This is a genomic window from Brevundimonas sp. AVps31, from assembly GCF_058681355.1.
Genome location: NZ_CM178736.1, coordinates 2443734 through 2554143, shown reverse-complemented (window position 1 = coordinate 2554143; position 110410 = coordinate 2443734). Strand labels below are relative to the sequence as shown.

Sequence of the window (110410 nt, the reverse complement as noted above, 5' to 3'; positions counted from 1 at the left end):
GGTCGGGAGGATACGGCAACGCCTGAAGCGCCCCGATGGTTTTTCTACGGCAGGCGCGGCGCAAAGAAAAAGGCGGCGGAGCCGAAGCCCCGCCGCCCGATCTTACGCACGTTTCGTCAGGTCTAGTACTTCAGGCGAGCGCCGACGAAGAAGTAGCGACCGTTCACGTCATAGGCGTTCGGGTCGGTGTTGCCGTCCGGAGCGTTGTCGAACACGGGCGGATCTTCGTCCAGCAGGTTACGGATACCGGCGAAGACCTCCATGCTTTCCGTGGCTTGGTAGGTCGCGCTGATGTCGTGGTACCAGTAGGCGTCGACACCGATGTAACCACCGTCGGCAAAGTCAGGGATGTTGCCCTGGTTGTCCATCTCGTCGATGAACGTGCCCGAATAGGCCAGACGCACCGGGCCGACATCGTAGCCCAGCGAGACGTTCGCCTTCCACTCGGGGAGGGTGGCGCTGATGTTATAGGCGCCGGCCGTTCCCTTGTACTCGATGCCGTCCAGCTCGTAGCTGTCCAGGTAGGTCAGGTTGACCGCGATATCGAGCTTTTCGCCCCACATCCCGCCGGCCCACGGCACATTCCAGCCGTAACGGGTCGAGAAGTCGACGCCGCTGGTGGACAGGGCCGAGACGTTGCCCAGAGGCGCGCGCGCCTTCAGGTTGCCGGCCGCGTCGCGGTAGATCAGCGGCAGGCCGATGCCCGCGTCGTTACAGGCCGCGACGGTCGAAACCGGCGCACCCGTGGTGCCCGAGGCCGCGGCGCCGGCCGCGAAGCACTGGCCGACGATGCCCGAGACGCCGCCGAAGATCGTGCCGATGTAGTCCTCGACCTCGATCTTGTAATAGTCGAGCGAGAAGGACAGGCCTTCAGCAAACGTCGGCTGCCAGACCGCACCGACGGTGACGGTGTCGGACTTTTCTTCGGACAGGCTGGGGTTGCCGTAGAAGAACGATTCCGTCTGGGTGTTCTGGGCGACGAAGCCGCCGGTGACCGGATCGAAGCCGAGTTGTGCGGTACAGAAGTTCCGCACGCCGGCGCTGAGCGTACGCGCGGCGCCGGTGCCCGGGTTGATCGTGGTGCAGGGGTCCAGAACGGCCGGGAAGCCCTGGTCGTTGGCCTGGAACAGTTCGAACACGTTCGGGGCACGGCTGGCGCGTTGATAGAGAGCGCGCAGGCGCAGGCTGTCGACGGGTTCCCACGAACCGCCGAACTTGTAGGACCACACGCCGCCGACGGTGTCGTAGTCGGAGTAGCGGGCGCCGACTTCGAGTTCCAGCGACCGGGCGAACGGCGCATCACGCAGCAGCGGGATGGAGGCCTCGAAATAGGCTTCCTTCGAGGAGCTGCTGCCCGAGACGGCGCGTTCGGCGTTGAAGCCGTAGATGTCGCCGGTGTTCTTGGCGTCATCCGGCGTATAGGACAGGCTGTCTTCGCGGTATTCGACACCGGCGGCGAAGCCCAGGGGGCCGGCCGGCAATTCAAACAGGGTGCCGGTCAGGTTCAGCTGAGCATTGTTGCGCTCGAAGATGCTGCGGTCCGTGAAGTTCAGGCGAACGAAGGCAGCGGCTTGCGGCGTGATGGTGCCGCGACCGAACAGGTTGATCGGCACGCAGGTCGGGAACAGGATCTGCACCGACGGGGCGCAGCTGGTCGCCGTGCCGCCACCGGCCAGGGCGGCGTTCAGGCGCGAGCGCGAGACGTCGTTCTGGATGGAGGTGGTCAGTTCGGTCCGGCCGTAGCTGTAGTAGCCTTCCAGCTCCCAGTCGCCGCCCAGATCGGCGCGCAGGCCGGTGTTGATCTGATAGACGTCGGTGTTGTTGTTCTGGATACGCGCGCCGACTTCCGTCATGCGGCGGTCGAAGTTCAGATCGGCGGTCGGGTTGGGACGCGAGTTGGCGTAGGCCAGCAGCGCCGGCGAGTTCTGCACGAAGAAGTTCGTGTAGGGGATCGCGATGCCGGTCGCCGGCGTCGGGGCCAGCTGCGAGTTGTTGCGGCTGTCGGTGTAGAAGACCTCGGCGAACGCCTCGACCTTGTCGGTCACGTCGTAGTGACCCATCAGGGCGACGTTGAAACGCTCGGACGGCGACTGCAGCAGGTTGACCGGGGCGAAATCGTAACGGTCGCTGGTCGGCCCGAGGCCGAAGTCGTTGTTGAACGCACCCGGGACGCCCGGCGTGCGGAACGACCGGCGGCAGGGGTTGGCCGTGGGACAGCCCGCGGCGGTGTAGGGGTTGAGGGCGAGGTTGTTCAGACCGCCGTATTCACCCGTACCGGAACCGCCGGCAAAGCTGGACAGCGACCAGGGACGGTCCTCGTTGGGCGCGAAGCCGTCACGATCCGAATAGCCGACGAAGCCGGTCACGTTGCCGCGATCGTCAGCGAAGTTCGAGCCGAAGGTCATCGAGGCGTTGAACTGCTCGCCGTCACCGTAGCCGCTGATGCCGTACTGGGTGTCGAAGCCGAAGCCTTCGTAGTTGCGCTTGAAGATGAAGTTGACGACGCCGGCCAGGGCGTCAGAGCCGTAAACGGCGGAGGCGCCGCCGGTGACGACTTCCACACGCTCGATCAGCGAGGTGGGGATGCTGTTCAGGTCGACCGCGTTGCTCTTGTCGTAGGGGATGAAGCGGTGGCCGTTGACCAGCACCAGCGTGCGGCTGGCGCCCAGGCCGCGCAGATCGACCGTGGCCGAACCGTTCGACGGGTTGTTGGAGTTGGCGGACAGACCGGGCACGACCTGCGGCAGCTGGTTCAGGATCTGCTCGACGTTGACGTCGCCGCGGGCCTGGATCTGCTCGGACGTCACGGTCGAGATCGGGCTGTTGGCCACATAGTCCTGACGGACGATGCGCGAGCCGGTGACGACGACGTCATCGATGGTGCTCGGACCGGCTTCCTGCGCCATGGCCGGCGCGGCGAAAGCGAAAGCCGAAGCCCCTGCAATGATCGTCGTCGCCAGCAGGCGTCGGCGGTTTTGTTGGAATTTCAAGGTAGTCTCCCCTCTTGATGCCTCCACCAATCTTTGGCGCGGCATCGCGGCTGCGTAAATATTGACCCTGAGGTGAATGAAATCTCCCCAATCCTTCCGAGTTAGGCACTGACTCGCCCACCAAGCTAGAAAATTTCACCCCTGTAGTGCGGACGTCAGCGATGTGTCGCATTCTCGACACGTTCTGTTACAGCCCCGGCTGGCCCAAATGATCAGGGCCTGCGACAAGACCGGTGCCGCAACGTCCACCCCGGAGGGATTTATGGTCCTCAGACTCTCGAGCGCCCCGCTGATCATCCTCGTTTTCGCCCTGGCGAGTCCGACGGCCGCCAGACAGGCGGCGCCCCCGGCCGGATCGCCTGCGATCGCGAACCTGTCCGCCTGCCGGGCCATTTCCGTCGCGAGTGACCGACTCAGTTGTTTCGACCGGGCGGCGATGGCGCTGGACGCCGCCTTGCAGGGCGGAGACATCCTGGTCGTGGACCGCCGGCAGGCGACGGCGGCGCGGCGCGAGGCCTTCGGGTCGACGATCGCTCCCGCCGACATCCTGCAGCCCCCCCGGCCGGAGGACCGCATCGATGCGATCGAGACAACCCTGACCCGCGCGACCCAGTCGGGCGACGGACGCTGGACTTTCGTGCTCGCCGACGGCAGCACCTGGAACCAGACCGACACGGACCGCGTACGCATCAACAATCGCGCCGGAGAGACGGTCCGGGTGCGACGCGGGGCGCTGGGCAGCTATCTGCTGGTCGTCGGCCGCAGCGGCGCCGTTCGCGTCAGGAGACAGTGACCATGCCGGATTCAAAACCCCTTTCGCCCCTGGTCAGCGCGGCCTCGCAGCTGCGGGCGGAAGATATGTCCGTCCTCGCGGCCGAGGGGTTCACATCGATCATCAACAACCGTCCTGATGACGAGGAAGCGGGTCAGCCTTCGTCGGCCGAGATGGAAGCGGCGGCCGTCGCGGCCGGGCTGAGCTACCTGCACGCGCCGGTGCGCGGCATGCCCGATCCGCAGGCCGTCGCGTTGGTGGCCGAACGTCTTGCGTCGGAGTCGGACAGCGGCGGGCGCACCCTGATGTTCTGCCGCTCGGGCATGCGCTCCACCGTGGCCTGGGCCCTGGCCCGGCGGCAGGAGGACGCCGATCCCGACAGCCTGCGCGAGGCGGCGGCCGCCGCCGGCTACGACCTCAGTCGGCTGCCGCTGTAGCCCGGGTTGTCCTAGCGGACGATCGCCACACGGGCCGCGTAGGGCGCGGGCTCGGGGGTGCAGGAGGCGACCGCCAGTTGCGCCGCCATGATACACAGGAAGGCCCCCGCGATGGGCAGGAGCCGATTTGAAACAGCCAGGGCGATGGAAACGGCCATATCGGGCACTCCGCGGAAGGTTTACGAGGTCCTAACGCAAGCACCGGACCGCCCCGGGAGAGACCGTTGATCCCCTTCGTTCGTGAGTTCGATTTCGAGTATGGCCGGGTCGATCGCGTCTCGCCGCTGATCCGGCGGGTGATCGCCAACAATCCCGGACCCTTCACCTTTACCGGCACGGGAACCTACATCGTCGGTCGTGATACGCCGGGCGCGCGCGTGGCGGTTCTGGACCCCGGCCCGCTGGACGACGCCCATCTGCAGGCGCTGCTCGCCGCGGTCCAGGGCCAGACCGTCAGTCATGTGCTGGTCACCCATACCCACCGGGATCACGTGCCGCTGGCCCGCCCCTTCGCCGCGGCGACCGGCGCGACGGTGCTGGCGGCCCAACCGCCCCTGCGCACCGTCCACGTTTCCGCCACGCCGGATGAGGACGAGGACGAGACCTTCGCTCCCGACGTCGTGCTGAGGGGCGGGGAACGGATCGAGGGCGACGGGTGGACGCTGGAGGCCGTGGCCACGCCAGGGCATGCCTCAAACCACATGGCCTTCGCCCTGCTGGACGAGAACGCCCTGTTCAGCGGCGACCATGTCATGGGCTGGTCGACCACCGTGGTGGCCCCGCCGGACGGGAACATGACCGCCTATATGGCCAGCCTTGAAGCGGTGATGGCGCGGGGCTTCTCGACCCTGTGGCCGACCCATGGCGCGCCCGTGACCGACGTGGCGCCCTTTCTCGCAGCCTACAGGGCGCACCGGCTCGGGCGGGAGGCGCAGGTGCTGGCGCGGCTTGAGGCGGGCGACCGCACCATCGCGGACATGGTGCCGACCCTCTATGCGACCGTGGACAGCCGACTGTGGCCCGCGGCCTCCCTCTCGGTCTGGGCGCATCTGATCGCGCTGGTCGAAGCCGGGCGCGCCGTCGCCGAGCCGGAGGCGAGTCTGCAGGCCGCCTACCTGCCGGCCTGACGGATCAGGCTGCCGGCTGCAGCAGGCTGCTGATGCGCGTCACCAGACGACAGGCTTCGCCGCCATGCGGCCGGCCCTCGCGGGCGGCGACCCGGATGTCGGTGCGACCGGGACGGATGCGGATCACCACGTCGTAGCGGAAGCCGAACCAGATGCTCCGGCGACTGCCGTCCGCGCGAGCCACGCCCGTCTGGCCGATGTTGAACCCCGCCTCCTGAATGGCCCAGGCGGCGCTGGCCGGCGCGACCTGGGACATGACCGGCAGGGCGCCGGGGCAGGCCTCGGCCCCGACGGTGGCGCCCTGCCCCATGTCGTCGGGCCGAAGGCGGCCGAAGCCCGGCACCTCGGCCAGATCGGTGCTGACATTCTCGACCGGTCCCGCAGCCAGTTCCTGTCGTTGCCAGAGGTTCACGCCGAGCGTCGCCCCGCCGGCGATCACCGCCGCCAGCGCCAGGGGCCCGAGCTCGCGCAGGTTTCGAAGGGCCAGAATGACGGCCAGCACAGCCGCGGCTGCCCCGACCCAGGCCAGCCACCAGCCCACCCGGACCATCAGCAGGTCATAGCCGATCTCGAGCGACAGGAGACCGCTGCGGACCCCGACGACGCAAAGCAGCGCCAGGATGGGGGCGGCCAAAGCCACCACCGCCAGACCCAGAACCGCGCCCTTACCCTTCACCGCGGTTCTCGCCATGATCTCAACCTCCAGCCGTCGGCAGACGATAGTCCTTCATCCGCTCGCGCACGACCTTCTTGTCGATCTTGCCGGTCGCGCCCAGCGGGATTTCTTCCACGAACACGACGTCGTCCGGCATCCACCATTTGGCGATCTTGCCGACCAGAAACTCCAGATGCTCCTGCTTGTCCGCCGTCTCGCCGGGCTTCAGCTTGATGACCAGCACCGGGCGTTCGTCCCATTTCGGGTGCGCCGCGCCGATGACGGCCGCCAGCTCGACCTTGGGATGGCCGACGGCGATGTTCTCGATCTCGATGGAGCTGATCCACTCGCCGCCGGACTTGATCACGTCCTTGGCGCGGTCGGTGATCTGCATGAAGCCCTGCTCGTCGATGGTCGAGACGTCGCCGGTGTCGAAATAGCCCTCGTTGTCGAGGATCTCGCCGCCGTCGCCCTTGAAATAGCCGGAGGCGATGGTCGGCCCCTTGATCATCAGACGGCCGTAGGTGTGCCCGTCGTGGGGCATGTCCTGTCCGGCGTAGTTCTTCAGCTTCAGTTCAACGCCCAGCGGCGGCTGGCCCTGTTTGACCCGCCACTTCATCTGCTCGTCGTACGGCAGTTGCCGCAGTTCGGGCGTCATGTTGGACAGGGTGCCGATGGGCGAGGTCTCGGTCATCCCCCAGCCCTGCAGCACCTCGATCTGGAACTCGTCATGGAAGGCGCGGATCAGGCTTTCCGGCACGGCCGAGCCGCCGATCAGGACCTTCTTCACGGTCGGAATCTTGAGGTTGTTCTCGCGCAGGTGGGTGAGCAGGCCCTGCCAGACCGTCGGCACGGCGGCCGAGAAGGTCACGCCCTCGCTTTCGATCAGCTCATAGATAGCGGCGCCGTCCATGCGCGCGCCCGGCATCACCAGCTTGGTGCCGCCCGCGGGGCCGGCGAAGGCGATGCCCCAGGCGTTGGCGTGGAACATCGGCACCACCGGCAGGATCACCTCGCTGGGCGAGGCGCCCAGCACGGTCGACTGCATGCCCAGCAGGGTGTGGATGAAGTTCGAGCGGTGCGAATACAGCACCCCCTTGGGATTGCCGGTCGTGCCCGAGGTGTAGCAGAGGCCGCAGGCCGTCTGTTCCTCGAACCCGCCCCAGACCACATCCTCGGACGCGCCGGCCAGCAGGGCTTCGTAGCATTCCGCGCCCGGCAGCCGGGTCGCCGGCATGGTCAGTTCGTCGGTCAGCACCACGACCCGCTCCACACTGGGACAGTGCGGCAGCACGGCCTCCAGCAGGGGGATGAAGGTCAGATCGACGAAGATGATCTTATCTTCGGCGTGGTTGATGATGTAGGCCAGTTGCTCCGGGAACAGGCGCGGGTTCAGGGTGTGGCACACCGCCCCCATGCCCATGATGCCGTACCAGACCTCCATGTGGCGGCCGGTGTTCCAGGCCAGGGTGGCGATGCGATCGCCGGTCTGCACGCCCCAGTCCTGCAGCACGCTGGTGACGCGACGCGCGCGCGAGTGGATCTCGGCATAGGTGGCGCGGACGATCGGCCCCTCGACCGAACGGGTCACGACCTCGCGGTGGCCATGCCAGTTGTTGGCGTGCGTGATGATCTTGTCGACCGTCAGCGGCCAGTCCTGCATCAACCCAAGCATTTGCAATCCCTCGAACTTGCATCCGCTGAACGGGACGCTTGCCGTCACGCTATCGGCGCGATTGCCGATAAGCAACGTGACGCAAGGTCAACGACACCCGGGAAGCGCCGGTTCTGCGGCATCCTGTCCCGCTCCGGACTAGCCGGGACGCGCGCCCCGCCCTAGAAGGCCGCGCATGGCCATCCTCATTGCAATCACCGGCGGCTCCGGCTCGGGCAAGAGCACCCTAGCCGAAGCCCTTGTCTCGGCCCTGCCTGACGGTGCGGCGGTTCTGGTGCGCGAGGATTCCTATTACCGCGACGCCGCCAGCCTGCCCGACTTCGACGCCGCGACCTTCGATTTCGACGACGTCGCCGCTCGCGATCACGAGCTGATGATCCGCGACCTGTCCGAACTGAAGGCCGGGCGAGACATCGTCGCTCCGCTCTATTCCTTCCTGCACCACGGGCGCGAACCGGGCGGCGAACCGGTCAGGGCGACCGAGGTGGTGATCGTCGAGGGCACCCATGTGCTGTGCACCCCGGCGTTGACGGCCCTGTTCGACATCCGGGTCTTCGTCGACACCCCCGCCGATATCCGTTTCATCCGCCGCCTGCTGCGCGATCAGGCCGAACGGGGGCGGACGGCGGAATCGGTCATCGCCCAGTACCTCGGCACCGTGCGCCCGGGTCACGAACGCCTCACCGAACCCTCGCGGGTCAATGCCGATTTCGTCGTCGCCGACGCCACGGCGGCCGTGCGGCTGGAAGATCCGCAGGCCGTGGTGCGGTTGGCGGCGCCGGTGCTGGCCCATCCGCTGCTGGTGGAGCTGGCTCGCGCCTGACGTGTTCTGACAGGCGCTTGCCGTCTGTCCGAAGGTGCGTCACCTTGGCGGTTCCGCGAGCGATGAATTCCAAGATGACCGGCCATATCGGCGAGACCCCCTCCCTGGACCTGAAGCGCCAAGTGATCCTGCGCTACGCGCGCGCCGCATTCATTTCGGAGGGTTACGCCGGAGCGCGGATCGAGCCGATCGCCCGGGAGGCCGGGGTGTCCACGGCCACCCTCTATGCCCTGTTCGCCGGCAAGTCGGAGCTGTTCTCCGCCGTCATCGACGACGCCGCCGACCAGTTCTCGCGCCAGATGGCCAGCGTTCGCGCCTGTGACGGCGACGCCCGGATTCAGCTGACCAGCTTCGCCGAGGCCTATGCCGGCTTCATGGGCGACGGCTTCGTCCGTTCCGTCTTCCGGCTGGTGATGGCCGAACGCCCGCGGTTCGAGGCCACCGCCCGCCGCTTCTTCGAAAAGGGCCGGACCGAGTTCGGCGCGACCCTGATCGGCATCCTGAAGGATCACCAGACGCGCGGCGGCCTGAAGAATATGCCCAAGAGCTCATGGGCCGCGGGCGAGCTGATGGGCATGATCGAACACCCGGTCTTCTTCGTGCCCCTGGTGACTGGCGACGAGGTCCGCGCCGGCCGCACCAATGCCGAGGTCGTGGCCCACGTCATCGACACCTTCATGGCCCGCTACGGCGCCTGACAGCCTCAGGGCTGCAGGCGGGTCGTCGTCCAGCCGTCGCCGTCGCGCGTGAACAGCAGGCGGTCGTGCAGGCGGAAAGGCCGGTCGCGCCAGAACTCCACGCTGTCCGGAATCACCCGCCAGCCGGTCCAGCGCTTAGGACGGGGCACGTCCTGCCCCTCGAACCGCGCGGTCTGGCGTTCGATCGCCGCCTCCAGCGCCGCGCGGTCGGCCAAGGGGCGCGACTGGTCCGAAGCCCAGGCGCCGATCTGGCTCTCCCGCGCCCGGCTGGCGAAATAGGCGTCGGCCTCCTCCACGCTCACCGGCTCGACCCGGCCGCGGACCCGCACCTGACGGCGCAAGGTCTTCCAGTGGAACAGCAGTCCCGCCGACGGATTCGCCGCCAGCGCCTCGCCCTTGGCGCTCTCGCGGTTGGAATAGAAGGTGAAACCGCGTCCATCGACGTCCTTCAACAGCACCATCCGCGCATCGGGCAGGCCGTCGGCGTCGACCGTCGCCAGCGCCATCGCATTGGCGTCGTTCGGCTCATACCGCTTGGCGTCCTCCAGCCATTCGACGAACAGGCCGACCGGCTCGCTCCGGCTGAAGATGGTCTCGTCGCCATTGGCGGCCAGGGCGGCGGCGTATTGCTCCGCATACTCTTCGCGGGTCGGGCTGGGCGGGATCACAGGTGCGGTCATGGCTCCCAGATAGACCCTGCGGATCGAAAACGGGAGGGCCGTCACGGTTAAGCCGGTCTTCACCACGTTGGGCGTTTGGTGTCGGGATGCGCGCACGTCCCTCCTCCGAGGTCTCCTCGCTCAGCGAAGCCTGGCTCCTGCTGGGCCTGACCGGCCCCGCCGAAGGCGAGGCCCTGACGGCGGCCTTCCGCGCGGCGGTGAAGGCGGCTCGCCCGGACCAGGACGGGGGCGATGAGGCCCGCTTCCGCAAGGTGATCGCCGCGTGGCGGCTGGTGCAGGCGCGAGGCGGGCTGTCCGCGCTGGACGCGCCGGTCGCGACGCCCGCCCCCACGGCTGCGGAAACCATCATCGCCATCACCCCCCTGCAGGCCCTGAACGGCGGCAGCGTGACGGTGTGGCGCGGCGAACGGCGGTTGAAGGTGAAGGCGCCGAAGGGATTGAGGTCAGGCGAAAAACTGCGCCTCAGGCGCGGCGCGGACGACGGCGCGGATCTGTTCCTGCCGGTGCTGATCCGGGGCGCAGACGGGCTGACCGCCATCGGCGACGACCTTTACATGGACTGGCCCGTCCCGCCGCGCGTCATCGAGGACGGCGGCCGGCTGGAGATCGAAACCCACGCCGGCACGCGCTCGGCATGGGTGGTGGCCGGACAGGAGCCGCTGCGTCTGCGGCTGAAGGGGCTGGGCCTGCCGGCCCGCGGGTCGCGGCCGCAGGGGCATCTGTTCGTGACGCTAACGCCGTCCGAGGACGCGCCGTCGGCGGCCGAGGATCTGCTGGTCCGGTTCACCCGCGTCTGGACGCCGGACCGCATGGCGGCCTAAGCGTCAGTCATGTCGCACAACACCTTCGGCCATCTGTTTCGCGTGACCACCTGGGGCGAGAGCCACGGGCCGGCGATCGGCTGTGTCGTCGACGGCTGTCCGCCCAATATTCCTCTGACCGAAGCGGACCTTCAGCCCTGGCTGGACCTTCGCAAGCCCGGCGGGAGCCGCTTCGTCACCCAGCGTAAGGAAAGCGACACGGCCCGCATCCTGTCCGGTGTGTTCGACGACGGCGCCGGGCCGGTAACCACGGGCACGCCGATCTCGATCCTGATCGACAATGAGGACCAGCGGTCCAAGGACTATGGGGAGATCGCCCGCGCCTACCGCCCCGGCCACGCCGACTTCACCTATCAGACCAAATACGGCGTGCGCGATCCGCGCGGCGGCGGGCGGTCCTCGGCGCGGGAGACGGCGATGCGCGTCGCGGCCGGGGCCGTGGCGCGCAAGGTGCTGGGCGACGGCGTCCGCATCCGCGCGGGCGTGGTCCAGCTGGGGCCGCACCGCATTGCGCCGGACGCGGTCGATTTCGACGCCGTCTATGACAACCCCCTGTTCGCCGCCTCCGCCGAGGTCGTGCCCGCGTGGGAAGCCTACCTCGACAGTGTTCGCAAGGCGGGCTCGTCGATCGGCGCCGTGGTGGCGCTGGACGTCACCGGGGTCCCGGCGGGCTGGGGCGCGCCCCTGTATGGCAAGCTGGACGCCGAACTTGCCGCCGCGATGATGTCGATCAACGCCGTCAAGGGCGTCGAGATCGGCGCGGGCTTCGACTCCGCCGAACTGTCCGGCGAGGAGAACGCCGACCAGATGCGGTTGGGCGATGACGGCCAGCCGGTCTTCCTGAGCAACCATGCGGGCGGCGTCCTGGGAGGTATTTCCACCGGCCAGCCCCTGACCGCGCGCGTGGCCTTCAAGCCCACCTCCTCCATCCTGACCCTGCGCCAGACCATCACCCGCGACGGGACCGAGACCGACCTGCGCACAAAAGGCCGCCATGACCCCTGCGTCGCCCTGCGCGGCGTGCCGGTGGTCGAGGCCATGGCCGCCTGCGTGCTTGCCGACGCGATGCTGAGGCACAGGGCGCAGGTGGGGTGACGCGCGACCGCGCGCTCTTGTGTGTAGTCTTGTGTATGGTACACTTCTTCCCACATTAGCGGACCGGTCATGAAGAGCGCCGAGGTCATCGCGATTCTGGAAGCTGACGGTTGGCGGCGCGTGACCCAGAAGGGTTCGCACGTTCAGTTGAAGCATCCGTCAAAGCCGGGGCGCGTCACCGTTCCGCACCCGACCAAAGACCTGAAAATCGGCACGCTGAAGAGTATCGAGCGTCAGTCCGGCCTCAGCTTCCGGCGAAAGTGAGCAGAATGAGCACCGTCGTTTACGTCGCCATCGTCGAAGGCAGCGAGAAGGAAGGCTACAGCGCCTTTTTCCCCGATCTGCCCGGCTGCGTCACCGCCTCTGACAGCATGGTCGAACTGATCGCAGATGCGCGCGACGCGCTCGGGCTGCATCTCGAAGGTATGATGGAGGACGGAATGGCGCTGCCCGCCTCCTCGGCGCTGGAAGCCATTCCGACCGATCCCGAGGTGATCGAAGCCGGACGTCTGCTGGTGGACGCCGAGATCGAGGACGCGCCGGTGCGGGTGAACATCTCCATCGGCGCCGGCCTGTTGAAACGGGTCGATACGGCGGCCCAGGTCCGGGGCATGACCCGTTCCGGCCTGCTCGCCGAGGCGGCGCGTCAGTTCATGGGACGCGCGGTGGAAGGGCCCGGACTGCGAGAGACACCGCCTGCCGGGTTCTCCGAGGACTGAAGCGGTTCTGAGCCATCGGGCGCCGCCGGCTGGGGCTAGCGTGGAAGCCCCGACAGCCAGACATCGAGCGCTTCGGTGTTGTTCATGTCGCCGTCGAACCTGTGAACCGGGCTGACCGGCTGGTTATGGCCTCGTCTGCGGCCGATATAGAATTTCATTGGCAACGACATGGCTCCCAGACCGCTCGGCACATCAAATGACCGCGTCTCCATGTAGATGGTGTCGGCGCCTGTCTCTCGTCCGACCGGAACGGCCCCGAGCCCGACCCACAAGTCCACAGCGTCAAGGCACGCGGACATGCAGGTTTCGTCCGTCAATACGAAAACGCCGCCCACCGGCGGATGATACGGCAGCGTCGGAGCGGACAGAGACGGCGCGCTGACGCTCGGTTCTATGATCCAGCGATCATCCCCTCGGGCGATAGCGGCCTCCAGTCCGGCGATGGTGGACCGAAACCAGTCTCGCGCCTCATTCGAAATAGCGCCACGGGCGTCACGCTGCTGCAAGGTCTCGCGCAGGGACTCCAGATTGGCAGCAGACGCCCGCCAGACCACGGTCATCGGCGCCTCCGGCGTCCGGCTGAATGCACCGCTTCCCCACAGCGTCCGAGCGATCTGGACCGACCACTGCGATGATCCGCCCGTGTTTCCTCGCAGGTCGAAGACAATGGCGGGCGACTGCCGCAGGGTCTCCGCCTGGGTCTCGATTGCCGTGACAAGCGCGCCGAGGTCGCGCCCCGCCTCGCTTTCGGGATTACCGTCGAAGGTCGGAAGACTGATCCAGACGCCGCCGTCCTGAAGCCGTCGCATCTTGATAGCGCCGGGGGGCGGCAAGGCAAACACGTCGTAATGTGAGTAAAAGCGCTGCCCTGCATCTCGCCACTCGAGATCCTTGGCCAGGCGAACGCCCGCGACGTCGAATTCGCAGTGCCTGAGCGGCGGGACGTAGGGGTCCCCCCGTGTCCAGCATGACCATAGGGGCATTAAGCACCCGTTCCGAAGCGAGCGCCCAACGACCCAGGCGCGCACCGATACGGGCCTCTCCCAGATGAAAGGCGTCCCGTCCGTCGCAGGACACGACGGTTGCGCCGACGGCCAGTCCCGACCACGGCTCGGCATGAGTCACCACCAGCCCACGGTTCCCGTCATCGCGCGCGATGAAACCGGGCCATCGCCGCGGCTGGTCCGGTGTAGCGCCATACACCCCGAAACTCAGATGCCCGTCGTTGAAAGCCGCGACGTAATGCTGGAGCGCGAAAAAATAGTCCTCATAGCTGTCAGCCGTCCCGGCCCGCTCCAAGGCGAGGCGATACTGCGCGTCGTTCAGGCTGGCGAACCCGGGATCATCGGCGTTGACCATGCCGGGATGGCTGGAGGCGATCTCGGCGTGAACGGCCGTCGCATCGTCTAGAAGCGTCTGTCCCCAATCCTTGACGGTGGACGGGTCTGCAGCGGCCAGATTGGCTAACGCCGCCAGAGCAAGCCAGATGGACATGCCGCGAACCCCGCTATTCCAGCCTGCCCCCCGGCAGACGGGTCCAAGCCAGTCGATCAGGAAAGCGGAACGACCGCAACGCATCGCCCCAACAAAAACCCCGCCCGGATCGCTCCGGGCGGGGTCTTCGGTTCAGACTGTCGGCGGCCCTAGTGGGCCGCGTTCGCCGTGGCGCCGTCGACCGGCGGGTTGGCGGGCGGGAGGGGCTCGGAGGCCTCGTCCCATTCCACGGCGGTCAGCGGACCGGTCAGGGCCCATTTCAGGGCCTCATCCGCCGTCTTGATCGGGACGATCTCCAGCGCGCCCTTCACATTGTCGGGCACGTCGGCAAGGTCCTTCTCGTTCTCTTCCGGGATCAGCACCGTCTTGATGCCCGAACGGAGAGCCGCCAGCAGCTTCTCCTTCAGTCCGCCGATGGCGGTGACCCGGCCGCGCAGGGTGATCTCGCCGGTCATGGCGATGTCCTTGCGGATCGGCACGCCGGTCAGGACCGAGACCATGGCCACGGTCATGGCCACGCCCGCCGAGGGACCATCCTTGGGCGTCGCGCCGTCGGGCACGTGCACGTGGATGTCGGTCTTCTCGAACACCGGCGGCTTGACGCCGAAGCTGAGCGAACGGGCCCGGACGTAGGAGGCGGCGGCGGAGATTGACTCCTTCATCACCTCCTTCAGGTTGCCGGTCACGGTCATGCGGCCACGGCCCGGCATCTTGATCGCCTCGATGGTCAGGATGTCGCCGCCGAACTCGGTCCAGGCCAGGCCGGTGACGATGCCGACCTGATCCTCCTCGTCCGTCTCGCCGTAGCGGAACTTCTTCACACCCGCGTATTCGGCCAGCTTGGCCTCATCCACGGTGATGGTGAGCGAGTTCTGCTTGGCCATCTCGCGCACGGCCTTGCGGGCCAGTCCGCCCAAGGCGCGTTCCAGCGACCGCACCCCGGCTTCGCGGGTGTAGTAGCGGATCAGGTCGCGGATGGTGCTGTCGGGCACGATGAACTCGGCCGGCTTGAGGCCCGCTTCCTCGGTGACCTTGGGCAGGACGTGACGCTTGGCGATCTCGACCTTCTCGTCCTCGGTGTAGCCGCTGACCCGGATGATCTCCATCCGGTCCATCAGAGGCTGGGGCATGTTCAGGCTGTTGGCCGTGGTGACGAACATGACGTTGGACAGGTCGTAGTCGACCTCGAGATAGTGGTCGCCGAACGCATTGTTCTGCGCCGGATCCAGCACCTCCAGCAGCGCCGACGAGGGGTCGCCGCGCCAGTCGGCGCCCAGTTTGTCGATCTCGTCCAGCAGGATGAAGGCGTTGGTGGTCTTCACCTTCTTCATCGACTGGATGATCTTGCCCGGCATGGAGCCGATGTAGGTCCGGCGGTGGCCGCGGATCTCGGCCTCATCGCGCACGCCGCCCAGCGACATGCGGATGTATTCCCGGCCCGTGGCCTTGGCGATGGACTTGGCCAGCGAGGTCTTGCCGACGCCCGGAGGTCCGACCAGGCACAGGATCGGGCCGCGCAGCGAACCGGTGCGCGCCTGGACGGCCAGATACTCAATGATCCGTTCCTTGACCTTCTCGAGGCCGTAGTGGTCCTCCTCGAGGATGTCCTCGGCCTTGTTCAGATCGATGGGCTTCTGCTTGGCCTTGCCCCACGGGATCGACAGCAACCAGTCGAGGTAGTTCCGGACCACGGTGGACTCGGCCGACATCGGCGACATGTTGCGCAGCTTCTTGACCTCGGCCTCGGCCTTGGTCCGCGCCTCCTTGGACAGGCGCGTCTTCCGGATACGCTTTTCCAGCTCCATGATCTCGTCACGGGCGTCGTCGGTCTCGCCCAGCTCGCGCTGGATCGCCTTCATCTGCTCGTTGAGATAATATTCGCGCTGGGTCTTCTCCATCTGGCGCTTCACGCGCGAGCGGATCTTCTTCTCGACCTGCAGGACGGAGATTTCGCCCTCCATCAGGCCGTAGACCTTCTCCAGCCGCGACGGCACGGCGACCGTTTCCAGCAGGCCCTGCTTGTCGCCGATCTTCACGGACAGATGGGCCGCGACCGAGTCCGCCAGCTTGGACGGGTCGGTGATCTGGGGGATGGAGCTGAGCGCCTCGGGCGGCACCTTCTTGTTCAGCTTCACATAGTTTTCGAACTGCTCGATCACCGCGCGCAGCAGGGCCTCCGACTGGGCCGGCTCCCCGGCCTCGTCAGCGATTTCCTCGGCCTCGGCCTCGAAATACTCGGTGCGGTCGGTGAAGCGCGTCAGGCGGGCGCGGCCCTTGCCCTCGACCAGCACCTTCACGGTGCCGTCGGGCAGTTTCAGCAGTTGCAGGACGTTGGCGAGCACGCCGATGGGGTAGATGGCGTCAGCCGACGGATCGTCGTCGACGCTGTTCTTCTGGGTGGCCAGCAGGATCTGCTTTTCACCCTTCATGATCTCGTCCAGCGCGCGCACCGATTTTTCGCGCCCCACGAACAGGGGCACGACCATGTGCGGGAAGACGACGATGTCTCTCAGCGGCAGAACGGGAAGGGTCTTGGTCTCGGTCATAGATGATACTCCGGGGCCCTTGTTCATCTTGGGCCCGCCGGGCCGGCGGCCGGAACGCGATGTTCGGACGTATCGACTCGGCCCGCGATTCAGCGGCCTTCGGGACAGTATGTGGTTTTGCGGACGCGCCATTCAAGCGTCACCAGTACAGGCGGCTGGGGAGCGTTCATTCCCGGTGAAGCTGCACGGATCGTGCGGGCGGGTCGCGCGGCCCCTTCATCTCCCGGCGTCCCAGCCGTCAAGGCCCGGGAAAATCCACCGCCCGCCCCTGTGGCGCACCCGCAACCCTGCCCTTGAATCGTAGCGCAAGCGCCGCTCAGGGCGCCGCCAGCGCCCGGTCGAGGACCCCGGACAGGGCCGCCGTCTGCGCCAGCCCGCCCGCCTCGGTCATATGGTTGCGGTCCGAATACCAGACCCCGCCCTGCCCTCGCGTACGACAGAGCCCTTCCACGCACTGGGCGTCATAGGGCCGGAACAGGGTCACGCCGGGCTCTTCCGCGGCGATCTTCGCCAGCCGCGCATCGATCACGGCCAGCAGGGCGGCGTTCGCCGGCGCGGCCTGGTCGCACCGGGTCGTGTCCAGACGCAGGAAGGCTCGCCGGGCATGGCAGGAGCCGGGCGCGAAGATATAGTCCGGCGTGGTCCCCAGCAGCACGATCCGCGTCCGCGGCCCCACCTTCGCCCGCAACAGCGCCAGCGTCGCGCGAAGGTCGCGATCCAGCCTGTCCAGCCGGGCGGCTTCGCTCTCGGACGACTGTTCAAAAGCCCTGGTCCAACCGGCGCCGACAAGGATCATCGCCGGACGGACCCGGCCCCACTCCTCGATAGCCTGCCGGTTGAACCCGGCGCAGGCGTCGCTGACGATCCCGTTGTCGCGGCCCGCCAGGGTCAGACAGCCCGACATGGTCGCCTGCCGCACCGCGTGGCCCCGGCTCCCGGCCCAGGCCAACAGAGCGGGGCTGATGTGCGACGCATGGGAATTGCCCCAAAGGATTACGTCGGCCTTGGCCCCGACGGGCACGGTGCAGGCGGCGGCGGACGGGATCACCGCCTCTTCCATGTGGCACCGCCGCTGTAGCGGCGCCCGCACCATCACGGCGGCTTCCTCGGCGTGAACGGCCGCTGAGGCCCGCTCCGGCAGGCCGTCGAGGGCGAACAGGGCGGCGGCCCCGATCGCGAGGCTCCCCACCAGCGCACCGCACGTCAGCAGGCTCAACATCGGCCGCGCCCCGAGGCGGCGCTGGAGCGGGCGTTGCACACCCCGCTCCGTCGCCAGGGCCAGCACCGCCGCCGCCAGCAGGGCCGCTCCGACTTCCCATGGCTCCAGTGATCGCGCCAGAACCAGCCGAGGGAAGGCCAGCAGGGGCCAGAGCCAGAACCAGAACGGCAGGGCGAGCCTCCCGGCTGCGGCCAGCAGGCCGATCGGCCGCTCCATGGCCTGGCCCGCCAACCGCCACCGACGCAGGGCGATCAAGGCCCCGATCAGAAACAGGTCCGCATGCGGCGGAGCCAGGTAGAAGGCCTGCGGAGCGGCGCCGCGCGCGTGCATGACGACCTGCAGCGCCAAGGCCGCCACGACGCCCGCCAGCGCCACCCGGCCGATCCACCGCCCGGCCTTCAGCACCCGCAGCCCAACGACCACGACCGTCCAGCCGACCACCAGTTGCGCGGCGACGCCCGTGATCCACAGATGCAACAGCAGTTCGCTGCTGGTCGCCGGGGCCCACGCCCCCTGCTTCAAGAGTTCGCCGCCGCTCGCGCCGACGGCGGTCCACAACGCCGTCCAGGCCTGATTGCGCAGATCGGCGGGCGGCAGCAGCAGCAGGCCGCCGATCAGGACGACCGCGCAGACCAGCACCATCGCCGGAATGACCCACAGGGCGGCGCGCGCCAGAACCCCTAGCCCGGCCCGCCATTCCGCCGGCCCGGCCAGCAGGAGACGGGTGACGACGAACCCGGCGACGCCCAGCGCGAGGGCGAAACCTTGCGTCCCCAAGGCCCATCCCGGCGCGATCAGGTTTACCGCGCCGGCCAGAACCGCAACGGCCAGAACGCAAAAGGCCGCCCGCCAGGTCTGGCGAGCGGCCTCAGCATCAGGATCAGGCGCGTCGGTCAACAGCGCCCGTCAGCGGTCAGGCGGCGCTGTCGGGTTGCGCGCTCTTCTTGCCCTTGGTCTCGGCATAGATCAGCAGCGGCTGAGCCTTGCCCTCGATGACCTCGGCGTTGACGACCACTTCCTCGACACCCTCGAAGGTCGGCAGCTCGAACATGGTTTCGAGCAGGATGCCTTCCAGGATCGAGCGCAGGCCGCGCGCGCCGGTCTTGCGCGTGATGGCCTTCTTGGCGACGGCGGTCAGGGCGTCGTCGGTGAAGGTCAGATCGACATTCTCCATCTCGAACAGACGCTTGTACTGCTTGACCAGGGCATTCTTCGGCTCGGTCAGGATGGTGACCAGCGCCGGTTCGTCCAGGTCTTCCAGGGTCGCCAGGACGGGCAGGCGTCCGATGAACTCGGGGATCAGGCCGAAGCGCATCAGGTCGTCCGGCTCAACGCCCTTCAGAACGTCGCCGGTGCGGCGCTCGTCGACTTCCTTGACCTTGGCGCCGAAGCCGATCGATGCCCCTTCGCCACGCGCCGAGATCACCTTTTCGAGGCCGGCGAACGCGCCGCCGACGATGAACAGGATGTTGGCGGTGTCGACCTGCAGGAACTCCTGCTGCGGATGCTTGCGGCCACCCTGCGGGGGCACGGAGGCGACGGTGCCTTCCATGATCTTCAGCAGGGCCTGCTGCACGCCCTCGCCCGACACGTCGCGGGTGATCGAGGGATTGTCGGACTTGCGCGAAATCTTGTCGATTTCGTCGATGTAGACGATGCCGCGCTGGGCCCGCTCGACGTTGTAGTCGGAGGCCTGGAGCAGCTTCAGGATGATGTTCTCGACATCTTCACCCACATAACCGGCTTCGGTCAGAGTGGTGGCGTCGGCCATAGTGAAGGGCACGTCGATGATGCGGGCCAGCGTCTGGGCCAGCAGCGTCTTGCCCGAGCCGGTCGGCCCGATCAGCATGATGTTCGACTTGGCCAGTTCGACGTCGTTGTTCTTCGTCGCGTGGTTCAGGCGCTTGTAGTGGTTGTGGACCGCGACGGAGAGCACCTTCTTGGCGTGCGTCTGACCGATGACGTAGTCGTCCAGAACGTCGCGAATCTCCTTGGGCGTGGGGACACCGTCCTTGGCCTTGGAGAACGAGATTTTGTGCTCTTCACGGATGATGTCCATGCACAGTTCGACGCATTCATCACAGATGAACACGGTCGGGCCGGCGATGAGCTTGCGCACCTCGTGCTGGCTCTTGCCGCAGAACGAGCAGTAGAGCGTACTTTTGGCGTCGGTGCCGGCTGCCTTGGTCATAGACCCTTCTCACTCCCGCGGTTCACCCCGATATGAGGCGGAACGCGCTTCCCTCGCGTTGATTCCCGAACATTGGGCGCAAAGGTCTTCAAAAATTGACAATCACCCATCCCCGCGTCCGCCACAACCCCGCGAAAGCGTGGCCATTGCCGGTTTTGGGACGTTCACTGTTGATGGGGATCGCGGCGAATGTCTGACATGGGAACCCTTAACGGATTTCGCCAGCACCCCGCAAAAGGCGTGCCGATCGTCGCCTTCGATTTTGACGGCACCCTGACGATCCGCGACAGCTTCACCACCTTCCTGCGCTGGCGCGCCGGTCCGGGCGGCTGGGCGCTGGGTCTGGTGAAGATGGCCCCCGCCGTGGCGGGCTATGCCCGCGACCGCGACCGCGGCCGCATCAAGGCGGCGTCGGTGAAGGAGTTTCTGAGGGGTGTCAGCCGCACACAGCTCGAATCCGACGCCGACCGCTTCGCCGATCAGGTCTGGGATCGGTTCATGCGACCCGACGCGCTCAAGGTGTGGAACGACTGGGGCGCGCGCGGCGCCCATCGCGTAATCGTGACCGCCAGCCCCGAGACCACCGTTGCGCCCTTCGCCCGACGCCTGGGCGCGGAAGGCCTGCTGGGAACCCGGCTGGCCTTCGATCCGGACGGCCGGATCACCGGCGGCTTCGACACTCCGAACTGCCGGGGCGAGGAGAAGGTGCGACGTCTTCGCGCAGCCTATGGGGACGATGTCCACCTGACGGCGGCCTATGGCGACACCTCGGGCGATACCGAGATGATCGCGGCGGCGGACGAGAAAGGCTTCCGGGTCTTCACCGGCCGCCCCTGAGGGTCAGCGCCCCTCGCCGTCGACGTCGAACACCATGGCCTTGCCGCGCGAGGTGGGCTCCCAGCCCGCCTCGATGACGGCGCTGATGGCATTGCGGACATGGTCGGTGTTGACGAACTGCTTTTCCGTGTCCGGCCGGCCGTTCGGGCGCAGCGGCGGCGGGAACTGGATGATGGCCTCGCGCTTGAAGTCCTGCAGGCGCAGGGTCACGGCGATGCCTTCCCAGACCCCGCCGTTCAGCGGTCGGGGCTGACGCCGCAGCTCCCAGTGGTAGATTTCGCCGTCGACCTCGAGGGTCCCGCTGTTGTCTCGCGTAAGCATGGGCGCCTGATAGCACAAAAGGAAAAAGGCGCACCGTCTCCGGTGCGCCTCTTCAATCGGCCTCGTCGCAAAGGGGACGGATCAGCTGCCCGGCGTCTTCACGCCGTCCGCGTCGGCCTGTTCGCGGCGGTCGTAGACGTGGTCCACGATGCCCCAGGACTTGGCTTCTTCCGCCGACATGAAGTGGTCGCGGTCGAGGGTCTTTTCGACTTCCTCGTAGGTGCGACCGGTGTGCTCGACGTAGATCTCGTTGAGGCGTTTCTTGGTGTAGCGGATGTCGGCGGCGTGCAGCTCGATGTCCGAGGCCTGGCCGCGGAACCCGCCCGAGGGCTGGTGCACCATGACGCGCGCGTTCGGCAGGGCGACGCGCTGACCGGGGGCGCCGGCGGTCAGGATCAGCGAACCGGCCGAGGCGGCCATGCCCATGCACACCGTCGAAACCGGTGAGCGGATGTATTGCATGGTGTCGTAGATCGCGAGCGCCGAGGACACCTGTCCGCCGGGGCTGTTGATATACATGCTGATTTCCTTCTTCGGGTTCTCCGATTCCAGGAACAGCAGCTGGGCGCAGATCAGCGACGCCATGCCGTCCTCGAACGGGCCGGTCAGGAAGATGATGCGTTCGCGCAGCAGGCGCGAGAAGATGTCGAAGGAGCGCTCTCCCCGGCTGGACTGCTCGACCACCATCGGGACGAGGTTCATGTTCATCAGTTCGATCGGATCGCGCATTCAGGCCTTCTCGGATGTTCTGGGCGCGACTCACCGGCCGCCGTCCCTGTTGGACAGGATATCGTCTTGAGGAAGCGTTGATGCAAGGCGCGCCGACTATTGCGCCGCAGGCGGCTGCGCGACCGGCTCACGTTCGGCGCGGCGAACCAGCCGGGCGATGGCGTCCGCCTGGCCGCCCGGGTTCACCCGCTCCCACATCGCGTCATACAGGGCCTGCAGGTAAACCGCGTCCCAGTCTGACAGGCCTGTGACGCCCTGCGGGTCGTCGAACAGGTTCAGGACGGTGTCGTAGGCGGCGGTCTCGCCGTCCGGGTCGATCTGCGCCATGGCGACCAGCGCGATATAGTCGCTCAGCTGGGCCAGATTGACGCCGCCCAGCTGATCCACGTCCAGAACGATGAAAACCTTGTTCAGGATATCGCTGAGCGGACGCCCCCGGTTCACCAGTCCTTCGCCGGGAACGTAGATCGGCCCGGTGTCGCCGGGGAAACGGATGGCGCGCTGTCCGGTCCCGCCCACCACGGGAATGCTGACATGCCACCAGCGGACGGCGGCGTCGCTGTCCTGGAAGGCCTGCAGCGCGGACTTGCCCCGATCCAGTCCGCCCACACCCCAGTGGAAGGCGTAACGATCCCGCTCGACCATCGTCCTCGCCAGACCGGAGGCGTCGTCGGTGAAGATGATGATGATGTTCGGCGTGCACCCCGGTTCACCCACCCGGAGATTCAGATCCAGCGCCAGCCGCGACACCCGGTCGATCACCGGCTGCGCAATATTGGGCCCGACGTTGACCGCGCCGACGCAGACCCGGCCTGCCCACCGCGCAAGGCCGCGGCGGTTCGGCGGCGCGGCGACCTCTTCGACGAAGCTCTCCGCGCGTTCGTCCAGCTCACGATGACTGACGATCACATCGGCCAGACGGGTCGCCGCCTCGGGATCAGGCGTCGAGGGCCCCTGCGGGTCCTGTGCGATCAGGGCCAGTGCGAAGGCCGCCGCCGGGATCACGGCCACCGCTATTCTCCGGTCTCGTCAACAAGGCCCTCACGATAGCGCTCCTCGACGGCGCGCCGGATCGCGGCGACCTGACTGCGGGCGTTGATGCGGTACCAGGCGGTGTCGTACAGGCCGCGCAGATAGGCCATGTCCCATCCCGTCAGCCCCTCGGCCCCGACCGGTTCGTCGAAGACGTTCAGGATGGTGTCGAAGCGGGCTGTATCCGCATCCGGATCGATCTGCGCCAGACTGACCATGGCCACATAGTCGCTCAGCTGCCCCAGATTGACGCCGCTCAACTGATCCACGTCGATGATCACGAAGGTGCGCTTCAGATCCTGACGGTACTGACTGACCAGCCGCGACGGCCCCCGCACGGCGATCAGCGGCGCATAGGCGAAGACGCTGCCGTCGCCGGCGGCGGCGCCCCTGACCTGCCCCGGCAGCCGCACCGCGGGCATGCCGCTGTCAGCGTCCGTGGGCTGGCTGACCGACCACCAGCGGACCGGGCGTTCGGTCTGGATGAAATCCTCGAAGGCCGCCGATCCCCGGTCCATCCCCGCCCCGCCGACCCTGAACAGCCGCGGCCGCATGGCGACGAAGTCGGCTGTAAAGGCGTTGGCGTTGGTGGTGGCGACGATCAGAATGCTGGGATTGCACCCGGGCTCGCCCGCCTTGAGGCCGAGCTCGCGCGCGACGTCGGAAATGCGGTCGGTCATTTGCTGGGCGATCGCCGGGTCCAGATTGCCGACCCCGACACACACCCCGTCATGCCACCGGGCAAAGCCCCGACCGCGGACCGGCGCCGCGATCTCGCCCACCAGATCCGTGGTGGCGTCCTCGAGACGACGGGCGTTGGTGACCACATCCTCAAGCCGGACCGGAGCGTCCGCCGCGGGCGGCGTCCGGGCGGCCTGCTGATCCTGCGCCTGCGGCGGCGTTGCGATGGCGAGAGCGGCCCCGAAGGCCAAGGCGGCGAACATGCGATCCCTCCTGTCGTTCGCCGACCAGAGTGATCCATTCTCCCCTAACGCGCAAACGAATGTCGACCGCGGGTTGTCGCGTTACTCTTCGCGGGCGCGTTCCCGCAGCATCAGTCCGGCGATGTCGGAGGCTTGGCCGCCGACAGTGCTCCGGCTCGTCTCCGACCCGTACAGGGCCTGCAGGTAGGCCAAATCCCAATCCGTCAGGCCGGGCGTGCGCGCCGGCTCCTCGAACAGGTTCAGAATCGTCGGCAAGGCGGTCGTGGACGCGCCCGCGTCGACCTGGGCCAGGGCGATCATCGCGACATAGTCCGCCAGTTGCACCAGGGTCGTGCCCTGCAGCCGGTTGACGTCGATGACGATGAAGACCTTGGCGAGGTCATCGCGGATATCGGTGCGCAGACGCGACGCGCGCGAAACCTTGATCTTCGGCGCATCCTCTCCCGGAAGACGCACCGCGCGCTCCCCGCTTTCGGAATCCACCGGAACGCTGACCTGCCACCACCGCACGGGGCGGTCGGAGGTGCGGAAATCCCGCAAGGCGCTGAGCGGCTGGGTCATGCCGCTGCCGCCGGGGCGGAAGGCGCGGCTGTATTCCTCGACCATGGCGTTGGCGACGCCGGCCGCGTCACCGGCGGCGACGATGACGATGTTGGCCGTGCAGCCGGGCTCCCCCACCTGAAGCCCCACGTCCTCCGCGACGGTCGAGACGCGGTCGATCAGGTACTGGGCCGGCTCGGTGCTCAGATTGGCGACGCTGACGCAGACCGCGCCATGCCAACGGGCCAGTCGCCGGGACGTCGCCGGCGCCCCGATGGTGTCGACGAAGCTGGAGGCCACCTCCTCGGCGGGACGGCTGTTGACGATGACCTCGCCGAGATCCGTCACGGTCGGGTCGGCGGCAGGCGGCGGGGGGGTCTGCGGATCCTGGGCGAGCAACAGGGCCGCGGCCATCAGTCCGGAAAAAACAGTCATCGACCCCTCATGTGCCAGCCGTGCGCGTCGCTGGCGTAAAACGTGAACCTGCACGGGATTCCGGCGGCCGTTGGACCGGTTCCTGTACGGTTTGTAATCCGGCGCGCGCCGGAACGAAAAACCGCCCGGTGAAGACTTCACCGGGCGGTTCTGGAAACCATGGCTGTCCGGCGCCATGTGGCGCCGACGGATCAGCCCTCGTCGTCTTCCTTCAGAAGCTCTTCCTTGGTGATCGGGGTGTCGGTCGTCTCGGCTTGCGAGAAGATCAGGTCGACAACCTTTTCCTCATAGATCGGCGCGCGCATCTGGGCGGCGGCGTTGGGGTTCTGGCGGTAGAAGTCCAGCACCTGACGCTCCTGGCCCGGATAGTTGCGGGCTTCGGCCATGATGGCGTTGTTCAGTTCCTGGTCGGTGACCTGGACGTTGTTGGCGCGGCCGATCTCGGCGAGCACCAGACCCAGGCGCACGCGGCGCTCGGCGATCTTGCGGTATTCGTCCTTCAGGGCCTCGTCCGACTTCGCGGCGTCCTCTTCCGGCAGACGGCCGGCGGCCTTGTCAGCCTCGACCTGTTGCCAGATGCCGTCGAACTCGGCGTCCACCATCTTCGGCGGCAGCGGGAAGTCGTGGGCCTTGTCCAGTTGGTCCAGCAGGGCGCGCTTCAGCTTGAAGCGGGCGGCGCCGGCGTATTGCTGGTTCAGGTTGGCCGACAGCAGCTCTTTCAGCTTGTCCAGCGACTCCAGGCCGATGCGCTTGGCGAAATCCTCGTCCACCTTGGCTTCGACCTCGGCCTTGATGGCCTTCACGGTGACGTCGAAGGTGGCCAGTTTGCCGGCCAGATTGGCGGCCTGGTAGTCCTCGGGGAAGGTGACCTCGATGGTCTTCTCTTCACCGACCTTGGCGCCCTTCAGCTGCTCTTCGAAGCCCGGGATGAAGCGGTTCGAACCGATGACCAGATCGGCATCGGTGGCCGCGCCGCCTTCGAAGGGCTCGCCGTCCAGCTTGCCGAGGAAGTCGATGGTTAGCTGGTCGCCGTCGGCGGCCTTGACCGCCTTGCCGGTCTTGTCCTCGTAGGACTTGGCCTGGCCGGCCAGCTCCGTCAGCGCCTCGTCCAGATCGGCGTCGGACGCCGTGTAGGTCGGACGGCTCAGCTTCAGCGTCTTGGGGTCAACCGGGGTGAAGTCGGGCATGACTTCCAGCGACATTTCGTAGGCCAGATCTTCCTGACCGGCGATGACCTTGTCCATGTCGGAGGTCAGCTTCATCTCGGCCGGGGCGGCGGGACGCACCTTGGCGTCGTCCAGGGCCTTCTGGCTGGAGCTGTTCAGCTGGTCATTGATGATCTCGCCCATCAGTTCGCGACCGAAGGTCTTCCGGACGTGGGCCATCGGCACCTTGCCGGGACGGAAGCCCTTCAGCTTCATCTGCGGCGCGACTTCTTTCAGGCGCGCGTCCAGCTTTTCGTTCAGCTCGGTGACGGGGATGGTGACCGCGATCACGCGGCTCAGGCCTTCGGAGGACTTTTCGACGACTTGCATGGTCGGGGTTCTGACGCTCTGTGGCGGCGCCAATCAGGCCGGCGCGCGCGGTGTGGGATAAAGCAATAAGGGCCGCCCTTTGCAGGGCGGCACCTTTGAGCCCGCCCTTATGTCGATGACCGCCCGAAAGGTCAACGTGAGCCGGGGCGGTTTCGGTGGAGGCCAGTCACCGCTATCTGTGCGGAATGAGCCAGTCCCCCTCCCCGATCGGCGTCGGCGTCGTCCCCGTCACTCCGCTGCAGCAGAACTGCACCATCGTCTGGTGTCAGAAGACGAAGAAGGCCGCGATCATTGATCCGGGCGCTTCCGTGGACGGTCTGTTGGCCGCCGTGGAGCAGAACGGGCTGACGCTTGACGCCATCTGGATCACCCACGGCCACCTGGACCACGCAGGCGGCGCGGCGGAAATGCAGGAGAAGACGGGCCTCGACATCATCGGCCCGCACGTCGAGGACCAGTTCTGGATCGACCAGATCCCGACCAACGGCTTGATGTACGGCATCCCCGACGCGCGCAGCTTCACCCCCAGCCGATGGCTGGACGACGGGGACGTCCTGACGCTCGGCGAGACGACCTGGGAGGTGTTCCACTGCCCCGGCCACACGCCCGGCCACGTGATCTTCTTCAACCGCGAGGCCCGCTTCGCCCAGGTCGGCGACGTGCTGTTCCAGGGCTCGGTGGGACGCACCGACTTTCCCCGCAGCGATCCCGCCGCCCTGATCGACTCCATCGTCACCAAGCTGTGGCCGCTGGGCGATGACGTGACCTTCATTCCGGGGCATGGCCCGCACTCGACCTTCGGCGCCGAGCGGCGGACCAACCCTTACGTCTCGGATGCGGCCATGCGCCGCGCGCCGCTCGCGCGGCCCGCGACAGGCCCCGCCTAGCGCGCGGCCAGCAGGCCGATCAGCACGCCGATCCCCAGCGCATACAGGGAATAGCGGATGGGTTCGTCCTCGACCGAGTGCCGCAGCTGCCCGGCGCGCGTCCGGCCCCAGTCGCGCACCTGACGCGCATCCTCCTTCAGCGCCTGCCGCACCGGCCGCACGCCGTTTGACTGAATGTCGTCGCTTTCAAGAATGGCGTCCGCCTCACGGTCGAGGCGCGCGGTCGGGCTGTCGAAGGCCTCGTCGATGTCATCGATGACGGTTTGGCCGGTGTAGGTCTCGGTCACGGGAGGCTCCTTGAGCGACGGAAAGGGTTCGCCTTCTTCAATCGTCGCTCGCGCCGCCGGTTCCGCCGCGGGATCGTGATGAAACGGGCGCCCGCCGCCCCGCGTTCCGTCCGGGAAAGGAGGTCGTCATGACCTATATCGAACCAGACAGCCCGACCGGCGAACCGGAGATTCTTCCGCCGGACACGCCGGGCCCGGACATCGACCCGGGCGGCGCGCCCGAGGAGGCCCCGCAGCCTGACCCCGGCAGTGGGGACCCCGGTGATTCGCGTCCCTACGGCTAATCCCGAATCCCCGAACTCCTGTGATTCGTTCGCATTTCCGTGACCGAAGGGCCGGAACCGGACGGGAGTGGGGGGGTTCATTTCTGCAACCGCCACCGCCGCCACGAAAGGAACTCCCGATGGCTCAAGGTCAGCCCACCCGCGCCTCCGGTGTCTCCAAGCGGGGCTTCGCCTCGATGGACCCGGAACGCCAGCGCGAGATCGCCCGCAAGGGCGGCGCCAGCGTACCTAGCGAAAAGCGCAGCTTCTCCCAGGATCGTAGCCTCGCCGCCCAGGCCGGTCGGAAGGGCGGCGAAGCCTCCCACGGCTCGCGCGCCCGGCCGGACGAAACCGCGCCCGAATAAGCGTCGGTTCACGAACAAACGTCTGAAGGGGCGGCGCTACGAAGCGCCGCCCCTTTTTCGTGCCGATCAGGCCTCCAGAAGGACGAGGGCGACCGCAGGCGCGGGGCCCTCGCGGAACTCGGCCACGCGCCAGCCGGCGGCGCCGGCCAGATCACGGACAGACTCCTCCGTGAACTTGCCCGAGTTCTCCGTGTGAATGGTCTCGCCGGCCGCGAAGACGATCCGGTGACCATCCAGGGTGACCACCATGTGTCGGGTGGCCTGAAGGTGCATCTCCATCCGGGCCTCGCCGGCATTCCACACGGCGAGGTGAGCAAAGGCCTCCACGTCGAAATCCGCCCCCAGTTCGCGGTTGGCGCGGATCAACAGATTGCGGTTGAACGCAGCAGTCACGCCTTGGGCGTCGTCATAGGCGGCGATCAGCGTGGCCGGGTCCTTGACCAGATCAACACCCAGGACGAACAGGGCGTTGTCCCCCAGCAGACGACGCGCGCCCCGCAGGAACGTGACCGCCTCGTCCGGCGTCAGATTGCCCAGGGTGGAACCGGGGAAGAAGCCGATCTTGCGCCCCTGCCCCAGCCCTTCGGGCAGTTCGCCCAAGGCCAGGAAATCGCCGACGACCGGCGTCACCGACAGGTCCGGATAGGCCTCGCGGATGCGTCCGGCGGCCGCGTCCAGGGCGTCCGGACTGATGTCGATGGGGACATAGGCCGCCAGGTCCGGCGCAGCGTCCAGTACGATACGGGTCTTCTCGCTGGCCCCGGACCCGAACTCGACCAGCGCCGCGCCCGGCCCGAACCGGGCGACCCAGTCCGGCGCCACATCCCGCAGCAAGGCCGCCTCCTGGCGCGTCGGATAATATTCCGGCAGGCGCGTGATGTCCTCGAACAGGTCCGAGCCCGCGGCGTCATAGAACCATTTCGGCGAGGTTCGCTTCGGCGACCGGGACAGCCCCGCGATCAGATCTCCGCGGAAGGCGGCGTTTTCGTCTTCAGTCACTCGAACACTTTCAGAAGGGCGATCCGCCGCCAGCCGCAGGCCGGCGAAGGCCCAACGCTGATGCGGATAGAAGAAGTTTCGGTAGCTGACCCGCGCATGCCCCTCGGGCGTCGCGAAACTGGAGCCACGCAATACGGCCTGGTTGGCCATGAACTTGCCGTTGTACTCCGACGCCGTGCCCTCGGTCGGGGCGAAGCCGGGGTAAGGCGCATAGGCGGACGACGTCCATTGCCAGACCTCGCCGAAAGCGTTCGAGAGGGCATCCTGGCGGCTGCGGGCGGCGTGCTCCCACTCGGCTTCCGTCGGCAGGCGTTTCCCGGCCCAGCGGGCATAGGCGTCGGCCTCGTAGAGGCTGATGTGGCGCACCGGCGCGGCGGCGTCGACCGCCCGTCGTCCGGCGAGGGTCATCACGGTCCAGCCGTCCCCGTCCCTCGACCAGTAGAGCGGCGCGATCCAGCCTTCGGCCTTCACCGTGGCCCAGCCGTCCGACAGCCACAACTCCGGCCGCGAATAGCCGCCGTCGGCGATGAAGCGCAGCCAGTCGCCGTTGATCACCAGATCGTTGGCCAGCGCATAGGGCTCCAGCCAGACCCTGTGGCGCGGGCCTTCATTGTCGAAGGTGAATTCCCCATCGTCCGGGCCGATCTCAACAAGTCCGCCGTGGAACGCCGTCTCACCGCCCCGCGCGGGCTCCGCCGGACCCGACCGCGGCTCCTCGCCATAGGCGGCGGGATTCAGCGGCGAGCGCGCCATGAGATTCAGAATATCCATCAGGAACAACTCCTGATGCTGCTGGTCGTGATGAAGCCCCAGCGTGAAAAGATATCCGGAGCGGGCGTCTGTCTGGCCCTTCCCCAGCCAGGCCACCATCCGCCGGTCGATCTCCCTCCGATAGGCCAGCACCTCGTCCAGCGACGGGCGGGTCATCAGGCCCCGGTCAGGCCGGTCCACCCGCTGCCCGAGCGCCTCATAATAGCTGTTGAACAGGGTCTGCCAGCGCGGGTCGACGGGCTGGTAGCCCGGTTCCTGCGACAGGATCATCGCCTCGAAGAACCAGCTGGTGTGGGCCAGATGCCACTTGCCGGGGCTGCAATCGGCCATCGACTGGGCCGACAGGTCCTCCGCGGACAACCCCTTCGCCAGCTCGGGCATCCCCGCCCGCACGGCGCGGAACAGGTCGATGTCAGGCTCGAGCAGCGAGCGAACGGGCGAATGGACATTCATGCGGATTGGCTCCCCGCCGTGAACCCGGAACATGGGACGGCATCGGCTAAACTGCCAGTCCTCCCAGACCGTTCCTGTCAGCAGTCTGGCGTCAGAGGCCGCGCATGGCCGCGATCACCTCATCGACCACGTCTTCTTCGGTCGCCCAGGAGCAGACGAAGCGCACCGAACCGTCGTCGAACCGGTAGCAGGCCCACCCAAGGTCATTCAGCCGCTGGTGCGCCTCCGGCGGCATTCGCACGAAGACGGCATTGGCCTCGACCGGATGCGCCAGCACGAACGGCGTGTTGGCGGCGATTCCGGCGGCGAGCCGCTGGGCCATCAGATTGGCGTGGGCGGCGCCGTCCTCCCACGCCTTGCTTTCCAGCAAACCCAGGAAGGGTGCGGCCAGGAACCGGCCCTTGGACGCCACCTGCCCCGCCTGTTTCAGCCGGTTGTCGATGCGCCGCGCCAGCGACTTGTCGAACATCACGATGGCTTCGGTGCAGTTCGCGCCCGCCTTGGCCCCGCCAAAAATCAGAAGGTCCACGCCCAACCGCGCGATCTGCGTCAGGTCAAACCCCGCCGCGGCCGCATTGGCCAGCCGCGCCCCGTCCATGTGCACGCCATAGCCCAGCGCCTTCACCGGCTCGATCAGGTGACGCAGTTCCTCCTCGGTGTAGACCGTCCCGTACTCGGTGGACTGGGTCAGACTCAGCGCCGCCGGAGGCTGTCGGTGGCCCACCTCGGGCTCCTCCAGCGCCGCCTGAAGCGACGCCAGCTCGATCTTGCCCGAAAATCCCGGCAGTCCGATCAGGCCGACCCCTTGGCCGAAAAAGCCCGGGGCGCCGGTCTCATCGGTGCAGATATGCGCCGCATGATGCGCCAGCACCGCTTCATGCGGCCAGGCCAGCATCGACAAGGCGATGGCGTTGGCCGCTGTGCCCGAAAACACAAAACGGATCTCCGCGTCCGCATCCAGCCGCTGCCGGATCTGGTCGGCGGCGCGTGCGGTGACCTCGTCCGCGCCATAGGCCCGGGCGTAGTCCTGGTTGGCGGCGATCAGCCCCTCAAGGGCCGCGGGCGCCATGCCGGCGGTGTTGTCCGAACCAAAGTCGTAGCGCATCCTCAGCCTTCCCCGTGCGGCGCTTCGTCCGAGCCCGAGACGCCTTCCTCCTCGGTCTTCTGCTCCACCGTGCGCACGGTGACCACCGGCATCACATCCTCATCGCCATAGGGAACGGCGACCTGATGCGGGAAGGGAATCTCGATGTCCGCGGCATCCAGCGCCTCCTTGCCGCCCTGCATCAGGTCAGCCTGGGTCTGCCACCAGTCGCCGGATTGAACCCAGGCGTGCAGTGTGACCTGCACCGCGCTGTCCAGCAGGCCGGTCACCCCGGTCCAGGGCGCCGGGTCTGGCAGGACCTTCTCGTGCCGCTCCGCCACCCCGGCAAGCACGCTTCGGGCCTCCGAAAGATCTTCCCCGTAGCCGACGGTGAAATTGATCTCGACCCGTCGGGTTTTCTGGCCGGACAGGTTCAGGATCGTGTCTCCAAACACCTTGGAATTGGGCACGACGATCTTGTGATTGTTGGCGTTCGACATCTGGGTGGTGAACAGATCCAGTCGCTGGACCGAGCCCGATACGCCGCCGACGTCAATCACGTCGCCGACCTTGTAGGGGCGCAGGATCAGCAGCATCACGCCCGCGGCCACGTTCGACAGCGTGCCCTGCAAGGCCAGGCCCACCGCCAGCGAGGCGGCGCCCAAAACGGCGATGATCGAGGTCGTCTGCACGCCCAGCCGCTGCAGCACGGCGATAAAGCCGATCAGGAAGACGACGACCCGCACCACCTGAACGGCGAAGCTCAGCACCGTCGGGTCGTGGCGGAATCCCCGGACCCGGGACAGCGCCTTGCGTGTCATGCCCGACGCCCAGCGAGAGGCGAAGATCGTGAGCACGAAGATCAGGATGGCGATCGACAGGTTGATCGCGAAGTCGCCGGCCATATCGGTCAGCTTGGCGATCATGGCGGCGTCTACCGTGGCGGCCTTCTGGCCGGCGGCGACCGCCTCGTTCAGGGGAGTGACGAGGTTTGACATGGGCCGGGTCTAACGCACGAATCCCGGATTGGAACCCCGCAGGCTGGAGATTGCTTCGCTGAATGGGCAAGCTGTGCGGGAAGTGGGGAGTCGGCGGATGGGTCTTTCCAGACTGAAGGTCGGGGTCGATGTGCCCTGGGTGACCAGTTGGACCGAAGAACCCGTGATCGGGGTCCGCCCCTGCCCCACGGTGAACGGCCGGCCGGCGCTGGTGCAGGTCTCGCGGGCGGGATTCGGCCGGCCTCAGTACTCAAGGAACCATCTGGTGCGGCAGCGGGAGACCGTGCTGCGCATGCTTTGCCCGATGTGCGGCGAACCGACCCCGCCTGACGACCGCTGGACACAGCTGGCCCGCCTGACGGCCGCAGGACTTTTGCGCCGTACAGGACAGGCGGCGATGCTCACGCGGGAGATCGAGGATCGGCGGGTCGTGCTGGACGCGGGCTCCATCGCGCCGTTGCATCGCCGGTGCGTCGACCGGTCTCTCATGTACTGTCCCCATCTGCAGTCGGCCCCGGACGTCAGGATCATGCGCTTCCCCGAGCGCTGGGCGGTGCTGCCCTTGCTGATCGAGGCAGGCCCGGTTCTTGAGGCCGGCGCGGGCATCAGCGCCGCCGCAGGGGCCATGGTCATGGTGGTGACCTTCCTCCAGTTGGTCGGCGTGACAGACAAGCTCGACCGGGACTGGCGCTTCCGGAAAGCGAAGTCAGCCCCTCACCCGCCGATCGGCTGAGCCACGCGGCCGCCGCCGCTCTCGATGGCGTCAAGAAGGTCCATGACATCATTGAGGGTATTGGCCTCGCGCGCCGGCTTGTCCCAGCGGATGCGGCTGACGCGGGGAAACCGCATGGCCACGCCCGACTTGTGCCGGGTCGAGCGCTGCAGCCCCTCGAAGGCGATTTCCAGCACCAGACCGAAGTCCCGGGTCGCCTTGACCGACCGCACCGGTCCGAAGCGGTCGATCGTGTGGTCGCGCACGAATTTGTCGAGCTGTTTCAGTTCCTCGTCAGTGAAGCCGAAATAGGATTTGCCGACCGGGCCCAGAACGCCGTCCTCGGTCCAGACGCCGAAGGTATAGTCGGAATAGAAGCTGGATCGCTTTCCGTGGCCGCGCTGGGCGTACATCAGCACCGCGTCGATGACGTGCGGATCGCGCTTCCATTTGAACCAGGGGCCCTTGGGTCGTCCGGCGACGTAGACGCTGTCCCTGCGCTTGAGCATCAGCCCCTCCGCCGCCGCGCCCACGGGCGGGTCGGCGCGCAGCACGGCCAGTTCCTCCCAGTCGGCATAGGGCACGATCGGTGACAGATGCAGGCGATCCCCGCCCCGCTCGACCAGCGCCTCCAGTCGGGCGCGCCGCGCCAGCAGGGGCATCCCGCGCAAGTCCTCGCCGGTCTCGGCCAGAAGGTCATAGGCGACAATCGCGGCGGGATGGGCGGCCATGGCCTTGGCGTCCACCGTCTTGCGGTTCAGCCGCTGCTGCAGGTCGCCGAACGGCGCCACCGCCCCCTCCCGCCAGACCACCAGCTCTCCATCGATTGAGCCCTCGAACGTCAGCCCCTCCATCACATCGGGAAAGGCGCCGGAAATCTCGTCGCCGGTCCGGGAATAGAGGCGTTGCACCCCCTCCTCCCGCACCGCCTGCACACGGATGCCGTCCCACTTCCACTCCGCGACGTAGTCGGCGGGGTCCAGCTTGTCGAAATCCACCGCCTCATCCAGCGCCACCGCCAGCATCACCGGGCGGAACCGGCCCGGCGCGTCGCCGTTCGGCCGCTCTCCCCGCCCCTCCAGCCAGGCGAACAGGTCAGCGTAGGGGGGCGTCAGGGCATGCCAGATTTCCTCGATGTCGGCGGCCTCGACGCTGTCCAGCGTGGTGCTGCCCTCGTCGCCTTCGGGATCCGGCGGTGCGCTGATGGCGTCGGGCCGCATCATGGCCGCCGCCGTCCGCGCCAGCCGCGCCGACAGGCCGACCCGCAGGCCGCCGGTCATCAGTTTCAGCAAGGCCCACCGCGCCTTGGGCTCCAGCGCATCCAGCCACCCGACCAGCAGGGCCGCCACTTCGGCCCGCTTTGCTGTGCGCAGCGCCTCGACCACCTCGCCCAGATCAGGCTCACGGTTGGGTCGATGAGCGGGATCGGCGGGCCAGATCAGCGCCACCGTCTCGGCCAGGTCGCCGACATAGTCGTAGGACCAGCCGAACAGCACCGGATCGACCCGCGCCTCGACCGCCTTGCGGATCATGGCCGGCTTGGCCGCGTCGAACGAAAGGTCCCCGGTCAAGGCCGCCAGCGCCCAGCCCCGATCCGGGTCCGGCGTGGCGCGCAGATAGTCGCGCAGCAACACCAGCTTGGCGTTTCGCGAGCCTGTCAGCGACAGGCGATCCAGCAGTTCGGCGAAAGCGCGCATGGGTCCCCGGCGAGGTCAGGAACATCTGAACGCGAAAACACCCCGGAAGTCTCCCTCCGGGGTGTTTCGATTGCTCGGACGTCGAGCCCTAGTTGAACAGGCCCGCGATGACGGCGGTGATCAGGCCGGTTGCGACGGCGGTCAGAACCACGTCATTGCCGCTGCGAACGTACTGGTAGCCCGAGGGCGGCTGACGCAGGCCGTAGCGGTTGTAGTCGCGCACGACATACTGGCTGCCACGATAGTTGGCGGGCATCCGCTGGCCATAGGCCCAGGCGCGGGTCTGGTAGCCGCGCGGGGCCGTGTAGCGGCCGGCGCTGTACTGGCGCTCCGACCGCTGCCAGCGGGCATAGGCGCGTTGGTCCTGACGGTGGTCGCGGCGATCGGCGCGATCATCCCGGCGGTCGGCGCGACGATCCTGACGGTCATCGCGACGATCCTGACGTTGCTCGTAGCGATCATTGCCCCGCGATTGGGCTTCGGCGGCGGACGCCAGGCCGACCGAGCCCAGGGCCAGGGTGGCGGCGATTGCGGCGGTAAGAACCTTTTTCATCATCTGTCTCCAGTTGCAGGAGCCGGAGGGGTTCCGACTTGCCTGCAATCTGGACCCCGGCCCTTGAGCCGGGCCTGAACAGCCGTGATCACCCGAGGTTCAGCGGGCGGACGGGTTTTGAACGCCAGTGTTTCAACGCTGTTACGCGGCGACCCTGGCCTGTCCCCCGTCCACCAGATCCTGAATGCCGACGCGCCCCGCGCCGACCCGGTTCATCACCATGGCGAGGGCGGCGAAGTCGATAGGCTTGTTCAGATAGGCGTCCGCGCCCGCATCCAGACCCGCCTGATGGTCTTCGGTCCGGGCCGAGGCGGACAGCACCACCACCGGCGTGTCCCGGTTCGGGCCGTCGCCGGCGCGGATGGCGCGGGTCGCGGTCAGGCCGTCCATCACCGGCATGTTGACGTCCATGATGATCAGGTCGAAGCGCTGCTCGGCCGCGGCCTCGATCGCGATCTGGCCGTTCTCGGCGGTCGCGGCGGTGTGGCCCGCCGACGACATCCAGGCTTCAAGAATCATGCGGTTGACCGGGTGGTCCTCGACGATCAGCACGTTCAGCGACTGGCCGCCCTCGATCTCGGCCTCGACGGCTTCGGCCGCGGCCTCCTCGACCCAGCGCACGACCTCGGCATCGACGCCGAAGATGAAGGTCGAGCCTTCGCCCGGGACCGACTCCACCGTGATGTCGCCGCCCATGATGTTGGCCATCCGGCGCGAGATGGTCAGCCCCAGCCCCGTCCCGCCGAAGCGGCGCGTGGATGAGGCGTCGACTTGGGTGAAGGGCTGGAACAGGCGCTCAAGGTCTTCCGGCGCGATGCCCGAGCCCGAGTCGCGGATCATGAAGTCGAAGTGGACATTGTTGTCGTCCAGACGCCGGGACCGGACGGTGTAGGTGATCTGGCCCGCGTCGGTGAACTTCACCGCATTGGACAGCAGGTTGTGTATCACCTGACAGACCCGCAGCGGGTCGCCACGCACCACGGCGGGCACGTCGCCCTCGCGGAGGGCGACGAAGTCCAGACCCTTGGCCTCGGCCTGGGCCTGGAACGGACCGGTGACGCGCTTGTCCAGATCCTCGACCGACACGTCGACGACCTCGAACGTCATCTTGCCCGCCTCGATCTTGGTCATGTCGAGGATGTCGTTCAGCAGGCTCAGCAGGTTGTCGCCCGAGTTGCGGATGATCGACAGATACTCGCGCTGCGTCGGCTCCAGCCGCGTCGCGCCCAGCAGTTGGGCGGCGCCCAGCACGCCGTTCATCGGAGTGCGCAGCTCATGCGAGATGACACCCAGGAAGTTGGACTTGGCGTCGTTGGCGGCATTGGCCTTGTCGCGCGCCGATTCCAGTTCCTCGATCAGATGGGCCTGGTGTTCCTGGAAGGCGCGGATGCGCTCCTCGCGCAGCATGGTCATGGTGACCAGCACGAACAGGCCGGCCGCGGTGAAGGGCACCACGGCGAGGAACTGCCAGAACTCGGGCGTGCCCCACAGACTGCCGGCGATAATCAGCGCTGCGGCGCCGTAGGGCGAGGAAATCACGATGGCCTGACGCGGCGAGCTACGAAGCTGCGCGAAAACCAGCACATAGCCGGCGACGAGAAGCGTCATCCCCAGCGACGGCCCGAAGGTCGCGCCCGAGAACCAGGCCAGAAGCGGCGCCGCAGCCCAGGCGGCGGTGGTGGCGGTGGCGACGACGGGGAAAACCAGCCCCCAGCCCGTGCCGACGCGCTGGCTGATGCGCTTCTCGACCGCGCCGCGAATGGCGCCGGCGACCAGGGTGCCGATGAACCACAGGGTGGCGGCGGTCCAGCCCACGGTGGCCAGCAGGCCGACCGCCCAGCTGGCGATGATCAGATAGCGAAGATACTGGGTTTGCAGGATAGCGCGCAGAGCCTGCGCGGCTTCCCCGGAATCCGGGTCACCGCCGGCGGGCTTTCCGATGCCATCCGATTCAACCATTCCCGCCCCGCAACACGATTGCACAACCCGGCGCGGAGACTACGTGGAACCCCCTAAGACGGTATGAACGCTGACGGTTCTATGACAACCCGCGTTCAGCGACCCGACGACTTCAGGCCTCGGCGGGCGTCAGGGCCCGGATCGAGAGGGCGTGGACCGGACCGGCCAGCTCATCGCGCAACAGGGCGTTCACCGCGCGCTGGCGCTGCACCCGCCCCTGCCCCTCGAACGCCGCGGAAATCACCAGCAGGTTGAAGTGACTTTCGCCGCCCGGCTTCGCATCCATGCCGCCCTCATGATGGTGACCGGCGTGCCGCCAGCTGTCGTCTTCGATCTCCAGACGCTCCGGAGCCAGTCCCACCACAAGTTTCTGGCGGATAATCGTCGCGATTGGGCCTTCCATCATCGTCAAGTCCTTGTTGCGGTCCAATTCGACCCTACACTCGGATCGATGTCGTCAGAGTTCGAATACAAGCCGCGCTTCACGGATATGCGCATCAAGCCGCCCAAGCCCGAGGAAGAGGCTGCGGCGGCGGATGTCCTGCACCTGAAGCCCGGCGAGAAGCCGTGTAACTGGCCCGACTGTCGTCAGGCCGCAACGGCCCGCGCCCCGAAATCGCGCGAGCGGCTGAACGACTTCTACGATTTCTGCCAACGCCACGCGGGCGAGTACAACAAGGGCTGGAATTTCTACGCCGGGATGAACGAGGGCCAGATCCGGGCCGCCCAGGAAAACGAGGCCATGACCGGCGGCCGCCCGACCTGGGAGATGAAGGCCGGCAAGAACACGCGTGAGGCCGCCGCCTTCGCCGCCAAGATGGGCACGGCCAACACCACGGGCGCCGGCTCATGGCGCGACAGTTTCGGCCTCTTCGGTCGCCGCATGAAGGAGCAGGCCGGGCCCGACGGTCAGGACGACCTGCGCATCGGCAAGCTGGAACGCGCGGCCCTGTCCGATCTCGATCTCGACGTCCGCACGGACAAGAAGGCGGTCAAGGCGCGCTACCACGAGCTGCTGAAGCGCTTCCACCCCGACCTGAACCAGGGCGATCGCGGCGCCGAGGCCAAGCTTCAGCGCGTCATCAAGGCCTACAAGACGCTGAAGAAGGCCGGACTGGCCAGCTAGATCGGTTTCAGGCCGCCTGCGCCGACACGCGCGCGCCGAAGTCGCGGACCCGGGCGTTGAAGGCCTTCAGCTCATCGAGGCTCATCCCCGACCGTGACAGCAGAGCCTGAGCCAGACAGGGGGTCTGCGCGAGGACGGCGACACCCGCGTCGGTCAGCGACACCTGGACCTGACGCTCGTCCGTCACCCCCCGCTTGCGCGCCACAAGCCCCGCCGCCTCCAGCCGCTTGACCAGCGGGGTGATGGTGCTCGGCTCAAGCGCCAGACGGGCCGCAAGGCCGCCGACCGTCAGCGTGCCCTCGTCGTTCAGCGCCGTCAGCACAAGGAACTGCGGATAGGTGATCCCCATTTCATCCAGCAGCGGCTTGTACAGCCGCCCCACCGCCATCGAGGCGGAGTACAGCGCGAAACACAGCTGGTCGTCGAGGGCGATCGGAGGATGGGAAGCCTTGGTCATGAGGTTACTTATCACAATAATCGTTTTTGCGGCAAGTTTCTGCTGGACTTCGACACCCCGTCCGCCTACCTATTCATTATCGCGATAAACAACTGACGCCGACGCGACGGCGAACAGGAGCCCGCCATGCAAATCCTCTACACCGCCCACGCCTCGTCCACCGGCGGCGGCCGCGACGAAGGCCGTTCGACCACCGACGACAGCAAGATCGATGTCCTGCTCTCCCTGCCCGCCGAAATGGGCGGCAAGGGCGGCGCCGGCACCAACCCCGAGCAGCTGTTCGCCGCCGGTTACGCCGCCTGCTACATGGGCGCCCTGCGTCTTGTGTCGGGCAAGGCCGGCACGCCGGTCGGTCCGGACACCAAGGTCAGCACCCGCGTCGGCATCGGCCCGAACACCCGCGGCGAGGGCTTCAACCTCGACATCGGCATCACAGTCTCGGACCATGGCCTCGAGCAGGGCGTGATCGACGACCTGATCGCCAAGGCCCACCAGGTCTGCCCCTACTCGAACGCCACCCGCGGCAACGTCGAGGTTGAGCTGAAGGCGATCTGACCTCATGTAGATGTTCAATATTTGAAAGAGCATCTACACATTTGCAACCAATGTTATCTGGACCCGTTGTGTAAACTGGATGCGCTTGGAGGCGCTGACAGCCATGACGGTCCAGATTAGCACAAGAAAAAATAGCCAATCAACACTTGATCAGTGCGTCGTCAACGAGGCGAACAGTGACACTCACGTCCTCGATGTCTCAGGTCTCGTGTCCGGCATCATTAACTACGCGGACGCTCTTCGGCGTGAGAGATTGATCAAACGCATCTCCCGCAAGGCGACAGGCCCGGATCGGGCCACGGGCGAGTCCCGCCGGGCGCCGCCCGTCTTTCGGACCTATGCCGCGACGCGGTCGGCCGCCTGAAGACGCACGGGCGTCCGCCCGGCTTCCCTCCCCGTCATGCCTTGCGGCCCGGTCGTGCAATCAGGGACGGCATGGGCCTCGACCACCCGATGAGGGTGCGGTAATCGCACAGGCATGACCTCCCTCCTCGACTCGACGCCCGATCCCCTGCTGACACTGGAGCCGCACCGCAACGCGACCGTGCGCGAACTGTTCGGCATCGACAGCGACATGACCGTGCCGGTCTTCGCCGAGCGCGACAGCCATGTGCCCGAGATCGACGAGGCCTACCGCTTCGATCCCCAGACGACGCTGGCCATCTGCGCCGGCTTCAGCTTCGACCGCCGCGTCATGGTCCAAGGCTACCACGGCACCGGCAAGTCGACCCATATCGAGCAGGTCGCGGCCAAGCTGAACTGGCCGCTGGTGCGCGTGAACCTGGACAGCCACGTCAGCCGCATCGACCTGGTCGGCAAGGACGCGATCGTCCTCAAGGACGGCAAGCAGATCACCGAATTTCGCGAGGGCATGCTGCCCTGGGCCCTGCAACGCCCGATCGCCCTGGTCTTCGACGAATATGACGCCGGCCGCCCCGACGTGATGTTCGTCATCCAGCGCGTGCTGGAGGCGCAGGGCCGCCTGACCCTGCTGGACCAGAACCGCGTCATCCGCCCCAACAAGTGGTTCCGCCTGTTCTCGACCACCAACACCATCGGTCTGGGCGACACCTCGGGTCTGTACCACGGCACCCAGCAGATCAATCAGGGTCAGATGGACCGTTGGAACATCGTGACGACGCTCAACTACCTCGACCACGACGTCGAGACCGACATCGTCGTCGCCAAGGCGCCCGAGTGGAACACCGCCGAGGGCAAGCGCACCATCGCCGCCATGGTCCGCGTCGCCGACATGACCCGCAACGCCTTCATGAACGGCGACATCTCCACCGTCATGTCGCCCCGCACGGTCATCACCTGGGCCCAGAACGCCCAGATCTTCGGCGGCGACATCGGCCTGTCGTTCCGCCTGACCTTCCTGAACAAGTGCGACGAACTGGAGCGCCCGACCATCGCGGAGTTCTACCAGCGGGCGTTCGGAGAAGACCTTCCGGAAGCGGCGACGCGGGTGAAGGTGGGGTGATGCTGGGAGTTCTGACGGTTCTCGTTCTGGCGCTCTCGCAGGCCGATCCCGAAGTCCTTCCGCCCCCGCCGTCCGAAGCGGAACTGCTCGCGGCCTTCGCTGAGACGCGACCGGATGCGCGTCTCATCGCTTATCAGGCGCTGCCGCTGTGGGGCGGGCGGGTGAAGATTTGCGGCACCGCGGAGATCGCCGGCCAGATCGACCCGTTCGCCGTGATCGCCGAGGAGGGCGACCGCACGAGCGTGGTCGTTACCTTGGCTGGACAGCAACCCCCTGCCCGGGCGCCGGGCCTTCTTCCTCGTCACTGGAACATTCACGTCACCAGCCCCGGTCATTGGAACTTCATCGAAGGCAGCCGGTCAGATCCGCGAGTGCAGAGCCTTAATGCCTACTCTCGACGGCGCGCCCTCAGGCTTTGCCCCATGCTCCGCCCGCCGCCGGGCGTGATCTGGCGAACCGCGATCGAGCAGGAGTGACCCAGCGACACCCTTCGCCGCCAGCGCGCCCAGCTTGTTCGTAGGTCAGGGCCACCGCTCTTCTCCTCCCCCGTAAGGAATGAAGTCACCCCCGCCCATTCCGCCAAGCCGCCAGGCGGAGCGAGGTCGGATGAGGGGTCGCGCCGCCGGGTCCCGTTTGGAGGTCCGCCGATGGCCGATAAACTCGCACGGCCGGAGCGACCCCTCATCCGCAGGCCCTTCGGGCCGCCACCTTCTCCCGCAAGGGGAGAAAGTCGGGGCTCTCGACAGACCGCGCCAAGGGTGTCTTCCATAACCTGTGGACGAGTAGCTTGGACAACGCGCAAGGGAAATGCGCCGCGAGCCGGTGCTCCATGAGCGCCGCATGTGGAAGCTGCTGCGCGATCGGCGCCTGGCGGGGCTGAAGTTCCGTCGACAGTTCACGTTCGAGGAACGCCCCTGCATCGTCGACTTCATCTGCTTCAGGCATCGGCTGATCGTTGAGGCCGACGGGCCGCAACACGAGGACCGGGCGCAGGACGCCGCGCGCGACGACTGGCTGCGCGCGCAGGGGTTCCGGGTGCTGAGGTTTCCCAAGCAGCAGATCGAGAACTACGGTGAACAGGTCGTCGCCGCGATCCTTGTCGCGGCGAATGCGAAGGTGATCCGGGACTGATCGGTCAGATCGGCGCGCCCCCCTCATCCGACCTCGCTCCGCTCGGCCACCTTATCCCGCAAGAGGAGAAGGAACTCGCGCCCCCCTTCCCCTCTGCCCGGTCAGGCCTCGTTAAGGTCCATCCCGTATGGCCAAGCTTCCTCCCCGGAATTGTACCCAGTGCTTAAAAATTCTGACCGGCTGCGGGCCTACGCTAACCGCTATGGCGACATGTTCCCGGTGCGCATCACCACCATTGTCGCCGTCATCGGGGTCGCCTGTCTCGTGCTCGGTCCGGGCTGGGCGCTCAACTACGCCCTCTTCCAGCTCGGCCTCTATCTGCCGCTCTGGCATGTGGTCCAGACCGCCCGCGCCCGCCCGGACGCGCCCGGCGCCGGCCGCCGGTTCCGCTGGTCCGCTGAGGCCATCACCCTCGGCCTGGCGGGGCACAACGCCCTGTTCATCCTCGCGGCCTGGCAGGCCCAGCCCGAACACGCCGACTATCTGCGCCTGCTGCTGGCCGGCAATCTGATGGTCGGCGCCCATCAGGTGCACATCAGCCGCGTCAGCTTCGCCGCCGCCGTCCTGCCGCCGGCCGTCGCCGCCATGATGATCGCCTCGCGTCAACAGGCCGCCGACCCCGGCCTTCAGGTCGCCGTGGTCCTGTTCATCCTCGGCATCAGCGCGGCCGCCTGGCGCCAATGGCGCAGCGATCGCGAGGCCGTCGAGCTGATGATCACGGTCACCGAACGTTCGCGCCAGCTTCGGTCGGCCCTCGCCGAAGCCGAGGCCAACCACGCGACGGCCGAGCGCGCCAACAAGGCCAAGTCCCGCTTCCTGGCGATGATCAGCCATGAGGTGCGGACGCCGCTAAACGTCATTCTGGGCCTGACCGAGGTGCTGCGCGGACGCCGCCGTCCCAAGGCCGAGGCCGCCGTGATCGACGACATGGCCGACGCCGGCGGCATGCTGCTGCGCCTGCTCAACGGCGCCCTCGACATTTCCCGGATCGAGTCGGGCCATATCGATGTCCGTCTCGCCCCCGTCGACGTCGGCGCACGCCTCCGGGCCATCGCCCGCGTGTGGCGCTCCCGCGTGAACGAACTGGGCCTGACCCTGGAGGTCGAGCTCCAGTGCGCGCCGGAGAGCTTCATCGTCCTGACCGACGAGGCCCGGGTCGAGCAGGTGCTGATCAACTACCTGTCCAACGCCCTGAAGCTGACCCCCGCCGGGACCATCCGCATCCTCGCACGCGCCCTGCCCGCCGCCGACGGACGCGTCGAGCTCGAGTTCGAGGTGCATGACCAGGGCCCCGGTGTGCCGGAGGACCAGCGCGAACGCATCTTCCAGCCGTTCGAACAACTGGCCGACGGCCGGGCCGCGGGCGGCTCGGGTCTGGGACTGGCGCTCTGCCGGGCCAGCGCCGGGGCCCTCGGCGGCGCCGTGGGCGTCCGGGCCGGCCACTCCGGCGGCGCCGTCTTCTGGTTCCGCTTCACGGCCGACCGCGCGAGCCTTCCCGCGGACCCGCCGCCGCCCGGGACCGTCGAGGGTCGCGGCCGCATTCTGGCCGCCGAGGACCATCCCGCCAACCGCAAGCTTCTGGCCCTGGTGTTCCAGTCCTTCGACATGGAACTGGTGCTGGTCGAGAACGGCCAGCAGGCCGTGGAGGCGGTGCGCGACGACCGCTTCGACCTGGTGCTGATGGACGCCATGATGCCGGTCATGGACGGCGTGGAGGCCGTCATGGCCATCCGCGCCGAGGAGGCGGCCTCGGGTCGGCCGCGCCTGCCGATCCACATGCTGACGGCCAATGTGTTCGACGACGATGTGGCCCGGTACAGGGCCGCGGGGGCCGATGGGGTCCTGCGCAAGCCCATGGAGATCGCCGCCCTGCAGGCGGTTCTCGCCCCTATTCCGGCGGCCTGAGCGGGCGTCCGCGGCCGCGGCGCCTAGGTGGCGGCGGGGGCGCCGCCGGCTTGTCCGGGCTCTCCCGCGCCATTCCGCCAAGCCCCCTCGGCCATGTCCCGCACTGCCTCCCGCACATCCGCCGCCCAGCCGTCCACCGCGGCGTCGAACGCCGTCCAGTCGCCCGCGAACAGCATCCGCGTCGCCTCCTCATAGCCGGGCTTGTCGCCCGCCACGGCGGTCATGAAGCGGTAGGTCGCCTCCTTGGCCTTGCGCGCCCGGTCCGGCCCCTCGGCCGCCTTCAGCGCGCCCTCGACCAGCTTGCGCAGCGCCACCGACGCGCCGCCGGGCTGGGCGGCCAGCCAGTCCCAGTGGCGCGGCAGAAGGGTCACCTCGCGCGGGACGACGCCCAGCTTCGGACGCCCCGGCCCCCGCTTCTCCGGCTCCGGCCCGGGCGCCAGCCGGGCGAGGGCGTCGGCGGGCTCGCCGCGCAGGTCCAGGTCGACGGCCCGGCCGTCGGCGGCGTCGAAGACCAGCACCGTCTCCCCCGCCCGGGACGCCAGATGGATCGGGGCAAGGACGTCGCCCACGGGACCACGCGCGATGAGCTGGTCTCCGGCGAAGGCGAGAACGGGGCGGTGGGCGGTGATGGTCATGGCGGCTCCAGGCTATGCGTCCGACGACGAGGCCGACGAGCGATGCAGGCGGACTATTACCCGGATAAAACCCCTTGGTCAATAACATCCGGATAGAATATGACGAGGCGCATCGCCGCAGCCGCCGAATATGCCTTGCGACGGACGGAACCACCGCCGCGCTTTCGCGCTGTTCCGGCACGCCTCCCCGGCCCCATCATCACGAGAGAAAACCCATGACCGACCAGCGCATCGAAGGCGTCGCCACCGAAGTTGAAGGCAAGGTCCAGAACGGCCTCGGCCGCCTGACCGGCGACAGCAAGCTCCAGTTCGACGGCAAGCTGAATGAGGTCAAGGGCAAGGCCCTGGACGCCTATGGCCGCGTCATCGACGGCCTCGACGGCCTCGTCGAGAAGGCCCCGGCCCAGTATCAGGACAAGGCTCGTCAGGGTCTGGACTTCGCGCGCCGCAAGCCGCTTCTGACCACCGGCATCCTGGCCGGCGCCGCCCTCCTGCTGAGCAGCCTCGGCGGCCGTCGCCGCTAGACGTCTGTCTCCGGCTAACCGTTGTCGGCCGCCTGTGCGAACAGGCGGCCGATGTCGTTTGTGACCGCCCCCGGGCCGTCCAGTTCCACCACAGCGGCGAGACGTTCGGACCAGCTTTCGGTCCGCGCCGGCGCCGACAGGCGATCCGACACCGCCGGATCCAGCTTCAACCCCAGCAAGGCCTTGCCGCCCTTCAGCGGGCGGATGGCCGCGAACTGCACCGCGCGCGAGAAGCTGGTGTAGCCCTTGCGCTGCCCGGAGATGACGCCCTCAAGCCCCGCCACCCTGCGTTCCAGCGCCTCGAGGATGGCCAGTGCGCGCGGCTCAGCCCACAGGGCGCTGCGCAGGGCCTCGGCGTCGTCCCAGCTCATCTGGTCCGCCGGGCGGGCGGCGTTCAGGATATGCGCGGCGTGGTTGGCGCCGATGCCGTACGAGGCCTTCAGCCAGGCCGCCTGCGCCTTGGGCCGCGTCTCGGGACAGCCCTTCTTCAGGATGTCGACCCAGACCGCCACCGGGCGGCCGGTCTGTTTCTCGAAATTGGCCTCGACCGTGGCGAACCATTTCTTCTGACGCCCGGTCAGTCCCGCATCGCCCATTTTTCAGCCTCCCGACAGCCCGCTCGCGAAGGTGGTCCCGCATCGGCGCGTCCAGTGCAAGTCATCGCCGCCGCCGCCCTACAACGACGAAAGGCCGCCGGTCGCTTGACCGACGGCCCCCGTCTTCAGACAGAGCGGTCGACTACTCCGCCGTCTCGTCTTCCTTCACCTTGGCCGCGGTGCCGGTGGCGGGCGTCACGTCGAAGGCGATCTTGCCGTCCTTCAACTCGACCTTCACATGCCCGCCGCGGGTCAGGCGGCCGAACAGGATGTCGTCGGCCAGCGGCTTCTTGATGTGCTCCTGGATCGTCCGGGCCAGGGGCCGGGCGCCGTAGAGTTCGTCGAAGCCGTTCTTGGCCAGCCAGTCGGCGGCTTCGTCGGTCAGTTCGATGGTGATGTTGCGATCACCCAGCTGGACCTCCAGCTGCATGATGAACTTCGAGACCACCGACTTGATCGTCGTCGAGTCCAGCGCCTTGAACGCCACGATGGCGTCCAGACGGTTGCGGAACTCCGGCGCGAACAGACGCTGGATGGCCTTTTCGTCCTCACCCTCGACCTTGCCCCGGCCGAAACCGATGGAGGCGCGGGCGTTGTCGGCGGCCCCGGCGTTGGTGGTCATGATCAGGATGGTGTTCCTGAAATCGACCTTCTTGCCGACCGCGTCGGTCAGCATGCCGTTGTCCATCACCTGAAGCAGGATGTTGTAGACGTCGGGGTGGGCCTTCTCGATCTCGTCCAGCAGCACCACGGAGTGCGGGTGCTGATCGACGGCGTCGGTCAGCAGGCCGCCCTGATCATGGCCGACGTAGCCCGGAGGGGCGCCGATCAGCCGCGAGACGGTGTGCCGCTCCATATATTCCGACATGTCGAAGCGCTGCATCTCGATGCCGAGGGTCGACGCGAGTTGCTTGGCGACCTCGGTCTTGCCGACGCCGGTGGGACCGGAGAACAGGAAGGCGCCGATCGGCTTCTGCGTATCGCGCAGACCCGCGCGGGCCAGCTTCATCGCCGCCGACACCTGTTCGATGGCCGCTTCCTGGCCGAAGACCACGCGGTTCAGATCGTTCTGAAGCTCCCGCAGGCCCTCGGTATCGGACTTGGAGACCGACTTGGCCGGGATCCGGGCCATCTTGGCGATGACGGCCTCGACTTCTTTCTGGCCGATGACCTTCTTGCGCTTCGATTCCGGCAGCAGCATCTGCGACGCCCCCGCCTCGTCGATCACGTCGATGGCTTTGTCCGGCAGCTTGCGGTCGGTCATGTAGCGAGCCGAGAGCTCCACCGCCGTGCGGATGGCGGCGTCGGTGTAGCGCAGCTTGTGGTGGCCTTCGTAGCTGCTCTTCAGCCCCTTCAGGATCTTGATCGTGTCCTCGAGCGTGGGCTCGTTGACGTCGATCTTCTGGAAGCGGCGGACCAAGGCGCGGTCCTTCTCGAAATGCTGGCGGTACTCCTTGTAGGTGGTGGAGCCCATGCAGCGCAGCGAGCCCGACGCCAGCGCCGGTTTCAGCAGGTTGGACGCATCCATCGCCCCGCCGCTGGTCGCGCCCGCGCCGATGACGGTGTGGATCTCGTCAATGAAGAGGACCGCGTTCTCGTGGCTCTCCAGCTCCTTGACCACCTGTTTCAGCCGCTCCTCGAAGTCGCCGCGATAGCGGGTGCCGGCCAGCAGCGCGCCCATGTCGAGCGAGTAGATGGTGGCGCCTTCCAGAACGTCCGGGACCTCGTGGTTGACGATCTTGCGGGCCAGACCTTCGGCGATGGCGGTCTTGCCGACGCCGGGATCGCCGACCAGCAGCGGATTGTTCTTGGTCCGGCGGCACAGGATCTGGATCGCCCGGTCCACCTCGGCATGACGGCCGATCAGGGGGTCGATCTTGCCGTTGCGGGCCTTCTCGTTGAGGTCGACGCAATAGGCTTCCAGCGCTTCGCCACCGGTCTTGGCGGCGGCGGCGTCATCGGCGTCCTCGGGACTGGCGCCCAGCGCCTTGGCCGGACGGCTTTCCCCCGCGCCCGCCTTCTTGGCGATGCCGTGGGCGATGAAGTTGACCGCGTCGTACCGCGTCATGTCCTGCTCCTGCAGGAAATAGGCGGCGTGACTTTCGCGCTCGCTGAAGATGGCGACCAGCACATTGGCGCCGGACACCTCTTCGCGGCCCGACGACTGGACGTGGATCACGGCGCGCTGGATCACGCGCTGGAAGCCGGCGGTCGGCTTGGCGTCTTCACCGTCCGAGGTCGCCAGCGCGGCCAGGTCGGTGTCGACATAAAGGGTCAGGGCGGTCTTCAGCGCCGTCAGATCGACGTTGCAGGCCGTCATTACACCGGCCGCATCGGGATCATCCACGAGGGCCAGCAGGAGATGCTCAAGCGTCGCGTACTCGTGACGGCGCTCGTTCGCATAGTGCACCGCGCGGTGCAGGGTCTCTTCGAGAGGACGGGAAAACGAAGGCATGGGGGAGGTTCCTCTCAGTCCTTTTCCATCGTGCATTGCAGAGGGTGCTGGTGACGGCGCGCCGTCTCGACCACCTGGGCGACCTTGGTTTCGGCCACTTCGTAGGTGAAGACGCCGCACACCCCGACGCCATGCTGGTGCACATGCAGCATGATGCGGGTGGCGTCTTCGCGGCTCTTCTGGAAGAACCGCTCCAGCACGTAGATGACGAACTCCATCGGAGTGTAGTCGTCATTCAGGATCAGCACCCGATAGAGCGAGGGCTTTTGAAGCTTTGGTTTTGTCTCGGTGATCGTGGCGGAGCCGGAGCCCTCGCCCTGATCGCCGACCTTGCGTGACGGCGGCATTCGGTGTCCGATTTTGGGGAGTCGGATGGACAGATAGGAACTGTCCGCCGCTTTTGTAGATGCGGCAAGTCACAGCTTTCTGTTTGGCCGCGATCGTCGGCCCTCCGGGACCTCCCGACCCGACGCGGCTTTTGGGTTTGGCCGCGATCAGAAGGCTCCGCCTTCTCGACCCGACGCGGCCCGGACTTTCTGTTTGGCCGCGATCGTCGGCCCTGCGGGACCTCCCGACCCGACGCGGCTTTTGGGTTTGGCCGCGATCAGAAGGCTCCGCCTTCTCGACCCGACGCGGCTTGGGGCTTCCGCCGCCCTCCGGTCGCCGCCGTCGCGGCGCGTATCGAGGCTCGGCCCCCCTGCATGACCGAAGATTCACGGGACAGCGAAGCGCTCGCACGCAATGCTGACCTCGGGCGGCGAACACCGTCGCGGAGGTCTCCATGTCCCCATTTGTCGCCCTTGTGGCCGCCGCGCTACTACAGACGCCGCCGGTTGAGATTCCGCACGGCCCGGCCCTGACGGAGGCCGTGACGGCCAGCGACGCGGCCTTTTTCGCGCTGTTCTTCGAGGGCTGCGACCCGGATCGGCTGGCCACCATGGTGACCGACGACTTCGAGTTCTTCGACGATCGCGGGGGACTGATGGCCACGACCGGCGCGGCCTTCGTGGATCATTACCGCACCCGTTGCGAAGCCCGCCGCGCGCCCGACGGCTGGCGAACGCGACGCGAACTGGTTCCCGGCACGCTGCACATATACCGGATGAACGCCTACGGGGCGGTCGAGACCGGCGAACACCTGTTCTACGAGGCGCAGGGCGGCGGTCCGCTCGCGCTCGCGGGGCGGGCCAAATTCAGTCAGATCTGGAAGTTGGAGGACGGGCAGTGGAAGCTGGCGCGGGTGTTCAGCTACGACCACGCGGCCGCCGAATAGCAAAAGGCCCCGACGTTTCCGCCGGGGCCTTCGTAAGCTTACTTCTGAAGTCAGGTCGCCTTAGCGGGCGGCCTGGAACTTCTCGACCGAGGCGGTGACGCGCTCGTTGATCGGCTTGAAGCTGTCCTTCACCGAGGCGGTGAAGACGTCCGTCATGCGGGTGACTTCAGCCAGGTAGGTTTCGGTGGCCGACTTGGCCCACGAGGTCTGCAGCTCGAGCATTTCCTGCACCGAACGGGCGGCGGTCAGCGACTGGGCGGCGGCGACGCCGTCTTCCCAGCTCTTCTTGCCGTAGGCCAGCGAGGCGGCCGACAGGGTTTCGACGCCCTTCTGGGCGGCGGTGGCCGAGGCGACCATGGCTTCGATGTTCTTCTTGCCTTCAGCGTTCAGCTCGGCGAGGCCGGCGGCCGACTTGTCAGCGGCTTCGCGGAAGACGCGGGCGCCGGCGGCTTGCATTTTTTCCGCCTGGGCAGTGGTCTTCTCGGCCGTGGCCTTCACCGAAGCGGTGGCGGTTTCGACGGTTTTCTTCACGGTTTCGGCGCTGTCGGCCATGGGGATCTCTCCTGAACCTTGGGCGGCGGGGGCCGCAGATGATTTTTCTCGCCCCAAGCGAGCCCGGTGCGACAACGCTCATATGGTGCAAGTGCGAAGTAGGGTCAAGAGTTATTGTGCACTGCACAAAAGTTTCACGGACCGTCGTTCAACCTCGGGTCACGAAATCGTTGACGGCTCGTTTACCCTCATGAAACCAGCGGAGCGTCATGTTAGCCTTCACACCAGCGTCGCGCCCGGGGGGCCGTCGTCGCGCCATTGTAATGAGGGCTCGCCGCTTGCCTCTGACTGCATTGTTCCGCCGGGGATGGCTTTCGCTGATGCTGGTCGTCGCGGTCGTCCTGACCCCGACCACCACGCCGCTGGTCGCCCAGTCCTCCGATAACGCCCGCTACGCCGCCATTGTGGTCGACGCCGCCACGGGCGAGGTGCTGTTCGCCCGCCACGCCGACAGCCGTCGCTACCCCGCCTCCATCACGAAGATGATGACGCTGTATATGGCGTTCGAGGCGCTGGCCGAGGGGCGGATCAAGCCCGAGGACGTGCTGACCATCTCGCCCCACGCCGCCAGCCAGCCGCCTTCCAAGCTGGGTCTCGCCGCCGGCCAGACCATCACCCTCGACAACGCCATGAAGGCGACCGCCGTGCGCAGCGCCAACGACATGGCCGTGGCGCTGGCCGAGCATATCGGCGGCTCGGAAGCCCGCTTCACCGCCCAGATGACCCTGAAGGCGCAGGAGCTGGGCATGACCCAGACGCGCTACGTCAACGCCAACGGCCTGCCGGACGCGCGCCAGCTGACCTCGGCCCGCGACCTGGCCATCCTGGCCCGCGCCATCATGCGCGATTACCCGCAGTACTACCGGTATCTGGGCCTGCACGACTGGGCCTACAACGGCCGCGACTATCGCAACACCAACGGCCTGCTTCACGGCGGCAACGGTTATGACGGCATGAAGACCGGCTACACCAACGCCTCGGGCTACAACCTCGCGGCCTCGGCGGTGCGCGACGGACGGCGGATCATCACCATCGTGCTGGGCGGGCGTTCGACGGCCAGCCGCAACGCCCACGTCGCCGCCCTGATGGACACGGGCTTCGAGGTCGAGCGCGCCCGCGCCAACGGCCAGGTCATCCAGGTGGCCCAGACCTTCTTCGAACAGCGCGGCTTCGGGATCAGCCCGGACGCGGCGGGCCCGGTGCAGTACGCCTCGGCCGGCGCGTCGGAAGACGGCGAGGACGGCGCGCCCGTCGCCTATGTCTCCCTGCCCTCGGCCCCCGCGACGCCGACGCGCGTAACCCCGGCCCCGTCGGAGCGCGCCGCCGAACGCTCGGCGGCGCCTATCCGGCGCGCCGAGGCGCGCCCGGCCGATGTGACCACCATCCTGAACGGCGGCGTGCCGACCGCCCCTGCCCGCACCCCTCCACCCCGGACAGCGCCGCGCACGCCCGCCCGCGAACCGGCGCGCGAGCCCGCGGGCCGCTGGGCCGTGCAGGTCGGCGCCTTCCGCGATGAGGCGGTGGCCCGCAACTGGCTGACCGAGGTCAACCGCCGCTTCCGCACCCAGTTCGCCAACGCCGAACGCAATGTGCAGGACGCCTCGGGCTGGTACCGCTCGCGCTTCACCGGCATGACCGAGGCCGGCGCCCAGGCCGCCTGCACCGCCCTGGCCGAACGGCGGGTCACCTGCATGGTGGTGCGGCCGGAGTAGCAGCGGCCGCCAGGCCTTGCGTCCCAGCCTTGCTCCCAAGCCTTGCTCACAAGCCGCTTTTCCCCTATACGCGCCGCCTTTCCAGGACCTCGGTCCCGGTGCGGAGCTCCAAAGGGTTCGGGAAGTCATTCCGGCCGCCGCCTCGGGAACCATCGTGGAACGGACTTTAACCCGGTCCGCCCGCGCCGACGTCCACAAGGGAGACTACCGCATGGCTCTTTACGAGCACACGGTCATGACGCGCCAGGATATCTCGGCGCAGCAGGCCGAAGCGCTGAACGACACCATCAAGGGCTTGATCGAGGAAGCCGGCGGCTCCGTCGCCAAGATCGAGTATTGGGGTCTGCGCAACCTGACCTACCGCGTGAAGAAGAACCGCAAGGCTCACTATTCGCTGCTCGCCGTCGACGCCCCTCCGGCCGCCATGGCCGAAGTCGAGCGCCAGCTGTCGATCAACGAAGACGTGCTGCGCTGGCTGACCGTCCGCGTCGAGGAACTCGACCTGGAACTGTCGCCGCTGCTGGCCCGTCGTGAACGTGAGCGCGAACGCGAACGTGAGCGTGGTCCCCGTGACGACGCCCCCGCCGCCGAAGCGACCTTCTAAGGAACCCGGAACATGACCGATACCACCGCCCCGTCGCCGGGCGCGCCGGCCGGCTCCGGCCCGGCCCGTCGCCCCTTCTTCCGTCGCCGCAAGGTTTGCCCGTTCACGGGTCCGAACGCGCCGAAGATCGACTACAAGGACGTCAAACTCCTGCAGCGCTACATCTCCGAGCGCGGCAAGATCGTCCCGTCGCGCATCACCGCCGTTTCCCAGAAGAAGCAGCGCCTGCTGGCCCAGGCCATCAAGCGCGCGCGCTACTTGGCCCTCCTGCCCTACGTGGTGAAGTAAGATGAAGGTCGTTCTGCTGGAACGCGTCGAGAACCTCGGCGCCATCGGCGACGTCGTCACTGTAAAGGACGGCTTCGCTCGTAACTTCCTTCTGCCGCGCGACAAGGCCCGTCGGGCCACGGCCGCCAACCTGAAGGCCTTCGAACTCGACCGCGCCGCCATCGAGGCCCGCAACGAGAAGAACAAGTCCGACTCGCAAAAGGTCGCCGACAAGATCGACGGCCAGACCTACGTCATGATCCGTCAGGCCGGTGAAACCGGTCAGCTGTACGGTTCGGTCGCCGGTCGCGACGTCGTCGAGGCCGTTCAGGCCGAAGGCGGCAAGATCGAGCGTTCGCAAGTCGTGCTGAACGTGCCGATCAAGACGCTGGGCGTCCACGAAGTGCTGGTTCGCCTGCACGCCGAGGTCACGGCCACCGTCAAGATCAACATCGCCCGTTCGGCTGAAGAAGCCGAGCGTCAAGCCAAGGGCGAGGACGTGATCAAGTCGGCCTACGACGAAGACCGTGAAGCCGCCGCCGAACAGGCCGCGGACATGGTCGCCGGCGGCGCCGGCCAGCAAGACGGCCTGGGTTCGGAAGCCTGAACCCAGCCTTAGTGCTGAAAAGACACGGCGGCGTGGGGGAAACCCTGCGCCGCCGAACTTTTTTCCGATGCCCGCTTGACGCATTTATGACGCATCGCAATATCGCAACTGCTCATCGAGACCGGCTGAGGGATAGGCCCTTTGACGTCGGGGCAACCTGCGGACCTCCGTAAGGTGCCAACTCCTTCGGGACCCCTCTCCGGGTCGCGGCAGATGAGAGGCCGGTTCACAGCCGGACTCCCCCTATCTGTCACCGCAGGCGTTCCTGATCGAGCAGGAGACGACCATGCGTGCCTTCGCACCCCATGCCCTGACCGTTCTCGCCGCTGACGTTCGCGCGCCGCGCACCCTCATGCGCGGCGCGGGTCCCATGCGATGTCGCCGTTCGCTTTGATCGGCTGACCTCCCCGACCTCCGGTCGGACCTGAACTCCCACATCGCTAGCCCGGACACCCGGCGATCGCAGCCCGCGACGCCGACCGGGCGCCTGCGTCTTATCGAGAAGAGACCCGTCATGAGCCTCACCGCCAACACCGCCCGCTCCCGCCTGACCCTGTTCGCCGCGGCCTCCGCCTCCGCACTGCTGGCCGGGGCCGCGAACGCCCAGACCGCGCCCGACACGACCGAGATCGACGAGGTCGTCGTCACCGGCACCCGCGTGCCGAACCGCTCGCGCCTCGACACCCTGTCGCCCGTCGATGTGGTGACGGCGCAGGACCTGCAGACGCGCGGCACGACCGAACTGGGCGCCGCCCTGGCCGCGTCCATCCCGTCGCTGACCTTCCAGCGGCCGTCGGTCGTCGACGGCACCGACTCCATCCGCCCGGCCACCCTGCGCGGCCTGTCGCCCGATCAGACGCTGGTGCTGGTCAACGGCACGCGCCGTCATGCCTCGGCCCTGGTCAACGTCAACGGCTCGGTCGGTCGCGGCTCGGCGGCGGTGGACCTGAACACCATCCCGGCGGGGGCGCTGGATCGCGTGGAGGTGCTGCGCGACGGCGCCTCGGCCCAGTACGGGTCCGACGCCATCGCGGGCGTGGTCAACCTTCGCCTGCGACAGGCGGATCACGGTGGCGGCGCGACGCTGACCCTGGGCCAGTACTACACCACCGTGGACACCGCCCGGACCGGGGGGCGGGATGAAGAAGACGGCGGCACCGTCACCGCCTCGGCCTGGCAAGGCTTTGGCCTCGGGCAGGACGGCTATCTGACCGTCAGCGCGGAATACCTGCAGCGCGACGCGACCAACCGGGCTGACGTCGATCCCCGCGTCACGCCCAACGCCGTCACCGCCCGCTTCGGCGATCCGGAGGTGACCCAGTGGACCGTCTTCGCCAACGCCGGCCTGCCGCTGGGCAACGGCTGGGACGCCTATGGCTGGGCCGGTTATCAGGATCGCGACAGTGAAAGCGCCGCCTTCCCGCGTCTGGCCGGCAATCTGAACAACGTGCCGGCCCTCTATCCGCAGGGCTTCCTGCCCAAGATCGCCATCAATTCGCAGGATGTGTCGCTGGCGGGCGGCCTGCGCGGCGCCATCGGCGGCTGGGATGCGGATGTGAACCTGGTCTATGGCCGCAATGCGCTGGACTTCCGCACCGAGGATTCGCTCAACGCCACCTATGGCGCCGCCTCCCCGACCAGCTTCGACTCCGGCGCGCTGATCTATGACCAGTTGGTGCTGGGCGTGGACTTCACGCGCCAGTACGCGTTGGGACTGTTCGCCCCGGTCAACGTCGCCACCGGTCTGGAAGCCCGGCGCGAGACCTACGAGATCCAGGCGGGCCAGCCGGAATCCTACAATCGCGGTCCGCTGGGCGGCAACACGGCCCTGGCCGGCGGGGCGCAGGGCTTCCCCGGCTTCCAGCCGTCGAATGTGGTGGACGAGGACCGCACCGCCGTCGGCGTCTATCTGGATGTCGAGGCGCCGATCACCGAACAGCTGACCGTCGCGGGCGCCGTCCGCTTCGAGGACTATTCCGACTTCGGAACCTCGACGACCGGCAAGCTCTCGGCCCGCTATGACTTCACGCCGTCCTTCGCCCTGCGGGGTGCGGTCTCGACCGGCTTCCGCGCCCCGTCGCTGCAGCAGTCGTACTTCACCTCGACCAGTTCGGTGATCCAGAACGGTTCGGTGGTCGAGACGGGCACCTTCCCGTCCACCAGCCCGATCGCGACGGCCCTGGGCGGCCAGCCGCTGGAGGCCGAAACCTCGACCAACTACACGCTCGGCGCCGTGTTCCGGTTCGGCGATTTCGACCTGACCGTCGACGCCTACCAGATCGACATCGAGGACCAGATCGTCCTGTCCGAGCTGTTGGCCGGACGGAACTCGGCGGGCGCGATCACCAATCCGGCCATCGCCACCCTGCTGGACCCGTTCGGCATCCAGGCGTCCCGCTTCTTCCTGAACGGAGTGGAGACCAGCACAAAGGGGGTGGACGTGGTCGGGCGTTATCGCCTGAATACGGAAGAGTATGGCGATCTGAACCTGACGGTGGCGGCGAATTTCAATGACGTCTCGGTGGACCGTGTGCCGACCACCACCTCGACCCTGCCCTCGCCCCCGGCCCTGTTCGGCCGTCAGCGCATCCTGACCATCGAGGACGGCACGCCGGACACCAAGGTGTCGGGCACGGCGGACTGGAGCTATGGCCGTTGGGGCGTCACCGCCCGCACGACCTACTACGCCAGTGTGCTGCAGCCCGGTTCGACGGCCGCCGCCGACTACTCCACCGGCGACAAGATCACCGCCGACTTCGAGGGCCGGTTCCGGCCGAACGACCGGATCACCCTGGCGCTGGGTGTGGACAACGCCTTCGACGAATACCCGGACGCCGTCCCCGCCACCCTGAACAGCAACGGCGTGCTGGGCTTCCCCTACTACTCGCCGTTCGGCTTCAACGGGCGCTTCGTCTATGCGCGCATCGGCCTGAACTGGTGATCGTGCAGCCCTGAGCCCGACAAGGAGCAGTCTGCTACCAGGTGACGGCGTGGCAGGCGCGGCGGTTTCGATCGCCGAGTCTGCCACGGGCCCCAGTTGCGGCTCCTGACAATCGCATGAGTTGAATACCGCCCGCTTTGATGCACACCTTGCACGCGTCCTGAATCGGCCGTCGAGGGAGAAATCAGTGCGGCGATCTTTGCTCTGCCTCGGCGCGGCCGGCGCAAGCATCGCGGGGTGCGCGACCACGCCGCCGACTGTTTCGTCGGAGGTGGCCCTGATGCTAACCCCACGCCCCGAAGAGGGGTGCGACTTTGAGCGCCCGGATCGGGAGATCGCATTGGCGATCAATACCGACAGGACAGAGCCGATGATTCGGAATCGAGGATTCGGCCAGCCGACGACTTTGACCTACAGGGTTCGCAATGCCCAACTGATGCAGCAGCCGAAAGCTGGGGATCAGCTCTGCCTGACCGTGCTGCGCGGACCGACAATGCGCCACAAGGTCGCCGTCTATGGTTTTGATGTCCGGTTTCTCGACCCCTTTCAGGCTGAAATCACTCCCGCCTATTCCCGACTGGACCAACCGCTGTTCGGACCGCGCGGCGCGGGTGATGTGAACGTCAGCCTGGCCTTCGTCGCGGGACGCCAGACGGCGAGCGAACGGCGGCTTTCTGCAAGCGCGAGCTTTGACCTGGGTCCCGTCGCCCGGCGCGGAACCCGACGATCCGGTCAGACTGCGATCCTTGAACTGCCTGAAGCCCGCACCAGCTCCATGACACGACTGGGCGTGATCGTTCGGGAGGCGGGCGCGGGTCAGTCTTCGGTCATCCCGGCCGAACTGATGGAACAGGCACTGACTGACGGCGTCCGTGTGGATTGATCCCCCCTGCCAAAGGCTGTGCCTGACCTCTGAGCAGCGCCACCATCGACCGTTGTTTCGCCATGATATTCGCGGCAAGCTGAGCCGTTCAGAGGGGAAGCGGTCCATGCGTGCAGTCGTCGTCGCGGTTCTGGCCGCCTGTCTTTTCGCCGGTGCGGCCGTCGCCCAGTCGGGCATGACGCTGGACGCCTTCGTCACGCGGGCCAACCGGATCCCGCTGAACGCAACCGCCATGCTGCGCCCCGACGCCCACCGGCTGAAGGGCGAGGCGGAACGCGCCTTCCGGACCGTGGGGACCGAGATCGAGGCCGCCCGCGCGGCCGGTCGCGCACCCGGCGCCTGCCCGCCCGCGCAGATCAGTCTGAACGTCCGCCAGTTGCTGGCCCATCTGAACGCCATCCCGCAGGCGCGGCGGCAGCGGATGAGCGTCACCGACGGCATTCGCGACTGGATGGCCGCCCGCTACCCCTGCCCGGGCTGAGCCGTTAACTGATCCGGCTACGGAATTCGGGGTCACCCACAAGCCCGGTCAGTTATCCCAAACCCACGATACGACCGAACATGACGTGTCGGGCGGTTAAGGGCATGAGAATGACCATGAACGCCTTCGCTCCTTCCGCCTTCGATACGCCATCCGTCGCCTCCCTGCCGCACAACCTCGAGGCCGAGCAGGCGCTGCTGGGCTCGCTGATGTTCGACAACTCGGTGTTCGAGCGGCTGAATGACCGCCTGCGCGGCAGCCATTTCTACGAACCCTTCCACCAGCGTCTGTACGACGCGATCGAGGACCATATCCGTCAGGGCATGCTGGCCGAGCCGACCATCCTGATGGAGCGGTTCAAACAGGACCCGGCCTTTCAGGAGTTCGGCGGCCTGCGCTATCTGGCCGATCTGGTCGACCGCGCCCCGCCCGGCGCCAACGCCCCCGACTATGCCCGCGTCGTCTATGACCTGGCGCTGCGCCGCGACCTGATCCGCATCGGCGGGGAGATCATCAAGGAGGCGCCCAACCCGGAGACGCCGGCCGACGAACAGATCGAACAGGCCGAACAGACCCTGTATTCGCTGGCCGAAACCGGCAAGCCGTCGTCGGGCTTCGTCAGCTTCTCCCACGCCCTGAACGGGGCGGTGGACATGGCCGCGGAGGCCTATCAGCGCGAAGGCAAGCTGGCGGGTCTGGCGACCCATCTGGACGATCTGGACTCCAAGCTGGGGGGGCTGCACCCGTCCGACCTTCTGATCCTCGCGGGCCGTCCGTCGATGGGCAAGACGGCGCTGGCGACCAACATCGCCTTCAACGTGGCGCGCAACTATCGCTGGGAGCCGACGCCGGAGGGCCGCAAGACGGTCAACGGCGGCGTGGTCGCCTTCTACTCGCTGGAAATGAGCGCCGAACAGCTGGCGATGCGTATTCTGGCCGACGCCTCGGGCGTGTCGTCGGACAAGCTGCGCAAGGGCGAAATCGACGCCTCCGACTTCGGCAAGATCCGCGATTCGGCGGTCGAGATCGGCGAAAGCCCGCTGTACATCGACGCCACCGGCGGTCTGTCGATCTCCAAGCTGGCCGCCCGCGCGCGCCGTCTGAAGCGGATGGAGCACGGGCTCGACCTGATCATCGTCGACTACCTTCAGCTGATCACCACCGGCGACAACAGCCAGAAAAACCGGGTGCAGGAAGTGTCCGAGATCACCGGCGGCCTGAAGGCGCTGGCCAAGGAACTGTCGGTGCCGATCATCGCCCTGTCGCAGCTCTCGCGTCAGGTCGAACAGCGCGAGGACAAGCGGCCCCAGCTGTCCGATCTGCGGGAATCCGGCTCGATCGAGCAGGACGCCGACTGCGTGATGTTCGTGTATCGCGAAAGCTACTACCTGGGCCGCGCCGAGCCCAAGGAAGGCACCGAGGAACACCTGACCTGGCAACAGGACATGGACCGGCTGGAGCACCAGGCCGAGGTGGTCATCGGCAAGCAGCGGCACGGCCCCATCGGCATCGTGAAACTGTCCTTCGACGCCAACACCACCAAGTTCGGCAACCTGGCCCACGGCCAAGGCTACAACAACGACTACGAGTAAGTGTGACATTCTCACGGTTGACCGACGCCGGGCGTCGATCCTAGTTTCCCCGCGCTGTCCATCCGGACAACTGGGGGGGAATCCATGAGAATCATCGCCTGCGCGCTCGCCGCGCTGTCTCTGGCTGCGTGCGCCACGCAGCCGCCCGTGCCGAACGCGCGGCCGCTGAACGCCAGCCATATCGCGACCATGGGACCGACCGCGGTCACCGTGTCCGAGAACAATACGGGCATCGGCAAGGCCTGGCTGGCGCAGGACAGCTCCGCCGCGGGCGCCTCGCAAGGCATGCTGGGCGTACTGATCTCGGCCGCCTTTGACGCCATGATGAACGCCGGGCCGTCGCGCCGCGCCGGGCAGGCCGCCGACGAGATCGCCGAGGTCATGCCGGTCGATACGCTGAACACCTCGCTGGTCGAGAACCTGACCCGGCAGACCGCCATGCCCGGTGAGGGCGTGTCTCTCTCCGAAGTGCGTCTGACGCAGCGGCGCACCGCACCCCTGATCATCAACGACAATGTCGAGGTGAGCACCAACTACCTGCTGTCGGAAGACGCCACGACGCTGCAGGTGGTGTTCAACCTGAGCTACACCAATCCGGAGCTGCCCTACGTCACGCCCTACACCTTCGAGAAGGCGCCGCCGAAGAGCGAACTGAGCGGGCCGCTGTACCGCAACACCTTCACCTATTATTCGCGCCAGCTGCCGGTGCCGTTCCTGACGCCGGAGCTGCGCGAGCGGCTGATCGCCTCGATCCAGGACAGCGCCCGTGACGAGAACGGCGCCTTGCCGGCCGAGGGCACCGACGCCTTCAAGGGCATGAACCGCGAGCTGGAACAGGCCCGTGACGACAACCTGACCAAGGCCGAGATCGCGATCTTCCTGACCCGGGAGTGGAGCAAGGACAACGGCGCCCTGCTGCGCGCCGAGGTCGAGCAAGCGCATGCTTTCGTCGCCCGCTACGCCGTCATCGATCTGAACCGCACCGCGATTCCCAATCTGAACGGCGTCGATGAGGTCGTGGAGACCATGGCCGACGGCCGCACGATCCGGCGCCTCGGCTCGGGCCTCATGACCGGCGCCTATGTCTCTTCACCGTCCCAGGTCGGCAGCTTCTCGACCTATGGCAATGCGGTCGCCATCGCCCAGGTCCACCGCGCCCGGGCGGCGGCCCAGGCCGTCCGTTGAGGCGCGCGGTCAAGGCCGGCGTCGTCGCCCTTGCGGGCGTCGCCGGCCTTGCCGTGGGCGGATGTTATGGCACGCCGGGCTACGGCCCGGCGGGTCTGAACGGTAACCCTTACGGCTATACCGACGCCCCTCTGGAGGGCGGTCGCTCCATTCGCGTGACCCTTCCCAGTGCGACGAAAGACCCGCAGCTGGCCTACACCTACTGGAACCGCCGCGCCGAAGAGGTCTGTAACGGGGCCATCCTGCGCAAGCAGATCCATACCGCGCAGCGGCAGGTGTGGGACTACAACGGCATGACCGGCGTCTCCGGCGACTATGTGCTGGAAGGTTATGTCTGGTGCAACGGCCCGGTCGCGGCCGCGGCGCCGTCGCCCGCCGGGACCTGATCGAGCCGGTCAGCGCATCTCCACCCGGCGGGCGCCGGCCGGGATCTTCAGTTCTCCGTCCGCGAAGGCGGCGGCGCGGCCGTCGATCCGCACCGTCGCCGGCGGCGTCTCGCCCGCGGGCCACGGGATGACGAAGCCGCCGGGGGGCGTGACGCCGGGCTCCAGCGTCAGCACATAGCCCCGGCGATCCTGACGCAGGCTGTAGGTCAGCGGGCCCCAGGCGGTCCGCACGGCGCGGACGCCGACGCCCTCCCCCGCCAGCCAGCGGGTCGGAACACCGGCAGCCAGCACCAGGGCGTGGTCGCTGTCGCGCTCATACACCAGCAGGTCCATGGCCGAGCGGATGTAGTCCGAGCTGATCCAGGCGTGGGGCATGTCGCCGATGAAGCGGGGCTCGCGTTCGTCGCGGCCGACCACCTCGGCCCAGCCGTTCCAAGCGCGGGGACGGACATCGGCGAAGTAGAAGGCCAGCGCCCGCAGCGCCTCCTCCCGTCGTCCCAGTCGGACCATGGCCCCGACATTGCGCAGTTCGTAGGGCGTGTAGTCCTTCCACGCCTGCCGGTTCTCCTGCCGGGCGGTGAAGTTGTCCCACCATTTGTCGAAGGTGCCGTTCAGCAGGTCCTGCGGCAGCTCGTCGACCAGCCCGCCGGGCGACAGGGCGATGGTGGTGGAGGTGGCGTCGAAATCGCCCCGGTCGGCGGCGCCGGCGATCCAGTCGATGCCGTGCACCCGGGCCGTGGCGGTGATCGAGGCCATGATGTCGGCCTTGAACTGCGCCTCCGAGGCGCGGAAGCGCGCGGCGGCGTCCGTGTCGCCCAGGATCTCGGCGATGAAGACCGCGTCGCCGTAGCCGCGCAGGCCCCAGAAGTCGTCCCAGTAGCTGTAGGCCGGACGGTCGGAATAGCCCTCGTGGCTGATGGTCGGCGGCAGCAGGCCGAACAGGTGGCGCCTGTCCGCCGCCTCGAACTCCGCCGTGCGGGTCGAGGCGCGCAGCTCGTCCATGTAGCGGATGGCGCCCTGCACCTGCGGCCAGACGGCGCGAAGCAGGTCGAGGTCGTGGGTGTAACGGTAGGTCTCGGCGGCGAGGAAAACGAACTCGCCGTGGCTGTCGTTCTCGGGGACCGGATCGGCGCCCCGGCTGTCGGCGCAGCAGGGCACCTTGCCGTTGTCGAACACCATGGGCGCGAACCAGCGCAAATAGTCGGCGGACAGGTCGGCATGGCCCAGCCGGTTCAGCCCCTCGGCCATCATGGCCCCGTCGCGAATCCAGCTGCGGTTGTAGCTGCGCGTGCCCGGCTGCAGGATCGGTCCCTGGCGGGACATGAGCATATGGGCCAACGAGGACTTCATCACCGCTTCGACCGGCCCGGCCTCGGGCGGCAGGGTGACGTCGAACCGGTCGAGCTTCTCGCGCCATTCGTCCGCCAACGCCGCCTGTACGGCGTCCAGCGTGGCCTCGACCGTCGGTTCGTCGGGCAAGGGCGCGAGGTCCCCGGCCATGGCGGTCACCCAGCCGACCTGCCGGGTCTGGCCCGGCTGAAGCTCGATTTCGAAGAACAGGACGCCGCTGGTCAGGCCGTCGTCGGCTGCGGACAGGCTTTCGCTCGCCGGCCGGCGCCGCGCCGCCGTGGCGAGCAGGGCCTGAGGATCGGCGCCGGCGCTGAACCCCGAGGCGGCGACGGCGTCCGGCGACATCAGGGGGACGATACGGAGGTCGTCGTTGAGAACCAGATCCCGGCCATTCCAGGCCACCTGATCAATCTGACTGACGCCGCCAGGCGTGGTCAGGAACTGGCGGGGGCCGTTGACCTGGTAGGGGCGGGCCATCAGGGCCAACGTCAGGGTGCGCGGCGCCGCGGTGAGATTGGTCAGATAGTAGCGCCCGAACAGCCGCGACTGCCCAGGCGTCCCGTCGGCGAAGGTCTCGACCTCGAGCGAGAAGGTCTCGTTGGACCAGGTCACCTCGGGCATCGGCAGGTGAGCCGAGTCGGCCATCAGACCTTGGGTGATGTTCACATCCGCCCAGCTGACCACCCGCCCGTTGTCGACCACGAAGGGCTCGATGGTCGGGCCGCCGCGACGGAGCTCGATGGCGCCGTCCTCGCCGATCAGGCCGCTTTCCCCGCCGCCGTCGACGCCGACCAGGGTCCAGTAGGGCTGCTCGCCATGGAAACCCCGGGGGTAGAGGCCACGACGGCTCTCGCCCGCCACCGCCGTGATGAAGCTGGTGGCGGTCTCGCCGAAGGACAGGGGCTCGATCTCGAGGCTGTTCAGCGCATAGGCGTTGGCCGCCGCCTGACCCAGCCGCTGGCCCGCGCCCGCCTGACCGACGACGCCCGCCTCGTCACGGGGCGCCAACAGATCGAGGCGCAGCCAGCGGGCGGAGGCCTCGGGCGTGCGCAGCCAATCGACGCCGCCGTCGCCGTCCGTCACCGACGCCAGCTGACGCCAGTCGCGCCCGTCCGACGAGGCCATGACGCGATAGCGGGACGCCGCCATCCGGTCGGCCCAGCGCAGGGTCAGGCCGCCGAACTCCCGCTCATAGCCGAGGTCCAGGGTCAGGCTCTGCTCGCCCGTCGCGGTGGTGCGCCAGAAGGTCAGCGGGTCGTCATCGACGGCGCGGGCGGCGACATTGGCGTCGTCCTGACTGGTCGCGCTCGCCACCGGACGCGGCGCCACGCTGGGCTCGGGCGGCAGTTCGCGCAGCGCCAGTTGGTCGATCTCCAGCCAGCCCGCGCCGCCCTGCCCGGCCGTGACCACGAACTCGATGCGCGCCGCGCCGCGGAAGCTGCGATCCGCCTCCGGTCCCCAGGCCCAGAGGATCTGACGCGCCTTGATGACGTAGCGGGTCCACTCGCCCCTGGCCTCGAACCGCTGGATCTGACGCCAGTGGACGTTCTCGCCGGACGCGTCTGTGAATTTGATCTCCAGCGTGTTGGGCAGCATCTCGCCGCGCGCCCAGAAGCTGATCTCGTAGTTTTCCGGCACGCGCAGATCGATGGCGCGGGCGGCGAAGGCGTAGCCGGACCGGCCGTTGAAGTCATAGCTCAGCCGCATAGCCTTGCCGTCGTGGCCGGAGACTTCGGAGATGGTCGACGACACGTCCGTGGAGGCGTCGGCGGTCCACGGCGTCAGGGTCTCGAAGGCGTCCAGCGGGCGCGTCGTTTGAGCCTGCGCGGCGGTCGCCAGCGCGAGGGCGGCGGTGGTGGCCAGAAGGAGGGTTCGCATCGGTTCTACTCCGTCGTTCCTCCCGTTTGGGGAGGGGAACCATGCGAAGCATGGTGGAGGGGCGCCGGCCCCGGACTGCGTTGGAGCGGATAAACCCCTCCACCGCTTCGCGGTCCCCCTCCCCCAAGGGGGAGGAACGGGCCGCGTTACCCCTTCACGCTGCCCGCGAGCATGCCGCGGATGTAGTAGCGTTGCAGGGCGAGGAAGATGGCCAGCACGGGGGCGACGGTGATGACGGCGCCGGCCATCATCATCTCGGCGTCCTGCACGTGCTCACGCGACAGGGCCGCCAGCGCCACCGGGAGGGTGTAGTTGGACTGGTCCGTCAGGATGATCAGCGGCCACAGGAAGTCATTCCAGCTGCCCAGGAAGACGAACAGGCCGAGGGTGACCACGATGGGCTGCAGCGTCGGCAGGACCACCTTGCGAAATATCTGGCTTTCGCTGGCGCCGTCGATGCGGGCGGCCTCCAGCATCTCGTCGGGAATGCTGAGCGAATACTGGCGCACCAGGAAGAGGCCGAAGATCGAGGCCAGCCAGGGCACCAGCGCCCCGGCATAGGTGTTCACCAGCCCCATCGACTTCAGCATCAGGAACAGCGGCAGGGTGCCGATCTGGGCGGGCACCACCAGCGCCCCGACCAGAATCTGGAAGACCCGCTCGCGCCCCTTGAAACGGAGCTTGGCGAAGGCGTAGCCCGCCGGAACGGTGAAGCCGAGCGCCAGAATGGTCGCCAGCGTCGCAAGGGCGAAGCTGTTCCACAGGTAGCGGCCCATGCCCTGGTTGGCGAACAGGTCGCGGTAGTGCTCCAGGGTGAAATTCTTCGGCCACAGCGGTGGCGGGAAGGCCGCGGCCTCGCCGGTCGACATGAAGCTGACCGACACCATCCACACCAGCGGGAAGAGAACGGCCAGCGCGATCAGGGCGACCGCGAGATTGAGAAGGATCGAGCGGAGCTTCATTCGTACGCCCCCACCCGCTTGGCCACCGCCAGCTGCACCAGGGTGACCGCCAGGATGCAGACGAACAGGACGAAGGCGACGGCGCTGGCGGAGCCGAGGTTCCACCATTTGAAGCCCTCTTCATACATGAAGTAGAGCACGGTCACGGTGGACTGGGCCGGGCCGCCCTGGGTCATCACATAGGGCTCGGCGAACAGCTGGAAGAAGCCGGCCACGGAGATGATCGAGACCAGCAGCAGGGTCGGGGCGATGGCCGGAAGGGTGACGTGCCGGAACTGCTTCCACGGCCCGGCGCCGTCAATGCGGGCGGCCTCATACAGCTCGTCCGGGACGGTCTGGAGCACCGCCAGGAAGATCAGCATGTTGTAGCCGAAGATCTTCCACACCACGAACATCAGGATGGCCGGGATGGAGGTCGAGGGGTCGCCCAGCCAGTCCACGGGCGGGATGCCGAACGCCCCCAGCGCCCAGTTGATGACGCCGTATCGGGTGTGCAGCATGTAGTTCCACAGCACCGCCGTGGCGACGAGCGTGGTCACATAGGGGGCGAAGAACATCACCCGCCACAACGGCCGCCACTTGATGACGCGGGCGTTCAGGATGACGGCGGCGCCCAGGGAGGTGACGATGGACAGGGGCACGCCCAGAACGGCGAACAGGCCGGTGTTCTTCATCGCCCCCCAGAACAGGGGATTGGCGAACAGCCGCTCATAGTTCTGCAGGCCGACGAACCGCATGTTGCCGATGTCGGCCAGGGCATAGATGTCGAAATCGGTCAGGCTGAGCAGCAGGGCCGCGACCACCGGGATGGCGAAGAAGATGGCGATGGCCAGCAGCGCCGGGGCGACGAAGCCCCAGGCGGCGCGCTCGCGCTTGCGCAGGGATGAGGACACGGCAGCGGTCATTCCGCCCTCCCCTGCTCGATCATCCAGCGGCGTTTCTCCAGCAGGCGGTCGGCGCGGCGGTCGATCTCGGCGGCGGCGGCCCGGGGTGTGAACTCACCGCGCACCATGCGCTCGGCGACGATCTGCATCTCGGTCACGATCCGCTCCCATTCGGGCACCTTGGGCACGGCTTTCGCGCGCGCGAGCTGACCCTTGAACGCGGCGATATAGGGGTCGTTCGCCACCGTCGGCGCGGCCCAGGCGCTCTCGCGCGCGGGCAGGTTGCCGGTGACGCCATTGAAGACGGCCTGGATCCGCGGCTCGGACAGGTAGCGGACCAGTTTCCATGCCGCCTCCTGGTGCGGCGAGCTGCGATAGACGACCAGCGACGATCCGCCGGGCGCAGAGGCCCCGGGGCCGGTCGGACCGGGCACGCCGGACGTCATCCAGCGCGTGCCGGGCGCCAGACGATCCTTGAAGTCCCCGATGGTCCAGGGGCCGGAGAAATAGAAGCTGAACCAGCCGCGCTCGAACTCGGTCCAGACGTTCGAAATCTGGGCCGAGGAGGCGATCGGGGCCAGGCCCTCGTCGAACAGGCTCTTGTAGAACTCCAGCGCGGCGATGAAGAACGGGCTGGAGAAATTGCCGCGCGTGTCGCGGTCTCGCAGAAGGGGCTGGTCGCCCTGCAGGCCGAAAGTCAGCAACTGCTCGAACTCGTTCAGGGGCAGCAGGACAGCGTATTTGTCAGGCCCGACGACGCGCTTGACCGCGTGCATGGCCTGTTTCCAGCCGACCCAGTCCTGCGGCACGGCGGGATAGCCCGCCTGTTGCAGCAGGTCGGTGCGGTAGAAGATCAGGCGGGTATCGACATACCAGGGCGTGGCCATCGGCCGGTTGTTGACGCGGTTGGTGTCCAGAACCGCCGGAAATTGGTCTGTCAGCAGATCGGCGGCCTCGGGCGGCAGCGGGCTGATGGCGCCGATGGCCGTCATCTCCGACACCCAGGTATTGCCCACTTGGCTGACGTCCGGCAGCGAGGCGCCGGCGTAGGCCGTCAGCAGCTTCTGGTGGGCGGCGGTCCATGGCAGGGCCTGGACCTCGACCCTGATGCCGGGGTTCAGCCGCTCGAACTCCGGCAGGATCTGGCCGACATTGGTGGCCTCCGAGCCCATAGCCCAGAAGCGCAGGCGGGTGCGACTGTCGTTTGAGCCGCCACAGGCCGACAGGCCCGACGCCGCCGCCCCGGCCATCAGGCCGAGCGCTGTCCGTCGATCCGGCCGGAAAGGGCTCATGCGTTGTCCAGCCAACCGCCGGTGAATCCGGCCCGCTTCAGACCGCGCGTCAGATTGGCTTCGCCGCGCATGTGCTTCCAGACGATCCCGGAACGGTGGTTCTCGATCTGGATGACGATGGGCCCCTGGTCGATGCCCAGATAGTCGTCGGCGACCCAGCCGATGCCCGGCACGATATCGCCGTGCTGGAGGGGACCGTCGCGGACCGTCAGGGTCGGGTTGAAGGAGTCGAGGAAGCCGTAGCGGGTGTAGATGGCGGCGCCGTACCGCGCCTTCATCGCCTTGAGGCAGGCGATGACGTGATCAGGCGCAAACGGCAGGGAGGCCAGGGCGGCCGTCGGGGCGATGGTGCCATCGTCCCGCTCGCCCGGTCCACGCGCCGAATAGCTGAAGAACTCGCGCTCGCGGCCCTCGATGACCTGGCGGAAGTCCCCCGGGCCGTCACACGCGGTCAGGCCCCAGATATTGGCCGAATAGCCGGCCCAGCCCATCGGATTGTCGATGGCGTATTTCCGCTGGGCGTCGACGGCGCGGACGCTGTTCTGGAAATAGTCGAAGCCGGGCATTTCCGCCTGCTGCGCCCGCATCCACGGGTCATGGATGCCGCGGAAGTCGATGTACATATGGCTGAACTCGTGCCCGAACAGCGGCGCGAAATGCAGGTGTTTCGGGCCCCAGCGGTCGGTCCAGCTCTGGTCATAGACGCTGCACCACTCGTCCCAGACGCTGGACGGCACGGGATGGGTCGGGCTGCCGATGGCCAGCAGCAGCACCATCATGCCCTCGTTATAGACGTTCCAGTCGGCCGGGATGTAGCCCGTCTCCGGATGCCAGCCCATGGTGATGCGGTTGGGACGGACCATGGCCCAGTCCCATTCGATCCGCTCATAGACGGCCTGGGCCAGGCGGCGGATCTCGGCCTCGTCCGGATGGGCGCCGTCGAACCAGCGGGCGGCGAACAGCATGCCGGAGACCAAGAAGGCGGTGTCCACGGTCGACAGCTCGGTGGTGCCGAACCGGTGGCCGGTGTCCATGTCGAGGAAGTGGTAGAAGAAGCCCTTGTAGCCGCCCTTGCCGGTCGGCTCGGGCCCCTGCGGCAGGCCGTGGAAGAAGCGGATGGTGGTCAGGGTGCGCTCGCGCGCCTCCTCCCGGCTCATCCAGCCGCGCTCGACGCCCACGGGCCAGAGGGTCAGGGCGAAGCCGACGGCGGCGACGGACGAGAAGGATTTCGTGGGCCAGCGATCCGGCGTCAGGCCGTTCGACCGCTGCGTCACATGCACGAACCAGTCGAAGGTCTTGCGCTGGAGGTCCTCCACATCGGCGTCCAGACGCGGGCCGGTCGGCGTCGCCATGGCGGACGGCATTGTCGCGCAACCCGCCATAGCCAAGGCCGCGCCGGCGAATGTGGTGCCCATCAGAAATCGTCTGCGATCCATCGGGGCCATCCTCTTACTCAAATACAGTCAGGTCAAAAAACCGGCCGCCCCCGGTTTTGGGCAGGGGCGGCCGTTCAGGCTCAGGAGAGTGTAGTCCCCCGCGGGCGGCCCGAAAGCCGCCCGAGGGTCGCAGCTGGCCTTACCAGGAGTAGCGCAGGCCGACCTGGAAGCTGCGGGTCGGCTGGTACTGGGCGTTCGGACGTCCGAAATTGGGGCTGTTGAAGCCGCCGTCGAAGCCCGAATAGTTCTCGAAGTCGAAGATATTGATGGCGTCGAAGATCAGTTCAACGCGGTCGCCGTAGGGCACGTCGAACGCCTTCGTCAGACGGAGATCCACCTGACGGAAGGCCCAGGCGTTCGGAATGATGAAGTCATGCTTCTCGGGACGGCCGCCGTTCCAGCAGATGTTCGGGTTGGACGCCGTCGGGCAGTCGAAGACGTTGTAGGGCAGGCCCGAACCGAGGGTCAGGATGCCCGACAGACGGAAGTCCATCGGCAGACCAACGATGCCGGTGGCGACGATGCGGTGCCGCTCGTCCTGCGCCGTCGGGAAGGTCGGCGACTGGCCCGGGGTGTTGTAGTCGAAATCGAAGCCGGCGATGCCGCCGTCACGGCTGCCGTTCCGTTCGGCGTCCGCCAGGGTGTAGGCGAAGGTCATCCCCCAGTTGCTGGCGGTATCGAACGGCTTGTCGACCGTCACATACATCGCCTTGAACTCCTGCTCCGCGTCGTTGTTCGCGTAGAAGATCAGGTCCCGGAACTCGGGGTGACCGACGTCAACCGGGCTGGGACCGTCGAAGCGGCCGCCCGTCTCGGTCAGGGCGTTGGCGATGTACCAGGCGAACAGGTTCTTGGACTTGCCGTAGGCGAAGGTCACCGAGCTCTGGAAGTCTCCGAACTTCTGGCGGACACCGAAGTTGAACTGGTCGGTGACCGGCGGCTCCATGTCGTTGTTGAGCAGGAACAGTTCGCCCGAACCGGCCACGCTGGCCAGCAGCGGATCAAGGCCTTCCGGGGTCAGGTAGATCGGGTTCCAGGCGACGGTGTTCTGGCCGCCGCGCGGGCCGCCGGCCTGCGAGAAGTAGATCGTCTTGTTGGTCTGGAACGGCTTGAAGCGCTCGTCGAACGAGAAGTTGAAGCCGACCCGGTCGTAGTAGCGACCGGCGCCGCCGAAGACGACCGTCTGCTCGTCGCCAAACACATCGTAAGAGAAGCCAATCCGCGGCTGCCAGGCGCCGGTGAAGGCGTCGCGACCGTCGGTGATGTAGTCCTCCGGATTGAAGTAGGAGGGGAAGTCATAACCCGGCAGCGCCTGGATCGCCCGCAGCGTCTCGCGGATCGCGGTCGGCGTCGAGTAATCGTTGTTCATGGCGTTGTCTTCGTAGTCCCAACGAAGACCGAGGTTGATCTCAAGCTTTTCGGTGATCTGCCAGTCGTCCTGGATGTACAGGCCGAAGACGTTGTTATCCACGTCCGCCGGCGGGACGTAGACGCCCAGATCCACCTGCACCGGGATATCGCGGCTGCCGTTGATTTCCGGGCGGGCGTCGATGTCGTAGGTGAACTGCGGGTTCCGACCCAGTTCCTTCTCGACGAACATGTTCTGCGCCGAGAATTTCACGCCCATCTTCAGCGTGTGCGATCCCATCCACTCCAGATCGCTGAACGTCAGGTCGTTGCGGAAGGTCCAGTTGCGCTGGCGGATGTTCTGGTTGTTGGTGCCGCCGCCGGTCGAGAAGATCGTCTGGCCGCGGTTGCCCGAGTTAAACTGGAAGCCCGCGGTCACCGGACAGATCACGGGGTTGTCCCCGTTCGGCGTGCCCGGGACGCAGTTATCGTTATAAATGATGTAGTTCCGACCATACTCGTCGAAATTCAGCGAGGTCGGGTTGTAGGTGTATTCGAAGAAGTCGACCGACGCCTCGTTCAGGAAATTGTCGCCCTGATACTGGTGACGGATATTGAGCGACTTGGTCTCGGCGTTGACTTCATCAGCACGCGAGAAGGCCTGGGTGCCGCCGCCGAACCGGATGTCGGCCTCGGTGCGGTAGGTCGCGCTGACGTCCAGACGCTGGCGATCGTCAATCGACCAGCTGAGCTTGCCGAAGAACAGGTCTTCCTCGAACGGGGTCGAGAACGTGCCGACGTCGCTGGCGAACAGCGGGGCGTATTCCGAACGCGTGACGAAGACGTTGCTGGCGCGGGTCTCGTCCTTGCGCTCATAGGTCAGGAAGTAGTGCAGGCGATCTTCGATGATCGGACCGCCCACCGACAGGCCCCACTGCAGGCGTTCCAGCTCCGGCTTGGGCTCACCCCGCTCGTCGGAGAACGAGTCCTGCGAGATCCAGTCCTGGTTCTGGTAGCTGACGAACAGGTCGCCCGAGAAGTCATTGGTGCCCGAGCGGGTGATCGAGGTGATGATCGAGGTCGAGGCCTGTTCGTACTCGGCCTTGAAGTTCTGCGAAATGACGCGGAATTCCTGCACCGCGGCCTGCGGGAAGGGGTTGCCCCGGCTGTCGTCCTGCCCGGCCACGCCGCCGTCGATGATGGTCGACTTCTGGTTCTGGCCGTCGATGAAGACGTTGATCGCCTGGGCGCCCTGACCGCCGGCCGAGATGGTCCGTTCAGTCTCGCCTTCCGTCACCCGCACGCCCGGAGCCAGGGCGGCGAAGCTGAGGAAGTTGCGGTTGATCTGGGGCAGGTTGTTGATCTGGGTCTGGCTGACGTTGGTCGCCACTTCCGGGGTGCGCACCTCGAAGACGCGGCGGCCGGTCACGACCACGTCGCCCAGTTGGGCGGCATCGGAATCGGCTGCCGCCGTCTGGACAGCGACATCGAGATCAAGGGTCGCCACCTGACCCAGCGCCAGGGTGACGTTGTCGGTCGTGGTCTGGCCATCGGCCGTCGTGACGTCGATGCGATAGCTGCCCGGGCGCAGGCCGCTGAAGACATAGCCGCCGTCGGCGGCGATGCGGCCGCGCGTGACATAGCCGGTCGCCGTTTCGGTCGCCAGGATCGTGCCGCCGGCCTCGGCGGTCGCGCCTTCATAGACGGTGCCGCGCAGCGTCGAGCTGGCCACCTGCGCACTGGCCGCTCCGGCGGTTCCCAGCGCGATGGCCATGGCGAGGGCGGAGGCCGCCCCCAGATATTTTCCTGTCTTGCTCGTCATCAAAGTTTCTCCCCTTCAAGAGACATTTTCTGAACGTCGGTCGGCGCCGCGCCGGAGGCTCCGGACGGCGAAATCAACGGATTACTGGAAGCCCTCACCACCAGCTCCGGGCGCACGACCTCGCAGGCGGTGTCGACGGCGGATCCGATGAGTCTCACAAGCCGTTCGAGCGCATTGCGGCCCATCTCGGCGATCTCGATTTTCAGCGTGGTCAGGGCTGGGCGCACCAGCCCGGCCAGCGGAATGTCGTCGAACCCCACCATGGCCACGTCCTCGGGCACGCGCAGTCCGGCGTCCTGGAAGGCCAGCAGGGCGCCGACGGCCATGTTGTCGTTGGCGGCGAAGACGGCGTCGGGGCGATCGGTCCGCGCGGCCAGTTTCGCGCCTGCTTCCTCACCCGACACCTTGGTGAAGGCCCCGTCCACGACCATGGTCGGCAGGCCGGCGGCGGCCATGGCCTGCACATAGCCCGCCAGCCGCGCCTCGGCCTCAAGGTTGCCCGCGGGTCCGGCGATATGGGCGATGCGGCGACGCCCGGTGGCGATCAGGTGCTCGACCGCGGCGACCGCGCCGCCGTGATTGTCGACGACGATGGAGGGGCGGCCGTCGGCTGGCACGCCGCCGTTCATCAGCAGCACGGGCATCCGCCCGGCCAGTCCCGAGGCCAGGTTGGCGGCGCCGAGGTGCGGCGACAGCACGATCAGCCCGTCTACCCGGCCACGCATGGAGCGGATGGCGGAAGAGGCTTCATCGGCGTCGTCATGCGAGGACGAGACGATCAGGTGATAGCCGTGCGCCCGCGCGGCGAGATCCATGCCGCGGATCAGCTCCGAGAAGAACTCGCCATACAGGTCCGGCAGGATCACGCCGACGGCGCTGGTCTTGCTGGTCGACAGGCTGCGCGCGCCGGAATGCGGCACATATTGCAGGGCCTCGACGGCCTCCAGCACCCGCTGCCGGGTCGCCTCGGTGACCGGTCCGGCGCCGTTCAGGACGCGCGAAACCGACGCCACGGACACGTGCGCGCGTTCGGCGACATCACGGATGGTCGCGGGCTTCAAGCCTGACCGCCCGCGCCCTGAGGCTGCGTGGTTGAACGGAACAAAAAGGGTCTCCCTGCCGAACACCCGATCCCGGCCCGCTTTTCGCGAGTCCGTCCGAAGCATCGTGTAACCGATTACATGACATACGATTCACATGCCCCGCAAGGGCCGGATTTTCGCCACAAGCGCTGCGAGGCGTCCTGTCGCAGGGTGAGCAGGGGCTTCGGGGACCTACCGAATGCGGCCGTAATAGGCCTCGATGAGGTCCAGACGGTCCTTGAACGGTATGGCCTTGGCTACCGGTCCGTCGTTGGTGAACTCCAGCAGGCGGTCTCCCTCGGCCCCCACCTCGGGCCAGGCGGGATGATCTCCGCCGTTGGGGTTGCCGGTGGCCGCGAAGCGCGTCCAGTAGTCGGCCATGGCCGACGCCTGTCGCTGGTCCATTTCTTCCGTCGGCCAGGGCGAAGTCGCCAGATTGTCAAACACATACTGCCGCTCGGACGCATGGGTGGCCCCCGCATGCGGCTCAGGCATGGCGGCCGAGACGACGTCGAACCGGTACAGGAAGGCCGGGGCGCCGTTGGCCGCATGCAGACGCGCCAGGTGCCGCGCGGGCTCACTGAACACCAGGTCGCTGAGAACATGGGCATTGTACCCCGCCTCCCCGCCATAGGCCGCCAGGAAGGCCGCCCGCTCGTCCGGCGTCATGGCGTCATCGATGGCGCCGTAGGGCGAAATATCGGTCGGCTTCATCCACCAGAATTCGGCGCTGTTGGAGCCGATGATGAAGGGCACCAAGGCCTCCCGTCCCGCGGCGAAGGCGGCTTCGACGTCCTCGGAGATGAAGACGCCGTCCTTCACGATCAGGTCGCCGCCGTAGAAGCTGGGGGCCGGCGCGAGGAAGCGTTCGGCCGGAACCGCGCGCAAATCCGCCGCAGTGGCGGCGGGCAGGCCGAGCTCCAGGGCGAAGGCCACCCCCCGCTCCTGCATCGACGGGTCGCCGTTGAGGCGGGGCTGATCCGGGGGCGTCCCCTGCTCTCGCCCCAACCCGGACTGCACCACCGCCTTGTGAAACAGGCCGCGCGCCTGCGGGGCGATCATCAGCCGGGTGACCAGCACCCCGCCGGCGCTCTCGCCGAAGACGGTGACATTCTCTGGATCGCCACCGAAGGCCGCCGCATTGTCGCGCACCCACTCCAGCGCCGCCACCACGTCCATCAGACCATAGTTGGCGACCGGCTCGCCCGGCGCGCGCTCGGCCGCCAGCGCCGGATGGTCGAAGAAGCCCAGCCGGCCAAGCCGATAGTTGAGCGTCACCACCATCACATCGCGGCGCGCCAGATTGGCGCCGTCATACAGGGCCGCCGTGCCCGAACCGTTGTTCAGTCCGCCGCCATGAATCCACACCATGACCGGGAGGGGCGCCGTATGGTCGGACGGGACCCAGACGTTGAGGTTCAGGCAGTCCTCGCTCATCGGCAGGGGTCCGACGCCGGGGTCGCCGTTCGACGGCGGCTGGATGCAGATGGCGCCCACCTGCCCCGCATCCCGCGCGTCGGTCCAACCCTGGGCGGGGGTCGGAGGCCGCCAGCGCGCGGCGCCGACCGGCGGCGCGGCGTAGGGGATGGCCCGGAAGCTGTCGATCCCGTCCACGTGCCGCCCCACCAGCACGCCCTGGCTTACAGTCACGCGCGGATCGTTCACGACGGAAGGGGTCGTTTGCAGGGGAGCCGTCATCAGGGTGGCCGCGAACAGTGAAGCTATCATTCGGTCACACTAGCCCTGGCGCCCGGCGTGGCTCAAATGACGAAGAGTTTTCTGTTTTCCGCGCTCTGGAACCCGGGGCGTGCGAAAGCGTTACCATACATAGAGCGTGGGGATCAGTTTGCGTGAATTGGCGAAATCGGGCGACCTCAGGGTCGACTTGGCGAGCGCGTTTGACGCCTCGCCCAATCCGTATGTGCTGATCACGCCTGACCTGCGCATCGCCGGGGTCAACCAGGCCTATCTGGACGTCACCCACAGCCGGCGCGCCGACATCATTGATCGCCCCCTGTTCGCGGCCTTCGACTCCGGGCCCGGCGTCGAGGCCCCCGAGAACGTCCGGCTGGTCCAGGCTTCGCTCGAAAAGGCCCGCGACACGCGCCAACGTGATCATCTGGCCATGGTGAAATTCTCCATCCGGCGGGCGGGTGAGAATGGACAGGCCGAGTTCGAGGACCGGTTCTGGAGCGCTACCCACACCCCCATCCTGGATACGGCGGGCGACGTGGTCTTCCTGCTGCAGCACACCACCGACATCACGGAATTGCAGGCGCTCAGGGCACAGGCGACGAGCGCCCCGGGATCGCCGGCGCTGGATCTGCTGGGCGGGGCGGTGCTGGGCCGCGCCCAGGCGGTTCAGGCCGATAACCAGCGTCTCGAGACCGAACGCAACCAGCTGCACGACATGTTCATGCAGGCGCCCGGGTTCGTCGCCGTGCTGGCGGGCCCGGACCATGTCTTCCAGATGCACAACCCGGCCTACACCCAGTTGATCGGCCACCGCGCCATCGCCGGCAAGCCGATCCGGGAGGCCCTGCCCGAACTGGTCGGTCAGGGCTATTACGAGTTTCTGGACAGCGTCTATGTCACCGGCGAACCGCACGAGGGCCGCGCCAGCCGGGTCCAGCTTCAGCGCTCGCCTGACGGGCCGCTGGAAACCGTCTATCTGAACTTCATCTATCAGCCGATCCGCGACGGGTCAGGCAAGGTGGCGGGGATCTTCGTGCAGGGACACGACGTCACCGACATCGTGCTGGCCGCGGACCGGCAGAAGCTGATGATCGACGAGCTGAACCACCGGGTGAAAAACACCCTGGCCACCGTGCAGTCGATCGCCATGCAGACGGCGCGGTCGCACACCGATCCCAAGACCTTCGCCGAGGGGTTCCAGGCCCGGCTTCTGGCGCTGTCGCACACGCACGACCTGCTGACCCGCAGCCATTGGGAGGGCGCCGACCTGCGCGCCATCCTTGAGCATGAGACCGAGGCCCATGGTCCACAGAGGATCAGCCTGGTCGGCGCACCGGTGGCGCTGGGCCCGGCGGCCGCGCTGTCGTTGGGAATGATCTTCCACGAACTGGCCACCAACGCCGCCAAATACGGCGCGCTGTCCGGGCCGGAAGGCCGGGTGATGGTTGACTGGGCCGTGGCCGACCTGACCGATCCGAAACTCCACCTGACCTGGCGTGAGATCGACGGCCCGCCGGTCAGCGAACCGACGCGCCGCGGCTTCGGCAGCCGGCTGATTGAGCGCAATGTCCGCCATGATCTGGCGGGCGAGGTGAAACTTGAGTACGCGACTTCCGGCTTCGCTGCGGAGTTCATGGTCCCATTGGACCGGGGAGATGGGAATGACTGAAGCTCTGTCGGGTCGCCGCGTCCTGATCGTCGAGGATGAATCCCTGGTCGCCATGCTGCTGGAGACGATTCTGGAGGACATGGGCTGTACGCCCGTCGGTCCCGCCGCCAACATCGACGAGGGCCTGAGGCTGGCCACCGACGGCGAGCGCCTGGACGCCGCCCTGCTGGACGTGAACGTGGCGGGCCGTCAGGTCTTCCCGGTCGCCGAGGCGCTGAAAGAACGCGGCATCCCCTTCGTCTTCTCCACGGGCTACGGCGAAGGCGGCCTGCCCGACGAATGGCGCGGCCAGCGCACAATCCAGAAACCCTTCACCGAAGCCGCTGTGCGCGATGCGCTGATGGCGGCGATGGGCGTGGCGGACGTCTGAGGCAGCAGGCAGCAGGCAGCAGGCAGCAGGATTTCAGAGCGGCGCCGGCAGGAAACGCTTCTGCTTAATGCTGCCTGCTCACTGCCGCCTCACTTGAGATCCTTCAGCACCGCCCGCGCCGCATTATGGCCCGGCGCACCGGTCACCCCGCCGCCGGGGTGGGCGCCGGAGCCGCACAGGTAGAGCCCCGAAACCGGCATGCGGTGATCAGCGTGGCCCAGCACGGGGCGGGCGCTGAACAACTGGTCCATCGTCAGCCGGCCGTGGAAGATGTCGCCCCCGACCAGGCCGAAGCGCCGCTCCAGATCGCGCGGGCCCAGCGCCAGCCGTCCGAGCACCGAGGCCTTGAAGCCCGGCGCGTGGCGATCGACCGTCTCGATCATAAGGTCCGCGATCGTGTCGCGGTGTTCGTCCGCCAGCGTCGGATCGACATGCTGGCAGAACAGGCTGGCGACATGCTGTCCCGGCGGCGCGAGACTGTCGTCCAGGGTCGAGGGGATCAGCATCTCCACGATCGGTTCGGCTGACCAGCCGTTCAGCCGCGCGGAGGCGTGGGCCCGGTCCATGTAGGCCAGCGACGGGGCGATGATGATGCCCGCCGTCAGGTGATCCCCCTGCCCCGGCAGGCTGGTGAAGTTCGGCAGTTCCGACAGGGCCACGTTCATGCGGAAGGTGCCCGAGCCCGACTGGTAGTTGCCGATCCGCGCACGGAAGTCCGCCGGGACCACGGCGTCGTCGACCAGCCGCTCGAACAGCAGCCGCGGGTGCAGGTTGGACACCACGGCCCGCGCCCGCACCACATCCCCGCCTTCAGTGACCGCTCCCACGGCCCGGCCCTTCTCCGTCAGCACCTCGGCTACGGCCGTCTCCAGCCGCACCTCGACGCCCACCTCGGCGCAGGCCCTCGCCATCGCCTGGGTGATCGCCCCCATGCCGCCGAGGGCGTGGCCCCAGACGCCCTTCTTGCCGTTGACCTCGCCGAAGACATGGTGCAGCAGCACATAGGCCGAGCCCGGCGTGTAGGGACTGCCGTAGGCGCCGACGATGCTGTCGAAGCCGAACAGGGCCTTGATCGGATCGCTCTCGAACCAGCCGTCCAGCCAGTCGCCCGCCGACTTGGCGAACAGGTCCAGCAGGTCGCGCCGCCCCTCCACGTCCAGCGCCGCCGCCTGCCGCCCCAGCGACGCCCCCTTCAGCAGTTCGGGCAGCATGGCCGTCCAGCCGCCCTCGACCACATTGGGCGGGCTCTTCAGGATCCAGTCGCGCAGGATCGACGCCACCACCTCCAGCCGCCGCTCATAGTCGGGCAGCCGCGCCGCATCCCGGGCCGAAAACTTCGCCACCTCCCCCTGCGTCCGCCCCTCCCCCGCCAGCAGGTAGCGGCCGTCGTCGAACGGCAGGAAGTTGGCGACCTTGCGTTCAACCACCGTCAGCCCGTGCCGGGCCAGCGCCATGTCGGCGATGACCTTCGGGTTCAGCAGGCTGACGGTGTAGCTGGCGGTCGAGTTTCGGAAGCCCGGATGGAACTCCTCCGTCACCGCCGCCCCGCCGGCCACAGACCGCCGTTCCAGCACCGTCACCTTCAGCCCTGCGCGCGCCAGATAGAAGGCGCAGACGAGGCCGTTATGGCCCCCGCCGAGGATGACGACGTCGGTGGTGGTGGTGGTCATGGTCCCTCCGGCCTCGACCTCTAGCGGGTCTGACCTGCCCGGCAAGTCGGATGGCGCATCACACCGCCACCGCCAGCGTCGGATCGGCCCGCATCCGCTCCAGATCGCGGCCCGGCGGGCGGCCGAACAGGCGGGCGTATTCGCGGCTGAACTGGGAGGGGCTGTCGTAGCCGACGGCGAAGCCCACGCCCGCCACGTCGCGTCCCCGGCTGAGCAGCAGGGTGCGCGCCTCCTGCAGCCGCACCTGCTTCTGGTACTGCAGCGGGCTCATCGCCGTGACCGCCTTGAAGTGGCGGTGCAGCGAGGTCTCGCTCATCCCCGCCACCTCGGCCAGCCGCTCGATCCGCATCGGCTCGGCATAGTGCTGGCGCAGCCAGCGGACGGCGCGGCGCACCTGGTCCAGCCGCCCGCCCCCGGCGCCGATCTGGCGCATCATCTCGCTCCGTTCGCCGGTCAGCAGCCGCCACATCAGCTCGCGCCGGATCAGGGGCGCCAGCACCGGCGCCTCCGCCGGCCGGTCCAGCAGGCGCACCAGACGGATGACGGTGTCGATCAGGTCCTCGTCCATCGCGCTGACCGCCAGGGCCCGCACCGGCGCGGCCTCCGGCGCGGCGCCCCCCGTCTCGACCATCAGTTCGGCGATCACCGCCGGGTCCAGCGGGATGCCGATGGCCAGATAGGGCGCCGCGATCACCTGTCCGCTGACCGGCAGGTCGGTCGACACCACCAGATACTGCCCGGCGCGATAGGGATGGCTTTCGGCGCCCAGGACCGTGGTCTTGGCGCCTTCCAGGATGAGGCACAGCATCGGCTCATAGACCACCGGCTGCGCCTCGGTGACGACGGTGCTGGCGATGACCTGGAGCCCCGGCAGGGTCATCGGCCCCACGCCCTCGGGCAGGGCGCCGTCCGTATGGCGACGGACCAGTGCGACGAGTTCGTGCAATCGGCTCATGACGACACCCAAGGCCTGACTGTCCCGGAACGCAAGCCACCGCCCGCGCGTGACGCCGTCATTGGCAGAATCGTGCAAGAGCTTGGCGCCATCTGTCTACGTCCGCGGCGCGGTGCGGGACCATAACGGGGCTCCCAACCAAGGAGCCTTCCCATGACCGCCCCCACTCCAAAAACCTGGCTCGTCACCGGCGCCTCGCGCGGCCTCGGCGCCGCCATCGTCCGCGCCGTTCTCGACGCCGGCGACCGCGTCATCGCCACCGCCCGCAACCGCGACGTCCTGACCGAAGCCTTCGGTCCCGACAGCGACCGGCTGCTGTCCGTCTCGCTTGACGTCACCGACCCCGCCGCCGCCAAGGCCGCCGTCGACGCGGCGCTGGCCGCCTTCGGCCGGATCGACGTGCTGGTGAACAACGCCGGCTACGGCCACCTGTCGGTGTTCGAGGAATCCACCGCCGAGGACGCCCGCGCCCAGTACGACACCAATGTCTTCGGCCTGATGCACGTCACCCGCGCCGTCCTGCCGGTCATGCGGGCCCAGCGGTCGGGCCGCATCTTCAACGTCTCCTCGGTCGGCGGCATCGTCGGCGGGGCCAGCGGGACCCTGTACTGCGCCTCCAAATTCGCGGTCGAGGGCTTCTCGGAGTCGCTCGGCCAGGAGGTCGCCGCCTTCGGCATCCAGGTGACCGTGGTCGAGCCCGGCTTCTTCCGCACCGACTTCCTGGAGCCGACCTCGGTGAAGCACGGCTCGACGCCCATCGCCGACTACGCCGAGGCCTCGGCCGCGCTGAAGACCTTCTACGACAGCCGCAGCCGCAATCAGGCGGGCGATCCCTACAGGCTGGGGCAGGCGCTTATCACCCTCGCCGTCGCCCCGCAGCAACCGACCCGATGGGCCGCCGGCACGGACGCCCTGGGCATGGTTCAGGCCAAGATCGCCAGCCTGCAGGCCGAGCTCGACGCCTGGCGCGACCTGTCGGCCGGCACCGACGGCGACTTCGACTTCCGCGAGGAGGCCGGCTCTAGCGACTGGGGCTGAGGAGACGCGAGGCGGGATCCGGGGCGGGCGGCGCCCCCTGGGTCCCGCCCCCGGTGTCCGCCGTCCGACCGAAAAACTCGGCTTCCATCGAACGGGTCTCGGGCAGCACATAGACGATCCCCTCCCCGCTCTCGAACAGGGGGCGGATAACGGCCGCATAGAAGGGCGCGGGCACGTTGATGCAGCCGTAGGAGATGCGGTTGTCCGCGCCCCCGGGACTGTCCAGCCGCGCCTGACGCTGCTCCGAGCGCCGGGCGGTGGCGACGGGATGCAGCGAGATCGCGTCCTCGTAGTCGACCCAGAGAACCACATGGCCGCTCAGGTTCTCGCCCAGCCGGGCGACGAACCGGCCGGCGGGCGTGATGCGGTCCGCCGGACCGATATCCGCCAGCGCCCGGTCGCCGATCCCGGGCGGGGAATCATCGCCCGTCGCGAGGCCCAGAAGCGCAGGCGCGGCCTCGATCAGCAGGCCCTCGGCGTCATAGGCCGCGACCCGGCCTTCCCGCTTGTCCACGATCACGAACGCCAGACCCTGGTTGTCGCCGGTCTTCAGCACCCAGCTCCGCAGGTCTTCGCTGGCCGCCGTGGCCCCCGGGGCGACCGCCGCGTCTCGGCCGCCCGCCGAAGCGGCCGGCGCCGACAGCAGCAGCGCGAACACCATCGCCGTCAGGGCCGATCCGGAGCCGACCGCCATGATCAGTTCCGGTCCTGCTTGCGCGGACGCTCGGGTACCGGGGTCATCGGACGCGGAGCTTCCGGATAGGGCGTGACCGTCTCCGGTCCCGGCGTGTTTTCCGGCGCAGGCTGATCCGACGTCGGCGCATCGGGGGTCGGCTGATCGCCCGTCGCATCGGGCAACGACGGCTGATCCGCCGACGGCGGGTTTCCGCCGCCTGTGTCCGGCCCCGGCCCTTCGATCGACGGATAGTTGGGCGAGGTCACCCCGCTGTCCACCACAACCAGGTCCAGATCGGGCGTATAGGTCCCGCCGCTTCCCGGGCCCGTGCCCGGAGAGGTCGGGAAGGGGGTGTACGGGCCCACGGGGGTGACCGGGGGAACGACCGGCGGTGTGACAGGCGGAATGACGGGCGGCGTCACAGGCGGGACGACGGGCGGCGTGACCGGGGGCGTGACCGGCGGCGTGACGGGCGGCGTCACAGGCGCGGGGGCGATCGTGCCCCGGGTTCTGAACGTCGAGACGCAGCAGGACCCGGCAAGCGCATAGTTCGCCGCATCGGGGCCGGTCAGGCTGTAGCCGCTGTAGGTGATGCCGACATCCGCGCCCGCTGTGGCGCTGTCGAAATTCGCGGTCGCGCCGGGTCCGGCGACCAGGCTGACCCCGGTCGGCAGACCGGATGCGGCCGTGGTGAGGAAGCCGGTCAGGGTGGTCGCGGTCGTGCCGTCGAAGACCCGTCCGCCGTCAGGGAACAGCAGCATACGCTGGGTCAGCGTCGCCCCCTCGGTCAGAACGAAGTTAATCAGATAGTCGGTCGGCGCGGCATAGGAGACCGGATTGTAGTTCAGGGTCGCCGGGGCGTTTGTCACGGTGGTCGGCGGCGCGAGCGTACTGAAGATAATCGTTCCGCCCTCCGGTCCCGGCCCTGTGCCGTCAGCCCCCGCGATAATCGTCAACCCGATCGGAAGGCCCAGGCTCTGGGCCGGTATGGTAGTGCCGCGCGTCAGGGTCACGGCGGCGTCGATGTGCACGTCATGGCCCGCGCACAGGGCGATATTGCCGTCCGTCGTGGTGATGGCGTGGAAGACCCGGACGTCCCGCCCGGCGTTCAGCAGCACGCTGCCATTGACGGTGGTGATCGGCGCGTTGACGTTCACATCCCGCCCGCAACAGGCCACCAGATTGCCGTTGGTCGCGGTGATCGAAGCGTTGATATTCACGTCCCGGCTGGCGTTCAGCGTCAGGGTCGTCGGCTCGCCCGAGGCGGTCCAGGCGATGGCGTCATTGACGAAGATATCCCCGTTGCCGGGCAGGCTGGCGCCGGCGCCGGTCAGGGTGCTGATCACGACGTTGGTGGTCACCAGCTGCGCCGACAGGGTCGCGCCGGAAATATTGCCCCCGGCGCCGATGGTGAAGTCCTGCGGATCGATCAGCCAGGTCCCGGTCCGCCCGGTGCGGGCCTCGGTCGAGATGCGCACGCCGTCCGCGATGCGGACCGTGCCGCCGGAGGTTTCGATGAAGCCGCCGTCGCCGCTGTCAGGGGCGCTGGCGTCCAGCGCGCCGCCGACATTGACCGTGCCGCTCGCCATGTCCGCCAGCAGCAGGATCACCCCCTCGCGCTCGCCGACGGTGCGGGCCTGGATGACGCCGGTATTGTTGACCACGGTGTTGAGAAGCGCGCCCGCCCCCTGGGTCGTCATGATCACATAGCCGCCATCGGCCTGCAGCAAGCCGCCGTTGCTGACGAGCGCGCCCACGGCGCCGGTATCGACGACCACATTCAGCAGGCCGTCGCCCGCGAAATCGAGCGTGACCGCCTCGCCCGCCGCCATCACGATGGTCCCCAGGCGAGCCTGGATCGCGCCGTTATTGACCACCTGCCCGCCCAGCAGGGCCACATAGCCGCCGCTGCTGTTGATCACGCCCTCATTGACGACCGAACCGGCGCGCCCGGCGAAGGTCAGGCCGCCCGCCATGAAGTCCGCGTCGCTCATGCCCATGGTCGAGGCGACCAGCCCGCCCACGTTCACCTGGGCGCCCCGGCCGAACAGGATGCCGTTTGGATTGATCAGGAAGACCTGGCCGTTCGAGTTCAGGTTGCCCATGATCACCGACGCATCCGCGCCCAGCACCCGGTTCAGCGCGACCGAGGCGCTGTTGGGCTGCACGAAGTTGACGGTGTTGTCCCGACCGATCGAGAAGCTGTTCCAGTTGAGCGCCACGTTCTGGCTCGACTGGTTGACGGTCAGGGTGTTGCCGGAGGTGGTGACCGTCGCCGCCCCTCCCACCACGGTCCCGCCGGTCGGCAGGGTCTGCGCCGTCGCGGTCGTCCCGAGCGAAAGCGCCGTGACGAGGCCGGCGAGCATGGTCGAGGCGGCCAGCAGCCCGCGTCGGTTCGCGCGACCCGGACCGGGGGACGGCAGTTTCGGATCGTGACGGGTCATGAGAGCATCCTGCGAGGTGTGGGGAGCGGCGTGGCGGGTGCGAGCGGTCATCAGAACAGCTGCACGATCTGGAACGAGACACGGTCCCGGCGATCGGGGCCGGAGGTGACGATCTGGTCGCCTCTTCGCGCCCAGGTGACGCGGGCGATCAGGTTGGAGTCGCCCTGCCACACCAGCCCCGCGCCGGCGCCGCTGCGCTCTTCGCTGTTGGAGCCGGGGAACCAGGGGCTCCGGGCGACATCGACCTCGCCCCAGTCCACGAAGGCGATCGCCTGCAGGCTGCCGGGCAGCGCGGGCGCCCATTGATCAAGGACCAGACGGGCCTCGACCGTGGCGACATAGCCTTCGTCGCCGTAGGCTTCGCCTTCCGGATAGGCCCGGACGGCATAGGCGCCGCCCAGCTCCATCTTCTCTGTGCTGTCCAGGTTGGCGGTGGCGATCTGGCCGCGCAGCGCACCGTACAGCGACAGCGGACCGCCAATAATCTGGGTGCGGGCAAGGCTGTATTGCAGCTTGCCGAAGCCGCCCTGGCTCCGGGCGGTGGCGGCGTCCGCAGCGCGTTCCAGCGGCGACCGGATGTCGAGATCGCCCGCGGTCCAGCTCACCGACCAGGCGGTGACCCCGCCCCGACCGAAATCGTCAACCGCGTCACCGCGCAGGCCGAAGGTGGCCGCGTTGACCGTCTTGCGGCCCGACTGGGCCACGAGGTCGATGTCATCCCGCAGCCATTTGTGATCGAAACCGCCGAACAGGGTGATGTTGGTGCGGCGCGAACGCACGATCGGATAGCTGGCGAAGACGCCGAGAATGTCCGCCGAGCCGCCGGCGTCGCGATGCCGACCGTGGTCTCGCCGAACGGCCCTTGATAGGCGGCCCGCCCGTAGGCCAGACCATGGCCGGACGCGAGGAGTCGCAGGCTGGCCAGATCGCCCGCGCCCGTGGGGTTGTTCAGATTGACCGAACCGCCGAACCGATATCGTCCGGTGTAGCGGTCGCCGACGTTGTCGGCTTCAAGGCTCCCCGACACCCGCGGACCATCGGCCAGCTGCACCGTAAGGTCGGAGGTTCCGGGCACAGCGCCCGGCGACAGGGTGGATTGCACGATGACGCCCGGCGTGTCCGCCAGCAGCAACAGCGACCGCTCCAGCGGCGCGATGGCGATCACTTGTCCCGATTGAAGCGCGGGACGGTCCAGCAGCGCCGACGCCACGGCGTCATTCAGACGCGAGCCGTTGCGCACGGTCTGTTCGCCATAGCGCCCCTCGACCACAGCGATGGTGACGATGCCGCCGGCGATCTCCTGCGGCGGCAGATAGGCGCGGGCGAGGAAGTAACCGTTCCGGGTGTAGAAGTCGGTGATCTCCGCCGCCGCGTTGCGAAGCTCCGCGAGGGTCAGGTCGCTGCCCGGAGCGATGCCCGCCAGCGCGACCAGTTCGGCCTCCGGATACAGGGTCGCGCCCGTCACCCGGACGCCTTCGACATGGATGCGCGCGCCCTCTGTCACCGGCTCGCGCGTCGGTTCCGGCTCCGGGAGGTCGATGCGGCTCTGCGGCTCCGCCCTCGGCTGCGGCGGAATCTGCTGCACCAGAGTTCCCGCATTCGGCAGGGTTTGTTGCGCGTGCGCGACCCCGGCCGCCCCCAACAGGGCCGCCGTCAAAAGGCTCAGTCTCAACATTTGGATCTCGAAGCGCCGCCGCAGGATTCAGGGCGTGGCGGCCCCCCAGCAGCAGGGCGCTCTCACGTAACGATTGAAGTTTTTGACGGGCGCTTGGCGCAAGCACGCGAACGGATCGCGCCTTGCGGAAAATATTCGGCGTGACGCCGATCTGCCGGGCCTTCTTCACGCGACACGAGATCGCGACAGCACCAAGAACGCCGCTATCGGAATCCGGTTCCCGTTCGGCGACTATCGATCAGACGAATTCAAGACGAAGGCGTTCGATGACCCTGTATCCACGCCGCCCGCGACTTGCCGAACTGCGACGCATGTTCAAATGTCGGCTACAGGACACAATCGAAGTCAACAATCAGACAGCGGGTTATTTGAGTAGAGATTGAACAACCCTGCGATCAATGCCCCCTCGGCGCGGCGATCCCGAGTGTTTTTTTAAAGGATCAGGCGAGAGGCAAACCGAGGCCACGCCAGACGGCATACACCCGGCAGTAGTTGTCTTTGGTCTTCACTCCGTGCGGGCGCAGTACACACGGCAAACGCTCAATGGACGGGGCGCGTCTTTTGGTAGGACCAGTCCATATTTGAAAGTTGACCGACGAGGACCGGCTGCCGCGGGTTGGTCATTCAAATCCGGACTCGACCAGCAAGCCCTTCACAGGCGAAGCGCGACCGACACAGCCCTGGCCGTCACCCTCGTCCGCGATAGGTCGGCACACCCTGGTCGGGAAGCCACAGGCCTTCGGGCGGCGCCCCCGTCTGCCAGAAGACGTCGATCGGGATCCCGCCGCGCGGATACCAGTAGCCGCCGATGCGGAGCCATGTCGGGTCCAGCAGTTCCGCCAGTCGCTTGCCGATGGCGACGGTGCAATCCTCGTGGAAGGCGCCGTGGTTGCGGAAGCTGGTCAGGTAGAGCTTCAGCGACTTCGACTCCACCAGCCAGGGGCCGGGGGCATAGTCGATGACGATGTGGGCGAAGTCCGGCTGGCCGGTGACGGGGCACAGGCTGGTGAACTCCGGGGCCGTGAAGCGGGCCAGATAAAGAGTGTCCGCGTGCGGGTTCGGCACCCGCTCCAGCACGGCGGTTTCCGGGCTGGTCGGGGCGGCGGTCATCTGGCCGAGCTGGTGCAGGCCTGTGGTGTCGGTGGTCATGGCGTCGCTCTAGCGATTTCGTGGGCTTTCGTCACGCCGTCAGAGGCGCGACACCTCTGAACGGTTCGTCCAGATCGGGCTGCGGCTGCGTAAACCATTTCGGACCGTCGGCGGTCATGTGGAAATGATCCTCCAGCCGGATGCCGAACCGGCCGGGCACGACGATCATCGGTTCGTTGGAGAAGCACATGCCGACATCCAGCAGGGTCCGGTCGCCGCGCACCAGATTGGGCGCTTCATGGATGTCCAGACCGATGCCGTGACCGGTCCGGTGCGGCGTGCCCGGCAGTTCATAGTCCGGCCCCAGCCCGGCGCCCTTCAGGAAGGCTCGCACCGCCGCGTCCACCGCCTCGCACGGCTCGCCCAGCCGCGCGGCGTCGAACGCCGCCGCCTGCGCCGCCTGTTCCAGATCCCAGATGCGGCGCACCTCGGGCGTCGGCTCGCCGAAGACAAAGGTGCGCGTGATGTCGGCGTTGTAGCCGTCCAGGGCGCAACCGGTGTCGATCAGCACCACGTCGCCCTCTTTCAACTCCGGATCGCCCTCCCCGCCATGCGGCAGGGACGTATCGACCCCGAACGAGACGATGCAGAAGGTGTTGCCGCCGTCGGCGCCCAGCGCGCGATGCTGACGGTCGATGAAGGCCGCGACGTCGGACCCCCGCATCCCGGCCTGAAGGTGGCTGTGAGCGCGGCGGTGCGCCTCCAGCGTCAGCGCCTTGGCCCGCGTCATCAGAGCGATTTCGGCCTCGGACTTGCGGGCCCGCAGCGGCGTGATGAGCGACGCCGTCCCGCGCAGTCGCTCGACACCCAGCGCCTCCGCCAGTCCCAGCCAGGCGAACACCGGCGCCTGCTCATCGACGGCCAGCACACCGGTCGGGACCGCGTCGGCGACCAGGGCATAGGGGCTGTCATGCTCTTCCCAGGTCAGGAACTCGCCCGGCACGCCGACGGCGCCGCCCACCTTGTCCAGTTCGAAGCGTGGACAGATGTAGGTCAATGGTTGTCCGGGCCGGACCAGCGCTGCGATCATCCGCTCCGACCGGCCCCAGACCAGACCGGTGAAGTAGCGCAGGCTGCTGGTCGCATCGACCAGCACAGCCGCCACCCCTTGCGCCTCCATCGCGGCCTCCAGCCGGTCCAGCCGCTGACGGCGTTCCTGCAGGGTGATCGGCGGCGGGGTCATGGGCGGTCTCATCAGCAGCGGAGCGACTTGCCTGCCCCCGTCACGCCGGGGCATGAGGAGAGCAGTGATCTGTGGGGGAGATAGAGACATGGGCGGACGTTTTCAAAGGCTGGGAGCCGTCTTCACGGTCGTCGCGAGCGTCCTGACCGTCGTGCCTGTCGCGGCGCAACAGGCCAAGCCCAAACCGGGTGCGGAAACCCCGCCGCCGCCCGTTCTGATCGCGCCGCGCCCCCGGCCTGGCCCGCCTCCCGCGGCGCGCCGTCCGAGCGTCATCACCAATCCGAGCTGGGCCACCCGCCCTTCGCCCGAGTATCCGGCGCTGGCGATCACCAACGGCGTCACGGAAGGGCGCACCACCCTTCAGTGCGTGGTCAACCCCGACGGGTGGTTGTCCAACTGCCAGATCATTGACGAGACGCCCGCAGGCCACGGGTTCGGCCAGGCCACGCTCGCCGCCGCCGCGCGGGCCCGCATCTCTCCGCGCACCGTCGACGGCGCCGCCGTCGGCTCAAGGGTCCGGTTCACGGTCCGGTTCCTGATGCCTCTGGCGGAGCCGCCCGCCCCCTCTCCGCGCTGACTCGCCGCTTTTCAGATTTGCCTTCCCCTGCGTCCCCCCGCTATCCGTAGCGAAAGACAACCCGGGGAAACGTCATGGCCATTCCGGCTTCGCTTCAAAAAGGTCTCAAGCTGCCGGTGATCGCGGCGCCCATGTTCCTGGTCTCCGGACCGGATCTGGTGGTCGAGACCTGCAACGCCGGAGCCATCGGCACCTTCCCGTCGCTGAACCAGCGCACGACCGAGGGCTATCGGGAGTGGCTGCATGAGATCAAGGGCCGGCTGAACCCCGACGCCGCAGCCTTCGGCGTCAACCACATCGTCCACCCGACCAATCCCCGCCTGATGGCCGACATGATGGTCTCGGTCGAGGAGAAGGTGCCGCTGATCATCACCTCGCTGGGCGCGGTGCGGGATGTGGTCGATGCGGTGCACGGCTACGGCGGTCTGGTCTTCCACGACATCGCCAACGTCCGTCACGCCCGCAAGGCGGCGGAAGCGGGCGTCGACGGGCTGATCCTTGTCGCCAACGGCGCCGGGGGCCACGCGGGCATCGTCAATCCCTTCGCCCTGATCGAGGAGGTGCGCAGCTTCTACGACGGGACCCTCATCCTCTCGGGCTGCCTGTCCACCGGGTCGGATGTCGCCGCCGCCCTGATGATGGGCGCCGACTTCGCCTATATGGGCACCCGCTTCATCAACACGACCGAAGCCATGGCCCCGGACGCCTACAAGGACATGATCATCGACTCGGGCTCGGCGGACATCGTCCACACCCCCGCGGTGTCGGGCATCCCGGCCAATTTCATGACCAAGTCGCTGGTCGAGAACGGCATCGATCCGAAACACCTGCCCGAGCACAAGCTGGATATGGCCGATGAGGCCAAGGCCTGGAAGACGGTCTGGTCCGCCGGTCAGGGCGCGGGCGCGATCCATGACGTCCTGCCGGCCGGTCAGCTGGTCAGCCGCCTGCGCGACGAATTCGCTCAGGCTACGGATCGGTTCGCCAAGAAGACCGCTTTCATCTAGGAACGCCTCGCGCCCTTCGCGCGTCTGGAGGTTCCATGATCCGTACACTGACGCTCGGCCTTCTGGCCTCCGCCGTCCTCGCCTCGCCTGCGTTCGCGCAGGACGCGGGCGACTGGACCGTTTCGTTCGGCGCGGCGACCGACAACAGGTCCAAGGACGCCTCCAAGTCGATGGGCGATCCCTACGCCTGGGCGGGCGCGGAATGGGAAAGCGCGTCCGGCGCCTTCTATGCCGGGCCGGGCTTCGAGACGATCAAGAGCTCGACCGGGTCGGAGCTGGAGCTGGAGCTCGGCGGCGGCTGGCGGCCGCAGGTCATGGGCTTCGACCTCGATCTGAATGCGACCTACAAATACCAGGTCGACGCCGACCCGGGCGCGGACGACACGGCCTGGGAGTTTACGGCGGACGTCAAACGCTCCATCGGCCCGGCCAGCGCCCGCTTGCGCCTGCAGCATTCGCCGGACGGCACGGGCTCGACCGAAGCCTGGACCTGGGCGTCGATCCGGGGCGGCTGGGACTTCACCGACAAGCTGACCGCGAGCGCCGAAATCGGCCGTCGCGAGCAGGACAACAGCGTGGACTACACCGGCTGGAATGCGGGCTTCAGCTACGCCCTGACCCGCAATATCGAGGCCCAGGTGCGCTATCACGACACCGACGCCGATGCGAATAATCCGCAGTACGCCGACGCTGTCGTGGCCGGGGTCAGCTTCGCCTTCTAGGATTCCGGGCCGAAAGCGCCCATATGGGCGTCATGACTTCACATCGACCGACCACCCTTGAACGCGCTTATGCCCTGGCGCGCGAAGGACGGTGCCGCACCGTCAGCGACATCAAACAGGCCCTCTCCTCGGAAGGCTTCGACCGCATCCAGGACTCCCTGTACGGGCCCACGCTCAGCGCCGACCTGCGCAAACTCTGCCAGGCGAACTACGTCCCGCCGGTCGAGGAAGACGCGGGGGCCTGACCCCATCTTGCTTTCGACGTCCATCCGGTTCAAAAGGGCGGACGTCGATCTCTCTGCGAACCGTCTTCCTCTGCTTTCGCCCGAGGTCCAGCCGCTCCCATTCAGACCCGACAGGCTTCCAGGCGCTATTGTCTGGAGCCAACGCCAAGTGGAGGTCTATTATGGCTACCGGCACCGTTAAGTGGTTCAACTCGACCAAGGGCTACGGCTTCATTCAGCCGGACGACGGCGGCAAGGACGTCTTCGTCCACGTGTCGGCCGTTGAAGCGGCCGGCCTGCGCGGCCTGGATGAAAACCAAAAGGTTTCCTACGAACTCGAGCGCGACCGTCGCTCGGGCAAGGAATCGGCTGGTCAACTGAAGACCGAAGGCTGAGTTCCCGCGTCGGCCTCCGACGCGTGACTTTCGAACGGCGGCGTTGGTCTCGGACCGACGCCGCCGTTTTCGTATCTGGACATCGGGCTTGCTATTTCCTGCGATAAGGCCCACCTGTGTGTCGTCGATCTCTCTGCGAAACGCTGCTGTCCCTTTGCACCGCGCACCGAGGTCCAAGGCCGATCCCAACCAGACCCGACAGGCCGTTCAGGAGATCCTTCCTGCGGCCAATGCTTGTGGAGGTCCTGAAATGGCTACCGGCACTGTGAAATGGTACAACCCGACCAAAGGCTACGGCTTCATCGCTCCCGATGATGGCGGCAAGGACGTCTTCGTCCACGCTTCGGCTGTCGAGGTCTCGGACCTGGGCTCGCTGAACGAAAACCAGAAGATCTCGTACGAGATCGAGCGCGACCAGCGCTCGGGCAAGGAATCGGCCGGTCGCCTGAAGGCCGCCGAATAGTTTCGAACCCACGGGAGGACCGGTCGCCCTACGGCGCCGGTCCTTTCGATCTTTCAGTTTTCCACGAGAGTCCCATGCCTTCGCTCGCAGATATGATCCCGACCATGAGCGATCCCGACCTCAAGGCCCTGCGCGCCAACGCCCAGCGTCTGGCCGGCAGCGGTTCACCGGTTCAGGCCGCCAACGCCGCCGACACCCTGTATCGGATCGACAACGAACTGACCCGTCGCGAGGCCCTGCCCAAGGTCAAGAAGACCCGCGCCCCGGCCAAGAAGAAGGTCGTCCCCGCGTCCGGCCACCAGACCGCCCTGCCCTCTTCCAAGCCTGACTGAAGCCTTTCTATCGCCATTGGCGTTGTGCGATGATGCCTGGAGCCGGGAACGTCCGGCGGGTGACATCCGAAAGGTGAGACCATGCTTTTGATGGCCCTGCTGGCGCTGGCCGCCGCTCCCCAGGATGCCGGTCCGCTTGAGCCCGGTCGCACGGGCAAGCTGCAATGCTACGGTCCGAACGTCTCCGCAAAGACCTGCACCGCCATCGGCGGCTACCGGTTCGATCCTGACGGCTCGATCTGGAATATCGCCCGCAACCAGATCAGCGCGGCGCCCGCGGTCGTCCTGCACGCCACGGGCCGGGTCTACGTCAAGGACGGCGCGGAGTGCGCCCGGTCCGAGAACCGTGAGCAAGAGATCACCGGCATCGACGTCAGCGGCACCCCGCTTGAGGGCGAGCCGCTGAACGCTCTGCGCCGGCAGATCGCCGCCAACATCGGCGCCGTGTTGGGCAACGGCGAGTTCTGCAGCACCTATACCCCGAACCCGGACGGCACGATGCGCGCCTCCGTCAGCGTCGATGGCGTCGCCCGCCCCGAGTTCGAAAGCACCGTCCTGTGGATCGAACCGGACGCCGGCTGGAGCCTGGCCCTGCCGGCGGGCTGAGTCCTCAGCCCAGCGCCTGATCCAGATCGCCGATCAGGTCGTCCAGATCCTCGACGCCGACGGACAGCCGGATCAGGTTTTCGGTCACGCCGCCGGCCTCGCGCACCTCTTTCGGCACACTGGCGTGGGTCATGATGGCCGGGTGGTTCACCAGGCTTTCGACGCCGCCCAGCGACTCCGCCAGGGTGAAGACCTGAACGCGTTCCAGCACCTGCTTCGTCCGTGACAGATCGCCGTCGATCAGCACCGTGACCATGCCGCCGTAGCGCCCGTTCATCTGCGTCGCCGCGAGGCTGTGCTGCGGATGGCTGATCAGGCCCGGGTAGATGACCCTGGCGATCCCCTTGCGCGCTTCAAGCCAGCGGGCGACGGCCAGGGCGTTCTCGTTGTGCGCCTTCATGCGCAGGCCCAGGGTCTTGAGCCCCCGGTTCGCGAGGAAGGCGTCGAAAGGCCCCATCACGCCGCCGACCGAGTTCTGGAGGAACTTGATTTCCTTCGCCAGGTCGGGGTCAGCCGTCACCAGCGCGCCGCCGATGATGTCGGAGTGACCGTTCAGGTATTTGGTGGCGGAATGCATGACCACGTCGGCGCCGAGCTTCAGCGGCTGCTGGCTCCACGGCGTGGCGAAGGTGTTGTCCACGATCAGCAGCAGGCCATGGGCCCTGGCGATCTTTGACAGGCCGGCGATATCAGCCAGCTTCATCAGGGGATTGGTGGGCGTCTCGGCCCAGATCATCTTGGTCTTCGGTGTGATCGCCGCCTCAACGGCGTTCAGGTCGCTGAAATCGACGTAGCTGAAGTCCAGCCCCATAGACCGGCGGCGCACGCGCTCGAACAGCCGCCACGAGCCGCCGTACAGGTCGTCGCCGGTGACGATGTGCGACCCGGCGTCCAGCAGCTCCAGCGCCGTCGAAGTCGCCGCCATGCCGGAGGCGAAACCGAAGCCGTGGGTGCCGCCCTCAAGGTCCGCCAGGCAGGCCTCGAACGCCTCCCGCGTCGGATTCTTGCCCCGCGCATACTCATACCCCTTGTTCACGCCCGGGCTCTCCTGGGCATAGGTCGAGGTGGCGTAGATCGGCGTCATCACGGCGCCCGTGGTCGGGTCCGGTTTCTGGCCGGCGTGGATGGCGCGGGTCGAGAAACCCTGGCTGTTTTTGAGCGAGCTCATGAATCGTCCTGGTCGGTGCGGCCGATGTTGCCGCCGTAAAACGCTGCAGAGCGCTCGAAGATCTCGAGCCACTGCGGGGGTGTGAACAGATGGCCCGCGCCCGCCAACACTTCCTCGCGGACGTTGACGCCCTTGTCACGCAGGAAGGTGATCCAGGACGCCGTGTTCCGGGGCAGAACGTGGGTGTCGTTACCGGCGCGGAGGATCATCACCGGGATTCGCCGCCGCGGATTGCGAGGCGGATAGACGTCGACGCCCCCCGCCAAGCCGATCGCCGCCGCGGCCCGGCTGTTGCCCAAGGCGCCGTCCACCGCGACATAGGAGCCGAGAGAATAGCCGAACATCGCGGTGCGTCGCCGGTCGACCCCGCGGGCGATGAACCAGTCGATCGCGTCCTCGCCGACATGCCGCCAGGCGTTCATCATCCGCTCGGGCCGGATGCCGTCATCGGCGAAGGCGTCGGTGAACAGCGGAGTCAGGACCTGATAGCCGTCGCCGGCGAACCGCATGGCCAGCTCGTGCCAAGGCCCGTGATTGGTGATCCGCGCGCCCGACCCGTGCAACATCACGACCGCCGCCCCGCGCCCCGCGCCCACCGGGCTGTAGTGGATGGCCCGGATCGGCTTGCGGTGACTGTCGAAGGTCATGCCCTCATAGGCGGGGGTCGGCGCGGACGTCGGCGTCGGCGTGGGCGCCGCCGCCTGCGCCCGGACGGCGCCCGGCAGCCCCGCCGCCGCGACCGCGCCCGTCAGCAGGCTACGCCGGTCCATCCGCAGCCTCCGTCCGGTTCTCCAGAAAGATCCGCGTCCTGGCGAAGACGTCGCACCACGTCCCGAGATCGTACTGATGGCCGTCGAAGTCGAGCCCCTGAACCTCGACCGTCGCGCCCAGCGACCGCAAATCCTCGGCCAGCGCCAGCGTTGAACGCACCGGCACGGCCTCGTCACGGCGGGCATGCAGCAGAAGGGCCGACAGGGTGCGCCCCTCCAGCGTCCCGTCCGTCGATCCGCCGCCGGCCGCGAGAATGATCCTGCCGGCCCGGCCGCCCGGCCCGGTCGCGGCGTCCACGGCCACCCCCGCGCCGCGCGAATAGCCCCATAGCGCCACCTGTCCCGGCGCGACGCCGGGTTCGGCCTGCAGGGCCTCCGCGGCGTCCAGCGCCGCCTGCCGCCACGCCCGCGCCGTCACCGTGCGCCGGCTCTGATCGGGCCGGGCTGCGTCGAAATAGGCGGGCAGCAGCACCCGATAACCGCGCGACGCCAGCTGGATGGCGTGGGCGTCGAACAGGATGGAGTTCATCTCGAACCCCGTCCCCCCGTGCAACAGCACCAGCCCCATCCCGTTGGCCGCGCCGCGTGGCGTGTACAGATAGGCGCGGATCGAACGCCCGCGGCTGTCAAAGCTGATCAACTCGCGCGACGCCTGCACCGCGATGTCGTCTGTGCAGCCCGGAACACCCACCTGCGGCGGAGTGCGGACGACCTGGCTTCCGGCCGGCGCGACGCCCGGACCGGCCAGAGCCAGCACGCCGCCGACAGCCAGGGCGATCCACGGCGCCCGCATCGTCAGCGGTTAAGGCTCAGGTGGTTGATAAGGTCGGTGCGGGTGATCAGACCGACGAAGGTCTCGCCGTCCAGCACGATGGCCACCCGGTCGCGGTCGAACAGCGGGATCAGGGCGTCCAGCGGCTCGGACACCTGCACGGTGTCCAGATCGCGCGTCATGGCCGACGCGACGGGCTTGGCGAACCGCTCCTTGCGGGTGATCTCGTCGGTGTTCATCACATGCACCAGATCGCTCTCGTCCAGGATGCCGATCAGGCGACCGTCCTGGATGATCGGCAACTGGGACACGTCGGCGCCCTTCATCCGCTTGAAGGCGGTGTCCAGCGTATCCTCCGGCCCGGCCACGACGACATCGCCCTTGGCGTATTTGCGGTGGATCAGGTCGGACAGATCGCCGTGCAACTCGCGCTCGCCCAGACCCTGGTCCGCCAGCCAGGCGTCGTTGTAGACCTTGGACAGGTATTTGGCGCCGGTGTCGCAGACGAAGGTCACGGCGGTCTTCGGCTCGGTCTGCTCGCGGCACCAGCGCAGGGCGGCGGCGATCAGGGTGCCCGACGACGACCCGGCCAGAATGCCTTCCTTCAGCAGCAGTTCGCGCACGGTGGCGACGGCTTCGGCATCCGGGATCGAATAGGCCTTGTCGATCAGGTCCATGTGGGCGGTGTCCGGCACGAAATTCTGGCCGATGCCCTCGACGGTGTAGCTGCCCTCCGGGCCCGGCACGCCTTCGTTGACGATCCCCGCCAAGGTCGAACCGACGGGATCGGCGAGGATGATCTGCGCGGTCGAGCCGACGCTCTTCAGGTATTGCGCCGTGCCTGTGATGGTGCCGCCGGAGCCGATGCCGGCGACGAAGGCGTCGATCTTGCCGTCCAGCTGTTCCCAGATTTCGGGGCCGGTCGTTTTGAAGTGTGCCGCGGAGTTGGCGTCGTTGGCGAACTGGTTGACGTAGAAGCCACCCGGAATCTGCTGCGCCAGACGCTCCGCCATGTCGGTGTAGTATTCGGGGTGCCCGTGCGGGACGTCCGAGCGGGTCAGGCGAACATCGGCACCCATGGCCCGCAGATGCTGGATTTTCTCCTTCGACATCTTGTCCGGAATAACCAGAAGCACCTTATAGCCCTTGGCCTGCCCCACGAGGGTCAGCGCCAGACCGGTGTTGCCGGCCGTCGCCTCGACGATGGTGCCGCCGGGCTTCAGGAAGCCCTCCCGCTCCGCCGCATCGATCATCGACAGGGCGATCCGGTCCTTGATCGACCCGCCGGGGTTCTGGGCCTCCAGCTTGAGGAACAGGCGGCAGACGCCGGTATCGATCTTCTTCACCTCCACGATCGGCGTCTTGCCGATCAGGTCCAGCGTCGAACCGACAGGACCGGACAGGACCGGATGGGGGGCGAGAGACATCAGAAACTCCGTAGCGGCTTGGGCCCGGAAGCTAGGCGCGGCGCCTCTCCGGGACAACCCGACTGGCGAGAGAAAGGATTTATGGCTATATTTCTGGCCAGAACCGGAGATCGACCGATGGCCACCTATGGCGTCGCCGAAGCCAAGAACAACTTCACCCACCTGCTCGAGCGGGTTGAAGGGGGCGAGCGCATCGTGATCACCCGTCATGGCAAGCCCGTGGCGGAGATTGTCAGAACGCCCGTTACGACGCCTACCGTCGACCTCGAACGGCGACGTGTCGCCATCGAAAAGCTGCGAAAGATGCGCGAACGCTTGCCGCCCGCGACCCAGACCTCCGTCGAGCTTCTCCATGAGATGTACGACGACAAGCCGTGGTAGGCGCCTATCTCGACGCCAGCGTGCTGGTCTCCCTGCTCCTGGGAGAGCCGTCCAGCGCCGTTGTCGAGCGCTGGATCGCCGACGTCGAACTGCCGTTGCTGGTCAGCGATTTCGCCGCGGCGGAAGTCTCCTCGGCCGTCTCCCTCGCCGTGCGCCAAGGCCGGGAGACCGCCGAGAACGGCGCCGGCCGCCTCTCGGACTTCGATAACTGGCGGACGGAAGCGCCGACAGTCCCCATCGCTATCGATCCGGAGGACATTCGCATGGCCGATCAGATCGTGCGGGCGTTCGACCTGGGCCTCAGAGCGCCCGATGCCGTCCACCTCGCGACGGCGCAAAGATTGAATGCAAGATTGATAACCCTCGACCGCCGCCTGTTGCGCGCCGCCTCCGCCCTTGGCGTTGAGGCGATCTCGCCCGGCGGTCCCGATTGAGAGAACTGAATGACAAACACCCCCAAGAGGCCGCCCGCCGGCCTCCCCGACAAACAAACCCTGATCGCCTTCCTGCGGGACGCGGGCTCGGCCGAGAAGACCGACATCGCCCGCCACTTCGGCCTGAAGGGCGGCGACCGCCGCGCCTTGCGCGAAATGATCCGCGAGCTCGAGGCCGAAGGCGCGCTGGGCAAGCGCGGCAAGAAGGGCTTCAGCCCCTCGGGCGCCCTGCCCCCGGTCGGCGTCGCCGATGTGGTCGAACGTGACGTGGACGGCGAAATGTACGTCCGGCTCGTCGAGGCGTCCGACGACGCCCCCCGCGCCCTGCTGATGCCGGACAACTCGGGCCGCACCGGCCCCGCCCCCGGCATGGGCGACCGCCTGCTGGTCAAGTTCAGCCAGGGCGCCGAAGGCTGGGAAGCCCGACTGGTCAAGAAGCTGGACAGCGAGCGCACCCGCGTGCTCGGCGTGATCCGCAAGTCCAACCGCGAGGTGCGGGTCGAACCCGTGGATCGCCGCTCGAAGGACGTCCTGCTGGTCCCCAACGCCCAGGCCGAAGGGCTGAAGGACGGCGACCTGGTGCTGGCCGCCATCGAGAAGGGCGACCAACGCTATGGCCCGAAACGCGGCAAGATCCTCGAGACCATCGGCCGCGAGGACGACGCGCGCGCCGCCTCCCTGATCGCCATCCATTCGCACGGCGTGCCGACCGGCTTTTCGGAAGCCGTCGAGCAGGAGGCCGAAGATCAGGAACTGCCTTCGTTGAAGGGTCGCGAGGATCTGCGCGACCTTCCCCTGATCACCATCGACCCGGCCGACGCGCGCGACCACGACGACGCCGTCTACGCCCAGAAGGACGAGGACCCGAAGAACGAGGGCGGCTGGATCGTCTGGGTCGCCATCGCCGACGTCGCCGCCTATGTGCGCCCCGGTACGGCGCTGGATCGCGAAGCGCGGGAGAAGGGCAATTCGACCTACTTCCCCGACCGCGTCGAGCCGATGCTGCCCGAACGCCTGTCCAACGGGCTGTGCAGCCTGAAGGAAGGTGAGAACCGCGCCACGATGGCCGTGCGCATGGTCTTCGACAAGGACGGCAGGAAGGTCGGCCACAAGTTCGTTCGCGGTCTGATGCGCAGCCACGCCAAGCTCAGCTACGAGCAGGCGCAGGCCGCCATCGACGGCGCACCCGACGACACCACCGGCCCCATCATGGAGGCTATTCTCTATCCGCTGTGGAACGCCTACCGCGCCATGCTGAAGGGCCGGCTGAAGCGCAGCCCGCTGCAGATCGAAAGCGCCGAGCGCCGCATCCGCATGAATACGCAGGGGGAGATCACCTCCATCGAAGCCCGCGTTTCTCTCGAGGCCCACCGGCTGATCGAGGAGATGATGATCCAGGCCAACGTCTGCGCCGCGGAGACGCTTGAGAAGCAGAGGACACCCCTGCTCTACCGCGTCCACGACGCCCCCAGCCAGGAGAAGCTGTTCAACCTCGGCGACTTCCTGTCGACCATCGGCAAGCCGTGGACCAAGGGCGAACCGGCGACCACCAAACGCTTCAACAAGCTGCTGGACGAAACCCGCGAGACCGAGCACGCCGAGGTCGTCAACGAGGTGGTCCTGCGCACCCAGATGCAGGCCATCTATTCGGCGGAGAACGTCGGCCACTTCGGCCTGAACCTCGACCGCTACGCCCACTTCACCTCGCCGATCCGCCGCTACTCCGACCTGATCGTCCACCGTGGCCTGATCCGGGCGCTGGGGCTGGGCAAGGACGGGCTGACGGACCGCGAGATCGCCGAACTGCCGTCCATCGCCGAACACGTCGTCATGACAGAGCGCCGCTCCATGGCCGCCGAGCGGGACGCCATGGACCGCTACATCGCCGCCTTCCTTGAGGACCGCGTCGGCGCGACGTTCGGCGGTCGCATCACCGGCGTCACCCGCTTCGGCCTGTTCATCAGGCTCGACGAGACCGGCGCCGACGGTCTGGTCCCGGTTTCGTCCCTGGGCAGCGAGTATTTCACTCACGATGACCGCAGCCACGCCCTGGTCGGCGAACGCTCGGGCCTGCGCTGGACACTGGGCCGGCGGGTCGAGGTCAAGCTGAAGGAGGCGACCCCGATCACCGGCGGCCTGCTGTTCGAGATGCTGTCCGAGCCCGGCCCTCGCGATCCCAATGCGCCCACGGCCCGTCTGGGCATGCGCGCCCGTGGCGCCCCCGGCGGCGGCTATCCCAAGCGCGGCGGTCCGGGCTCCAAGCCCCGCGACGGCAAGAAGCCCTCCGGCGGCCTCAAGGGGGTTCGCAAGGGCAAGCGGCGGTAGGCGTGAGCGAGCGCGGCTTCGCCGCCGGCCGGCGTAGCGCCGATTGAGCTAGCCCAGCCGCTCCGCCAGATAGTCCACGAACACCCGGACCCGCGCCGGGGTGTTCGTCCCGCCCACGAAGACCGCGTGGATCGCCTCGCGGTCGCCGGGGTTGAAGCCCTCCAGCAGGGGGATCAGCCGCCCGTCGCGGATGTCGTCCTCGGCGCTGAAGGCCCCCACGCGCGTGATCCCCACGCCGTCGCGCGCCAACTGGGTCAGGGTCTCGCCGTTGTTGGCCTCAACCGGCCCGCGCACGGTCAGGGCGAAGTTGATCCCGTCGCGCCGGAACGGCCACACCGGCTCGGCCCGGCGGAAACTGAAATTCAGACAGTCGTGGTCGTACAGATCCTCCGGCGTCATCGGCTCCCCGCGCCGCGCCAGATACTCCGGCGAGGCCACCACGATCCGCCCGGTCTCGCCCAGCTTCCGCGCCGTCAGGGCGCTGTCGGCCAGCAGACCGAAGCGGATGGCCACATCCGCCTGACCCGCCGCCACATCGACCACGGCGTCGGTCAGGCTGATCTCCACCAGGATGTGCGGATACAGGGCCACGAAATCCTTCAGGAGAGGCACGACCACCAACCGCCCGTGGGCGAGGGCCGCGCTGACCCGCAGGCGGCCTCGCGGCGCGCCCTGGTCCGCCACCGTCTGTTCCGCATCGTCCAGATCCGCCAGGATCCGCCGCGCCGCACCGAGATAGCTCTGGCCCTCCGCCGTGAGCGTCAGCAGTCGCGTGGTCCGCAACATCAGCCGCACCCCCAGACGCGCCTCGATCCGGTCGATGGTGCGGCTGATCGCCGACGGCGTCAGCCCCAGCCTGCGCCCCGCCGCCGACAGACTGCCGGCGTCCGCCACAGCGGCGAACACCTCCATCTCCCGCGCGCGATCTGCGCCGTTCAACTGCATCTTTGCGTTCAAGTCACAGATCCTTGGCCCGTATCCTCCCTACCGACGCCAAGCGCCTGCGTCCATCTGTGCATCCGGTAACAACAAACGGATTTCGGCCATGGACTATCGTCAACTCGGCGCCTCGGGCCTTCGCGTCCCCGTCCTCAGCTTCGGCACGGGAACCTTCGGCGGCGCAGGGCCGCTGTTCGGCGCCTGGGGAACCAGCGACGTCGTCGAGGCGCGCCGCCTGATCGACATCTGCCTCGAGGCCGGGGTCAATCTGTTCGACACCGCCGACGTGTATTCCGACGGCGCCTCAGAGCGGGTGCTGGGCGAGGCCATCAAGGGCCGTCGCGACCAGGTCCTGATTTCCACCAAGACCGGCCTGCCCACCGGCGACGGGCCCGGCGACTGGGGCGTCTCGCGCGGCCGCCTGATCGCCGCGGTCGAGGCCGCCCTGACGCGGCTCAACACGGACCATATCGACCTGCTGCAGCTCCACGCCTTCGACGCCTCGACCCCGGCCGAGGAGTTGCTCGCCACGCTCGACCTCCTCGTGACCTCCGGAAAGGTCCGCTACACCGGCGTCTCCAACTATCCGGGCTGGGCCCTGATGAAGGCGCAGGGCCTCGCCGATCGGGACGCCCGCCCCCGTTTCGTCGCCCACCAGGTCTACTACTCGCTGATCGGCCGCGCCTATGAGGCCGACCTGATGCCGCTAGCCGCCGACCAGGGCGTCGGCGCCCTGGTGTGGAGCCCGCTGGGCTGGGGCCGTCTGACCGGCAAGGTTCGCCGCGATGCGCCCATCCCCGAGGGCAGCCGCCTGCACGAAACCGCCGCCTTCGCCCCGCCGGTCGAGGACGAACACCTCTACCGCGTCGTCGACGCCCTCGACCTCGTCGCGGCCGAGACCGGCAAGACCGTGCCCCAGATCGCCATCAACTGGCTGCTGCAACGCCCGACGGTCTCCTCGGTCATCATCGGCGCCCGCAACGAGGAGCAGCTGCGCCAGAACCTCGGCGCCGTCGGCTGGAGCCTGACGCCCGACCAGATCGCCGCGCTCGACGCCGCCAGCGATGTCCTGCCGCCCTATCCCCATACCCCCTATCGGCAACAGGCCGGGTTCGCCCGCCTCAACCCGCCGCTGGTCTGAGATCGCCTCATGAAACTCAATCCTCCCCTCCTCGCCCTCGCCGCCGGCGCCTTCGGCATCGGCGTGACCGAGTTCGCGCCCATGGGCCTGCTGCCCGTCATCGCCACCGACATCGGCGTCTCCATTCCGACGGCGGGCCTGTTGATCAGCGCCTATGCCCTCGGCGTCGTCCTCGGCGCGCCGCTGATGACCCTGACGACGGGCAAGGTCCCCCGCCGCACCCTGTTGATCGGGCTGGCCGCCATCTTCACCCTCGGCAACCTGCTTTCGGCGCTCGCCCCTGACTACGGGACCCTGATGGCCGCGCGCGTCATCACCTCCCTGAACCACGGGGCCTTCTTCGGCGTCGGTTCGATCGTCGCCGCCGGCCTGGTCGCCCCGAACCGTCAGGCCGGCGCGGTCGCCTCCATGTTCATGGGCCTGACCCTCGCCAATGTGGTCGGCGTGCCCCTCGCCGCCTGGGCCGGAGACACGCTCGGCTGGCGCGCCTCCTTCTGGGGCATCACCGCCATCGGCCTGTTCGTCATGGCGGCCCTGCGCCTGACCCTGCCGAAACTGCCCGCGCCCGCCGGCGGCGACGCCCTGGCCGAACTCAAGGTCCTCGGAAGGGGCCCGGTCCTGTCGGCTCTCGCCCTGACCGTGATCGGCGCCAGCGCCATGTTCACCGTCTTCACCTACATCGCCCCGATCCTTCAGGACGTGACCCGCGCCTCGCTCGGCTTCGTCACCGCCATGCTGGTCACCTATGGCCTGGGACTGACGCTCGGGAACTGGCTGGGCGGCCGGTTCGCCGACCGGTCCGTCGACCGGACCCTGATCGTCACCCTGATCGCCTCGTCCGCCCTGCTGGTCGCCTTCGCCTTCGCCATGCCGTTCGCAGCCCCGACGGCGGTCCTGATCTTCCTCTGGGGCGTGGCCTCCTTCGCCCTCGTGCCGCCCCTGCAGGTCCGCGTCATGGCCGCCGCCTCCGACGCGCCCAACCTCGCCTCGGCCATGAACATCGGCGCCTTCAATCTCGGCAATGCGCTCGGCGCGGCCCTGGGTGGAGCGGTCATCGCCGGCGGGCTCGGCTTTCCGGCCGTGGCCCTGACCGGAGCCGCCGCCTCGGCGTCCGGCCTGGTCCTGCTGCTCTGGCTGCGCTGGAGCGACCGCCGCGGCCGGACGCGGGTTCAGCCGGCGACCTGATTTTCGCCCTCGCCCCGGCGCGGCGCGATGCTAGTCTTCCGCCGTGCCGACATCCCCGCTCCGCCCTTTCGACGCCGCCCAGGACCTCCGTGACGCTCCCCGCGCCGCCGGTCCCCGTCAACGCCCCAAGGACGCCGCCACCCTGATCCTGACGCGCAAGGTCGGTTCGGGGACCGAGGTGCTGATGGGCCGACGCGCGCCCGGGCATGTCTTCATGGCCTCCAAATGGGTCTTTCCCGGCGGGAAGGTGGAGCGGTCGGACGCGTCCGCCGCCTTCGCCACCGACCTGTCCCATCCGGACGCCGTCCGGCTGACTCGCGAGGTTCCGCCCCGCCGCGCCCGCGCAATGGCCCTCGCCGCCGTGCGCGAGACCTTCGAGGAAACCGGCCTGCTGCTGGCCGAGCCGGCCCCGCCCGCCTCGGTGGTCGGGGGTTGGCGGGAGTTCCGGGCCGTCGGCGCCCTGCCCGACCTCGCCGCCGTGTCCTATATCGCCCGCGCCATCACCCCGCCGGGCCGCACCCGCCGCTTCGACGCCCGCTTCTTCATGGCCGACGCCTCGGCCCTGCTGCACCCGGAGCCCACGGCCGGATCGGGCGAGCTGGACGAGATCGCCTGGCTGCCGCTGGAAGACGCCCGCGCCCTGGACCTGCCCGCGATCACCCGCTTTGTGCTGGGCGAGGTGGCGGAGCGGCTGTCCCGTCCGAACCGCCCCCTGCCCTTCGTGCGCATGGTGCGCGGACAACATGTGGTCGAACATCAGGACTGACCGTCATGGCCGACACCCCGATCACCCTGCGCCTGACCCTCGCCGATCCGGTCCCGGGCGTCCGCTACAGCCTGCAGAGGGACGACGCGCCGTTCGAGCCGGTCACCGCGACCGAAGCGCCCCTGTCGTTCGACGTCCCGATCCGGCTGGCCGACGACAACCGGGTCCTCGGTCCCTTCGTCCGGCGCGAGGGCAAGGAACGCCGCTTCGTCTACATCCGCATCGGCCAGTCGGCCGGCGATCACGCCACCGCAATGAACCGCCGCGCCAAGATCGACATCCACGACATCCCGGCCGCCCTGCTGGACAAGGCCCGCGTCGGCGCCGTGCTGGAGGTGGTGCTGCCGGGTCGCAGCAAGGACGGCACGCCCGCCTGCGCCACGGTGCGACCCGTGAAGGGCTGGACGGCGCTTTAGTCCGCCACCGGCCGGGTCAGGTCGAACTCGACCCGGAAGAAGCGGCCGCCGGGACGGCTGAGCTCATAGGCGAACATCCGGTCCGGATGGACCTCGACGGCCCAGGTGTTGGTGGTCGAGACCTGCGCTCCGCCGGCGATGAACTGGTCGATGGACTCCTTATCCACCGGAAACGCCTGCCGCGAGGCCGTCCCCGGTCCCGCCGTGTCGCCGCCGTACAGATGATAGCCGTGAATCTCACCCTGCGGGTCGCGGTGGTCGTGCTTCAGGCGAAGGCCTGCGTCCGTGCGGGTGATGACCCAGCGGCGCGAGCGGTCCTCGCCGACCGCGAAGGGAATGCCCACCTCGCCCGCCGCGCAGTCCCGCACATGCATCACCAGCCGCTTGCCGTGGAAGTCGGCGTCGGCGGCGTCGGTGGAGACCACCCGGCCCTCGAATCGCTGGCCGCACAGGGCGTTCAGCCGCGACAGGAAGGCGTCCTGCGGATCGGACGGTTCCTGTGCGAGCGCGGGGCTGGCCAGGAAGACGGCGGCCGCGGCGGCGGCGAGGACTGAGGCTTTCATGCCCGCCACCGTGGCCTTTGAACGATCGATGCTCAATGCGGCGTCACGCCCGTTGACTTCCAGCCGCGCCTGAGTATGTTCCGCGCCTCTCATTTCCGCGGCTTTCGCCGTCCGCAAAGGTATTTATTCCGATGGCCAAGCCCGCCTCGATCAAGATCCGCCTGAACTCGACCGCCGACACCGGCTTCTTCTACGTCACCAAGAAGAACGCGCGCACGATGACCGAGAAGATGGTCGTCAAGAAGTACGACCCGGTCGTGAAGAAGCACGTCGAGTTCAAGGAAGGCAAAATCAAGTAAGCACTTGGTTTGCTAACGCGTTCGGGAACGCCCGGTCAGCGATGACCGGGCGTTTTTCGTTGCGCGTCAGCCATTGCCCCGGGACCGGGCGAAACACCACCGCACGCCGTGGCGACGGTTCAGACGACGGCCGGGCCGGGTGAAGCGGTCAGGTCTGGTCGCTGAGCATCGAGCGGATGGCCTGAAGGGCCTTGATGTCCCGCCCGTCGGCGCGCCCGCCGCCGATCACGTCGGAGATGACGATGTCCAGCATGGCCACCGCCTCCCCCGGCGAGGTCGGCTGATGGTCAAGGATGACCCGTTCCAATGTCTCGAGCGCCCGCCACCCCGTGGGATCGGCGGAGAAAGTACGGCTGGAGAAGTCCTCAACAGCCTTGGAGAAGCATGCACGACCCATAATGGCGCCTTTCCGCGAAATCGGGAGTCGGGCCCATCTTGGTAAGCGGATCGGGGTCCGACTACACACTGATCGCAGCTTCAGGCTGAATTCGTTTAGGATTGGTATCCAGCGCCCCGCAGCCGATCGCGCGCCTCAGGCCGCCCGCGCTATGACCTGGTTCCGGCCGCGCGCCTTGGCGTCATAGACCCCCTCGTCGCCGCGCTTCAGCAGGGCGTCGGGGGTGTCGTCGGGGCCGTTTGAACAGGCGACTCCGACGGAAACGGTGATGGTCAGGCTTTCGGCCCCGCCCATGATCGGGAACGGGAGGGAGGCCACGTCGCGGCGGATGCGGTCGGCGACGCGGGTGGCGTCTTCCAGCGAGGCGCCGGGCATGACCACCACGAACTCCTCGCCGCCCAGCCGGCACGGCAGGTCGATGGCGCGGACGTTGGTCGCCAGCCGCACCGCGAACTCGCGCAGCACCTCGTCGCCCGCGTCGTGGCCGAAGCCGTCATTGACCGATTTGAAGTGATCGATGTCCATGACCAGCACGGCCACGGGGTCGCCCCCCTGCCCGGCCCGGCCCATCAGGGCCTGGAGCTGGCCCGCCATATAGCGGCGATTGTGCAGCCCGGTCAGGGCGTCGGTGACGGCCATCTCAAGGCTGTAGTCCAGCTTCTGCTTGAGGAAGTCGGCATAGCGCTTGCGCTTGATCTGGCTGCGGGCGCGGGCGTCCAGTTCCTCGGGATCGACGGGCCGGGGCAGGATGTCATTGACGCCCAGCTCCAGCGCCTTGATCAGGCGAGGCCGGTCCGCCGGATCGACCACCGCCAGAATGGGCACACGCCGCGACGCCTCGGTCGAGCGCGCCTGGGCGACGAAGCGCAGGCCGTCAAAGGCGGCGGCGGAGACGTTGACGATCATCAGGTCCACCGGTCCGCGCGCGGCGATCAGCGCCGCCGCCGGATCGGGTTCGTGCACCGGGCGATGCTCGTCAGACAACTGGGCGACGATCTTGCCGGCTTGCAGGGCGCTGTCGTCCACGACCAGCACCCGGCCGCCGGAGCCGCGGAGGCGACCCGCGCCGTCGGTGTCGACGCCGAATCGACGACCGCTCTCCTCGCGCTCGCGCAGTTCGTCCATCACGGCCTTGAGCCGGACCAGCGACCTGACGCGGGCGAACAGGATGACGTCGTCGATGGGCTTGGTCACGAAGTCGTCGGCGCCGGCTTCCAGACCCCGGATCTTGTCCTCGCGGCCGTCCAGGGCCGTGACCAGGACGACCGGGATGTGGCGGGTGACCGGGTCGGCCTTCAGGCGACGACAGGTCTCGAACCCGTCCATGCCCGGCATCATGACGTCCAGCAGGATAATGTCCGGCCGTTCGGCGGAGGCGATGTCGATGGCCGTCTGGCCGTCCATCGCCGTCAGGACCTCGTAATATTCGAGGGTCAGCTTGGCTTCGAGCAGGCGGACGTTCGGTTCAACGTCGTCCACGACAAGGATACGCGCCGTCATGTCGCCCTACCCCAGATGCTTCCGGACGACCTCGAGGAAATGCATCACCGAAATGGGCTTGGAGATGTAGGCCTCGCAGCCGCCCTGTCGGATCCGCTCCTCGTCGCCCTTCATGGCGAAGGCGGTCACCGCGACCACCGGGATATGGTTCAGCTCTTCGTCGTCCTTGAGCCATTTGGTGACTTCCAGACCGGAAATCTCCGGCAGCTGGATGTCCATCAGAATCAGGTCGGGCCGATGCTGGCGCGCCAGGGCGAGCGCCTGCAGGCCCTCGCGGGTCTGCAGGGTCTCGTACCCCTGGGAATCGAGCAGATCATGAAAAAGCTTCATGTTCAGCTCGTTATCCTCGACGATGAGGACTTTCTTGGACATCACCACCCGGCCTGTTCGCCCCTCTCAAGCGCGATTGCGCGGGGGCTTGCCTTCTTCTGACGCAGTCTGGACGCGGTTCTCTTAAGTTGGCGTGAAGCGCGCGCGTCGCCGGGGGTCGGCCACGCGAGACAAGGCGGCGCGATGGATCGCGCGCATATCCGGCGAGCCGCAGACAGGAAGCAGGTCAGGGCTCATGCCCGGCAAGGTGGCTCGGCCATGCGTCGGGATTGGTCGTGTCGATTGCGGCGAGTCGTTGTCGGCGCGATCTTCGGATGCAGTCCGGTCCGGCTTCTCCTAAGTTGATGGAAACCGGCCTGACCAAAACCCATGCCCGACCCCGTCATCCTTCGCGAACTTACAGTGACCGCCATCGGCGGCATACTTCTGGGTGTCATCAGCAGCCGCTTCATCCAGGGCGCGTTCCGATATTCGGTGAAGTGGGAAATGGCGGCGGCCGTGACCTACATGGCTTTGCCTGTAGCGGTGTTCCACGACGTGCCGACCCTGACGTGGAAACCCGGTCTCTTCATCGTCGCCCTGATGGCAGCGATGACGGGACCCTTCATCACTCGCCGCTTTCTGCCGGTGATCCGTTGAAATCCATCTGTCGCGACTGCCTGACGACCGACGCGCGCAAGCTTGACCGCTGCGGCGCGTGCGGGTCGCGGCGCGTGGTGGCGCATGATGAACTGGCGTCCCTGACGATCGCCCATCTGGACTGCGACGCCTTCTACGCCTCGGTGGAGAAGCGCGACCGGCCCGAGCTGCGCGACGTGCCGGTGATCATCGGCGGGGGCCAGCGGGGCGTGGTTTCGACCTGCTGCTACATCGCACGGATGTACGGGGTGCATTCGGCCATGCCGATGTTCAAGGCGCTGAAAGCCTGTCCCGAGGCGACGGTGCTGAAGCCCGACTTCCACAAATACGTGACCGAGAGCGAACGCATCTTCAGCGCGGTGCGGTCGCTGACGCCGCTGGTGCAGACCCTCTCGCTGGACGAGGCGTGGATCGACCTGTCGGGGACCGAGCGGCTGAACGGCGGCCCGGCGGCCTTCCAGCTGATCCGGCTGCAGAAATATATCGAGGAGGAGATCGGCCTGACGGTCTCCATCGGTCTGGCGCCCAACCGCTTCCTGGCCAAGATCGCGTCGGAGCTGGACAAGCCGCGCGGGTTTTCGGTGATCGGGGCCGAGTCACAGGCCCTGCTGGCCCCCAAATCGGTGCGCATCCTGCCCGGCGTCGGGCCGGTGTTCGGCAAGACGCTGCAAAGCGACGGCTACGGCACGGTCGGGGCGCTGGCCGCCGCCGACCTGCGCGATCTGGTCAAGCGATACGGCGAGACCGGCCTGCGCCTGCACGACCTGGCCCATGGTCGCGACGCCCGCGCCGTGAAACCCGAACATGACCGCAAGGGGATGAGCGCCGAGACGACGTTCAACGAGGACCTGACCGCGGTCGCCGATCTGGAGACCGAACTCTGGCCCCTGTGCGAGAAGCTGGCGTCCAAGGCTCGCGCCGACGGGGTGGCCAGCCGGGTGATCGTGCTGAAGCTGCGCAAGACGGACTTCAAAATCGTGACCCGCCGGATCAGCCTGCCGGAGCCGGTGCAGACAGCGCGCGCCCTGTTCGCCGCCGGGCGAGAACTGCTGACGCCGGAACTGGGCGTCCCCTACCGCCTGATCGGCATCGGCATGGGCGAGGTGGTGGACGCCGTCGACGCCCCCGCCGCCCTGTTCGAAAGCCCCGAGGCGCGCACGCTGAAAACCGAGAAAGCGATTGATGCGCTGAGGCAGAAGTTCGGCAAGGCCGCGGTGGTGGCGGGACGGGCGTTGAAATAGGCGTGCCTCCCCCTGGGGGAGGGGGACCGCCGGAACGGCGGTGGAGGGGTCTTTCCGCCCGCACCATTGCAGTGACGACAGCTGAGAGGGTCCGACCGCGGCCGCTTCAACCGCCCCTCCACCATGCTTCGCACGGTCCCCCTCCCCCAAGGGGGAGGAAAGCGCTAAACCGCCCTCAAATCCATTCCGGAGCATCCCATGACCGTCGCCGCCCGCCTCGCCGAACTCGGCATCCAGCTGCCTGAACCCGCCAAGGCCGTGGCCAACTATGTGCCGTATGTGCAGACCGGAAACCTGCTCCACATCTCGGGCCAGCTGTCGAACGACGCGGCGGGCGGGCTGAAGGGCACCGTGGGCGCCGACGTGTCGCAGGACGACGCGGTCAAGGGCGCGCGCATGTGCGGCGTGAACCTGCTGGCCCAGATTTCGGCCGCGCTGGACGGCGATCTGGAGCGCGTGGTGCGCGTGGTGAAACTGGGCGGCTTCGTGCAGGCCGCCGGCGATTTCGAAGCCATTCCCGCCGTCATCAACGGCTGTTCGGACCTGATGGTCGAGGTGTTCGGCGACAAGGGCCGCCATGCCCGCTCGGCCGTGGGCGTGTACAAACTGCCGCTCGGCTTCGCGGTGGAAATCGATGCGATCGTCGAGGTGAAGTGAGTTTCAGCATCCGGGTTCACGATCGGGTCGCCGACATCGGCCGGGACGCGTGGGACGCCTGCGCGGCCCCGACCGGCGATCCGTTCGTCAGCTATGACTTCCTGGACGCCTGCGAGGCGTCCGGCAGCGCCGTCCCGCGCGAGGGCTGGGCCGGCCGGCACCTGTCACTGGAGGACGAGGACGGCCGGGTGATCGGCGTCATGCCCCTCTGGCTCAAGGGCCACAGCCAGGGCGAATACGTCTTCGACCACAGCTGGGCCGACGCCTATGAGCGCGCCGGTGGGCGCTACTATCCCAAGCTGCTGGGCGCCGTCCCCTTCACCCCCGCCGCCGGGCCGCGCTTTCTGGCCCATCCGGACGCCGACGCGGCCACGGTGCGCGAGGCCCTGATCCAGGGGGCGATGACGCTGACGCAGCGGCTGGGCGCGTCGTCCCTGCATGTGAACTTCCCCGACCGCGCCGACTGGGACGCCATGGGCGAAGCCGGGCTGCTGAAGCGGCAGGACATCCAGTATATCTGGCGCAACGGCGGCTATGAGAGCTTCGACGCCTTCCTGTCGGCCCTGTCCTCGAGCCGCCGCAAGACGGTGAAACGCGAACGGCGGGAGGCGCAGGCCGGGCTGGATATCCGCGTCCTGACCGGGGCGGAGATCACAGAGGCCCACTGGGACGCCTTCTTCGAATTCTATCAGGACACGGGCTCGCGGAAATGGGGTCGCCCCTATCTGACGCGGGACTTCTTCAGCCGCATTGGCGCGACCATGGCCGAGCGGATCGCGCTGGTGATGGCGTTCCGGGATGGGGTCGCCATCGCGGGGGCGCTGAACTTCATCGGGCGCGACGCCCTGTACGGGCGGCAGTGGGGGGCGCTGGACGAGGTCCCCTTCCTGCATTTCGAGCTCTGCTATTATCAGGCGATCGAATTCGCCATCGCCCGCGGCCTGTCGCGGGTCGAGGCCGGCGCGCAGGGCGACCACAAGATCGCGCGCGGCTATCTGCCCTCGCCCGTCTACTCGGCGCATTTCATCGCCGACCCCGCCCTTCGCCGGCCGGTGGCGGATTATCTGGAGCGGGAGCGCCCGGCCATGGAGGCCGAGATGCAGGCGATGGCGGAAGAGCTGACGCCCTTCCGCAAGGACTTGGGATAGGTCGGGATCAGCGCTCGGGACGCACGTCCGGGCCGCCGATGAACCAGCCGGCGATCCAGCTGACGATGCCGGTGACGATGGCCGCGCCGATGCCCGCGCCGAGGCCCGCGACCGTGAAGCCGCCCAGCAGCATGGCGACCAGACCGATCACCGCGGCGTTCACCACCAGCAGGAACAAACCGAAGGTCACCACCGTGAGGGGGAAGGTCAGCACCGTCAGAATGGGTCGCACAATGACGTTGGCGACGCCCAGCAGTATGGCGGCCAGGATCAGCGAGCCGCTGTCGCTGAACGACACCCCCGGCACGATCCGCGC

Annotated in this window: 110 protein-coding genes, 1 pseudogene and 1 riboswitch (1 of these 112 running past the window's edge); of the genes and pseudogenes, 55 read left to right on the top strand and 56 right to left on the bottom strand. The window is 67.7% G+C overall.

All coding sequences use genetic code 11. From position 1 onward, the window contains the following. Positions 1-122 precede the first annotated feature (122 nt). Positions 123-2990, bottom strand: coding sequence for a TonB-dependent receptor plug domain-containing protein (locus tag ACW174_RS12495; RefSeq protein WP_492014751.1), 2868 nt, complete (start codon positions 2988-2990; stop codon positions 123-125). Positions 2991-3252: 262 nt separating this feature from the next. Between ACW174_RS12495 and ACW174_RS12490 the strand changes: the two genes are divergently transcribed. Continuing rightward, positions 3253-3783: a hypothetical protein gene (locus ACW174_RS12490; RefSeq protein WP_492014750.1), complete on the top strand. Its 531-nt coding sequence runs from the start codon at positions 3253-3255 to the stop codon at positions 3781-3783. Between the two features lie 2 nt (positions 3784-3785). Continuing rightward, complete coding sequence (locus tag ACW174_RS12485) at positions 3786-4199, top strand: protein tyrosine phosphatase family protein (protein WP_492014749.1); 414 nt, start codon at positions 3786-3788, stop codon at positions 4197-4199. A gap of 11 nt (positions 4200-4210) precedes the next feature. On the opposite strand, the gene ACW174_RS12480 is transcribed toward ACW174_RS12485, so the two are convergent. After that, complete coding sequence (locus tag ACW174_RS12480; protein WP_492014748.1) at positions 4211-4357, bottom strand: hypothetical protein; 147 nt, start codon at positions 4355-4357, stop codon at positions 4211-4213. 66 nt (positions 4358-4423) lie between these two features. Here ACW174_RS12480 and ACW174_RS12475 point away from each other — a divergent pair, with 66 nt between their 5' ends. After that, positions 4424-5326, top strand: coding sequence for an MBL fold metallo-hydrolase (locus tag ACW174_RS12475; RefSeq protein WP_492014747.1), 903 nt, complete (start codon positions 4424-4426; stop codon positions 5324-5326). Between the two features lie 4 nt (positions 5327-5330). Here the strand turns inward: ACW174_RS12475 and ACW174_RS12470 are convergent, their stop codons facing one another. Beyond that, entirely contained in the window at positions 5331-6017 is a 687-nt protein-coding gene (locus tag ACW174_RS12470) for a DUF1499 domain-containing protein (RefSeq protein WP_492014746.1), read from the bottom strand. 4 nt (positions 6018-6021) lie between these two features. Then, on the bottom strand, positions 6022-7656 hold the full coding sequence (locus tag ACW174_RS12465) for a long-chain-fatty-acid--CoA ligase (protein ID WP_492014745.1): 1635 nt from the start codon (positions 7654-7656) through the stop codon (positions 6022-6024). 175 nt (positions 7657-7831) lie between these two features. On the opposite strand from ACW174_RS12465, the gene udk reads away from it, so the two are divergent. Beyond that, positions 7832-8479 carry a uridine kinase gene (gene udk / locus ACW174_RS12460; RefSeq protein WP_492014744.1) on the top strand — a complete coding sequence of 216 codons (648 nt, stop codon included), beginning with the start codon at positions 7832-7834 and terminating at the stop codon, positions 8477-8479. Positions 8480-8553: 74 nt separating this feature from the next. Beyond that, on the top strand, positions 8554-9177 hold the full coding sequence (locus ACW174_RS12455; protein WP_492014743.1) for a TetR/AcrR family transcriptional regulator: 624 nt from the start codon (positions 8554-8556) through the stop codon (positions 9175-9177). A 5-nt stretch (positions 9178-9182) separates the two neighbouring features. On the opposite strand, the gene pdxH is transcribed toward ACW174_RS12455, so the two are convergent. Continuing rightward, positions 9183-9857, bottom strand: coding sequence for a pyridoxamine 5'-phosphate oxidase (gene pdxH / locus ACW174_RS12450; protein WP_492014742.1), 675 nt, complete (start codon positions 9855-9857; stop codon positions 9183-9185). 86 nt (positions 9858-9943) lie between these two features. Here pdxH and ACW174_RS12445 point away from each other — a divergent pair, with 86 nt between their 5' ends. The 4 genes from ACW174_RS12445 (at position 9944) to ACW174_RS12430 (ending at position 12492) form a co-directional block, all read left to right on the top strand. After that, positions 9944-10678, top strand: coding sequence for a DnaJ C-terminal domain-containing protein (locus tag ACW174_RS12445; protein WP_492014741.1), 735 nt, complete (start codon positions 9944-9946; stop codon positions 10676-10678). Between the two features lie 9 nt (positions 10679-10687). Then, positions 10688-11773: a chorismate synthase gene (gene aroC / locus ACW174_RS12440; protein WP_492014740.1), complete on the top strand. Its 1086-nt coding sequence runs from the start codon at positions 10688-10690 to the stop codon at positions 11771-11773. A 69-nt stretch (positions 11774-11842) separates the two neighbouring features. Then, positions 11843-12037, top strand: a complete 195-nt coding sequence (locus ACW174_RS12435; RefSeq protein ID WP_492014739.1) for a type II toxin-antitoxin system HicA family toxin — start codon at positions 11843-11845, stop codon at positions 12035-12037. A gap of 5 nt (positions 12038-12042) precedes the next feature. Continuing rightward, entirely contained in the window at positions 12043-12492 is a 450-nt protein-coding gene (locus tag ACW174_RS12430) for a type II toxin-antitoxin system HicB family antitoxin (RefSeq protein WP_492014738.1), read from the top strand. A 35-nt stretch (positions 12493-12527) separates the two neighbouring features. Here the strand turns inward: ACW174_RS12430 and ACW174_RS12425 are convergent, their stop codons facing one another. From ACW174_RS12425 to clpX, 5 genes are all read right to left on the bottom strand, one after another. Next, positions 12528-13301 (bottom strand): hypothetical protein, encoded by a 774-nt coding sequence (locus tag ACW174_RS12425; protein ID WP_492014737.1) that lies wholly within the window; start codon positions 13299-13301, stop codon positions 12528-12530. Further along, on the bottom strand, positions 13246-13986 hold the full coding sequence (locus ACW174_RS12420; protein ID WP_492014736.1) for a hypothetical protein: 741 nt from the start codon (positions 13984-13986) through the stop codon (positions 13246-13248). Before ACW174_RS12420 ends, ACW174_RS12425 begins: the two co-directional genes overlap by 56 nt. Before the next feature lie 149 nt (positions 13987-14135). Then, positions 14136-16532, bottom strand: coding sequence for an endopeptidase La (gene lon / locus ACW174_RS12415; protein ID WP_492014735.1), 2397 nt, complete (start codon positions 16530-16532; stop codon positions 14136-14138). A gap of 316 nt (positions 16533-16848) precedes the next feature. Continuing rightward, a complete protein-coding gene (locus ACW174_RS12410; protein ID WP_492014734.1) occupies positions 16849-18648 on the bottom strand; it encodes an SGNH hydrolase domain-containing protein in 1800 nt (599 codons plus the stop codon). 16 nt (positions 18649-18664) lie between these two features. Continuing rightward, positions 18665-19942: an ATP-dependent Clp protease ATP-binding subunit ClpX gene (clpX, locus tag ACW174_RS12405; protein ID WP_492014733.1), complete on the bottom strand. Its 1278-nt coding sequence runs from the start codon at positions 19940-19942 to the stop codon at positions 18665-18667. A 189-nt stretch (positions 19943-20131) separates the two neighbouring features. Here clpX and ACW174_RS12400 point away from each other — a divergent pair, with 189 nt between their 5' ends. Then, entirely contained in the window at positions 20132-20779 is a 648-nt protein-coding gene (locus tag ACW174_RS12400) for an HAD-IB family hydrolase (RefSeq protein ID WP_492014732.1), read from the top strand. A gap of 3 nt (positions 20780-20782) precedes the next feature. Here the strand turns inward: ACW174_RS12400 and ACW174_RS12395 are convergent, their stop codons facing one another. From ACW174_RS12395 to tig, 6 genes are all read right to left on the bottom strand, one after another. Then, positions 20783-21100, bottom strand: a complete 318-nt coding sequence (locus tag ACW174_RS12395; RefSeq protein WP_492014731.1) for a hypothetical protein — start codon at positions 21098-21100, stop codon at positions 20783-20785. Between the two features lie 81 nt (positions 21101-21181). After that, entirely contained in the window at positions 21182-21829 is a 648-nt protein-coding gene (locus ACW174_RS12390) for an ATP-dependent Clp protease proteolytic subunit (RefSeq protein ID WP_492014730.1), read from the bottom strand. A 96-nt stretch (positions 21830-21925) separates the two neighbouring features. Next, positions 21926-22840, bottom strand: a complete 915-nt coding sequence (locus tag ACW174_RS12385) for a hypothetical protein (RefSeq protein ID WP_492014729.1) — start codon at positions 22838-22840, stop codon at positions 21926-21928. Positions 22841-22842: 2 nt separating this feature from the next. After that, entirely contained in the window at positions 22843-23805 is a 963-nt protein-coding gene (locus ACW174_RS12380; RefSeq protein WP_492014728.1) for a hypothetical protein, read from the bottom strand. 81 nt (positions 23806-23886) lie between these two features. Further along, positions 23887-24780 carry a hypothetical protein gene (locus ACW174_RS12375; protein WP_492014727.1) on the bottom strand — a complete coding sequence of 298 codons (894 nt, stop codon included), beginning with the start codon at positions 24778-24780 and terminating at the stop codon, positions 23887-23889. Positions 24781-24971: 191 nt separating this feature from the next. Beyond that, positions 24972-26315: a trigger factor gene (gene tig, locus ACW174_RS12370; protein ID WP_492014726.1), complete on the bottom strand. Its 1344-nt coding sequence runs from the start codon at positions 26313-26315 to the stop codon at positions 24972-24974. Positions 26316-26500: 185 nt separating this feature from the next. Between tig and ACW174_RS12365 the strand changes: the two genes are divergently transcribed. Then, positions 26501-27202, top strand: a complete 702-nt coding sequence (locus tag ACW174_RS12365; RefSeq protein ID WP_492014725.1) for an MBL fold metallo-hydrolase — start codon at positions 26501-26503, stop codon at positions 27200-27202. On the opposite strand, the gene ACW174_RS12360 is transcribed toward ACW174_RS12365, so the two are convergent. Then, a complete protein-coding gene (locus ACW174_RS12360; RefSeq protein ID WP_492014724.1) occupies positions 27199-27489 on the bottom strand; it encodes a hypothetical protein in 291 nt (96 codons plus the stop codon). The two genes, ACW174_RS12365 and ACW174_RS12360, sit on opposite strands and share 4 nt — an antisense overlap. 128 nt (positions 27490-27617) lie before the next feature. Between ACW174_RS12360 and ACW174_RS12355 the strand changes: the two genes are divergently transcribed. Both ACW174_RS12355 and ACW174_RS12350 read left to right on the top strand, forming a co-directional pair. Then, positions 27618-27773 carry a hypothetical protein gene (locus ACW174_RS12355; protein WP_492014723.1) on the top strand — a complete coding sequence of 52 codons (156 nt, stop codon included), beginning with the start codon at positions 27618-27620 and terminating at the stop codon, positions 27771-27773. Positions 27774-27892: 119 nt separating this feature from the next. Beyond that, positions 27893-28117 carry a con-10 family general stress protein gene (locus ACW174_RS12350; RefSeq protein ID WP_492014722.1) on the top strand — a complete coding sequence of 75 codons (225 nt, stop codon included), beginning with the start codon at positions 27893-27895 and terminating at the stop codon, positions 28115-28117. 66 nt (positions 28118-28183) lie between these two features. Here ACW174_RS12350 and egtB read toward each other — a convergent pair whose 3' ends face one another. The 3 genes from egtB to ACW174_RS12335 form a co-directional block, all read right to left on the bottom strand. Further along, positions 28184-30340: an ergothioneine biosynthesis protein EgtB gene (egtB, locus tag ACW174_RS12345; protein WP_492014721.1), complete on the bottom strand. Its 2157-nt coding sequence runs from the start codon at positions 30338-30340 to the stop codon at positions 28184-28186. A 91-nt stretch (positions 30341-30431) separates the two neighbouring features. Next, positions 30432-31445 (bottom strand): threonine aldolase family protein, encoded by a 1014-nt coding sequence (locus tag ACW174_RS12340; RefSeq protein WP_492014720.1) that lies wholly within the window; start codon positions 31443-31445, stop codon positions 30432-30434. 2 nt (positions 31446-31447) lie between these two features. Further along, a complete protein-coding gene (locus tag ACW174_RS12335) occupies positions 31448-32422 on the bottom strand; it encodes a mechanosensitive ion channel family protein (protein ID WP_492014719.1) in 975 nt (324 codons plus the stop codon). A gap of 97 nt (positions 32423-32519) precedes the next feature. On the opposite strand from ACW174_RS12335, the gene ACW174_RS12330 reads away from it, so the two are divergent. After that, positions 32520-33155, top strand: coding sequence for a hypothetical protein (locus ACW174_RS12330; protein ID WP_492014718.1), 636 nt, complete (start codon positions 32520-32522; stop codon positions 33153-33155). On the opposite strand, the gene ACW174_RS12325 is transcribed toward ACW174_RS12330, so the two are convergent. The 4 genes from ACW174_RS12325 to ACW174_RS12310 form a co-directional block, all read right to left on the bottom strand. Further along, a complete protein-coding gene (locus tag ACW174_RS12325) occupies positions 33137-34831 on the bottom strand; it encodes a cisplatin damage response ATP-dependent DNA ligase (RefSeq protein ID WP_492014717.1) in 1695 nt (564 codons plus the stop codon). The genes ACW174_RS12330 and ACW174_RS12325 overlap by 19 nt on opposite strands. Before the next feature lie 88 nt (positions 34832-34919). Then, positions 34920-35384 carry an RcnB family protein gene (locus tag ACW174_RS12320; protein ID WP_492014716.1) on the bottom strand — a complete coding sequence of 155 codons (465 nt, stop codon included), beginning with the start codon at positions 35382-35384 and terminating at the stop codon, positions 34920-34922. A 141-nt stretch (positions 35385-35525) separates the two neighbouring features. After that, positions 35526-37343: an ATP-binding protein gene (locus ACW174_RS12315; protein ID WP_492014715.1), complete on the bottom strand. Its 1818-nt coding sequence runs from the start codon at positions 37341-37343 to the stop codon at positions 35526-35528. A 112-nt stretch (positions 37344-37455) separates the two neighbouring features. Further along, positions 37456-37749 (bottom strand): BolA family protein, encoded by a 294-nt coding sequence (locus tag ACW174_RS12310; protein WP_492014714.1) that lies wholly within the window; start codon positions 37747-37749, stop codon positions 37456-37458. Between the two features lie 45 nt (positions 37750-37794). Between ACW174_RS12310 and ACW174_RS12305 the strand changes: the two genes are divergently transcribed. Beyond that, complete coding sequence (locus tag ACW174_RS12305) at positions 37795-38469, top strand: J domain-containing protein (protein ID WP_492014713.1); 675 nt, start codon at positions 37795-37797, stop codon at positions 38467-38469. 7 nt (positions 38470-38476) lie between these two features. Here ACW174_RS12305 and ACW174_RS12300 read toward each other — a convergent pair whose 3' ends face one another. After that, positions 38477-38926 carry a MarR family winged helix-turn-helix transcriptional regulator gene (locus ACW174_RS12300; protein WP_492014712.1) on the bottom strand — a complete coding sequence of 150 codons (450 nt, stop codon included), beginning with the start codon at positions 38924-38926 and terminating at the stop codon, positions 38477-38479. Between the two features lie 126 nt (positions 38927-39052). On the opposite strand from ACW174_RS12300, the gene ACW174_RS12295 reads away from it, so the two are divergent. The 5 genes from ACW174_RS12295 to ACW174_RS12275 all read left to right on the top strand — a co-directional run bounded on the left by ACW174_RS12295 (position 39053) and on the right by ACW174_RS12275 (position 44000). Then, on the top strand, positions 39053-39481 hold the full coding sequence (locus ACW174_RS12295; protein ID WP_492014711.1) for an organic hydroperoxide resistance protein: 429 nt from the start codon (positions 39053-39055) through the stop codon (positions 39479-39481). A gap of 478 nt (positions 39482-39959) precedes the next feature. Further along, a complete protein-coding gene (gene cobS / locus ACW174_RS12290; protein ID WP_492014710.1) occupies positions 39960-40964 on the top strand; it encodes a cobaltochelatase subunit CobS in 1005 nt (334 codons plus the stop codon). Continuing rightward, complete coding sequence (locus ACW174_RS12285; RefSeq protein WP_492014709.1) at positions 40964-41440, top strand: hypothetical protein; 477 nt, start codon at positions 40964-40966, stop codon at positions 41438-41440. The genes cobS and ACW174_RS12285 overlap by 1 nt, the downstream gene beginning before the upstream one ends. Before the next feature lie 331 nt (positions 41441-41771). Beyond that, complete coding sequence (locus ACW174_RS12280) at positions 41772-42095, top strand: endonuclease domain-containing protein (protein ID WP_492014708.1); 324 nt, start codon at positions 41772-41774, stop codon at positions 42093-42095. 159 nt (positions 42096-42254) lie between these two features. Further along, the gene (locus ACW174_RS12275; protein ID WP_492014707.1) at positions 42255-44000 is read left to right on the top strand and encodes a response regulator; all 1746 of its coding nucleotides are present in this window, start codon (positions 42255-42257) and stop codon (positions 43998-44000) included. A gap of 23 nt (positions 44001-44023) precedes the next feature. On the opposite strand, the gene ACW174_RS12270 is transcribed toward ACW174_RS12275, so the two are convergent. Next, positions 44024-44635 (bottom strand): DUF2239 family protein, encoded by a 612-nt coding sequence (locus ACW174_RS12270; RefSeq protein ID WP_492014706.1) that lies wholly within the window; start codon positions 44633-44635, stop codon positions 44024-44026. A gap of 215 nt (positions 44636-44850) precedes the next feature. Between ACW174_RS12270 and ACW174_RS12265 the strand changes: the two genes are divergently transcribed. Then, positions 44851-45159, top strand: a complete 309-nt coding sequence (locus ACW174_RS12265; protein WP_492014705.1) for a CsbD family protein — start codon at positions 44851-44853, stop codon at positions 45157-45159. Between the two features lie 14 nt (positions 45160-45173). Here the strand turns inward: ACW174_RS12265 and ACW174_RS12260 are convergent, their stop codons facing one another. From ACW174_RS12260 to clpS, 3 genes are all read right to left on the bottom strand, one after another. Continuing rightward, entirely contained in the window at positions 45174-45755 is a 582-nt protein-coding gene (locus tag ACW174_RS12260) for a DUF4287 domain-containing protein (protein ID WP_492014704.1), read from the bottom strand. A 142-nt stretch (positions 45756-45897) separates the two neighbouring features. Beyond that, positions 45898-48210: an ATP-dependent Clp protease ATP-binding subunit ClpA gene (gene clpA / locus ACW174_RS12255; RefSeq protein ID WP_492014703.1), complete on the bottom strand. Its 2313-nt coding sequence runs from the start codon at positions 48208-48210 to the stop codon at positions 45898-45900. A 14-nt stretch (positions 48211-48224) separates the two neighbouring features. Then, entirely contained in the window at positions 48225-48557 is a 333-nt protein-coding gene (gene clpS, locus ACW174_RS12250; RefSeq protein ID WP_492014702.1) for an ATP-dependent Clp protease adapter ClpS, read from the bottom strand. Positions 48558-48991: 434 nt separating this feature from the next. Here clpS and ACW174_RS12245 point away from each other — a divergent pair, with 434 nt between their 5' ends. Continuing rightward, positions 48992-49483: a nuclear transport factor 2 family protein gene (locus tag ACW174_RS12245; RefSeq protein WP_492014701.1), complete on the top strand. Its 492-nt coding sequence runs from the start codon at positions 48992-48994 to the stop codon at positions 49481-49483. Between the two features lie 60 nt (positions 49484-49543). Here the strand turns inward: ACW174_RS12245 and ACW174_RS12240 are convergent, their stop codons facing one another. After that, positions 49544-50035: a phasin family protein gene (locus ACW174_RS12240; protein ID WP_492014700.1), complete on the bottom strand. Its 492-nt coding sequence runs from the start codon at positions 50033-50035 to the stop codon at positions 49544-49546. A gap of 320 nt (positions 50036-50355) precedes the next feature. Here ACW174_RS12240 and ACW174_RS12235 point away from each other — a divergent pair, with 320 nt between their 5' ends. The 10 genes from ACW174_RS12235 (at position 50356) to ACW174_RS12190 (ending at position 60693) form a co-directional block, all read left to right on the top strand. Further along, complete coding sequence (locus tag ACW174_RS12235; RefSeq protein ID WP_492014699.1) at positions 50356-51747, top strand: serine hydrolase; 1392 nt, start codon at positions 50356-50358, stop codon at positions 51745-51747. Between the two features lie 211 nt (positions 51748-51958). Further along, the gene (gene rpsF / locus ACW174_RS12230; RefSeq protein WP_492014698.1) at positions 51959-52351 is read left to right on the top strand and encodes a 30S ribosomal protein S6; all 393 of its coding nucleotides are present in this window, start codon (positions 51959-51961) and stop codon (positions 52349-52351) included. Between the two features lie 12 nt (positions 52352-52363). Further along, positions 52364-52639, top strand: a complete 276-nt coding sequence (gene rpsR, locus ACW174_RS12225; RefSeq protein ID WP_492014697.1) for a 30S ribosomal protein S18 — start codon at positions 52364-52366, stop codon at positions 52637-52639. A 1-nt stretch (position 52640) separates the two neighbouring features. Next, positions 52641-53225, top strand: coding sequence for a 50S ribosomal protein L9 (gene rplI, locus ACW174_RS12220; protein ID WP_492014696.1), 585 nt, complete (start codon positions 52641-52643; stop codon positions 53223-53225). Between the two features lie 109 nt (positions 53226-53334). Beyond that, positions 53335-53445, top strand: a riboswitch (SAM riboswitch). Positions 53446-53739: 294 nt separating this feature from the next. Continuing rightward, positions 53740-56166, top strand: coding sequence for a TonB-dependent receptor plug domain-containing protein (locus ACW174_RS12215; RefSeq protein WP_492014695.1), 2427 nt, complete (start codon positions 53740-53742; stop codon positions 56164-56166). Between the two features lie 340 nt (positions 56167-56506). Further along, entirely contained in the window at positions 56507-57049 is a 543-nt protein-coding gene (locus ACW174_RS12210) for a hypothetical protein (RefSeq protein ID WP_492014694.1), read from the top strand. Between the two features lie 106 nt (positions 57050-57155). Further along, entirely contained in the window at positions 57156-57530 is a 375-nt protein-coding gene (locus ACW174_RS12205) for a hypothetical protein (protein ID WP_492014693.1), read from the top strand. A 116-nt stretch (positions 57531-57646) separates the two neighbouring features. Next, a complete protein-coding gene (locus tag ACW174_RS12200) occupies positions 57647-59122 on the top strand; it encodes a replicative DNA helicase (protein ID WP_492014692.1) in 1476 nt (491 codons plus the stop codon). An 84-nt stretch (positions 59123-59206) separates the two neighbouring features. After that, entirely contained in the window at positions 59207-60307 is a 1101-nt protein-coding gene (locus tag ACW174_RS12195; protein ID WP_492014691.1) for a hypothetical protein, read from the top strand. Further along, a complete protein-coding gene (locus ACW174_RS12190) occupies positions 60304-60693 on the top strand; it encodes a hypothetical protein (RefSeq protein WP_492014690.1) in 390 nt (129 codons plus the stop codon). Before ACW174_RS12195 ends, ACW174_RS12190 begins: the two co-directional genes overlap by 4 nt. 9 nt (positions 60694-60702) lie before the next feature. Here ACW174_RS12190 and ACW174_RS12185 read toward each other — a convergent pair whose 3' ends face one another. From ACW174_RS12185 to ACW174_RS12150, 8 genes are all read right to left on the bottom strand, one after another. Then, positions 60703-63921 carry a discoidin domain-containing protein gene (locus ACW174_RS12185; protein WP_492014689.1) on the bottom strand — a complete coding sequence of 1073 codons (3219 nt, stop codon included), beginning with the start codon at positions 63919-63921 and terminating at the stop codon, positions 60703-60705. A gap of 146 nt (positions 63922-64067) precedes the next feature. Beyond that, positions 64068-64883, bottom strand: coding sequence for a carbohydrate ABC transporter permease (locus ACW174_RS12180; RefSeq protein WP_492014688.1), 816 nt, complete (start codon positions 64881-64883; stop codon positions 64068-64070). Beyond that, on the bottom strand, positions 64880-65788 hold the full coding sequence (locus ACW174_RS12175; RefSeq protein WP_492014687.1) for a carbohydrate ABC transporter permease: 909 nt from the start codon (positions 65786-65788) through the stop codon (positions 64880-64882). Before ACW174_RS12175 ends, ACW174_RS12180 begins: the two co-directional genes overlap by 4 nt. After that, complete coding sequence (locus ACW174_RS12170; RefSeq protein WP_492014686.1) at positions 65785-67059, bottom strand: sugar ABC transporter substrate-binding protein; 1275 nt, start codon at positions 67057-67059, stop codon at positions 65785-65787. Before ACW174_RS12170 ends, ACW174_RS12175 begins: the two co-directional genes overlap by 4 nt. After that, a complete protein-coding gene (locus ACW174_RS12165; protein ID WP_492014685.1) occupies positions 67056-68474 on the bottom strand; it encodes a glucoamylase family protein in 1419 nt (472 codons plus the stop codon). The genes ACW174_RS12170 and ACW174_RS12165 overlap by 4 nt, the downstream gene beginning before the upstream one ends. Positions 68475-68634: 160 nt before the next feature. After that, complete coding sequence (locus ACW174_RS12160; RefSeq protein ID WP_492014684.1) at positions 68635-71664, bottom strand: TonB-dependent receptor; 3030 nt, start codon at positions 71662-71664, stop codon at positions 68635-68637. Further along, on the bottom strand, positions 71664-72725 hold the full coding sequence (locus ACW174_RS12155) for a LacI family DNA-binding transcriptional regulator (RefSeq protein WP_492014683.1): 1062 nt from the start codon (positions 72723-72725) through the stop codon (positions 71664-71666). Before ACW174_RS12155 ends, ACW174_RS12160 begins: the two co-directional genes overlap by 1 nt. A gap of 213 nt (positions 72726-72938) precedes the next feature. Further along, on the bottom strand, positions 72939-74474 hold the full coding sequence (locus ACW174_RS12150; protein ID WP_492014682.1) for a carboxylesterase/lipase family protein: 1536 nt from the start codon (positions 74472-74474) through the stop codon (positions 72939-72941). 118 nt (positions 74475-74592) lie between these two features. Here ACW174_RS12150 and ACW174_RS12145 point away from each other — a divergent pair, with 118 nt between their 5' ends. Further along, a complete protein-coding gene (locus tag ACW174_RS12145; protein WP_492014681.1) occupies positions 74593-76110 on the top strand; it encodes a sensor histidine kinase in 1518 nt (505 codons plus the stop codon). Further along, positions 76103-76480: a response regulator gene (locus ACW174_RS12140; RefSeq protein ID WP_492014680.1), complete on the top strand. Its 378-nt coding sequence runs from the start codon at positions 76103-76105 to the stop codon at positions 76478-76480. Before ACW174_RS12145 ends, ACW174_RS12140 begins: the two co-directional genes overlap by 8 nt. A gap of 89 nt (positions 76481-76569) precedes the next feature. Here the strand turns inward: ACW174_RS12140 and ACW174_RS12135 are convergent, their stop codons facing one another. Together ACW174_RS12135 and ACW174_RS12130 are read right to left on the bottom strand one after the other, a co-directional pair. After that, entirely contained in the window at positions 76570-78150 is a 1581-nt protein-coding gene (locus tag ACW174_RS12135; RefSeq protein ID WP_492014679.1) for a phytoene desaturase family protein, read from the bottom strand. A 58-nt stretch (positions 78151-78208) separates the two neighbouring features. Continuing rightward, entirely contained in the window at positions 78209-79105 is an 897-nt protein-coding gene (locus ACW174_RS12130; protein WP_492014678.1) for an AraC family transcriptional regulator, read from the bottom strand. Positions 79106-79258: 153 nt separating this feature from the next. Between ACW174_RS12130 and ACW174_RS12125 the strand changes: the two genes are divergently transcribed. Next, positions 79259-80143 (top strand): oxidoreductase, encoded by an 885-nt coding sequence (locus tag ACW174_RS12125; RefSeq protein WP_492014677.1) that lies wholly within the window; start codon positions 79259-79261, stop codon positions 80141-80143. Here the strand turns inward: ACW174_RS12125 and ACW174_RS12120 are convergent. From ACW174_RS12120 to ACW174_RS12095, 6 genes and pseudogenes are all read right to left on the bottom strand, one after another. Then, positions 80127-80837: a L,D-transpeptidase gene (locus ACW174_RS12120; RefSeq protein WP_492014676.1), complete on the bottom strand. Its 711-nt coding sequence runs from the start codon at positions 80835-80837 to the stop codon at positions 80127-80129. The genes ACW174_RS12125 and ACW174_RS12120 overlap by 17 nt on opposite strands. A 2-nt stretch (positions 80838-80839) precedes the next feature. Continuing rightward, a complete protein-coding gene (locus ACW174_RS12115; protein WP_492014675.1) occupies positions 80840-83314 on the bottom strand; it encodes a two-partner secretion domain-containing protein in 2475 nt (824 codons plus the stop codon). Continuing rightward, the gene (locus tag ACW174_RS12110; protein ID WP_492014674.1) at positions 83314-84042 is read right to left on the bottom strand and encodes a ShlB/FhaC/HecB family hemolysin secretion/activation protein; all 729 of its coding nucleotides are present in this window, start codon (positions 84040-84042) and stop codon (positions 83314-83316) included. Before ACW174_RS12110 ends, ACW174_RS12115 begins: the two co-directional genes overlap by 1 nt. Before the next feature lie 179 nt (positions 84043-84221). Then, positions 84222-84938: pseudogene (locus tag ACW174_RS12105) on the bottom strand (POTRA domain-containing protein); the annotation flags it as partial. Positions 84939-85625: 687 nt separating this feature from the next. After that, a complete protein-coding gene (gene queF / locus ACW174_RS12100) occupies positions 85626-86087 on the bottom strand; it encodes a preQ(1) synthase (RefSeq protein WP_492014673.1) in 462 nt (153 codons plus the stop codon). 31 nt (positions 86088-86118) lie between these two features. Next, a complete protein-coding gene (locus ACW174_RS12095; RefSeq protein WP_492014672.1) occupies positions 86119-87270 on the bottom strand; it encodes a M24 family metallopeptidase in 1152 nt (383 codons plus the stop codon). Positions 87271-87358: 88 nt separating this feature from the next. Here ACW174_RS12095 and ACW174_RS12090 point away from each other — a divergent pair, with 88 nt between their 5' ends. From ACW174_RS12090 to ACW174_RS12055, 8 genes are all read left to right on the top strand, one after another. Next, on the top strand, positions 87359-87847 hold the full coding sequence (locus ACW174_RS12090; RefSeq protein ID WP_492014671.1) for a TonB family protein: 489 nt from the start codon (positions 87359-87361) through the stop codon (positions 87845-87847). Positions 87848-87921: 74 nt separating this feature from the next. After that, entirely contained in the window at positions 87922-88854 is a 933-nt protein-coding gene (locus ACW174_RS12085; protein ID WP_492014670.1) for an NAD(P)H-dependent flavin oxidoreductase, read from the top strand. 35 nt (positions 88855-88889) lie between these two features. Next, complete coding sequence (locus ACW174_RS12080) at positions 88890-89576, top strand: TorF family putative porin (RefSeq protein ID WP_492014669.1); 687 nt, start codon at positions 88890-88892, stop codon at positions 89574-89576. A gap of 32 nt (positions 89577-89608) precedes the next feature. After that, positions 89609-89821: a hypothetical protein gene (locus ACW174_RS12075; RefSeq protein WP_492014668.1), complete on the top strand. Its 213-nt coding sequence runs from the start codon at positions 89609-89611 to the stop codon at positions 89819-89821. Between the two features lie 161 nt (positions 89822-89982). Beyond that, a complete protein-coding gene (locus ACW174_RS12070; protein ID WP_492014667.1) occupies positions 89983-90195 on the top strand; it encodes a cold-shock protein in 213 nt (70 codons plus the stop codon). A 250-nt stretch (positions 90196-90445) separates the two neighbouring features. After that, positions 90446-90658, top strand: a complete 213-nt coding sequence (locus ACW174_RS12065) for a cold-shock protein (protein ID WP_492014666.1) — start codon at positions 90446-90448, stop codon at positions 90656-90658. Between the two features lie 74 nt (positions 90659-90732). Beyond that, positions 90733-90990 (top strand): hypothetical protein, encoded by a 258-nt coding sequence (locus tag ACW174_RS12060; protein WP_492014665.1) that lies wholly within the window; start codon positions 90733-90735, stop codon positions 90988-90990. A gap of 81 nt (positions 90991-91071) precedes the next feature. Further along, the gene (locus tag ACW174_RS12055) at positions 91072-91596 is read left to right on the top strand and encodes a hypothetical protein (RefSeq protein ID WP_492014664.1); all 525 of its coding nucleotides are present in this window, start codon (positions 91072-91074) and stop codon (positions 91594-91596) included. A gap of 4 nt (positions 91597-91600) precedes the next feature. Here ACW174_RS12055 and ACW174_RS12050 read toward each other — a convergent pair whose 3' ends face one another. Genes ACW174_RS12050 through ACW174_RS12035 form a run of 4 tightly spaced genes read right to left on the bottom strand, consistent with a single transcriptional unit; the run spans position 91601 to position 95733 of the window. Then, positions 91601-92764 carry a cystathionine gamma-synthase gene (locus tag ACW174_RS12050; protein ID WP_492014663.1) on the bottom strand — a complete coding sequence of 388 codons (1164 nt, stop codon included), beginning with the start codon at positions 92762-92764 and terminating at the stop codon, positions 91601-91603. After that, positions 92761-93534 carry a dienelactone hydrolase family protein gene (locus tag ACW174_RS12045; RefSeq protein ID WP_492014662.1) on the bottom strand — a complete coding sequence of 258 codons (774 nt, stop codon included), beginning with the start codon at positions 93532-93534 and terminating at the stop codon, positions 92761-92763. Before ACW174_RS12045 ends, ACW174_RS12050 begins: the two co-directional genes overlap by 4 nt. After that, positions 93521-94327, bottom strand: a complete 807-nt coding sequence (locus ACW174_RS12040) for a dienelactone hydrolase family protein (protein WP_492014661.1) — start codon at positions 94325-94327, stop codon at positions 93521-93523. The genes ACW174_RS12045 and ACW174_RS12040 overlap by 14 nt, the downstream gene beginning before the upstream one ends. 2 nt (positions 94328-94329) lie before the next feature. Continuing rightward, positions 94330-95733 (bottom strand): pyridoxal-phosphate dependent enzyme, encoded by a 1404-nt coding sequence (locus ACW174_RS12035; protein WP_492014660.1) that lies wholly within the window; start codon positions 95731-95733, stop codon positions 94330-94332. Positions 95734-95850: 117 nt separating this feature from the next. Between ACW174_RS12035 and ACW174_RS12030 the strand changes: the two genes are divergently transcribed. The 3 genes from ACW174_RS12030 to rnr are packed head-to-tail and all read left to right on the top strand — an operon-like array spanning position 95851 to position 98873. Next, entirely contained in the window at positions 95851-96114 is a 264-nt protein-coding gene (locus ACW174_RS12030) for a type II toxin-antitoxin system Phd/YefM family antitoxin (RefSeq protein WP_492014659.1), read from the top strand. Continuing rightward, complete coding sequence (locus ACW174_RS12025; protein WP_492014658.1) at positions 96108-96548, top strand: type II toxin-antitoxin system VapC family toxin; 441 nt, start codon at positions 96108-96110, stop codon at positions 96546-96548. Before ACW174_RS12030 ends, ACW174_RS12025 begins: the two co-directional genes overlap by 7 nt. Before the next feature lie 9 nt (positions 96549-96557). Next, positions 96558-98873, top strand: a complete 2316-nt coding sequence (gene rnr / locus ACW174_RS12020; protein WP_492014657.1) for a ribonuclease R — start codon at positions 96558-96560, stop codon at positions 98871-98873. Positions 98874-98921: 48 nt separating this feature from the next. Here rnr and ACW174_RS12015 read toward each other — a convergent pair whose 3' ends face one another. Beyond that, positions 98922-99830 carry a LysR family transcriptional regulator gene (locus ACW174_RS12015; protein WP_492014656.1) on the bottom strand — a complete coding sequence of 303 codons (909 nt, stop codon included), beginning with the start codon at positions 99828-99830 and terminating at the stop codon, positions 98922-98924. A gap of 88 nt (positions 99831-99918) precedes the next feature. On the opposite strand from ACW174_RS12015, the gene ACW174_RS12010 reads away from it, so the two are divergent. From ACW174_RS12010 to ACW174_RS11995, 4 genes are read left to right on the top strand one after another with little or no spacing between them, the layout of a single operon-like run. Next, positions 99919-100953, top strand: coding sequence for an aldo/keto reductase (locus tag ACW174_RS12010; protein ID WP_492014655.1), 1035 nt, complete (start codon positions 99919-99921; stop codon positions 100951-100953). Positions 100954-100962: 9 nt separating this feature from the next. Next, entirely contained in the window at positions 100963-102138 is a 1176-nt protein-coding gene (locus tag ACW174_RS12005; protein ID WP_492014654.1) for an MFS transporter, read from the top strand. Between the two features lie 43 nt (positions 102139-102181). Beyond that, positions 102182-102904: an NUDIX hydrolase gene (locus ACW174_RS12000; RefSeq protein ID WP_492014653.1), complete on the top strand. Its 723-nt coding sequence runs from the start codon at positions 102182-102184 to the stop codon at positions 102902-102904. A 5-nt stretch (positions 102905-102909) separates the two neighbouring features. Further along, entirely contained in the window at positions 102910-103320 is a 411-nt protein-coding gene (locus ACW174_RS11995) for a DUF5990 family protein (protein ID WP_492014652.1), read from the top strand. Here the strand turns inward: ACW174_RS11995 and ACW174_RS11990 are convergent. After that, the gene (locus ACW174_RS11990) at positions 103317-103883 is read right to left on the bottom strand and encodes a hypothetical protein (RefSeq protein WP_492014651.1); all 567 of its coding nucleotides are present in this window, start codon (positions 103881-103883) and stop codon (positions 103317-103319) included. The two genes, ACW174_RS11995 and ACW174_RS11990, sit on opposite strands and share 4 nt — an antisense overlap. A gap of 131 nt (positions 103884-104014) precedes the next feature. Here ACW174_RS11990 and rpmG point away from each other — a divergent pair, with 131 nt between their 5' ends. Then, complete coding sequence (gene rpmG, locus ACW174_RS11985) at positions 104015-104182, top strand: 50S ribosomal protein L33 (protein ID WP_029417689.1); 168 nt, start codon at positions 104015-104017, stop codon at positions 104180-104182. 148 nt (positions 104183-104330) lie between these two features. Here the strand turns inward: rpmG and ACW174_RS11980 are convergent, their stop codons facing one another. The 3 genes from ACW174_RS11980 to ACW174_RS11970 form a co-directional block, all read right to left on the bottom strand. Beyond that, positions 104331-104579 (bottom strand): hypothetical protein, encoded by a 249-nt coding sequence (locus ACW174_RS11980; RefSeq protein ID WP_492014650.1) that lies wholly within the window; start codon positions 104577-104579, stop codon positions 104331-104333. A 135-nt stretch (positions 104580-104714) separates the two neighbouring features. Continuing rightward, on the bottom strand, positions 104715-106079 hold the full coding sequence (locus ACW174_RS11975; RefSeq protein ID WP_492014649.1) for a PleD family two-component system response regulator: 1365 nt from the start codon (positions 106077-106079) through the stop codon (positions 104715-104717). A gap of 6 nt (positions 106080-106085) precedes the next feature. Next, positions 106086-106451, bottom strand: coding sequence for a response regulator (locus ACW174_RS11970; protein WP_141626327.1), 366 nt, complete (start codon positions 106449-106451; stop codon positions 106086-106088). Between the two features lie 327 nt (positions 106452-106778). Between ACW174_RS11970 and ACW174_RS11965 the strand changes: the two genes are divergently transcribed. From ACW174_RS11965 to ACW174_RS11950, 4 genes are all read left to right on the top strand, one after another. Beyond that, positions 106779-107048, top strand: coding sequence for a hypothetical protein (locus tag ACW174_RS11965; RefSeq protein WP_492014648.1), 270 nt, complete (start codon positions 106779-106781; stop codon positions 107046-107048). Next, the gene (locus tag ACW174_RS11960; protein WP_492014647.1) at positions 107045-108289 is read left to right on the top strand and encodes a DNA polymerase IV; all 1245 of its coding nucleotides are present in this window, start codon (positions 107045-107047) and stop codon (positions 108287-108289) included. Before ACW174_RS11965 ends, ACW174_RS11960 begins: the two co-directional genes overlap by 4 nt. Positions 108290-108487: 198 nt before the next feature. Next, positions 108488-108946 carry a RidA family protein gene (locus tag ACW174_RS11955; protein WP_492014646.1) on the top strand — a complete coding sequence of 153 codons (459 nt, stop codon included), beginning with the start codon at positions 108488-108490 and terminating at the stop codon, positions 108944-108946. Further along, the gene (locus ACW174_RS11950) at positions 108943-110094 is read left to right on the top strand and encodes a GNAT family N-acetyltransferase (protein ID WP_492014645.1); all 1152 of its coding nucleotides are present in this window, start codon (positions 108943-108945) and stop codon (positions 110092-110094) included. The genes ACW174_RS11955 and ACW174_RS11950 overlap by 4 nt, the downstream gene beginning before the upstream one ends. A 7-nt stretch (positions 110095-110101) precedes the next feature. Here the strand turns inward: ACW174_RS11950 and ACW174_RS11945 are convergent, their stop codons facing one another. Further along, on the bottom strand, positions 110102-110410 hold the 3' portion of the coding sequence (locus tag ACW174_RS11945; protein ID WP_492014644.1) for a phage holin family protein. Its footprint extends 54 nt past the window's final position; only the last 309 of its 363 coding nucleotides appear in the window; its start codon lies beyond the right edge, outside the window; it ends in the stop codon at positions 110102-110104.

What these genes read in the sequence shown, in the direction of transcription:
- ACW174_RS12490 (WP_492014750.1), top strand. Translation starts at nt 3,253, where the DNA reads ATGGTCCTCAGACTCTCGAGCGCCCCGCTGATCATCCTCGTTTTCGCC.
- ACW174_RS12485 (WP_492014749.1), top strand. Translation starts at nt 3,786, where the DNA reads ATGCCGGATTCAAAACCCCTTTCGCCCCTGGTCAGCGCGGCCTCGCAG.
- ACW174_RS12480 (WP_492014748.1), bottom strand. Translation starts at nt 4,357, where the DNA reads ATGGCCGTTTCCATCGCCCTGGCTGTTTCAAATCGGCTCCTGCCCATC.
- ACW174_RS12470 (WP_492014746.1), bottom strand. Translation starts at nt 6,017, where the DNA reads ATGGCGAGAACCGCGGTGAAGGGTAAGGGCGCGGTTCTGGGTCTGGCG.
- ACW174_RS12465 (WP_492014745.1), bottom strand. Translation starts at nt 7,656, where the DNA reads ATGCTTGGGTTGATGCAGGACTGGCCGCTGACGGTCGACAAGATCATC.
- udk (WP_492014744.1), top strand. Translation starts at nt 7,832, where the DNA reads ATGGCCATCCTCATTGCAATCACCGGCGGCTCCGGCTCGGGCAAGAGC.
- ACW174_RS12455 (WP_492014743.1), top strand. Translation starts at nt 8,554, where the DNA reads ATGACCGGCCATATCGGCGAGACCCCCTCCCTGGACCTGAAGCGCCAA.
- pdxH (WP_492014742.1), bottom strand. Translation starts at nt 9,857, where the DNA reads ATGACCGCACCTGTGATCCCGCCCAGCCCGACCCGCGAAGAGTATGCG.
- ACW174_RS12445 (WP_492014741.1), top strand. Translation starts at nt 9,944, where the DNA reads ATGCGCGCACGTCCCTCCTCCGAGGTCTCCTCGCTCAGCGAAGCCTGG.
- aroC (WP_492014740.1), top strand. Translation starts at nt 10,688, where the DNA reads ATGTCGCACAACACCTTCGGCCATCTGTTTCGCGTGACCACCTGGGGC.
- ACW174_RS12435 (WP_492014739.1), top strand. Translation starts at nt 11,843, where the DNA reads ATGAAGAGCGCCGAGGTCATCGCGATTCTGGAAGCTGACGGTTGGCGG.
- ACW174_RS12430 (WP_492014738.1), top strand. Translation starts at nt 12,043, where the DNA reads ATGAGCACCGTCGTTTACGTCGCCATCGTCGAAGGCAGCGAGAAGGAA.
- ACW174_RS12425 (WP_492014737.1), bottom strand. Translation starts at nt 13,301, where the DNA reads ATGCGACGGCTTCAGGACGGCGGCGTCTGGATCAGTCTTCCGACCTTC.
- ACW174_RS12420 (WP_492014736.1), bottom strand. Translation starts at nt 13,986, where the DNA reads ATGTCCATCTGGCTTGCTCTGGCGGCGTTAGCCAATCTGGCCGCTGCA.
- lon (WP_492014735.1), bottom strand. Translation starts at nt 16,532, where the DNA reads ATGACCGAGACCAAGACCCTTCCCGTTCTGCCGCTGAGAGACATCGTC.
- clpX (WP_492014733.1), bottom strand. Translation starts at nt 19,942, where the DNA reads ATGACCAAGGCAGCCGGCACCGACGCCAAAAGTACGCTCTACTGCTCG.
- ACW174_RS12400 (WP_492014732.1), top strand. Translation starts at nt 20,132, where the DNA reads ATGTCTGACATGGGAACCCTTAACGGATTTCGCCAGCACCCCGCAAAA.
- ACW174_RS12395 (WP_492014731.1), bottom strand. Translation starts at nt 21,100, where the DNA reads ATGCTTACGCGAGACAACAGCGGGACCCTCGAGGTCGACGGCGAAATC.
- ACW174_RS12390 (WP_492014730.1), bottom strand. Translation starts at nt 21,829, where the DNA reads ATGCGCGATCCGATCGAACTGATGAACATGAACCTCGTCCCGATGGTG.
- ACW174_RS12380 (WP_492014728.1), bottom strand. Translation starts at nt 23,805, where the DNA reads ATGTTCGCCGCCTTGGCCTTCGGGGCCGCTCTCGCCATCGCAACGCCG.
- ACW174_RS12375 (WP_492014727.1), bottom strand. Translation starts at nt 24,780, where the DNA reads ATGACTGTTTTTTCCGGACTGATGGCCGCGGCCCTGTTGCTCGCCCAG.
- tig (WP_492014726.1), bottom strand. Translation starts at nt 26,315, where the DNA reads ATGCAAGTCGTCGAAAAGTCCTCCGAAGGCCTGAGCCGCGTGATCGCG.
- ACW174_RS12365 (WP_492014725.1), top strand. Translation starts at nt 26,501, where the DNA reads ATGAGCCAGTCCCCCTCCCCGATCGGCGTCGGCGTCGTCCCCGTCACT.
- ACW174_RS12355 (WP_492014723.1), top strand. Translation starts at nt 27,618, where the DNA reads ATGACCTATATCGAACCAGACAGCCCGACCGGCGAACCGGAGATTCTT.
- ACW174_RS12350 (WP_492014722.1), top strand. Translation starts at nt 27,893, where the DNA reads ATGGCTCAAGGTCAGCCCACCCGCGCCTCCGGTGTCTCCAAGCGGGGC.
- egtB (WP_492014721.1), bottom strand. Translation starts at nt 30,340, where the DNA reads ATGAATGTCCATTCGCCCGTTCGCTCGCTGCTCGAGCCTGACATCGAC.
- ACW174_RS12340 (WP_492014720.1), bottom strand. Translation starts at nt 31,445, where the DNA reads ATGCGCTACGACTTTGGTTCGGACAACACCGCCGGCATGGCGCCCGCG.
- ACW174_RS12335 (WP_492014719.1), bottom strand. Translation starts at nt 32,422, where the DNA reads ATGTCAAACCTCGTCACTCCCCTGAACGAGGCGGTCGCCGCCGGCCAG.
- ACW174_RS12330 (WP_492014718.1), top strand. Translation starts at nt 32,520, where the DNA reads ATGGGTCTTTCCAGACTGAAGGTCGGGGTCGATGTGCCCTGGGTGACC.
- ACW174_RS12325 (WP_492014717.1), bottom strand. Translation starts at nt 34,831, where the DNA reads ATGCGCGCTTTCGCCGAACTGCTGGATCGCCTGTCGCTGACAGGCTCG.
- ACW174_RS12320 (WP_492014716.1), bottom strand. Translation starts at nt 35,384, where the DNA reads ATGAAAAAGGTTCTTACCGCCGCAATCGCCGCCACCCTGGCCCTGGGC.
- ACW174_RS12315 (WP_492014715.1), bottom strand. Translation starts at nt 37,343, where the DNA reads ATGGTTGAATCGGATGGCATCGGAAAGCCCGCCGGCGGTGACCCGGAT.
- ACW174_RS12310 (WP_492014714.1), bottom strand. Translation starts at nt 37,749, where the DNA reads ATGATGGAAGGCCCAATCGCGACGATTATCCGCCAGAAACTTGTGGTG.
- ACW174_RS12305 (WP_492014713.1), top strand. Translation starts at nt 37,795, where the DNA reads ATGTCGTCAGAGTTCGAATACAAGCCGCGCTTCACGGATATGCGCATC.
- ACW174_RS12300 (WP_492014712.1), bottom strand. Translation starts at nt 38,926, where the DNA reads ATGACCAAGGCTTCCCATCCTCCGATCGCCCTCGACGACCAGCTGTGT.
- ACW174_RS12295 (WP_492014711.1), top strand. Translation starts at nt 39,053, where the DNA reads ATGCAAATCCTCTACACCGCCCACGCCTCGTCCACCGGCGGCGGCCGC.
- cobS (WP_492014710.1), top strand. Translation starts at nt 39,960, where the DNA reads ATGACCTCCCTCCTCGACTCGACGCCCGATCCCCTGCTGACACTGGAG.
- ACW174_RS12285 (WP_492014709.1), top strand. Translation starts at nt 40,964, where the DNA reads ATGCTGGGAGTTCTGACGGTTCTCGTTCTGGCGCTCTCGCAGGCCGAT.
- ACW174_RS12280 (WP_492014708.1), top strand. Translation starts at nt 41,772, where the DNA reads ATGCGCCGCGAGCCGGTGCTCCATGAGCGCCGCATGTGGAAGCTGCTG.
- ACW174_RS12270 (WP_492014706.1), bottom strand. Translation starts at nt 44,635, where the DNA reads ATGACCATCACCGCCCACCGCCCCGTTCTCGCCTTCGCCGGAGACCAG.
- ACW174_RS12265 (WP_492014705.1), top strand. Translation starts at nt 44,851, where the DNA reads ATGACCGACCAGCGCATCGAAGGCGTCGCCACCGAAGTTGAAGGCAAG.
- ACW174_RS12260 (WP_492014704.1), bottom strand. Translation starts at nt 45,755, where the DNA reads ATGGGCGATGCGGGACTGACCGGGCGTCAGAAGAAATGGTTCGCCACG.
- clpA (WP_492014703.1), bottom strand. Translation starts at nt 48,210, where the DNA reads ATGCCTTCGTTTTCCCGTCCTCTCGAAGAGACCCTGCACCGCGCGGTG.
- clpS (WP_492014702.1), bottom strand. Translation starts at nt 48,557, where the DNA reads ATGCCGCCGTCACGCAAGGTCGGCGATCAGGGCGAGGGCTCCGGCTCC.
- ACW174_RS12245 (WP_492014701.1), top strand. Translation starts at nt 48,992, where the DNA reads ATGTCCCCATTTGTCGCCCTTGTGGCCGCCGCGCTACTACAGACGCCG.
- ACW174_RS12240 (WP_492014700.1), bottom strand. Translation starts at nt 50,035, where the DNA reads ATGGCCGACAGCGCCGAAACCGTGAAGAAAACCGTCGAAACCGCCACC.
- ACW174_RS12235 (WP_492014699.1), top strand. Translation starts at nt 50,356, where the DNA reads ATGCTGGTCGTCGCGGTCGTCCTGACCCCGACCACCACGCCGCTGGTC.
- rpsF (WP_492014698.1), top strand. Translation starts at nt 51,959, where the DNA reads ATGGCTCTTTACGAGCACACGGTCATGACGCGCCAGGATATCTCGGCG.
- rpsR (WP_492014697.1), top strand. Translation starts at nt 52,364, where the DNA reads ATGACCGATACCACCGCCCCGTCGCCGGGCGCGCCGGCCGGCTCCGGC.
- rplI (WP_492014696.1), top strand. Translation starts at nt 52,641, where the DNA reads ATGAAGGTCGTTCTGCTGGAACGCGTCGAGAACCTCGGCGCCATCGGC.
- ACW174_RS12215 (WP_492014695.1), top strand. Translation starts at nt 53,740, where the DNA reads ATGAGCCTCACCGCCAACACCGCCCGCTCCCGCCTGACCCTGTTCGCC.
- ACW174_RS12205 (WP_492014693.1), top strand. Translation starts at nt 57,156, where the DNA reads ATGCGTGCAGTCGTCGTCGCGGTTCTGGCCGCCTGTCTTTTCGCCGGT.
- ACW174_RS12200 (WP_492014692.1), top strand. Translation starts at nt 57,647, where the DNA reads ATGAACGCCTTCGCTCCTTCCGCCTTCGATACGCCATCCGTCGCCTCC.
- ACW174_RS12195 (WP_492014691.1), top strand. Translation starts at nt 59,207, where the DNA reads ATGAGAATCATCGCCTGCGCGCTCGCCGCGCTGTCTCTGGCTGCGTGC.
- ACW174_RS12185 (WP_492014689.1), bottom strand. Translation starts at nt 63,921, where the DNA reads ATGCGAACCCTCCTTCTGGCCACCACCGCCGCCCTCGCGCTGGCGACC.
- ACW174_RS12180 (WP_492014688.1), bottom strand. Translation starts at nt 64,883, where the DNA reads ATGAAGCTCCGCTCGATCCTTCTCAATCTCGCGGTCGCCCTGATCGCG.
- ACW174_RS12175 (WP_492014687.1), bottom strand. Translation starts at nt 65,788, where the DNA reads ATGACCGCTGCCGTGTCCTCATCCCTGCGCAAGCGCGAGCGCGCCGCC.
- ACW174_RS12170 (WP_492014686.1), bottom strand. Translation starts at nt 67,059, where the DNA reads ATGAGCCCTTTCCGGCCGGATCGACGGACAGCGCTCGGCCTGATGGCC.
- ACW174_RS12165 (WP_492014685.1), bottom strand. Translation starts at nt 68,474, where the DNA reads ATGGGCACCACATTCGCCGGCGCGGCCTTGGCTATGGCGGGTTGCGCG.
- ACW174_RS12160 (WP_492014684.1), bottom strand. Translation starts at nt 71,664, where the DNA reads ATGACGAGCAAGACAGGAAAATATCTGGGGGCGGCCTCCGCCCTCGCC.
- ACW174_RS12150 (WP_492014682.1), bottom strand. Translation starts at nt 74,474, where the DNA reads ATGATAGCTTCACTGTTCGCGGCCACCCTGATGACGGCTCCCCTGCAA.
- ACW174_RS12140 (WP_492014680.1), top strand. Translation starts at nt 76,103, where the DNA reads ATGACTGAAGCTCTGTCGGGTCGCCGCGTCCTGATCGTCGAGGATGAA.
- ACW174_RS12135 (WP_492014679.1), bottom strand. Translation starts at nt 78,150, where the DNA reads ATGACCACCACCACCACCGACGTCGTCATCCTCGGCGGGGGCCATAAC.
- ACW174_RS12130 (WP_492014678.1), bottom strand. Translation starts at nt 79,105, where the DNA reads ATGAGCCGATTGCACGAACTCGTCGCACTGGTCCGTCGCCATACGGAC.
- ACW174_RS12125 (WP_492014677.1), top strand. Translation starts at nt 79,259, where the DNA reads ATGACCGCCCCCACTCCAAAAACCTGGCTCGTCACCGGCGCCTCGCGC.
- ACW174_RS12120 (WP_492014676.1), bottom strand. Translation starts at nt 80,837, where the DNA reads ATGGCGGTCGGCTCCGGATCGGCCCTGACGGCGATGGTGTTCGCGCTG.
- ACW174_RS12115 (WP_492014675.1), bottom strand. Translation starts at nt 83,314, where the DNA reads ATGACCGCTCGCACCCGCCACGCCGCTCCCCACACCTCGCAGGATGCT.
- queF (WP_492014673.1), bottom strand. Translation starts at nt 86,087, where the DNA reads ATGACCACCGACACCACAGGCCTGCACCAGCTCGGCCAGATGACCGCC.
- ACW174_RS12095 (WP_492014672.1), bottom strand. Translation starts at nt 87,270, where the DNA reads ATGACCCCGCCGCCGATCACCCTGCAGGAACGCCGTCAGCGGCTGGAC.
- ACW174_RS12090 (WP_492014671.1), top strand. Translation starts at nt 87,359, where the DNA reads ATGGGCGGACGTTTTCAAAGGCTGGGAGCCGTCTTCACGGTCGTCGCG.
- ACW174_RS12085 (WP_492014670.1), top strand. Translation starts at nt 87,922, where the DNA reads ATGGCCATTCCGGCTTCGCTTCAAAAAGGTCTCAAGCTGCCGGTGATC.
- ACW174_RS12080 (WP_492014669.1), top strand. Translation starts at nt 88,890, where the DNA reads ATGATCCGTACACTGACGCTCGGCCTTCTGGCCTCCGCCGTCCTCGCC.
- ACW174_RS12075 (WP_492014668.1), top strand. Translation starts at nt 89,609, where the DNA reads ATGACTTCACATCGACCGACCACCCTTGAACGCGCTTATGCCCTGGCG.
- ACW174_RS12070 (WP_492014667.1), top strand. Translation starts at nt 89,983, where the DNA reads ATGGCTACCGGCACCGTTAAGTGGTTCAACTCGACCAAGGGCTACGGC.
- ACW174_RS12065 (WP_492014666.1), top strand. Translation starts at nt 90,446, where the DNA reads ATGGCTACCGGCACTGTGAAATGGTACAACCCGACCAAAGGCTACGGC.
- ACW174_RS12060 (WP_492014665.1), top strand. Translation starts at nt 90,733, where the DNA reads ATGCCTTCGCTCGCAGATATGATCCCGACCATGAGCGATCCCGACCTC.
- ACW174_RS12055 (WP_492014664.1), top strand. Translation starts at nt 91,072, where the DNA reads ATGCTTTTGATGGCCCTGCTGGCGCTGGCCGCCGCTCCCCAGGATGCC.
- ACW174_RS12050 (WP_492014663.1), bottom strand. Translation starts at nt 92,764, where the DNA reads ATGAGCTCGCTCAAAAACAGCCAGGGTTTCTCGACCCGCGCCATCCAC.
- ACW174_RS12045 (WP_492014662.1), bottom strand. Translation starts at nt 93,534, where the DNA reads ATGGACCGGCGTAGCCTGCTGACGGGCGCGGTCGCGGCGGCGGGGCTG.
- ACW174_RS12040 (WP_492014661.1), bottom strand. Translation starts at nt 94,327, where the DNA reads ATGCGGGCGCCGTGGATCGCCCTGGCTGTCGGCGGCGTGCTGGCTCTG.
- ACW174_RS12035 (WP_492014660.1), bottom strand. Translation starts at nt 95,733, where the DNA reads ATGTCTCTCGCCCCCCATCCGGTCCTGTCCGGTCCTGTCGGTTCGACG.
- ACW174_RS12030 (WP_492014659.1), top strand. Translation starts at nt 95,851, where the DNA reads ATGGCCACCTATGGCGTCGCCGAAGCCAAGAACAACTTCACCCACCTG.
- rnr (WP_492014657.1), top strand. Translation starts at nt 96,558, where the DNA reads ATGACAAACACCCCCAAGAGGCCGCCCGCCGGCCTCCCCGACAAACAA.
- ACW174_RS12010 (WP_492014655.1), top strand. Translation starts at nt 99,919, where the DNA reads ATGGACTATCGTCAACTCGGCGCCTCGGGCCTTCGCGTCCCCGTCCTC.
- ACW174_RS12005 (WP_492014654.1), top strand. Translation starts at nt 100,963, where the DNA reads ATGAAACTCAATCCTCCCCTCCTCGCCCTCGCCGCCGGCGCCTTCGGC.
- ACW174_RS11995 (WP_492014652.1), top strand. Translation starts at nt 102,910, where the DNA reads ATGGCCGACACCCCGATCACCCTGCGCCTGACCCTCGCCGATCCGGTC.
- ACW174_RS11990 (WP_492014651.1), bottom strand. Translation starts at nt 103,883, where the DNA reads ATGAAAGCCTCAGTCCTCGCCGCCGCCGCGGCCGCCGTCTTCCTGGCC.
- rpmG (WP_029417689.1), top strand. Translation starts at nt 104,015, where the DNA reads ATGGCCAAGCCCGCCTCGATCAAGATCCGCCTGAACTCGACCGCCGAC.
- ACW174_RS11980 (WP_492014650.1), bottom strand. Translation starts at nt 104,579, where the DNA reads ATGGGTCGTGCATGCTTCTCCAAGGCTGTTGAGGACTTCTCCAGCCGT.
- ACW174_RS11975 (WP_492014649.1), bottom strand. Translation starts at nt 106,079, where the DNA reads ATGACGGCGCGTATCCTTGTCGTGGACGACGTTGAACCGAACGTCCGC.
- ACW174_RS11970 (WP_141626327.1), bottom strand. Translation starts at nt 106,451, where the DNA reads ATGTCCAAGAAAGTCCTCATCGTCGAGGATAACGAGCTGAACATGAAG.
- ACW174_RS11965 (WP_492014648.1), top strand. Translation starts at nt 106,779, where the DNA reads ATGCCCGACCCCGTCATCCTTCGCGAACTTACAGTGACCGCCATCGGC.
- ACW174_RS11955 (WP_492014646.1), top strand. Translation starts at nt 108,488, where the DNA reads ATGACCGTCGCCGCCCGCCTCGCCGAACTCGGCATCCAGCTGCCTGAA.